98 protein-coding genes, 3 tRNA genes and 2 pseudogenes (2 of these 103 only partly in view) are annotated in these 115,343 nt (G+C 55.0%); 36 read left to right on the forward strand and 67 right to left on the reverse strand.

Annotation, left to right across the window (positions count from 1 at the left end; genetic code table 11):
- Both MX657_RS17850 and MX657_RS17855 read left to right on the forward strand, forming a co-directional pair.
- Positions 1-168: the 3' portion of an MFS transporter gene (locus MX657_RS17850; protein WP_346806275.1), read on the forward strand. It extends 1,035 nt beyond the left edge of the window; the window shows 168 of its 1,203 coding nt (coding positions 1,036-1,203); the start codon falls outside the window, past its left edge; it ends in the stop codon at positions 166-168.
- Entirely contained in the window at positions 165-542 is a 378-nt protein-coding gene (locus tag MX657_RS17855) for a DUF4440 domain-containing protein (RefSeq protein ID WP_346806276.1), read from the forward strand. Before MX657_RS17850 ends, MX657_RS17855 begins: the two co-directional genes overlap by 4 nt.
- A 52-nt stretch (positions 543-594) precedes the next feature.
- Here MX657_RS17855 and rpoS read toward each other — a convergent pair whose 3' ends face one another.
- From rpoS to cysG, 13 genes are all read right to left on the reverse strand, one after another.
- A complete protein-coding gene (rpoS, locus tag MX657_RS17860) occupies positions 595-1,587 on the reverse strand; it encodes an RNA polymerase sigma factor RpoS (RefSeq protein ID WP_008499600.1) in 993 nt (330 codons plus the stop codon).
- A gap of 59 nt (positions 1,588-1,646) precedes the next feature.
- Positions 1,647-2,771: a murein hydrolase activator NlpD gene (nlpD, locus tag MX657_RS17865; RefSeq protein ID WP_080330145.1), complete on the reverse strand. Its 1,125-nt coding sequence runs from the start codon at positions 2,769-2,771 to the stop codon at positions 1,647-1,649.
- A 116-nt stretch (positions 2,772-2,887) separates the two neighbouring features.
- Positions 2,888-3,514 carry a protein-L-isoaspartate(D-aspartate) O-methyltransferase gene (locus MX657_RS17870; RefSeq protein ID WP_028014237.1) on the reverse strand — a complete coding sequence of 209 codons (627 nt, stop codon included), beginning with the start codon at positions 3,512-3,514 and terminating at the stop codon, positions 2,888-2,890.
- Positions 3,508-4,269, reverse strand: a complete 762-nt coding sequence (surE, locus tag MX657_RS17875; RefSeq protein WP_028014238.1) for a 5'/3'-nucleotidase SurE — start codon at positions 4,267-4,269, stop codon at positions 3,508-3,510. The genes MX657_RS17870 and surE overlap by 7 nt, the downstream gene beginning before the upstream one ends.
- A complete protein-coding gene (truD, locus tag MX657_RS17880; protein WP_333017038.1) occupies positions 4,250-5,299 on the reverse strand; it encodes a tRNA pseudouridine(13) synthase TruD in 1,050 nt (349 codons plus the stop codon). Before truD ends, surE begins: the two co-directional genes overlap by 20 nt.
- Positions 5,296-5,775, reverse strand: coding sequence for a 2-C-methyl-D-erythritol 2,4-cyclodiphosphate synthase (ispF, locus tag MX657_RS17885; RefSeq protein ID WP_043956768.1), 480 nt, complete (start codon positions 5,773-5,775; stop codon positions 5,296-5,298). The genes truD and ispF overlap by 4 nt, the downstream gene beginning before the upstream one ends.
- On the reverse strand, positions 5,775-6,485 hold the full coding sequence (ispD, locus tag MX657_RS17890; protein WP_346806277.1) for a 2-C-methyl-D-erythritol 4-phosphate cytidylyltransferase: 711 nt from the start codon (positions 6,483-6,485) through the stop codon (positions 5,775-5,777). Before ispD ends, ispF begins: the two co-directional genes overlap by 1 nt.
- A gap of 19 nt (positions 6,486-6,504) precedes the next feature.
- Entirely contained in the window at positions 6,505-6,816 is a 312-nt protein-coding gene (gene ftsB / locus MX657_RS17895) for a cell division protein FtsB (RefSeq protein ID WP_003862095.1), read from the reverse strand.
- Between the two features lie 79 nt (positions 6,817-6,895).
- Positions 6,896-7,222, reverse strand: coding sequence for a DUF3561 family protein (locus MX657_RS17900; protein WP_061097242.1), 327 nt, complete (start codon positions 7,220-7,222; stop codon positions 6,896-6,898).
- 58 nt (positions 7,223-7,280) lie between these two features.
- Positions 7,281-7,886: an adenylyl-sulfate kinase gene (gene cysC / locus MX657_RS17905; protein ID WP_028014242.1), complete on the reverse strand. Its 606-nt coding sequence runs from the start codon at positions 7,884-7,886 to the stop codon at positions 7,281-7,283.
- Positions 7,886-9,310: a sulfate adenylyltransferase subunit CysN gene (gene cysN / locus MX657_RS17910; protein ID WP_346806280.1), complete on the reverse strand. Its 1,425-nt coding sequence runs from the start codon at positions 9,308-9,310 to the stop codon at positions 7,886-7,888. Before cysN ends, cysC begins: the two co-directional genes overlap by 1 nt.
- 9 nt (positions 9,311-9,319) lie before the next feature.
- A complete protein-coding gene (cysD, locus tag MX657_RS17915) occupies positions 9,320-10,228 on the reverse strand; it encodes a sulfate adenylyltransferase subunit CysD (RefSeq protein WP_006811770.1) in 909 nt (302 codons plus the stop codon).
- Between the two features lie 9 nt (positions 10,229-10,237).
- Positions 10,238-11,587, reverse strand: a complete 1,350-nt coding sequence (gene cysG / locus MX657_RS17920) for a siroheme synthase CysG (RefSeq protein ID WP_346808572.1) — start codon at positions 11,585-11,587, stop codon at positions 10,238-10,240.
- Between the two features lie 246 nt (positions 11,588-11,833).
- Between cysG and MX657_RS17925 the strand changes: the two genes are divergently transcribed.
- Positions 11,834-12,877, forward strand: coding sequence for an aminopeptidase (locus MX657_RS17925; protein WP_119916223.1), 1,044 nt, complete (start codon positions 11,834-11,836; stop codon positions 12,875-12,877).
- Positions 12,878-12,954: 77 nt separating this feature from the next.
- Here MX657_RS17925 and cysH read toward each other — a convergent pair whose 3' ends face one another.
- The 3 genes from cysH to cysJ are packed head-to-tail and all read right to left on the reverse strand — an operon-like array spanning position 12,955 to position 17,222.
- The gene (gene cysH / locus MX657_RS17930) at positions 12,955-13,689 is read right to left on the reverse strand and encodes a phosphoadenosine phosphosulfate reductase (RefSeq protein WP_032675427.1); all 735 of its coding nucleotides are present in this window, start codon (positions 13,687-13,689) and stop codon (positions 12,955-12,957) included.
- A 15-nt stretch (positions 13,690-13,704) separates the two neighbouring features.
- Positions 13,705-15,417 (reverse strand): assimilatory sulfite reductase (NADPH) hemoprotein subunit, encoded by a 1,713-nt coding sequence (cysI, locus tag MX657_RS17935; RefSeq protein WP_080330137.1) that lies wholly within the window; start codon positions 15,415-15,417, stop codon positions 13,705-13,707.
- The gene (gene cysJ, locus MX657_RS17940; RefSeq protein WP_346806284.1) at positions 15,417-17,222 is read right to left on the reverse strand and encodes an NADPH-dependent assimilatory sulfite reductase flavoprotein subunit; all 1,806 of its coding nucleotides are present in this window, start codon (positions 17,220-17,222) and stop codon (positions 15,417-15,419) included. The genes cysI and cysJ overlap by 1 nt, the downstream gene beginning before the upstream one ends.
- 306 nt (positions 17,223-17,528) lie before the next feature.
- Here cysJ and queD point away from each other — a divergent pair, with 306 nt between their 5' ends.
- Positions 17,529-17,891 carry a 6-carboxytetrahydropterin synthase QueD gene (gene queD, locus MX657_RS17945; RefSeq protein WP_119916227.1) on the forward strand — a complete coding sequence of 121 codons (363 nt, stop codon included), beginning with the start codon at positions 17,529-17,531 and terminating at the stop codon, positions 17,889-17,891.
- Positions 17,892-17,979: 88 nt separating this feature from the next.
- On the opposite strand, the gene queE is transcribed toward queD, so the two are convergent.
- Genes queE through MX657_RS17960 form a run of 3 tightly spaced genes read right to left on the reverse strand, consistent with a single transcriptional unit; the run spans position 17,980 to position 20,972 of the window.
- The gene (gene queE, locus MX657_RS17950) at positions 17,980-18,651 is read right to left on the reverse strand and encodes a 7-carboxy-7-deazaguanine synthase QueE (protein ID WP_119916228.1); all 672 of its coding nucleotides are present in this window, start codon (positions 18,649-18,651) and stop codon (positions 17,980-17,982) included.
- Positions 18,652-18,705: 54 nt separating this feature from the next.
- Positions 18,706-19,413, reverse strand: a complete 708-nt coding sequence (locus MX657_RS17955; protein ID WP_346806286.1) for an N-acetylmannosamine-6-phosphate 2-epimerase — start codon at positions 19,411-19,413, stop codon at positions 18,706-18,708.
- Positions 19,413-20,972: a PTS transporter subunit EIIC gene (locus MX657_RS17960; protein ID WP_346806288.1), complete on the reverse strand. Its 1,560-nt coding sequence runs from the start codon at positions 20,970-20,972 to the stop codon at positions 19,413-19,415. Before MX657_RS17960 ends, MX657_RS17955 begins: the two co-directional genes overlap by 1 nt.
- A 165-nt stretch (positions 20,973-21,137) precedes the next feature.
- Between MX657_RS17960 and MX657_RS17965 the strand changes: the two genes are divergently transcribed.
- Positions 21,138-21,962, forward strand: a complete 825-nt coding sequence (locus MX657_RS17965) for a MurR/RpiR family transcriptional regulator (protein WP_119916231.1) — start codon at positions 21,138-21,140, stop codon at positions 21,960-21,962.
- A gap of 357 nt (positions 21,963-22,319) precedes the next feature.
- Positions 22,320-23,429, forward strand: coding sequence for an SDR family oxidoreductase (locus MX657_RS17970; RefSeq protein WP_346806290.1), 1,110 nt, complete (start codon positions 22,320-22,322; stop codon positions 23,427-23,429).
- A gap of 53 nt (positions 23,430-23,482) precedes the next feature.
- Here MX657_RS17970 and eno read toward each other — a convergent pair whose 3' ends face one another.
- From eno to rlmD, 5 genes are all read right to left on the reverse strand, one after another.
- Positions 23,483-24,781: a phosphopyruvate hydratase gene (gene eno / locus MX657_RS17975; protein WP_006811784.1), complete on the reverse strand. Its 1,299-nt coding sequence runs from the start codon at positions 24,779-24,781 to the stop codon at positions 23,483-23,485.
- Positions 24,782-24,863: 82 nt separating this feature from the next.
- The gene (pyrG, locus tag MX657_RS17980) at positions 24,864-26,501 is read right to left on the reverse strand and encodes a glutamine hydrolyzing CTP synthase (RefSeq protein ID WP_080330130.1); all 1,638 of its coding nucleotides are present in this window, start codon (positions 26,499-26,501) and stop codon (positions 24,864-24,866) included.
- A 223-nt stretch (positions 26,502-26,724) separates the two neighbouring features.
- Complete coding sequence (gene mazG / locus MX657_RS17985; protein WP_119916233.1) at positions 26,725-27,516, reverse strand: nucleoside triphosphate pyrophosphohydrolase; 792 nt, start codon at positions 27,514-27,516, stop codon at positions 26,725-26,727.
- Between the two features lie 67 nt (positions 27,517-27,583).
- Complete coding sequence (relA, locus tag MX657_RS17990) at positions 27,584-29,815, reverse strand: GTP diphosphokinase (protein WP_080330128.1); 2,232 nt, start codon at positions 29,813-29,815, stop codon at positions 27,584-27,586.
- A gap of 51 nt (positions 29,816-29,866) precedes the next feature.
- Complete coding sequence (gene rlmD / locus MX657_RS17995) at positions 29,867-31,165, reverse strand: 23S rRNA (uracil(1939)-C(5))-methyltransferase RlmD (protein ID WP_346806293.1); 1,299 nt, start codon at positions 31,163-31,165, stop codon at positions 29,867-29,869.
- A 57-nt stretch (positions 31,166-31,222) separates the two neighbouring features.
- Between rlmD and barA the strand changes: the two genes are divergently transcribed.
- The gene (gene barA / locus MX657_RS18000; protein ID WP_080330126.1) at positions 31,223-33,982 is read left to right on the forward strand and encodes a two-component sensor histidine kinase BarA; all 2,760 of its coding nucleotides are present in this window, start codon (positions 31,223-31,225) and stop codon (positions 33,980-33,982) included.
- An 89-nt stretch (positions 33,983-34,071) separates the two neighbouring features.
- Here the strand turns inward: barA and MX657_RS18005 are convergent, their stop codons facing one another.
- From MX657_RS18005 to syd, 8 genes are all read right to left on the reverse strand, one after another.
- Entirely contained in the window at positions 34,072-35,211 is a 1,140-nt protein-coding gene (locus MX657_RS18005; RefSeq protein WP_119916235.1) for a glycerate kinase, read from the reverse strand.
- 77 nt (positions 35,212-35,288) lie between these two features.
- Positions 35,289-36,626, reverse strand: coding sequence for a glucarate dehydratase (gene gudD / locus MX657_RS18010; RefSeq protein WP_080330124.1), 1,338 nt, complete (start codon positions 36,624-36,626; stop codon positions 35,289-35,291).
- A 15-nt stretch (positions 36,627-36,641) separates the two neighbouring features.
- Positions 36,642-37,982 carry an enolase C-terminal domain-like protein gene (locus MX657_RS18015; protein ID WP_119916236.1) on the reverse strand — a complete coding sequence of 447 codons (1,341 nt, stop codon included), beginning with the start codon at positions 37,980-37,982 and terminating at the stop codon, positions 36,642-36,644.
- Entirely contained in the window at positions 37,982-39,337 is a 1,356-nt protein-coding gene (gene gudP, locus MX657_RS18020) for a galactarate/glucarate/glycerate transporter GudP (protein WP_080330122.1), read from the reverse strand. The genes MX657_RS18015 and gudP overlap by 1 nt, the downstream gene beginning before the upstream one ends.
- A gap of 293 nt (positions 39,338-39,630) precedes the next feature.
- Positions 39,631-40,080, reverse strand: coding sequence for a flavodoxin (locus MX657_RS18025; RefSeq protein WP_080330121.1), 450 nt, complete (start codon positions 40,078-40,080; stop codon positions 39,631-39,633).
- A gap of 24 nt (positions 40,081-40,104) precedes the next feature.
- A complete protein-coding gene (gene truC / locus MX657_RS18030; RefSeq protein ID WP_346806295.1) occupies positions 40,105-40,881 on the reverse strand; it encodes a tRNA pseudouridine(65) synthase TruC in 777 nt (258 codons plus the stop codon).
- The gene (locus MX657_RS18035; RefSeq protein ID WP_346806296.1) at positions 40,878-41,207 is read right to left on the reverse strand and encodes a YqcC family protein; all 330 of its coding nucleotides are present in this window, start codon (positions 41,205-41,207) and stop codon (positions 40,878-40,880) included. Before MX657_RS18035 ends, truC begins: the two co-directional genes overlap by 4 nt.
- Positions 41,208-41,838: 631 nt before the next feature.
- A complete protein-coding gene (gene syd / locus MX657_RS18040; RefSeq protein WP_080330118.1) occupies positions 41,839-42,384 on the reverse strand; it encodes a SecY-interacting protein in 546 nt (181 codons plus the stop codon).
- A gap of 69 nt (positions 42,385-42,453) precedes the next feature.
- On the opposite strand from syd, the gene queF reads away from it, so the two are divergent.
- From queF to xni, 5 genes are all read left to right on the forward strand, one after another.
- Complete coding sequence (gene queF, locus MX657_RS18045) at positions 42,454-43,296, forward strand: NADPH-dependent 7-cyano-7-deazaguanine reductase QueF (RefSeq protein ID WP_119916241.1); 843 nt, start codon at positions 42,454-42,456, stop codon at positions 43,294-43,296.
- A 115-nt stretch (positions 43,297-43,411) separates the two neighbouring features.
- Positions 43,412-44,776, forward strand: a complete 1,365-nt coding sequence (ppnN, locus tag MX657_RS18050; RefSeq protein ID WP_080330116.1) for a nucleotide 5'-monophosphate nucleosidase PpnN — start codon at positions 43,412-43,414, stop codon at positions 44,774-44,776.
- A gap of 514 nt (positions 44,777-45,290) precedes the next feature.
- Positions 45,291-46,586 (forward strand): HAAAP family serine/threonine permease, encoded by a 1,296-nt coding sequence (locus MX657_RS18055; RefSeq protein ID WP_080330115.1) that lies wholly within the window; start codon positions 45,291-45,293, stop codon positions 46,584-46,586.
- Between the two features lie 65 nt (positions 46,587-46,651).
- On the forward strand, positions 46,652-48,019 hold the full coding sequence (gene sdaB, locus MX657_RS18060) for an L-serine ammonia-lyase II (RefSeq protein WP_080330114.1): 1,368 nt from the start codon (positions 46,652-46,654) through the stop codon (positions 48,017-48,019).
- Positions 48,020-48,131: 112 nt separating this feature from the next.
- Positions 48,132-48,887, forward strand: coding sequence for a flap endonuclease Xni (gene xni / locus MX657_RS18065; protein WP_346806300.1), 756 nt, complete (start codon positions 48,132-48,134; stop codon positions 48,885-48,887).
- Between the two features lie 100 nt (positions 48,888-48,987).
- Here xni and rlmM read toward each other — a convergent pair whose 3' ends face one another.
- The 4 genes from rlmM to MX657_RS18085 all read right to left on the reverse strand — a co-directional run bounded on the left by rlmM (position 48,988) and on the right by MX657_RS18085 (position 52,010).
- On the reverse strand, positions 48,988-50,088 hold the full coding sequence (gene rlmM, locus MX657_RS18070) for a 23S rRNA (cytidine(2498)-2'-O)-methyltransferase RlmM (RefSeq protein WP_346806301.1): 1,101 nt from the start codon (positions 50,086-50,088) through the stop codon (positions 48,988-48,990).
- Complete coding sequence (locus MX657_RS18075) at positions 50,081-50,476, reverse strand: DUF423 domain-containing protein (protein ID WP_028014272.1); 396 nt, start codon at positions 50,474-50,476, stop codon at positions 50,081-50,083. Before MX657_RS18075 ends, rlmM begins: the two co-directional genes overlap by 8 nt.
- Before the next feature lie 39 nt (positions 50,477-50,515).
- Positions 50,516-51,433: a glycine cleavage system transcriptional regulator GcvA gene (gcvA, locus tag MX657_RS18080; RefSeq protein ID WP_014885066.1), complete on the reverse strand. Its 918-nt coding sequence runs from the start codon at positions 51,431-51,433 to the stop codon at positions 50,516-50,518.
- 349 nt (positions 51,434-51,782) lie between these two features.
- On the reverse strand, positions 51,783-52,010 hold the full coding sequence (locus tag MX657_RS18085) for a YgdI/YgdR family lipoprotein (protein ID WP_008499648.1): 228 nt from the start codon (positions 52,008-52,010) through the stop codon (positions 51,783-51,785).
- A gap of 192 nt (positions 52,011-52,202) precedes the next feature.
- Between MX657_RS18085 and csdA the strand changes: the two genes are divergently transcribed.
- Both csdA and csdE read left to right on the forward strand, forming a co-directional pair.
- Positions 52,203-53,408, forward strand: coding sequence for a cysteine desulfurase CsdA (gene csdA, locus MX657_RS18090; RefSeq protein WP_346806303.1), 1,206 nt, complete (start codon positions 52,203-52,205; stop codon positions 53,406-53,408).
- Positions 53,408-53,854, forward strand: a complete 447-nt coding sequence (csdE, locus tag MX657_RS18095; RefSeq protein WP_080330110.1) for a cysteine desulfurase sulfur acceptor subunit CsdE — start codon at positions 53,408-53,410, stop codon at positions 53,852-53,854. Before csdA ends, csdE begins: the two co-directional genes overlap by 1 nt.
- On the opposite strand, the gene tcdA is transcribed toward csdE, so the two are convergent.
- Both tcdA and mltA read right to left on the reverse strand, forming a co-directional pair.
- Positions 53,845-54,651 (reverse strand): tRNA cyclic N6-threonylcarbamoyladenosine(37) synthase TcdA, encoded by an 807-nt coding sequence (tcdA, locus tag MX657_RS18100; RefSeq protein WP_346806305.1) that lies wholly within the window; start codon positions 54,649-54,651, stop codon positions 53,845-53,847. The genes csdE and tcdA overlap by 10 nt on opposite strands.
- A gap of 75 nt (positions 54,652-54,726) precedes the next feature.
- Positions 54,727-55,824 carry a murein transglycosylase A gene (mltA, locus tag MX657_RS18105; RefSeq protein ID WP_080330109.1) on the reverse strand — a complete coding sequence of 366 codons (1,098 nt, stop codon included), beginning with the start codon at positions 55,822-55,824 and terminating at the stop codon, positions 54,727-54,729.
- A gap of 209 nt (positions 55,825-56,033) precedes the next feature.
- On the opposite strand from mltA, the gene MX657_RS18110 reads away from it, so the two are divergent.
- From MX657_RS18110 to MX657_RS18120, 3 genes are all read left to right on the forward strand, one after another.
- Positions 56,034-56,110 (forward strand) — tRNA-Met (locus MX657_RS18110).
- A gap of 44 nt (positions 56,111-56,154) precedes the next feature.
- A tRNA-Met gene (locus MX657_RS18115) sits at positions 56,155-56,231 on the forward strand.
- A gap of 44 nt (positions 56,232-56,275) precedes the next feature.
- Positions 56,276-56,352, forward strand: a tRNA-Met gene (locus MX657_RS18120).
- Between the two features lie 89 nt (positions 56,353-56,441).
- Here the strand turns inward: MX657_RS18120 and amiC are convergent.
- Positions 56,442-57,695 carry an N-acetylmuramoyl-L-alanine amidase AmiC gene (amiC, locus tag MX657_RS18125; protein ID WP_014885071.1) on the reverse strand — a complete coding sequence of 418 codons (1,254 nt, stop codon included), beginning with the start codon at positions 57,693-57,695 and terminating at the stop codon, positions 56,442-56,444.
- A gap of 227 nt (positions 57,696-57,922) precedes the next feature.
- Between amiC and argA the strand changes: the two genes are divergently transcribed.
- Entirely contained in the window at positions 57,923-59,254 is a 1,332-nt protein-coding gene (argA, locus tag MX657_RS18130) for an amino-acid N-acetyltransferase (protein ID WP_346806307.1), read from the forward strand.
- Between the two features lie 34 nt (positions 59,255-59,288).
- Here argA and recD read toward each other — a convergent pair whose 3' ends face one another.
- The 12 genes from recD to rppH form a co-directional block, all read right to left on the reverse strand.
- Complete coding sequence (gene recD / locus MX657_RS18135) at positions 59,289-61,109, reverse strand: exodeoxyribonuclease V subunit alpha (protein ID WP_346806309.1); 1,821 nt, start codon at positions 61,107-61,109, stop codon at positions 59,289-59,291.
- On the reverse strand, positions 61,106-64,648 hold the full coding sequence (gene recB / locus MX657_RS18140; protein ID WP_346806311.1) for an exodeoxyribonuclease V subunit beta: 3,543 nt from the start codon (positions 64,646-64,648) through the stop codon (positions 61,106-61,108). The genes recD and recB overlap by 4 nt, the downstream gene beginning before the upstream one ends.
- A complete protein-coding gene (gene ptrA, locus MX657_RS18145; protein ID WP_346806313.1) occupies positions 64,645-67,527 on the reverse strand; it encodes a pitrilysin in 2,883 nt (960 codons plus the stop codon). Before ptrA ends, recB begins: the two co-directional genes overlap by 4 nt.
- A 139-nt stretch (positions 67,528-67,666) precedes the next feature.
- Positions 67,667-71,041, reverse strand: coding sequence for an exodeoxyribonuclease V subunit gamma (recC, locus tag MX657_RS18150; RefSeq protein ID WP_346806314.1), 3,375 nt, complete (start codon positions 71,039-71,041; stop codon positions 67,667-67,669).
- A gap of 12 nt (positions 71,042-71,053) precedes the next feature.
- Positions 71,054-71,377, reverse strand: a complete 324-nt coding sequence (locus tag MX657_RS18155; protein ID WP_346806315.1) for a prepilin-type N-terminal cleavage/methylation domain-containing protein — start codon at positions 71,375-71,377, stop codon at positions 71,054-71,056.
- On the reverse strand, positions 71,362-71,763 hold the full coding sequence (locus MX657_RS18160; protein ID WP_346806317.1) for a DUF2509 family protein: 402 nt from the start codon (positions 71,761-71,763) through the stop codon (positions 71,362-71,364). Before MX657_RS18160 ends, MX657_RS18155 begins: the two co-directional genes overlap by 16 nt.
- Positions 71,760-72,320 carry a prepilin peptidase-dependent protein gene (locus MX657_RS18165; RefSeq protein ID WP_080330102.1) on the reverse strand — a complete coding sequence of 187 codons (561 nt, stop codon included), beginning with the start codon at positions 72,318-72,320 and terminating at the stop codon, positions 71,760-71,762. Before MX657_RS18165 ends, MX657_RS18160 begins: the two co-directional genes overlap by 4 nt.
- Positions 72,311-72,775 carry a prepilin peptidase-dependent protein gene (locus MX657_RS18170; protein ID WP_346808573.1) on the reverse strand — a complete coding sequence of 155 codons (465 nt, stop codon included), beginning with the start codon at positions 72,773-72,775 and terminating at the stop codon, positions 72,311-72,313. The genes MX657_RS18165 and MX657_RS18170 overlap by 10 nt, the downstream gene beginning before the upstream one ends.
- 184 nt (positions 72,776-72,959) lie before the next feature.
- A complete protein-coding gene (gene thyA / locus MX657_RS18175) occupies positions 72,960-73,754 on the reverse strand; it encodes a thymidylate synthase (protein WP_014885081.1) in 795 nt (264 codons plus the stop codon).
- 6 nt (positions 73,755-73,760) lie between these two features.
- Positions 73,761-74,633, reverse strand: a complete 873-nt coding sequence (gene lgt / locus MX657_RS18180; RefSeq protein ID WP_326431098.1) for a prolipoprotein diacylglyceryl transferase — start codon at positions 74,631-74,633, stop codon at positions 73,761-73,763.
- Positions 74,634-74,825: 192 nt separating this feature from the next.
- The gene (gene ptsP, locus MX657_RS18185; RefSeq protein WP_080330101.1) at positions 74,826-77,072 is read right to left on the reverse strand and encodes a phosphoenolpyruvate--protein phosphotransferase; all 2,247 of its coding nucleotides are present in this window, start codon (positions 77,070-77,072) and stop codon (positions 74,826-74,828) included.
- Positions 77,073-77,084: 12 nt separating this feature from the next.
- Positions 77,085-77,615 (reverse strand): RNA pyrophosphohydrolase, encoded by a 531-nt coding sequence (gene rppH / locus MX657_RS18190; protein WP_080330100.1) that lies wholly within the window; start codon positions 77,613-77,615, stop codon positions 77,085-77,087.
- Positions 77,616-78,057: 442 nt separating this feature from the next.
- Between rppH and MX657_RS23730 the strand changes: the two are divergent.
- The 4 genes and pseudogenes from MX657_RS23730 to MX657_RS18210 all read left to right on the forward strand — a co-directional run.
- Positions 78,058-78,210, forward strand: a pseudogene (locus MX657_RS23730) (hypothetical protein); the annotation flags it as partial.
- Positions 78,211-78,298: 88 nt separating this feature from the next.
- The gene (mutH, locus tag MX657_RS18200) at positions 78,299-78,991 is read left to right on the forward strand and encodes a DNA mismatch repair endonuclease MutH (RefSeq protein WP_080330099.1); all 693 of its coding nucleotides are present in this window, start codon (positions 78,299-78,301) and stop codon (positions 78,989-78,991) included.
- 128 nt (positions 78,992-79,119) lie between these two features.
- Positions 79,120-79,338, forward strand: coding sequence for a YgdI/YgdR family lipoprotein (locus MX657_RS18205; protein WP_014885085.1), 219 nt, complete (start codon positions 79,120-79,122; stop codon positions 79,336-79,338).
- 131 nt (positions 79,339-79,469) lie between these two features.
- Complete coding sequence (locus tag MX657_RS18210) at positions 79,470-80,510, forward strand: NADP(H)-dependent aldo-keto reductase (protein WP_116341834.1); 1,041 nt, start codon at positions 79,470-79,472, stop codon at positions 80,508-80,510.
- Positions 80,511-80,591: 81 nt separating this feature from the next.
- On the opposite strand, the gene lplT is transcribed toward MX657_RS18210, so the two are convergent.
- Together lplT and aas are read right to left on the reverse strand one after the other, a co-directional pair.
- Positions 80,592-81,785: a lysophospholipid transporter LplT gene (gene lplT / locus MX657_RS18215; protein WP_119916255.1), complete on the reverse strand. Its 1,194-nt coding sequence runs from the start codon at positions 81,783-81,785 to the stop codon at positions 80,592-80,594.
- The gene (gene aas, locus MX657_RS18220) at positions 81,778-83,937 is read right to left on the reverse strand and encodes a bifunctional acyl-ACP--phospholipid O-acyltransferase/long-chain-fatty-acid--ACP ligase (RefSeq protein ID WP_346806321.1); all 2,160 of its coding nucleotides are present in this window, start codon (positions 83,935-83,937) and stop codon (positions 81,778-81,780) included. Before aas ends, lplT begins: the two co-directional genes overlap by 8 nt.
- A 623-nt stretch (positions 83,938-84,560) precedes the next feature.
- On the opposite strand from aas, the gene galR reads away from it, so the two are divergent.
- Positions 84,561-85,577, forward strand: a complete 1,017-nt coding sequence (gene galR / locus MX657_RS18225; RefSeq protein WP_080330096.1) for an HTH-type transcriptional regulator GalR — start codon at positions 84,561-84,563, stop codon at positions 85,575-85,577.
- Here galR and MX657_RS18230 read toward each other — a convergent pair.
- Positions 85,538-86,023: a GNAT family N-acetyltransferase gene (locus MX657_RS18230; protein ID WP_346806323.1), complete on the reverse strand. Its 486-nt coding sequence runs from the start codon at positions 86,021-86,023 to the stop codon at positions 85,538-85,540. The two genes, galR and MX657_RS18230, sit on opposite strands and share 40 nt — an antisense overlap.
- 220 nt (positions 86,024-86,243) lie before the next feature.
- Here MX657_RS18230 and MX657_RS18235 point away from each other — a divergent pair, with 220 nt between their 5' ends.
- The gene (locus MX657_RS18235) at positions 86,244-87,281 is read left to right on the forward strand and encodes a LacI family DNA-binding transcriptional regulator (protein WP_346806325.1); all 1,038 of its coding nucleotides are present in this window, start codon (positions 86,244-86,246) and stop codon (positions 87,279-87,281) included.
- On the opposite strand, the gene lysA is transcribed toward MX657_RS18235, so the two are convergent.
- Positions 87,251-88,513, reverse strand: coding sequence for a diaminopimelate decarboxylase (lysA, locus tag MX657_RS18240; RefSeq protein ID WP_346806327.1), 1,263 nt, complete (start codon positions 88,511-88,513; stop codon positions 87,251-87,253). The two genes, MX657_RS18235 and lysA, sit on opposite strands and share 31 nt — an antisense overlap.
- 122 nt (positions 88,514-88,635) lie before the next feature.
- Here lysA and MX657_RS18245 point away from each other — a divergent pair, with 122 nt between their 5' ends.
- Entirely contained in the window at positions 88,636-89,562 is a 927-nt protein-coding gene (locus MX657_RS18245) for a LysR family transcriptional regulator (protein WP_080330092.1), read from the forward strand.
- Here MX657_RS18245 and MX657_RS18250 read toward each other — a convergent pair.
- Positions 89,557-90,249, reverse strand: a complete 693-nt coding sequence (locus tag MX657_RS18250) for an aspartate/glutamate racemase (RefSeq protein ID WP_252002433.1) — start codon at positions 90,247-90,249, stop codon at positions 89,557-89,559. The two genes, MX657_RS18245 and MX657_RS18250, sit on opposite strands and share 6 nt — an antisense overlap.
- Before the next feature lie 133 nt (positions 90,250-90,382).
- Between MX657_RS18250 and MX657_RS18255 the strand changes: the two genes are divergently transcribed.
- Positions 90,383-90,706: a cupin domain-containing protein gene (locus MX657_RS18255; RefSeq protein WP_119916261.1), complete on the forward strand. Its 324-nt coding sequence runs from the start codon at positions 90,383-90,385 to the stop codon at positions 90,704-90,706.
- 38 nt (positions 90,707-90,744) lie between these two features.
- Here the strand turns inward: MX657_RS18255 and wzz(fepE) are convergent, their stop codons facing one another.
- The 6 genes from wzz(fepE) to MX657_RS18285 form a co-directional block, all read right to left on the reverse strand.
- Positions 90,745-91,869, reverse strand: coding sequence for an LPS O-antigen length regulator Wzz(fepE) (gene wzz(fepE) / locus MX657_RS18260; RefSeq protein WP_346806330.1), 1,125 nt, complete (start codon positions 91,867-91,869; stop codon positions 90,745-90,747).
- Positions 91,870-92,249: 380 nt separating this feature from the next.
- Entirely contained in the window at positions 92,250-93,665 is a 1,416-nt protein-coding gene (gene araE / locus MX657_RS18265; RefSeq protein ID WP_080330088.1) for an arabinose-proton symporter AraE, read from the reverse strand.
- A gap of 312 nt (positions 93,666-93,977) precedes the next feature.
- A complete protein-coding gene (gene kduD / locus MX657_RS18270; RefSeq protein ID WP_116341857.1) occupies positions 93,978-94,739 on the reverse strand; it encodes a 2-dehydro-3-deoxy-D-gluconate 5-dehydrogenase KduD in 762 nt (253 codons plus the stop codon).
- A gap of 63 nt (positions 94,740-94,802) precedes the next feature.
- Positions 94,803-95,639 (reverse strand): 5-dehydro-4-deoxy-D-glucuronate isomerase, encoded by an 837-nt coding sequence (gene kduI / locus MX657_RS18275; protein WP_346806332.1) that lies wholly within the window; start codon positions 95,637-95,639, stop codon positions 94,803-94,805.
- 235 nt (positions 95,640-95,874) lie between these two features.
- The gene (locus MX657_RS18280; protein WP_217480580.1) at positions 95,875-97,053 is read right to left on the reverse strand and encodes an acetyl-CoA C-acetyltransferase; all 1,179 of its coding nucleotides are present in this window, start codon (positions 97,051-97,053) and stop codon (positions 95,875-95,877) included.
- A gap of 93 nt (positions 97,054-97,146) precedes the next feature.
- Positions 97,147-98,013 (reverse strand): LysR family transcriptional regulator, encoded by an 867-nt coding sequence (locus MX657_RS18285; protein WP_217480581.1) that lies wholly within the window; start codon positions 98,011-98,013, stop codon positions 97,147-97,149.
- Positions 98,014-98,118: 105 nt separating this feature from the next.
- Between MX657_RS18285 and MX657_RS18290 the strand changes: the two genes are divergently transcribed.
- Together MX657_RS18290 and MX657_RS18295 are read left to right on the forward strand one after the other, a co-directional pair.
- Complete coding sequence (locus MX657_RS18290; protein WP_020687112.1) at positions 98,119-98,580, forward strand: multidrug/biocide efflux PACE transporter; 462 nt, start codon at positions 98,119-98,121, stop codon at positions 98,578-98,580.
- 119 nt (positions 98,581-98,699) lie between these two features.
- Positions 98,700-99,929 (forward strand): amino acid permease, encoded by a 1,230-nt coding sequence (locus tag MX657_RS18295; RefSeq protein WP_080330083.1) that lies wholly within the window; start codon positions 98,700-98,702, stop codon positions 99,927-99,929.
- Positions 99,930-99,964: 35 nt separating this feature from the next.
- Here MX657_RS18295 and MX657_RS18300 read toward each other — a convergent pair whose 3' ends face one another.
- Both MX657_RS18300 and yjdI read right to left on the reverse strand, forming a co-directional pair.
- Entirely contained in the window at positions 99,965-100,237 is a 273-nt protein-coding gene (locus MX657_RS18300; protein ID WP_032664303.1) for a GNAT family N-acetyltransferase, read from the reverse strand.
- 10 nt (positions 100,238-100,247) lie between these two features.
- Positions 100,248-100,478 (reverse strand): 4Fe-4S mono-cluster protein YjdI, encoded by a 231-nt coding sequence (gene yjdI / locus MX657_RS18305; RefSeq protein ID WP_008499689.1) that lies wholly within the window; start codon positions 100,476-100,478, stop codon positions 100,248-100,250.
- A gap of 178 nt (positions 100,479-100,656) precedes the next feature.
- On the opposite strand from yjdI, the gene MX657_RS18310 reads away from it, so the two are divergent.
- From MX657_RS18310 to MX657_RS18350, 8 genes are all read left to right on the forward strand, one after another.
- A complete protein-coding gene (locus MX657_RS18310) occupies positions 100,657-102,297 on the forward strand; it encodes a sensor histidine kinase (protein ID WP_346806336.1) in 1,641 nt (546 codons plus the stop codon).
- Entirely contained in the window at positions 102,281-102,976 is a 696-nt protein-coding gene (locus MX657_RS18315) for a response regulator (RefSeq protein WP_217480584.1), read from the forward strand. Before MX657_RS18310 ends, MX657_RS18315 begins: the two co-directional genes overlap by 17 nt.
- 168 nt (positions 102,977-103,144) lie before the next feature.
- Positions 103,145-104,233, forward strand: a complete 1,089-nt coding sequence (locus MX657_RS18320) for an ABC transporter substrate-binding protein (RefSeq protein ID WP_080330080.1) — start codon at positions 103,145-103,147, stop codon at positions 104,231-104,233.
- 79 nt (positions 104,234-104,312) lie between these two features.
- The gene (locus MX657_RS18325; RefSeq protein WP_080330079.1) at positions 104,313-106,082 is read left to right on the forward strand and encodes an ABC transporter permease; all 1,770 of its coding nucleotides are present in this window, start codon (positions 104,313-104,315) and stop codon (positions 106,080-106,082) included.
- Entirely contained in the window at positions 106,075-107,145 is a 1,071-nt protein-coding gene (locus MX657_RS18330; RefSeq protein ID WP_119916269.1) for an ABC transporter ATP-binding protein, read from the forward strand. The genes MX657_RS18325 and MX657_RS18330 overlap by 8 nt, the downstream gene beginning before the upstream one ends.
- A 602-nt stretch (positions 107,146-107,747) precedes the next feature.
- Positions 107,748-111,323 (forward strand): hypothetical protein, encoded by a 3,576-nt coding sequence (locus MX657_RS18340; protein WP_346806340.1) that lies wholly within the window; start codon positions 107,748-107,750, stop codon positions 111,321-111,323.
- 1 nt (position 111,324) lies between these two features.
- Positions 111,325-111,765: a hypothetical protein gene (locus MX657_RS18345; RefSeq protein ID WP_058672231.1), complete on the forward strand. Its 441-nt coding sequence runs from the start codon at positions 111,325-111,327 to the stop codon at positions 111,763-111,765.
- A 2-nt stretch (positions 111,766-111,767) separates the two neighbouring features.
- Positions 111,768-112,922: a hypothetical protein gene (locus tag MX657_RS18350; RefSeq protein WP_058672230.1), complete on the forward strand. Its 1,155-nt coding sequence runs from the start codon at positions 111,768-111,770 to the stop codon at positions 112,920-112,922.
- Positions 112,923-113,197: 275 nt separating this feature from the next.
- Here MX657_RS18350 and MX657_RS18355 read toward each other — a convergent pair.
- The 3 genes and pseudogenes from MX657_RS18355 to MX657_RS18365 form a co-directional block, all read right to left on the reverse strand.
- Positions 113,198-114,600: pseudogene (locus tag MX657_RS18355) on the reverse strand (ISNCY family transposase).
- Between the two features lie 187 nt (positions 114,601-114,787).
- Positions 114,788-115,273 (reverse strand): GNAT family N-acetyltransferase, encoded by a 486-nt coding sequence (locus MX657_RS18360; RefSeq protein ID WP_346806343.1) that lies wholly within the window; start codon positions 115,271-115,273, stop codon positions 114,788-114,790.
- Positions 115,261-115,343, reverse strand: the 3' end of a protein-coding gene (locus MX657_RS18365; protein ID WP_029739941.1) for a DUF1778 domain-containing protein. 184 nt of this gene lie beyond the right edge of the window; the window shows 83 of its 267 coding nt (coding positions 185-267); its start codon lies off the right edge, out of view — the gene reads right to left on this strand; its stop codon occupies positions 115,261-115,263. Before MX657_RS18365 ends, MX657_RS18360 begins: the two co-directional genes overlap by 13 nt.

The raw sequence follows: 115,343 nt of genomic DNA on the forward strand, positions 1-115,343 counted from the left end.
CTGCTGCTGGCGCAGGCGCTGAACCTGGCGCAGGCCTGGCTGCCACCGCTCGCCGCCTGGCACGGAATGTTTCTTTTTGCCGCAGGCATGACCTTGCTGCCTGTCCTGTACGTTCTTCGTCTTAACAATACGCAGGTGCTCACCCAGCTGCGACAGGAGAATCCATGACGCCTTTTGAACACGACATTATCGACCTCCACATTGCGCTTGAAAACTGGTTAGGCAAAGGCGAAGGCGAGCTCCACGCCCTGCTCGCCTGCTTCAGCCCAGATTTTCTGATGATCCCGCCAGGCGGTACTCCACTCGACTATCAGGCTCTTACCCGTTTTCTGGAAAACCAGCGCGGAAGCCGTCCCGGGCTGAAGATCATCATTGACGAATTATCCACGATCCAGCGCTGGGATCACGGCGCGGTGCTTCACTACCGGGAGACGCAAACCCGGCCGGGCCTGCCCGTCAACGTGCGCTGGTCAACCTCGGTGCTCAATCAGGAAGGCGCTCGGATAGTGTGGCGCCTGCTGCACGAAACGGCACAGCCGTAGCACAAAAGAAAAAGGCCCGTCTCACGACGGGCCTTTTTTGACGAAAGGATGCTTATTCGCGGAACAGCGCTTCGATATTCAGACCTTGCCCCTGCAGGATTTCACGCAGGCGACGCAGACCTTCTACCTGAATCTGACGAACACGTTCACGGGTCAGGCCAATTTCGCGGCCGACGTCTTCCAGTGTCGCAGCTTCATACCCCAGTAAACCGAAACGACGTGCCAGCACTTCACGCTGTTTAGCGTTCAGTTCGAACAGCCATTTGACGATGCTTTGCTTCATGTCATCGTCCTGCGTGGTGTCTTCCGGGCCGTTGTCTTTTTCATCGGCCAGGATGTCCAGCAGCGCTTTTTCGGAGTCGCCACCCAGCGGGGTGTCAACCGAGGTAATGCGCTCGTTGAGACGCAGCATACGGCTTACGTCATCAACCGGTTTATCGAGTTGTTCGGCAATTTCTTCTGCGCTTGGCTCGTGGTCCAGCTTATGGGACAACTCGCGTGCGGTACGCAGATAAACGTTCAACTCTTTGACGATATGGATCGGCAGGCGGATCGTACGGGTCTGGTTCATAATAGCCCGTTCGATGGTCTGACGAATCCACCAGGTCGCGTAGGTTGAGAAACGGAACCCGCGTTCCGGGTCAAACTTCTCAACTGCGCGGATGAGACCTAAGTTGCCCTCTTCAATCAGATCCAGCAGAGCCAGACCACGATTGCCGTAACGGCGGGCAATTTTCACGACCAGTCGCAGGTTACTTTCAATCATGCGACGACGCGAGGCCACATCACCACGCAAAGCACGACGTGCGAAATAGACTTCTTCTTCGGCCGTTAGCAGTGGGGAGTAACCAATCTCCCCAAGGTAAAGCTGAGTCGCGTCCAGTACACGCTGTGTGGCGCCCTGCGATAACAGCTCTTCTTCAGCCAAATCGTTATCACTGGGTTCCTCTTCTACTAAGGCTTTTTCGTCAAAAGCCTCTACTCCGTTCTCATCAAATTCCGCGTCTTCATTTAAATCATGAACTTTCAGCGTATTCTGACTCATAAGGTGGCTCCTACCCGTGATCCCTGAACGAGACACCCTGGCTGGCATGCCCCGTCAATTTATCGCTGCGGCAAGTACTGCAGCGGGTTTACGGATTTCCCCTTGTAACGAATTTCAAAATGCAAGCGTGTAGAACTGGTTCCGGTGCTACCCATGGTAGCGATTTTTTGCCCCGCCTTAACTTCTTGTTGTTCCCGGACCAGCATTGTGTCGTTATGGGCGTAGGCACTCAGGTAATCATCGTTATGTTTGATGATAATAAGATTACCGTAACCGCGCAGTGCGTTACCGGCATACACAACGCGTCCATCTGCGGTCGCGATGATAGCCTGTCCTTTACTGCCTGCAATATCGATCCCTTTGTTGCCACCTTCAGAGGTTGCGAAGTTCTCGATAATCTTGCCGTCAGTTGGCCAGCGCCAGGTGGTGATTGACGAGCTGGCATTCTGACTGCTTGCAGTCGGTTCAGTAGAGCTAACCACAGGTGCCGTAACCGGTGCTGTGACAACAGTCGCAGTCCCTTTATTATTCGGCAACATTTTGTTAGCAGTCTGATCACCTGAATCCTCAGAATACGTAATTACAGGTTGTGAAGCAACCACCGTGGTGGATTTTTGTGCAGGCTTAACGCTGTTATTTTGCGCAGTCACATCGGCCGCTGAAACCGTGTTGCCAGGCGTCAGTGGCGTACCCGTTGCGTTGCCTACCTGGAGCGTTTGCCCGACTTCCAGACCATACGGGGCCTGGACGTTGTTACGCTGCGCGAGGTCACGGAAATCGTTCCCGGTGATCCACGCAATATAGAACAGCGTATCGCCGCGTTTCACGGTGTAGGTGCTGCCGCCGGTATAGCTGCCTTTCGGAATGTTCCCATACTGACGGTTATAGACTATGCGGCCATTTTGGGTCTGAACAGGTTGTTCGACTGGCTGAATCTGCGTTGGCTGCGTCGTTGGACGCTGAACCGGCTGGATTGGCGGATTTTGTTGCGCTGTGGCAGTCCCCATTTTAGGCGGAGGCGTGATCAACATTCCGCTGGACGTGTTACCCGAGCCGCTGTTTCCGCCAACGGAACTGACGGGCGCAGGCGCATTGTTAGAACTTGTACAGCCTGCCAGCCAGAGCGAAACCAGTGATAATGCCGCAACACGGCTGATGGTGAATTTAGGGCTTCCCGCGCTCATTTATCCCCCAGGAATGTGTTAACTACCAGTGACTTAAAATTAACCGTGATGACACGAGTCTTTCGCGCCACACCATACGCTGAATTTGCCTTAATAACCCTGGATAATTCCGAGTCTCAGGCCAACTCCCCCTTCACCAGAGGCACAAAGCGTACGGCTTCCACGGTGTCGATAATATACTCGCCGCCGCGCCGACGAACGCGCTTTAAAAGCTGCTGCTCGTCCCCGACGGGCAGAACAAGAATGCCCCCCTCATCCAGCTGCGACAACAGCGCAGCGGGAATTTCAGGCGGAGCCGCCGTCACGATGATAGCGTCAAACGGGGCGCGAGCCTGCCAACCCTGCCATCCATCACCGTGGCGTGTCGATACATTATGTAGATCGAGTTGTTTCAGGCGACGACGCGCCTGCCACTGCAGACCTTTGATCCGCTCTACGGAACAGACATGGTGAACCAGATGCGCCAGGATGGCGGTCTGATACCCCGACCCGGTGCCAATCTCCAGCACGCGGGAGTCGGGCGTGAGCTCCAGCAGCTCCGTCATCCGCGCCACCATGTAAGGCTGCGAAATCGTCTGGCCTTGCCCGATGGGCAGCGCCACGTTTTCCCACGCTTTGTGTTCAAACGCCTCGTCTACAAATTTCTCACGCGGAACCTGAGCAAGCGCTTCAAGCACGTGCTCGTCGCGGATCCCCTGTGCGCGAAGTTGTTCCAGAAGAGTTTGTACACGTTTGCTTACCATTGCGCGTTCACTCCTGCGCGATCCAGCCAGCCCGACACCACATCATGCGCGCTATACGCGGTTAAATCTACGTGCAGCGGAGTCACCGAGACATAGCCTTCATCCACGGCGGCAAAGTCGGTATCCGGACCCGCATCGCACTTATCGCCGGGAGGGCCGATCCAGTAAAGCGTGTTGCCACGAGGATCCTGCTGCGGGATCACCTGATCCGCCGGGTGCCGGCTTCCGCAACGCGTAACGCGAATGCCCTTAATCTCATTAAGAGGAAGGTCCGGCACGTTGATGTTGAGAATGCGCCCGGTACGCAGCGGCTCGCGGCCAAGCGCCCGCAGGATCGAGCAGGTCACCGCGGCGGCGGTGTCGTAGTGCGTGTGGCCGTTTAACGAGACCGCCAGCGCCGGAAACCCGAGATGGCGCCCTTCCATTGCGGCCGCCACGGTGCCGGAGTAAATCACATCATCGCCGAGGTTCGGCCCGGCGTTAATGCCGGAGACAACGATATCCGGACGCGGGCGCATCAGCGCGTTCACGCCCAGAAACACGCAGTCCGTCGGCGTGCCCATCTGGACGGCAATATCGCCATTTTCAAAGGTAAAGGTGCGAAGCGACGACTCCAGCGTCAGTGAGTTAGACGCTCCACTGCGGTTACGATCGGGAGCCACAACCTGCACATCCGCAAATTCACGGAGGTGCTTCGCCAGGGTCTGAATGCCCGGCGCGTGGATCCCATCATCGTTACTCAGCAATATTCGCATAATCACCCGAGGTGTTGATTAGTTCCCTGACAACACTGGTGGCAAAGCTACCTGCCGGCAGCCAGAAGCGTAACTCGACGGTTACGTCATCCCACCAGTTCCAGCTTAACTGCTGCGGATAGAGCAGCATCGCGCGGCGTGCTGCTTCGACTTTTTCCCGCACCAGCAAGGATTGTAATTCCGGTGCATCCGCCACGGCGGACTGCTCAGCGCTCAACGCGTCGCCCTGGCTGCCCCAGTCGCCTGAGCCCGGCAAAGCTGCGGTAATCATCAGCGCTTTGGCGTCCACGCGCGACTGAACATCGGCCATTTCTTCGGCCGTTGCCACAAACCAGCTTCCGCGTCCCGCTAATTGTAGCGCATCGCCAACAACAACTTGATTCGCGTCCGGTTTTTTCAGCCTTTCGCTCACAATCTGATTAAACAACGCGCTGCGGGCCGCCGACAACCAAAAACTGCGTTTATTCCTGTCGCGCACCGGCGCATCGCTTTGCGCCCAGCGCAGCGCACCCTGCAGGTTGCTGCCGCCAATGCCAAAGCGCTGCGCGCCAAAGTAGTTCGGAACGCCGCGTTCTTTGATGTCATTCAGGCGTTTTTCAACGTCTTCACGGTTAGTCACTTCACGAAGCACCAGCGTAAACGCGTTGCCTTTCAATGCCCCGAGGCGCAGCTTGCGCTTGTGGCGGGCGTACTCCAGTACCTTACAGCCCTCAAGCTCAAATTTGCTTAAATCAGGCATCGCATTGCCGGGCACGCGCGCGCAGAGCCACTGCTCGGTGACGGCGTGTTTATCTTTCTGCCCGGCAAAGCTCACTTCCCGGGCGTGAATTTTGAGGAATTTTGCCAGCGCATCGGCCACAAAGCGGGTGTTGCAGCCGTTTTTCAGAATACGCACCAGGATATGTTCGCCTTCGCCATCGGGCTCAAAGCCCAGATCCTCGACCACGAGGAAATCTTCCGGGCTGGCTTTCAGCACCCCGTAACCCTGCGGTTTTCCGTGCAGGTAAGTCAGGTTGTCAAAGTCCGTCATTTTGCCGCCTTCACCAGCAGCGCCACGGCTTCACAGGCAATCCCTTCGCCACGGCCGGTAAAGCCCAGCTTCTCCGTAGTGGTGGCTTTGACGTTGACGTCGTCCATGTGGCAGCCCAAATCTTCGGCAATAAACACGCGCATCTGCGGAATGTGCGGCAGCATCTTCGGGGCCTGAGCAATGATCGTCACATCAACGTTACCGAGGGTGTAGCCTTTCGCCTGAATGCGGCGCCACGCTTCGCGCAGCAGCGCGCGGCTGTCGGCCCCTTTAAAGGCCGGGTCGGTGTCCGGGAACAGCTTGCCGATATCGCCCAGCGCGGCAGCGCCCAGCAGCGCATCGGTCAGCGCATGTAGCGCCACGTCGCCATCAGAATGCGCCAGCAGCCCTTTTTCGTAAGGAATACGTACGCCGCCAATGATAATTGGGCCTTCTCCGCCAAAGGCGTGTACATCAAAACCGTGTCCAATTCGCATTATGCCTTCTCCTGATGGGTCGAACGGGTAAGATAAAATTCCGCGAGCTGTAAATCTTCCGGGCGCGTCACTTTTATATTATCAGCGCGCCCTTCAACAAGCTCAGGGTGAAAACCGCAATACTCCAGCGCGGAAGCTTCGTCCGTGATGGTCGCCCCTTCGTTAAGCGCACGTGTTAAGCAGTCGTGGAGCAGTTCGCGGGGGAAAAATTGCGGTGTCAGGGCGTGCCACAGGTCGACGCGCTCAACGGTGTGGGCGATAGCACGCTTGCCCGGCTCGGCACGCTTCATGGTGTCGCGCACCGGCGCGGCCAGAATGCCGCCCACTTTACTGGTTTCGCTCAGCGCCAGCAGGCGCGCAAGATCGTTCTGGTGCAGGCACGGACGCGCCGCGTCATGGACCAGCACCCACTGCGCGCTTCCGGCAGCCTGAATGCCCGCCAGCACGGAATCGGCGCGCTCGGCGCCGCCATCGACAACGGTAATTTGTGGGTGGTTTGCCAGCGGCAGCTGCGCAAAACGCGCATCGCCGGGACTGATGGCGATGACCACGTGCGTCACCCGCGGGTGCGCCAGCAGCGCCGCCACGGCGTGCTCAAGGATCGTTTTATCGCCAATTGAGAGGTACTGCTTGGGACATTCTGTCTGCATGCGCCGGCCAAAACCTGCGGCCGGCACCACGGCACATACGTCCGAAAAAGTTGCTGCCATGTCGTAATCCTGGGCCTGATTATCGATTGTTTTGTGCTGAGCCCTGATTGCGTTTAGACGCATCCGGAACCAGACGATAAAAGGTTTCGCCCGGCTTAGTCATACTGAGTTCATTGCGCGCGCGTTCCTCAATCGCTTCCTGGCCGCCATTGAGGTCATCAATTTCAGCAAAGAGTTGATCGTTTCGCGCCTTAAGTTTGGCATTAGTTGCCTGCTGAGCCGCGACGTCATCGCTCACCCGGCTGTAGTCGTGCAGTCCGTTCTTACCGAACCACAGCGAATATTGCAGCCAGACCAGCAAAGCCAGCAACAGCAGCGTTAGTTTACCCATCCTGCCCCCTGAAAAAACGGCATCATCATCCCATAACTTTCCGCTGGACTCTACTGCGGGGTTTTAATTATGTCGTAAGTTAGCCCATCAGCCATAAAAACAGCAGGCCAAAGATGGCGACAACGGTGGCAATCGTGATAACCGTACTGTACAGGAGCCTGCCGTTGAAAAGGGAGTGCAGCGCAACCCCTACAACGACCGCAACGGGCATTAGCGCCAGGAAGAAGGGCCAGGTGTAGAGAAAGAAGAAAAGGGTGTTACCACCGTAGATCAAAAACGGGATACCCAGCGCCAGTAACCACGACGCAAAGCCGACTATCGCCCCAGGGAAGGACCAGGTCGTCTCATCGTCGGTGGTTAACGGTTCCGACCCGGTGGTGATAATGTAGTTTTCACTGTTGCGCATAGCTAATCCTGTGACCGTGACTCATCGTGCGGGAAGACAGCTCCCGAACGATACCGCCTCAGGATCTGATAATATCGTCCCGTCTGAGCAGGTCTAATAATTGGCTTACTAAATTTGTTACCAATTGTTGACCTTCCAGGTGAATTTCAGGCGATTCAGGCGCTTCGTAAACCGAGTCAATTCCGGTGAAGTTTCGCAGCTCGCCGGCACGCGCTTTTTTGTACAGCCCTTTCGGGTCGCGCGCTTCGCAAATCTCCAGCGGCGTATCGACAAACACTTCAATAAAGCGATCCTGGCCCACGCGCTCGCGCACCATCTGGCGCTCGGCGCGGTGCGGAGAGATAAACGCCGTCAGCACCACCAGCCCGGCGTCCGCCATCAGGCTGGCGACTTCTCCCACCCGGCGGATGTTCTCTTTGCGGTCGTCGTCGCTAAAGCCCAAATCGCTGCACAGGCCGTGACGCACGTTGTCGCCATCCAGCAGGTAGGTACTCACCCCCTGCTGATGCAGCGCCTCTTCCAGCGCGCCCGCTACCGTGGATTTACCCGAGCCTGACAGCCCGGTAAACCACAGCACAACCCCACGGTGACCGTGGAGCTGTTCGCGCTGGGCGACGGTGACCGGATGAGGATGCCAGACGACGTTCTCATCATGGGCGGCCATTACTTGCCTCCCAGCAGATCGCGGGCGCCCCAGTGCGGGAAGTGCTTACGCACCAGTGCGTTAAGCTCCAGCTCGAAGGCGCTGAATTCAGAGGCCGCGGTCGCCTGCTCGTTTGGCTCACGCACCATCCCCGCACCAACGGTAACGTTCGTCAGACGGTCGATAAAGATCAGCCCGCCCGTCACCGGGTTCTGCTGATACGGATCCAGCACCAGCGGCTCGTCGAAGGTCAGATCCACCAGGCCAATACCGTTCAGCGGCAGCTCGCTCACGTCACGGTGGGTCAGGTTGTTGATGTCCACCTGGAACTGAATGCCGTCCACGCGGGCGCGGGTTTTCTTGCCCGCAATTTTGATGTCGTAGCTCTGGCCCGCGGTCAGCGGCTGTTCTGCCATCCACACTACGTCCACGGACGCGCCCTGCACCGCCGCCAGCGTTTCCTGCGCGTCGACCAGCAGGTCGCCGCGGCTGATATCAATTTCGTCTTTGAGCACCAGCGTGACCGCTTCACCCGCACCGGCCTCAGGCAGATCGCCGTCGAAGGTCACGATACGCGCAATCGCTGACTCCACGCCGGATGGCAGCACCTTCACGCGCTGTCCTGCCTTCACTGAGCCAGAAGCGATAGTGCCGGAGAAGCCGCGGAAATCGAGGTTAGGGCGGTTCACGTACTGCACCGGGAAGCGCATCGGCTGAGTGTCGACCACGCGCTGAATTTCAACGGTTTCGAGCACTTCCAGCAGCGTCGGGCCGCTGTACCACGGCATGTTCGTGCTCTGGGAGGCGACGTTATCCCCTTCCAGCGCCGAGAGGGGCACAAAGCGAATATCCAGGTTGCCCGGCAGCTGTTCGGCAAAGGTCAGGTAGCTCTGGCGGATCTCCTCGAATTTCTCTTCGCTGAAGTTCACCAGATCCATCTTGTTCACCGCCACCACCAGGTGTTTGATCCCAAGCAGCGTGGAGATAAAGCTGTGGCGACGGGTTTGATCCAGCACGCCTTTACGGGCGTCCATCAGCAGGATCGCCAGGTCGCAGGTGGAGGCACCGGTCGCCATATTGCGGGTGTACTGCTCGTGCCCCGGGGTGTCGGCGATAATAAATTTGCGCTTTTCAGTAGAGAAGTAGCGGTAGGCCACGTCGATGGTGATGCCCTGCTCGCGCTCCGCCTGCAGGCCGTCGACCAGCAGCGCCAGGTCGAGTTTTTCACCCTGGGTACCGTGACGCTTGCTGTCGTTGTGCAGGGAAGAGAGCTGATCTTCGTAAATCTGTCGCGTATCGTGCAGCAGGCGGCCAATCAGGGTACTTTTCCCGTCATCGACGCTGCCGCAGGTCAGAAAGCGCAGCAGGCTCTTGTGCTGCTGGGCATGCAGATACGCTTCTACGCCGCCTTCGTTGGCAATTTGTTGAGCAATAGTGGTGTTCATGGCGGCTCCTTAGAAATAACCCTGACGTTTCTTCAGCTCCATGGAGCCTGCCTGGTCGCGGTCAATCACGCGCCCCTGTCGCTCGCTGGTGGTAGACACCAGCATCTCTTCGATAATCTCCGGCAGCGTCTGCGCGCTGGATTCCACCGCGCCGGTCAGCGGCCAGCAGCCGAGGGTACGGAAACGGACCATCTGTTTTTTGATCACTTCACCCGGCTGCAGGTCAATGCGATCGTCGTCGATCATCATCAGCATGCCGTCACGTTCCAGCACCGGGCGCTCGGCGGCCAGATACAGCGGAACGATCTCAATGTTTTCCAGATAGATGTACTGCCAGATATCCAGCTCGGTCCAGTTCGAGAGCGGGAAGACGCGAATGCTTTCGCCCTTGTTGATCTGGCCGTTGTAGTTGTGCCACAGCTCCGGGCGCTGGTTTTTCGGATCCCAGCGGTGGAAGCGGTCGCGGAAGGAGTAGATACGCTCTTTGGCGCGGGATTTCTCCTCGTCACGGCGCGCGCCGCCGAAGGCCGCGTCAAAACCGTATTTGTTCAGCGCCTGCTTCAGCCCTTCGGTTTTCATGATATCGGTATGCTTGGCGCTGCCGTGAACGAACGGGTTAATGCCCATCGCCACCCCTTCCGGGTTTTTGTGCACCAGCAGCTCGCAGCCGTAGGCCTTCGCGGTGCGGTCGCGGAACTCGTACATTTCGCGGAATTTCCAGCCGGTATCCACATGCAGCAGCGGGAACGGTAGCGTACCCGGATAAAACGCTTTACGCGCCAGGTGCAGCATCACGCTGGAATCTTTACCGATGGAGTACATCATCACCGGGTTAGAAAACTCGGCGGCCACTTCGCGGATAATATGGATACTTTCCGCTTCAAGCTGCCGCAGGTGAGTAAGTCGTTTTTGGTCCATAACCGTTCCTTAAGCCAAATTTACAACAGAAGCGCCGAAGCCTTCTGTATCGGTTGTGTGCTGAAACCAGGCGAGCGTGCTGTGCAGCTGCACCACCTCTCCCACCACGATCAGGGCAGGCATCGGGGCGTCTTTCGCCAGGGTTGCAAGATGTTCCAGCGTGCCCGTCGCAACGTGCTGATCGACGCGCGTACCGCGAGAGATCACGGCTACCGGCGTCGCCGCCTCGCGACCGTGCTGAATAAGCTGTTCGCTGATGTCTGCCGCCTTCATCGTGCCCATGTAGATCGCCAGCGTCTGGCGGCTCTGGGCGAGATGCGACCAGTCGAACGGCGTGCTGTCGGCCTTGTAGTGGCCGGTCACAAAGGTCACGCTCTGGGCGTAATCGCGGTGGGTCAGCGGGATACCGGCGTAGGCCGTCACCGCCGATGCTGCCGTGATGCCAGGCACCACCTGGAACGGGACGCCCGCTTCGGCTGCCGCCTGCAGTTCTTCACCACCGCGCCCGAAGATAAACGGATCGCCCCCTTTCAGGCGCACCACGGTCTTGCCCGCTTTCGCGGCGTCAATCAGCATCTGATTGGTTTCATGCTGCGGGACGGAGTGCTCGCCCGCCCGTTTGCCGACGCAGATTTGCTCCGCGTCGCGACGGATCAGCTCGCGCACGCCGTCGGTAACCAGATGGTCGTAGAACACCACGTCCGCATCCTGAAGAACCTGGAGGCCACGCAGCGTCAGCAGACCGGCATCGCCCGGCCCCGCGCCCACCAGAATGATCTCCCCGCCCGTACTGCCGGGGTTATCCAGCTCGTCTTCGAGTATTTTCTGTGCCGCCGTCTCATTGCCCGCCTGCATCAGGCTGGCAAAGCGGCCGCGAAACACGCGCTCCCAGAAGCGACGACGTTCCGCCACGCTGGTCAAACGCGTTTTAAGATGATTTCGCCAGTAGCTCGCTTTCTCCGCCATGCGTCCGAGACTGGTCGGCAGCAGCGCTTCGATTTTTTCCCTCAGAACGCGCGCCAGCACCGGTGCGGTGCCGCCGGAAGAGATCGCCACCAGCAGCGGCGAACGGTCAACGATTGACGGGAAGATAAACGAGCATAACGGCTGGTCGTCCACCACGTTCACCAGGCGGTGACCGGCCTGGGCCGCGTCGGAAACCCGCCGGTTAAGTTCGTGATTTTCAGTAGCCGCAATCACCAGCACCACGCTGTCGATCTGCGACTCGTCAAAATCCGCCTCTGCAACGACCCGCACCTGCGCCCCCGCGCGCTGCAAAAACGCGATTTTGCGCTCGGCAATTTCACCCGTGCCGACAATTAGTACCGGTCGGTCTTTTAAGGCGGCAAAAAGGGGCAGATAGTCCACAGGCAACAACTCACTAACAACGAGGAATAGAGGGACTATAGGGGGCGGCTTAGATCGAATGAAATTACGAATTGGAATGAGTAGTTACTCAATGGAATAACGCCGTGAAAAAGCAAATACCAAAAAATGCTTAACACGCGAAATTTCGGGCATTTAAGAGCAATTCAAATTGTGTATGGACGATCACAGTTTCATACTAGGCGGGTTATTATTTTGCTCTGTTTTTAAGGACTCACTATGTTTTCCGCAACGCGCCACCGTATTGCTGCCCTGGCGCTCGGCGTTTGCTTTATCCTTCCGGCTCAGGCAAAAAATCAACCTTATGGTGAAATCGCCAATATGCAGGCGCGGCATATTGCCACCGTCTTCCCTGGCCGCATGACCGGCTCACCCGCGGAGATGCTCTCCGCCGACTATATTCGCCAGCAGTTTGCCGATATGGGCTACCAGAGCGATATCCGCTCGTTTCACAGCCGCTACGTCTATACCTCACGCAATAAAACAAAAAACTGGCATAACGTGACCGGCAGTACGGTGATTGCCGCGCACGAAGGTCGCGCGGCTGAACAGATTATTATTATGGCGCACCTGGATACCTACGCCCCGATGAGCGATGCCGATACGGATAACAACCTCGGCGGTCTGACGCTGCAGGGCATGGACGATAACGCAGCAGGCCTCGGCGTGATGCTTGAACTGGCTGAACGCCTTAAAAATATTCCGACGAAATACGGTATTCGCTTTGTGGCGACCAGCGGTGAAGAAGAAGGGAAACTCGGCGCTGAGAATCTCCTTAAGCGGATGAGCGCTGAGGAGAAGAAAAATACGCTGCTGGTGATTAACCTCGATAATTTAATCGTTGGCGATAAGCTCTATTTCAACAGCGGACAGAGTACGCCGGGTACCGTGCGCAAGCTGACGCGCGACCGGGCGCTGGCGATTGCCCGCAGCCATGGGGTTTATGCCACCAGTAATCCCGGTGGAAATCCGGCTTATCCACGTGGAACGGGCTGCTGTAACGACGGCGAAGTGTTCGATAAAGCGGGCATTCCGGTGCTGTACGTGGAAGCAACAAACTGGACGCTGGGGGAAAAAGACGGCTACCAGCAGCGGGCCAAATCAAAGGCCTTCCCGGACGGAACGAGCTGGCATAATGTGATGCTGGATAATCAGCAGCATATCGATCGCGCCCTGCCGCAGCGGATTGAACACCGCAGCCGAGACGTGGTGAAGGTGATGCTGCCGCTGGTGAAGGAGCTGGCGAAAGCGGGGAAAGCGTAGTGCGTTATTTTTTCCCCACCCCTCACCCTAACCCTCTCCCCAAAGGGGAGAGGCCAGGGGTGAGGGGCAGTGAGAGTTTACCCTTCGTGCAGCCCGCACTCGCGCTTCAGCCCGAAGAATCGCGTCTCTTCTTCCGCCATTCCCGGTTCCCATTTGCGCGTGGTGTGGGTATCCCCCACGGACAGGTAGCCCTGATCCCACAGCGGATGGTACTTGAGCCCGTGTTTTTGCAGGTACTGATACACCGTGCGGTTATCCCAGTCGATAATCGGCAGCACTTTGAACACGCCGCGCTGTACCGCCAGTACAGGTAAGGTTGCGCGGCTCCCGGACTGCTCGCGGCGCAGGCCGGCAAACCACGTCTGGGCGTTAAGCTCTTTCAGCGCCCGGTTCATCGGCTCAACCTTGTTGATCTCATTGTATTTCTCAATGCCCTCAACGCCCTGCTCCCACAGCTTGCCGTAGCGCGCCTCCTGCCAGGCCGCGCTTTCCGTCGCGCGGTAGACTTTGAGGTTCAGCCTGAGCTTATCCGTCAGCTCATCGATAAACTGGTAGGTCTCCGGGAACAGATAGCCGGTATCGGTGAGGATCACCGGAATGTCCGGACGGATCTGATTCACCAGATGCAGGCTGACCGCCGCCTGAATACCAAAGCTCGACGACAGCACATAGTCTCCCGGCAGGTTTTCCAGCGCCCACGCCACGCGCCCTTCGGCGTCCAGCTTTTCAAGGTGGGCGTTAGTTTCTGCCAGGGCCAGAATGCGTTCGACTTTTGGCAAGTCATTAAGGGCGTTTAGATCGAGTACGGACATAATTACCTCTCGTGGTTACTCCCAGAAATCCCTTGCGGGATCGAGCACCGGGCGAATGATGCCCGCACGCACCGTAAAGTCGCCGAAGCCTTCACCCGCTTCGCGCTCTTTCGCCCAGCGCCCGACAAGCTCGTCGATGGAATCAAGAATTTCCGGCTCGGTGATGTTCTCGCGGAACATGCGCGGAATGCGCGTGCCGATACGGTTACCGCCCAGGTGCAGGTTATAGCGACCCGGCGCTTTCCCTACCAGACCGAGTTCGGCCAGCATCGCACGGCCGCAGCCGTTCGGGCAGCCCGTCACGCGCATAACAATATGCTCGTCCGGAATCCCGTGTTTTTCCAGAATCGCTTCCACTTTGTCAGTGAATGACGGCAGGAAACGTTCCGCTTCCGCCATCGCCAGCGGACAGGTCGGGAACGACACGCAGGCCATCGAGTTTTCACGCTGCGGCTTAACCGCATCCATTAACCCGTGATCGCGCGCCAGCTTCTCAATCTTCGCCTTCTGGCTCTCCGGCACGCCGGCAATAATGAGATTCTGGTTAGCGGTAATGCGGAACTCGCCTTTGTGGATCTTCGCAATTTCCAGCAGACCGGTTTTCAGCGGACGGCCCGGATAATCCAGAATACGACCGTTTTCAATAAACAGCGTCAGGTGCCATTTATTGTCGATGCCTTTCACCCAGCCGATGCGATCGCCGCGACCGGTAAATTCGTAAGGGCGGATCGGCTCAAATTTGATGCCCGCGCGACGTTCCACTTCCTCTTTAAACGTTTCAACGCCCACACGCTCCAGGGTGTATTTGGTTTTCGCGTTTTTACGGTCGGTACGGTTGCCCCAGTCGCGCTGGGTGGTCACTACCGCTTCCGCCACGGCCAGCGTGTGCTCCAGCGGCAGGAAGCCAAACTCGCTCGCGGTGCGGGCGTAGGTTTTCTTGTTACCGTGCTCAATGGACAGGCCGCCGCCCACCAGCAGGTTAAAGCCAACCAGCTTGCCGTTCTCGGCAATCGCCACGAAGTTCATGTCGTTGGCGTGCAGATCGATATCGTTCTGCGGTGGGATCACGACCGTGGTTTTAAACTTACGCGGCAGATAGGTCTGGCCGAGGATCGGTTCTTCGTCGGTGGTGGCGACTTTCTCCTGATCGAGCCAGATCTCCGCATAGGCGCGGGTGCGCGGCAACAGGTGCTCGGAGATCTTTTTCGCCCACTCATACGCTTCGGCATGCAGCTCGGACTCGTACGGGTTCGAAGTGCAGAGCACGTTACGGTTCATGTCGTTGGCGGTCGCGAGCGCGTCCAGCCCGACGGAGTGGAGCATCTGGTGTACCGGCTTCACGTTCTTCTTCAGAATCCCATGGAACTGGAAGGTCTGACGGTTAGTGAGGCGGATGCTGCCATAAATGGTGTTTTCACCCGCAAATTTGTCGATGGCCTGCCACTGTCTGGTGGTGATCACCCCGCCCGGCAGGCGGCAGCGCAGCAGCATCGCGTGGCGCGGCTCCAGCTTCTGTTCGGCGCGCTCGGCGCGGATATCGCGGTCGTCCTGCTGGTACATACCGTGGAAACGGATCAGCAGGAAGTTGTCGCCTTTGAAGCCGCCAGTCAGACCGTCATTTAAATCTTCGGCAATGGTACCGCGCAGGTAGTTGCTCTCTACCTTCATGCGCTCGGCATCAGACAGTTTGCCTTCGACCACCAGTGGGCCAGGATGTTTTTCGCTCATTAGTAGACATCTCGCTGATAACGGCGCTCTACGCGCAGCTCACTTAAAAATTCATCCGCCGCTTCGGCATCCATACCGCCGAATTCGGCAATCACTTCCAGCAGTGCCTGCTCAACGTCTTTCGCCATGCGATTGGCGTCGCCGCAGACATAAATGTGGGCACCGTCATTGATCCAGCGCCACAGCTCTGCGCCCTGTTCGCGCAGTTTGTCTTGTACGTATACTTTTTCTTTCTGGTCTCGGGACCAGGCCAGGTCAATGCGGGTCAGTACGCCTTCTTTCACATAGCGCTGCCACTCAACCTGGTAGAGGAAATCTTCGGTAAAGTGCGGGTTGCCGAAGAACAGCCAGTTTTTACCCGGCGCTTCATCTGCGGCACGCTGCTGCATGAAGGCGCGGAACGGCGCAATGCCGGTGCCCGGGCCAATCATGATCACCGGGGTTTCCGGGTTCGCTGGCAGGCGGAAGTTGTCGTTGTGCTCGATAAAGACGCGCACTTCGCCCTCTTCTTCCACGCGATCGGCCAGGAAGCTCGACGCCCCACCCGCGCGGGCGCGGCCTTCGATGTCGTAGCGCACTACACCAACGGTAACATGCACTTCGCTTTCCACTTCAGCCTGCGAAGAGGCGATGGAGTAGAGGCGTGGGGTCAGCGGACGCAGCAGACCAACCAGCGCATCGGCATCCAGTTGCGCCGGAGAGAAGCGCACCATATCGACAATCGGCGTCGTCGCGGCGTAATGCTGCAGCTTCGCTTTGTCGCCCACCAGCGGCAGCAAGGATTCGCTGCGCGTTAAGGTGGCGTAATTTTCGACGATATTCGGCGTGTTCACCGTCAGCTCGAAATGCCACTGCAGCGCTTCGGAGAGCGGCAGGGTTTTGCCGTCAACGGTGACGGGCTCGTCACCCTTCAGCCACAGCAGCTCGACAAGCTCTTTCACCAGCGCCGGATCGTTCTGATACCAGACGCCCAGGGCATCGCCGGGCTGATAGCGCAGGCCCGAGTCGCCAAGATCGATTTCAATATGGCGCACGTCTTTTTCAGAATCGCGGCCTGTAATTTTCTGGTTCACCGACAGGCTCGCCGTCAGCGGCGACTCTTTGGTGTACGGGCTGGTGTGGATTTCATTGACGGTGCCCGCAGCGGTCACGGCGGCCTGCGCTGGCGACTCTTTCGGGACGCGGGCTTTCAGCACCTCAACGATGCGCGCACGCCATTCGGCGGCGGCAGTCTGGTATTCCACATCCGCATCTACGCGGTCCAGCAGGCGTTCAGCGCCCAGCTCTGCCAGCTTGCTGTCGAAGTCTTTACCGGACTGGCAGAAGAATTCATAGGAGGTATCGCCCAGGCCAAAGACGGCAAACGCGGTGCCATCCAGTTTTGGCGCTTTTTTCGAGAACAGGAACTTGTGCAGCGCCACCGCTTCTTCAGCGGGTTCACCTTCGCCCTGCGTTGAGGCGACCACCACCAGCAGTTTTTCCGACGCGATTTGTTTGAATTTATAATCCCCGGCGTTGACCAGGTTCACGTTCAGTTTTGCAGCGAGCAGGTCATCACGCAGCGCTTCGGCCACGCGGCGGGCGTTGCCCGTCTGCGAGGCGCTGATCAGCGTAATGGCAGGAATTTCCACGGCCGTTGACGGTGCGCCAGCCACAGCGCCAGGCTGCTGGTTGAGCATTCCCCAGAAATAACCGGAGACCCAGGCAAGCTGAGTGGGAGAAAAATCAGAGGTGGCAGCCTGAAGGCGCGCCAGTTGCTCCGGGTTAAGGGGAAGCAAATTTGAAGGTGGGGCCTGTGTTGTCATGCGTCGTTATGTTCCAGTAGCCAAGCGGACTTTAAGCGAATAAATCCAAACTGAAGATAAGGTTAACGGCGTGGATAATAACAATTAAAGAAGGGATGGAAATAATAAATAACCAAATGGACTAACCTGTTTTAGTTATCGTTCTTAGCGATAAAACCGATTGAATAACCATTTGAAATAAAAGAATAAAAAACAATAATCACCCTGAATACCGGGCGTTCACCGTTCAGAGCCGTTTTAGTTAATGCTAAAAATTGTGCTTTCCGGTACTATGCGGCGGTTTTTTCCGCATTACTGAGAGCGATCATGTCCACCACACTGTTTAAAGATTTCACCTTCGAAGCCGCCCACCACCTTCCGCACGTTCCTGCAGGACATAAATGCGGCCGCCTGCACGGGCATTCGTTTATGGTGCGTCTTGAGATCACCGGTGAAGTTGATCCGCATACCGGTTGGATCATGGATTTTGCCGAACTGAAGGCCGCGTTTAAGCCAACCTACGATCGTCTGGATCATTATTACCTGAATGATATCCCGGGCCTTGAAAACCCGACCAGCGAAGTGCTGGCAAAATGGATTTGGGATCAGATGAAGCCGCTGGTGCCGCTGCTGAGCGCGGTGATGATCAAAGAGACCTGTACCGCTGGCTGTATCTATCGCGGGGAGTGATGCTTGCCGGGTGGCGGCTTCGCCTTACCCGGCCTACAAAAGCCTCGAACCGTAGGCTCGGTAAGCGCTAGCGCCACCGGGCTTTTTTTCAGGCAATATTCAGGTACTTGTGCGTCTGCATCGACAGGCGCCAGTTACGCGCAATACAGGTTTCAATGCACAGACGCGTCGCATCCTCTTTCTGGCTGATCGGCTGCAGGGCAATCACCCGCAGCTTCTCATCCGTCAGCGTCGCCAGCAGTTCGTCCAGGGCTTCGATATCGCGCACGCGCCCTACCGGGTGCTTAATTTCATCCGCGCGCTCCAGCGCCTGAGACAGCACGTCATACCCGCCGCGCATATTCACTTTTGGCGATACCGTCACCCAGGTGGTGTGCGAGCAGCGCACTTCATGGGTGCCGCTGGTTTCAATCTGACAGCTGTAGCCGTTCTTTTCGAGCAGCTCGGTCAGCGGCGTCAGATCGTGGATGCAGGGTTCACCGCCGGTGATCACCACGTGGCGCGCCGTCCAGCCCTGGCGACCAATAATCGCCAGCAGATCTTCTGCACTGCCCGCGCCCCACTTATCGCTCTCTTTGGTTTTCGCCAGTATGCTAAACAGCGACACTTCCCGATCTGCGAGCTTATCCCACGTATGTTTGGTATCACACCAGGCACAGCCAACCGGGCATCCCTGTAAACGAATGAAAATAGCGGGAACGCCGGTAAAGTAACCCTCGCCTTGCAGGGTCTGGAACATCTCGTTAATCGGGTACTGCATAGTCATCTCAGTAAAGGGGATAAACGATAAGTATCGCAGATCCCCGCCGGATGGTCATGCTCCATCGGTGCTTTGCGCGCCAATCGCCGCCATAAAACGCCCGGTAATTTGCTGTGGGCGGGTGATCGCCCCGCCGACGACAACCGTATGCGCGCCCAGCGCCAGACAACGGGCCGCGCGATCGGGGGTATCCACGTTGCCTTCGGCAATCACGGGAACCGTCACGGCAGCCAGCACAGCCTTCAGGAACGCGCAGTCGTTCTCCGGAAGCGAATGACCTGCCGTTTCCGCCGTATAGCCGTAAAGCGTAGTGCCGACGCAGTCAAAGCCAAGCGCCTGCGCCGTTCCGGCCTCTTCAACCGTGGAAATATCCGCCATCAGCAGTACCGAGGGGTAACGTGAGCGGATGCGCGTCACCAGCGTTTCCAGGGATTCACCGCCAGGACGTTCCCGCGCCGTCGCATCAAGGGCAATGATTTCCGGAGAGACAGCCATGAGCTCATCCACCTCTTTCATCGTGGCGGTGATAAACACCCCGCTTTCCGGGTAATCCCGTTTGATGATGCCGATGACAGGCAAAGAGACCTGCTGTTTAATGGCCGCGATATCCACCACGCTGTTGGCGCGGATGGCGGCGGCTCCGCCCTGTGCCGCCGCCAGCGCCATCCGCGACATGATAAACGGGCTGTGCAGCGGTTCATTTTCCAGCGCCTGACAGGAGACGACCAGTTTTCCTTTCAGGGTATCCAGTACAGTTTTCATTACGATAAGATCTCTTCCACTTCGTTTTTGATAATCGTGACGTGCGGGCCATAGATGACCTGAACACCGTTACCGCGCACGATAACGCCGCGCGCGCCGGTGGCTTTCAGCGCCGTGTCATTCACTTTGCTGCCGTCCTTCACCGTCACGCGAAGCCGCGTGGCGCAGCAGTCCACCTCTTCCAGATTCTCTTTTCCGCCTAACCCGGCGATCACCGCAACGGCGCGCTCGCTTTGCGGCAGGCTGACGTCATCAACCATCGCCTCCTTTTCCCGGCCCGGCGTGGCGAAATCAAAGCGGTTAATCAGATAACGGAAGGTGAAGTAGTAGAGGAAGAACCACGGCACGCCGACCAGCGGAACGAACATCCAGTTGGTTTTTGCCTCTCCCTGCAAAATGCCGAACAGCACGAAGTCAATAAAGCCGCCGGAGAAGGTCTGCCCGATGGTGATGTGCAGCATGTGCGCGAACATAAACGCCAGCCCGTCAAACAGCGCATGAATGACGTACAACACCGGGGCAATAAACAGGAAGGAGAACTCGATGGGCTCGGTAATTCCCGTCAGGAACGAGGTTAACGCCGCAGAGAGCAGCAGCCCGGCAACCCGCTTTTTGTTCTCCGGTTTCGCCGTGTGGTACATAGCCAGACACGCGCCGAGCAGGCCAAACATCATCGTGATAAAACGCCCGGACATGAAGCGCGATGTGCCTTCATAGAAGTGCTGCGTGTTCGGGTCGGCGAGCTGAGCGAAGAAGATCCGCTGCGTGCCTTCCACCAGATGGCCGTTAACAATCTCGCTGCCGCCAAGCGCGGTGGTCCAGAACGGCAGATAGAAGATGTGGTGCAAACCAAACGGGCCAAGCATGCGTAAAATGAAGCCGTACAGCAGGGTGCCCAGATAACCGGTGGCATCCACCAGCCCGCCGAGACCAAAAATCAGTTTCTGGAAATGCGGCCAGATCACGGTCATGAGCGCGCCAACGAGTATCGCCGCCAGCGAACTGATAATGGGGACAAAACGCGAGCCGCCAAAAAAGCCCAGGAACTGCGGAAGCGCAATCTTGTTGAAACGATGGTGCAGCGCGCACGTCACCAGCCCAATAACCACGCCGCCAAACACGCCCGTTTCCAGCGTCTGAATACCCAGGGTCATGCCCTGCCCTACGGCTCCAGGGTTTTCATGCGCCAGTTTACCCGTGAGGATCAGCAGCGCGTTGATGGTGGCGTTCATCACCAGAAACGCGAGTAGCGCCGCCAGACCAGCCGTGCCCTTATCCCTTTTTGCCAACCCGACGGCTACCCCAACCGCAAACAGCACCGAGAGGTTTGCAAACACAATTGAACCGGCGCTGCTCATGATGGTGAAGATGGCCTGCAGCCAGCCCACATCTAAAAACGGATAGGCCGCCAGCGTATTGGGATTTGATAACGCCCCGCCGATACCGAGCAGCAGACCCGCTGCGGGCAACACGGCAATAGGCAACATAAAGGATTTGCCAAAGCGCTGCGCTTTTTCAAACCATCCCCCTGAAGAAGCCCCACTGAATATTTGCATCATTTTTTCATCCCCCCATTAAACGATGAAAATTTTTACCATATTAATTTTTAATAGAGAAAATTATCATCAAAAACCAGGAGGACGATCATACTTTTTCAAAATGACTGGCATCCTTCCCCCGCTTTCCGCCACACTAGTCGCAGAGAAACGCATTAAGGATCGAGCATGTCAGACAATGAAAACCTGCTGCTGAAGCTACGCCAGGAGGCTTCCGGGTACAGCCCAACGCAACAAAAACTCGGTGAGTTTGTTCTCAGCGATCCTGCCCGGGTGCTCTACCTGACGATCACTGAACTGGCGCGCGAGAGCCACACCAGCGAGGCCAGCGTGACGCGTCTTTGCCGGACGCTGGGCTGCAAGGGTTATAACGAATTCAAAATGGCACTGGCGCTGGATATTCAGCAGAGCCAGCCCGCGCGTGAGACCGGGGATGAAATTGATACTGTGGTGGATGAGTCAGTGCAGGCTCTGCAGGATACCGCCAGGCTCCTTGACCGGTCACTGCTTGAAAAAGCCGCACTGGCGCTGCATCAGGCGCAGTCCGTGCAGATTTATGGCGTCGCGGCCAGCGCTATACTCGGCGAGTATCTGCATTACAAGCTGCTGCGACTGGGTAAACCCGCGCAGCTGTTTAGCGATATGCACTGCGCGGCCATGAACGCGACGACGCTTTCGGCAGAGACGCTGGTCGTGGCCATCTCCAGCTCCGGTTCAACGCGGGATCTCCTGCACGTGGTGAAGCTTGCCCGCAAGCGCGGCGTGAAGGTTCTGGCGCTCAGCAATACCCCGCGCAGCCCTCTCGCCTCCCTTAGCGATATGCTGCTGGTGGCCGCCAAGCCTGAAGGCCCGCTTAGCGCAGGGGCGCTTAATGCCAAAGTTGGGGTAATGCTGCTGGTCGAATTGCTGACCACTTCCCTGATTGCGCGAGATAGCCATTACGCTGACGTCAGCCAACAGACCGCCAGCGCGACGCTTCCTCTGTTGCTCTGAAAACATTCGCAGGCTAAATAAAATAGCCTGCGTTTAATCTCGTCCGATTTCACTTTAGTGGGGTTTAATTCATTTAGCGCATAAATGATTGGTGTAACAAAGTGTTTTATTAATTACATTTTGAATTACAGTTTCCGCCCTGACAGGAAAATAAAAAACATCATAAATTCAATAAATTGAAATATAATATTTATTAAATTGAATTTTTTCAGTTTCCGTAATGTCAAATATCTCCACCTGATTTTCTTTCCTTAAAATAAGCTTAAGACGCGGTCTGTACCGGCGTTTTATTATTTAAATACCGTTTACTTTTGCGCGCCTACAATCCGCCTCATCAATCATAATGAGACGGTATCAATGAAGATGTTATTGATTACAGGCGTGACCGGTTTTCTGGGCGGTGCAGTACTTGAAAAAATCCTGACCAGCGATCGACCCGTAAAAGTCCTTTTGCTTGCCCGTGCCGACGATCCGCAGGGCGGGCTGGCGCGCGTACAGGAGAACATGCGTAAGTTTAACGTTCCCGAGGAGAAACTGGCCTCCCTGAGCGTGGACAATATCCTCATCGGCGACCTCAGCCAGCCGGAGGCTTTTCTGAACGATCCGCGACTGAACCAGGTCACGCATGTCGTAAACTGTGCAGCTGTCGCGTCATTTGGCAATAACCCGCTGATCTGGAAGGTGAACGTAGAAGGCACCCTTGCGCTGGCGCGCCGCATGGAGCAGGTCGCAGGGCTGCAGCGTTTCCTGCACGTAGGCACCGCAATGTCATGCACGCCGGAGCAGGATTCGCTGGTCGCCGAAAGTGCGGAATTCAGAGAAAATGCTGAGCACCTGGTGGAATACACCTGGTCCAAGTCAACCATCGAACAACTGATGCGTCAGGAGTGTCCAAATCTGCCGCTGCTCATCGCCCGTCCGTCCATCGTCGTCGGCCATACCCGTCACGGCTGCACGCCGTCGAGCAGCATCTTCTGGGTCTTTAGCATGGGGCTGATGCTGCAAAAGTTTATGTGCTCAATGGAAGACAGGATCGACGTTGTGCCGGTGGATTATTGCGCCGATGCGCTGATAATGCTGCTGAGCAGCAACGCACGTTCAGGGGAAGTGGTCCATATCTCTGCCGGGGAAGAGAACAGCGTTCGCTTTGCGGATATCGATCAGGCGATGGCGCAGGCGCTGGAGAAAGCGCCCGTCGGCGATAAGTACGCGCAGGTGAGCTACGAAACGCTGGTCAGAATGCGTCGTGAACTGAAGTCTATTTTTGGCCCGTGCAATGAACGGCTGATGCTGAGAGCAATGCGTTTATACGGTGCCTTTGCCACGCTGAACGTGCGCTTCAGCAACGATAAACTGCTCAGCATGGGGATGCCAAAGCCACCTCGTTTTACGGATTATATCGCCCGCTGCGTGCAAACCACCCGGGGATTGAGTATCCCGGAACAGATGGCGGTCGATTTTAAATAGCCAAAAAAAATGCCAGTCATTTGACTGGCATTTTCATTTTAAGGCTTAAGCAATTATGCCTGGCCTTTGATCTCTTTACGACCGTTGTAAGGTGCTTTTTCGCCCAGCGCTTCTTCGATACGAATCAGCTGGTTGTATTTAGCAACACGGTCAGAACGGCTCATAGAACCGGTTTTGATCTGGCCAGCAGCGGTACCAACAGCCAGGTCAGCGATGGTAGCGTCTTCAGTTTCGCCAGAACGGTGAGAGATAACAGCGGTGTAGCCAGCGTCTTTCGCCATTTTGATCGCAGCCAGAGTTTCGGTCAGAGAACCGATCTGGTTGAATTTGATCAGGATGGAGTTAACGATGCCTTTCTCGATGCCTTCTTTCAGGATCTTGGTGTTGGTTACGAACAGATCGTCACCAACCAGCTGGATTTTGTCGCCCAGTACTTTAGTCTGGTATGCGAAACCATCCCAGTCAGACTCGTCCAGACCGTCTTCGATAGAAACGATTGGGTACTGTTTGGTCAGGTCTTCCAGGAAGTGAGTAAACTCTTCGGAGGTGAACGCTTTGTTGCCTTCGCCAGCCAGAACGTATTTACCGTCTTTGTAGAATTCAGATGCTGCACAGTCCATCGCCAGGGTGATGTCTTTGCCCAGCTCGTAGCCTGCTGCTTTAACCGCTTCAGCGATAACAGCCAGTGCTTCTGCGTTAGAACCCAGGTTTGGCGCGTAGCCACCTTCGTCACCAACAGCAGTGTTCATACCTTTAGCTTTCAGAACTTTAGCCAGGTTGTGGAACACTTCAGAACCCATACGAACCGCTTCTTTCAGGGTTTTCGCGCCAACTGGCTGAATCATGAATTCCTGAATATCAACGTTGTTGTCAGCGTGCTCACCACCGTTGATGATGTTCATCATTGGTACAGGCATAGAGTATTTGCCTGGGGTGCCGTTCAGTTCAGCGATGTGCTCGAACAGAGGCATACCTTTAGCAGCAGCTGCCGCTTTGGCGTTCGCCAGGGAAACGGCCAGGATTGCGTTCGCACCGAAGTTAGATTTGTTTTCAGTACCGTCCAGATCGATCATGATCTTGTCGATGCCAGCCTGATCTTTGGCATCTTTGCCAACGATAGCCTGAGCAATAGGACCGTTAACAGCGCCAACCGCTTTCAGTACGCCTTTGCCCATGAAACGGGATTTGTCGCCATCACGCAGTTCCAGCGCTTCGCGGGAACCCGTAGAAGCCCCTGATGGAGCAGCTGCCATACCGACGAAACCACCTTCCAGATGAACTTCGGCTTCAACGGTCGGGTTACCACGGGAGTCGATGATTTCACGACCGATGACTTTAACGATTTTGGACATTAGATTTTCCTCAGTACAAGTTAAACTAAAACTCCAGACAAACAACGCGTACCAAAGGTACGCGTTGCCGTTCTAACTTTTTTTACTTCGCCTGACGCTTCTGGTACTCGCTGGCGGCTTTCACAAAGCCTGCAAACAGCGGATGTCCATCACGCGGCGTTGAAGTAAATTCCGGGTGGAACTGGCAGGCAACAAACCACGGATGGTTTGGCACTTCAATGATCTCGACTAACTGATCATCCCCGGAGCGACCCGCAACACGCAGGCCTGCAGCTTCAATTTGTTTCAACAACATGTTGTTGACTTCATAGCGGTGACGATGACGCTCGGTGATGACCGGCTCGCCGTACAGCTGGCGAACCACGCTATCGTCGGACAGCTGGCAGGCCTGTGCGCCAAGACGCATAGTGCCACCCAGATCGCTCTTCTCGGTACGAACTTCGACGTTACCGTCTTCGTCACGCCATTCCGTAATCAGCGCCACTACAGGGTACTTACAGTCTGGCACAAATTCCGTAGAGTTCGCGTTTTCCATTCCCGCTACGTTGCGCGCAAATTCGATCAGCGCAACCTGCATACCCAGGCAGATGCCGAGGTATGGAATATTGTTTTCACGCGCATAGCGTGCAGTGGCGATCTTGCCTTCAACACCACGGTAGCCGAAACCGCCAGGGATGAGGATAGCATCCAGATCTTTCAGAATCTCAACGCCACGTGTTTCTACATCCTGCGAATCAATCAGCTTGATGTTCACGGAGACGCGGTTCTTCAGACCACCGTGCTTCAGCGCTTCGATAACGGACTTATAGGCGTCCGGCAGTTCGATGTACTTGCCGACCATACCGATAGTCACTTCGCCCGCCGGGTTCGCTTCTTCGTAAATAACCTGTTCCCATTCAGACAGGTTAGCTTCCGGACAGTTCAAGCTGAATCGTTTACAAATATAATCGTCCAGACCCTGTGATTTCAACAGGCCCGGGATTTTATAAATGGAATCGACATCTTTCATTGAAATAACGGCTTTTTCAGGCACGTTACAGAACAATGCAATTTTCGCACGTTCGTTCGCCGGAATGGCGCGATCGGAACGGCAAACCAGGATGTCAGGCTGAATACCGATAGAGAGCAGCTCTTTAACGGAGTGCTGGGTCGGTTTGGTTTTCACTTCACCTGCTGCCGCCATGTAAGGCACCAGCGTCAGGTGCATGAACAGCGCGTGTTCACGACCAATGTCTACCGCCAGCTGACGAATCGCTTCGAGGAACGGCAGGGATTCGATATCACCCACGGTACCGCCGATTTCAACCAGCACCACGTCATGCCCTTCGCCACCGGCAAGAACACGCTCTTTAATGGCGTTAGTGATGTGTGGGATAACCTGCACGGTCGCGCCCAGGTAATCACCACGGCGCTCTTTACGCAGAACGTCAGAGTAGATGCGGCCAGTCGTAAAGTTGTTACGACGGGTCATTTTGGTACGAATGAAACGCTCGTAGTGGCCAAGATCCAGATCGGTTTCAGCGCCGTCTTCAGTAACGAACACTTCCCCGTGTTGGGTTGGGCTCATGGTGCCAGGATCGACGTTGATGTACGGATCCAGTTTCATCATGGTCACATTGAGGCCACGGGCTTCAAGAATGGCTGCGAGGGAGGCTGCGGCAATGCCTTTACCCAGAGAGGATACGACCCCGCCGGTCACAAAAATATAGTTCGTTGTCATGCTGAACCTGAGAAGTTAGGGTGAAACGATGGAATAACCAGGACGGGAAAGTAGTATACCCGAACACGGCGAGCGCCACAAACTTTCATTCTCCGTCTCCATTCCAGGCCATGACAAACATAAGGAGTGAGAAAATAGCCCCTTTTGGGTAAATGTTTTTGACGCAAATCAAGCGCTTGTCATTTAAAAAATCACACAAATTGCGCTTGATCGCAAAATCTCGTTAGAGATCATGTTCCTGGCGTTTTACTTCCTGCCAGACTTCTTCCATCGCATCGAGGTCAATACCGCTCATTTCCAGGCCGCGCGAGGCCACAATCCGCTCAACTTCACGGAAGCGTCGTTCGAATTTCAGGTTGGCTTTTTGCAGGGCGGTTTCCGCTTTTACACCTAAATGGCGAGAAAGATTGACGGTGGCGAACAACAGATCGCCCATCTCTTCCTCCAGCTTTGCTTCATCCACAACCGCCTGCTGCGCTTCGTGCATCACTTCGTCGATCTCTTCATGCACTTTATCCAGAACCGGGCCCAGGGAGGTCCAGTCAAAACCCACGGCTGAGCAGCGTTTCTGGATTTTATGGGCGCGCATCAGCGCGGGCAGGCTCAGCGGGATGTCGTCCAGCGCCGAATGCTGGGACTTTTCTGCGCGCTCGGCGCTTTTAATCTGCTCCCAGCGGGCCAGAACCTCTGCGCTGTTCCCTGCTGTGGCATCGCCAAAGATATGCGGGTGGCGGCGCTCCAGCTTGTCGCTGATGGCGGCGCAGATATCGTCAAAGTTAAAGCGCCCTTCCTCCTGTGCCATCTGAGCGTAGAACACCACCTGGAACAGCAGATCGCCGAGTTCACCGCGCAGGTCGTCGAAATCCTCGCGTGAAATGGCGTCCAGCACCTCATAGGTCTCTTCGAGGGTATAAGGTGCGATGGTCGCGAAAGTCTGCTCTTTGTCCCACGGACAGCCGTTTTCCGGGTCGCGCAGGCGTTTCATGATGCCGAGCAGGCGGTCGATTTGAGTCATGGTTATGTCCTGATAAAAAAATGCCGGGTGGCGGCTTATGCCTTACCCGGCCTAAAAAAGAGTGTATTTAACCGCCGTGCAGACGACGCGCGTCAATCACATCCGGCACCTGGTTCAGTTTGCCAAGCACGCGGCCCAGCACCTGCAGGTTGTAGATTTCGATGGTCATATCAATGGTGGCAAGCTGCTCACGGGTATCGCTGCGGCTGGCGACGCCCAGCACATTGACCTTCTCATTGGCGAGAATAGTAGTGATGTCGCGCAGCAGGCCGCTACGGTCGTTGGCGGTGACGCGCACCACCAGCGAATAGCCAGCGGAGTAGCTTTCACCCCAGACGGCTTCCACGATACGTTCCGGCGCATGAGACTGAAGCTCAGCAAGCTGGTCGCAGTCCGACCGGTGGATGGAAATCCCGCGTCCCTGGGTGATAAAGCCGACGATGTCATCCCCCGGAATCGGCTGGCAGCAGCGGGCAATGTGGTGCATCAGATTACCCACGCCCTCGACCACCACGCGGCCGTTGTCTTTGCTGCGCTGCTGCGGCGCATAGGTTTTCTGCTGCAACTGCTTCAGCGCCGCCGCGTCCTGCTCTTCCGCGCTAGGCTTGTTGAACTGCGCCTGCAGGAAGTTGACCATCTGATTGAGACGGATGTCGCCGCCGCCAATGGCCGCTAACAGCTCGTCCAGCTCGTTGAAGTTGTAGCGCGGCAGCAGGAATTTCTCGGCCTCTTTCAGGCTGATGCCGATGTGCTCCAGCTCGTCGTCAAGGATCTGGCGACCGGCAAGGATATTTTTGTCACGATCCTGCTTGCGGAACCAGGCGTGAATTTTGGAGCGCCCACGGCTGGTGGTGACGTAACCCAGGTTAGGGTTAAGCCAGTCGCGGCTCGGGTTGGGCTGCTTCTGGGTGATGATTTCAATCTGGTCACCCATCTGCAGTTGATAGGTGAACGGCACGATACGCCCGCCAATTTTCGCCCCGATACAGCGGTGCCCCACGTCACTGTGGATGTGGTAAGCAAAATCGAGCGGCGTGGAGCCAGCCGGCAGGTCGACAACGTCCCCTTTCGGGGTAAAGACGTAGACGCGATCGTCAAAGACCTGGCTGCGCACCTCGTCAAGCATTTCGCCGGAATCGGCCATCTCTTCCTGCCACGCAATCAGCTTGCGCAGCCAGGCGATGCGGTCTTCATGGCCGGAGCGTGCCCCGCCGGAGGTGCCTTCTTTGTACTTCCAGTGCGCGGCCACGCCCAGCTCGGCGTCTTCATGCATCTGTTTAGTGCGGATCTGGATCTCGACGGTTTTGCCGCCGGGGCCAAGCACCACGGTATGAATAGACTGGTAGCCGTTTGGTTTGGGGTTCGCGACGTAGTCATCGAACTCATCCGGCAGGTGGCGGAAGTGCGTGTGTACTATCCCGAGCGCGGCGTAGCAGTCCTGGAGCCTCTCCGCAACGATACGCACGGCGCGCACGTCAAACAGCTCGTCAAAGGCGAGATGTTTCTTCTGCATTTTGCGCCAGATGCTGTAGATGTGTTTCGGACGACCGTAGACTTCAGCACGCACGTTCTCTTCTTTCATCGCCTGACGCAGGCCACCGACAAACTCGTCGATGTAGTGCTCGCGATCGATACGGCGTTCATGCAGGAGTTTGGCAATACGTTTATATTCCGCCGGATGCAGGTAGCGGAAGCAATAATCTTCCAGCTCCCATTTCAGTTGGCCAATGCCTAAGCGGTTCGCCAGCGGCGCATAGATGTTTGTACACTCTTTGGCGGCGAGTACGCGCTCGTCTTCCGGCGCATCCTTCACTTCACGCAGGTGGGCGATACGCTCGGCAAGCTTGATGACCACGCAGCGGAAATCATCCACCATGGCCAGCAGCATCCGGCGAACGTTATCAACCTGCTCAGAGGAGACGGAATCGGTATGCGCGGCTTTGAGCTGGCGGATAGCCGCCATATCGCGCACGCCGTGGATCAGCGCAACGACGGATTTCCCGACGCTGTCGCGCAGCACATCTTCGCTGACCACGTCCGCATCCGCGAGAGGGAACAGCAGCGCGGCCTGCAGCGTTTCGATGTCCATGTTCAGCATGGACAGGATTTCAACCATCTCCACGCCGCGCCACAGAAGGAGATCGGCATCCGGATGCCCCTGCGTGGTGCGCAGACAATAGGCCCAGGTTTCGGTTAAGCGTTCACACGACTGCTGGCTGGAAATTCCCAGACTTGCGATCCATTTTTGTGGGTCAAATTCCCCAGCTTTATTGAGATGTGCACTTCTTACCGCAACCATTGTCCTCTCCTTTAGGGACCAGGGCCTGTCGAAGTCGACAAGCCAAACAAATTAGATGTGCTCGAACAACACCATCGATTCCAGGTGTCCAGTGTGCGGGAACATGTCCAGCATTGCCAGACGCCGAATCTGGTAACCCGCGCTGATTAATGCCTCACTGTCCCGGGCAAGCGTTGCCGGGTTACAGGAAACATAGACCACACGCTCAGGCGCGAGTTTAATAATATGCTGCATCACGCCAGGTGCGCCTGCACGCGCCGGGTCGAGAAGGATTTTGTCAAAGCCCTGCTTTGCCCACGGCTGCCGGGTGACATCTTCCTCAAGATTTTGATGAAAGAACGTCACATTTTGCAAGCCGTTCTGTTGGGCGTTCTCCTGGCCTTTGGCTACCAGCGCCTCAACGCCTTCCACACCGACCACGCTTGCGGCTCTGCGCGCCAGCGGCAGAGTAAAATTGCCCATACCGCAGAACAGATCGAGTACCCGGTCAGTGGGCTTTACGTCAAGCCACGTCAGCGCTTTCTCAACCATCTGCTGGTTAACGCCATCATTCACCTGAATGAAATCCCGCGGGCTGAACGTTAAGCGTAGCCCGTCTGACGCATACCAGGGGGCTTCACCCGTTACCTGCTCAAGTATCTCGCTTTGCGGCGCGAGGAAAAGCGCAAGCTCATGAGAATGCGAAAAGCGTTCCAGTTTTTCGCGATCTTTCTTCGACAGCGGCGCGGTGTGGCGCAGCACCATCAGCGGGCCGTTGTTTGCCAGCACCAGTTCAACATGGCCCAATGCGCGCACCCCATCCAGCGATGCAAGACAGCGGTGCACGTCCGGAAGCAATGCTTCAAGCTGGTGCACCAAAATGGGGCACTGCTTTACATCAACAATATCGCTGGAGGCCGCTTTGCGAAAACCCATCTCCAGCCGCTCCGTTTTGGGCTGATAGCTCAGGCTCAGGCGCGCGCGGCGGCGATATCCCCAGGGCTCATCGGCGATAATCTCGTCAGCTTCGTGTTTGAGGAGACGCGCCAGCGCCCGGCTTTTACTTTTTTGCTGTAATTCTGTGCTCACATGCTGTTGCTGGCAGCCTCCGCACACGCCAAAATGTGGACAGCGGGGTTCCACGCGCTCCGGGCTATCGTTGAGGCGACGCTTCACATGCCCGCGCGCGTACTGGCGTTTGTCTTCCGTCAGCGTAATTTCTGCTCGTTCTCCTGGCAGCAAACCTGTTATAAACAGAGTCTTACCATTGTGACGAGCCACTCCCTGACCAAAAGGATCGAGGTCCGTGGCTTCAACAGTAATGATTTGACGCGTCGTCACGCGTCGCTTTGCAGAGTAGAATTGCGCCATCGCCGAGATTTTTCTCACATAAACATAATTCTCTTAATTGTCCCATAACGGAACGCCATGACCAACTACAGCCTGCGCGCGCGCATGATGATTTTGATCCTCGCCCCCACCGTTCTCATCGGTTTGCTGCTGAGTATCTTCTTTGTGGTGCACCGCTATAACGATTTGCAGCGGCAGCTTGAGGATGCAGGCGCCAGCATCATCGAACCGCTCGCCGTCTCCAGCGAGTACGGAATGAACCTGCAAAACCGCGAATCCATTGGGCAGTTGATCAGCGTACTCCACCGGCGCCACTCGGATATCGTCCGCGCCATTTCCGTCTACGACGAACATAATCGCCTGTTTGTCACCTCGAATTTTCATCTCGACCCGGCGGCTCTGAAGATCCCGGACGGTACGCCCTTCCCTCGCCATCTCACCGTCTTGCGGCGCGGCGATATCATGATCCTGCGCACGCCGATCGTGTCGGAAAGCTATTCACCGGATGAGTCTGCGCAATCCGACGCTAAATCCAGCGATAACATGCTGGGATATGTGGCGCTGGAGCTGGATCTCAAGTCGGTCCGGCTCCAGCAGTACAAAGAAATCTTCATCTCTGGCGTGATGATGCTGTTCTGCATTGGTATCGCACTGATCTTCGGCTGGCGTCTGATGCGCGACGTGACGGGCCCCATCCGCAATATGGTTAACACGGTTGACCGCATCCGCCGCGGACAGCTCGACAGCCGGGTGGAAGGGTTTATGCTGGGCGAGCTGGATATGCTGAAGAACGGCATCAACTCGATGGCGATGTCGCTGGCGGCGTACCATGAAGAGATGCAGCATAACGTTGACCAGGCCACCTCTGACCTGCGCGAAACGCTGGAGCAGATGGAGATCCAGAACGTTGAGCTGGATCTGGCGAAAAAGCGCGCGCAGGAGGCGGCGCGTATTAAGTCGGAATTCCTGGCCAATATGTCGCACGAGCTGCGTACGCCGCTCAATGGCGTGATCGGCTTCACCCGCCTGACGCTCAAAAGCGAGCTTAACCCGACCCAACGCGATCACCTGCACACCATTGAACGCTCGGCCAACAACCTGCTGGCGATCATTAACGACGTGCTGGACTTCTCCAAGCTGGAGGCTGGCAAGCTGATCCTGGAGAGCATTCCCTTCCCGCTGCGCAGTACGCTTGATGAGGTGGTGACGCTGCTCGCGCATTCGTCGCACGACAAGGGTCTTGAGCTGACGCTCAACATTAAAAACGACGTGCCGGATAACGTCATTGGCGATCCGCTGCGCCTGCAGCAGGTCATAACCAACCTTGTCGGGAATGCGATTAAATTCACCGAAAGCGGCAATATCGACATTCTGGTAGAAAAACGCGCGATCAGTAATAACAAGGTACAGATTGAGGTTCAGATCCGCGATACCGGCATCGGTATTCCTGAGCGCGATCAGTCGCGTCTGTTCCAGGCGTTCCGCCAGGCTGATGCCAGTATTTCCCGCCGTCATGGCGGTACCGGCCTGGGGCTGGTGATCACGCAAAGGCTGGTAAACGAGATGGGCGGCGATATCTCGTTCCACAGCCAGCCAAACCGTGGCTCAACCTTCTGGTTCCATATTAACCTCGACCTCAATCCAAACGTGCTGACCGACGGCCCGGTGACCGACTGCCTGAAAGGTAAGCGCCTGGCCTACGTCGAACCTAACGCGGCGGCGGCACAGTGCGCGCTGGATATCTTAAGTACCACGCCGCTGGAGGTGGTCTACAGCCCAACCTTCTCTGCGCTTGCCGTTGAGCACTATGACATTTTGCTGATGGGGATCCCGGTTACCTTCACCGGAGAACTGACTATGCAGCAGGAGCGCCTGGCGAAAGCCGCGTCGATGACGGACTATCTGCTGCTGGCGCTGCCCTGCCATGCCCAGCTCAATGCGGAGGAATTGAAGAATGATGGAGCGGCCGCGTGTCTGCTGAAACCGCTCACGGCAACCCGTCTCCTGCCCGCACTCACCGAGTTTTGCCTGCTGAGCCAGCATGCCCTGCCGCTGGTTAACGATGAGCAAAAACTGCCGATGAGCGTGATGGCGGTGGACGATAATCCGGCAAACCTGAAGCTTATTGGCGCGTTGCTTGAAGACCAGGTTCAGCATGTTGAGCTGTGCACCAGCGGCGCGCAGGCTGTTGAACAGGCTAAGCAGATGCAGTTCGATCTAATCCTGATGGATATTCAGATGCCAGGCATGGACGGCATTCGTGCCTGCGAGCTGATCCACCAGCTTCCGCATCAGCAGCAAACTCCGGTGATTGCGGTCACCGCGCATGCAATGGCAGGTCAGAAAGAGAAGCTGCTGAGCGCCGGGATGAATGATTATCTGGCGAAGCCAATCGACGAAGAGAAGCTTCATAACCTGCTGTTACGCTATAAGCCGGGGCATATTGGCGGGACGTACACGGTGTCCAGCGAGCCGGTTGAGCTCAGCGTCAATCAGAACGCGACCTTTGACTGGCAGCTTGCGCTGCGCCAGGCGGCTGGTAAAGCCGATTTAGCCCGTGACATGCTGCAGATGCTTGTCGCATTTCTGCCGGAAATTCGTAATAAGGTGGAAGAGCAACTGGTGGGCGAGAATCCGGAAGACCTGGTGGACGCTATCCACAAGCTGCACGGCAGCTGCGGCTACAGCGGCGTACCGCGGCTGAAAAATCTCTGCCAGCTGCTGGAACAGCAACTGCGCGCGGGGACGCCGGAATCGGAGCTTGAACCGGAGTTCCTGGAGCTGCTGGATGAGATGGATAACGTGACGCGGGAAGCGATGAAGGTGTTGGGGAGCTGAGGTAAAAGCCCGGTGGCGCTACGCTTACCGGGCCTACAGGTGCGCTAACGTAGGCCGGGTAAGGCGAAGCCACCACCCGGCAATCACGGTTAAAATGCCTGCCCTACTTTCAGCACCGCCGCGATATTCCTTGCGGCCATCTGTACATTCGCGCTGGCATTTTCCAGTGCGTCCTCCAGCGAGCAGATGGTGTAGATCACGCTAAACACCGCGTCTAAGCCGTGATCGTGTACCACACCAACATCTGCCGTCAGGCTACCCGCAATGCCGATAACGGGTTTGTTAAAGCGTTTCGCCACTTTCGCCACCCCCACCGGCACTTTGCCGTGGATCGTCTGACTGTCGATGCGACCTTCCCCCGTGATCACCAGATCCGCATCGGCCACCTGATCGGCCAGGCGAAGCGCATCGGTCACGATCTCAATGCCCTGGCGCAGCTGCGCGCCGCAGAAGGCGTATAGCGCCGCTCCCATTCCCCCCGCCGCGCCGCCGCCAGCGAGGTTCAGCACATCGATATCCAGATCCCGGGCAATGATCCGCGCATACTGTGCAAGCGCGTTGTCCAGGGTGACGATCATCTCGGGTGTAGCGCCCTTTTGCGGGCCAAAGACGGCTGACGCGCCATCCTTGCCGGTGAGCGGATTCGTCACATCACAGGCGACTTCAATCCGGCACTCCGCCAGCCGCGTGTCCAGCTCGCTCAGGTCAATACGCGCAAGTTTTCCCAGCTCGCCCCCGCCCTGCTTCAGCGGCTGTTCACTGGCATCCAGCAGCTTCGCACCCAGCGCCTGCACCATACCGGCGCCGCCGTCATTGGTGGCGCTGCCGCCGATACCGATAATGATATGCTTAACGCCCGCATCCAGCGCGTGGCGGATAAGTTCACCGGTGCCCCACGAAGTGGTTTTCAGGGGGTCGCGCTGCGAAGGTGCAACCAGCTCCAGACCGCTTGCCGCCGCCATTTCGATAAAGGCGCTTTGCTCGTCACCGGATATCCCATAAAACCCGTCCACGCGCTCGCCGAGGGGACCGGTCACCGGGACATGCACAATTCGCCCGCGGGTTGCCGCGATCATCGCCTCAACCGTACCTTCACCACCATCTGCGACCGGCAGTTTGACGTACTCCGCCTCGGGAAAAATCTCACGGAAACCACGCTCTATCGCTGTCGCAACCTCAAGCGCACTCAAACTTTCCTTATACGAGTCCGGTGCGATAACAATTTTCATAAGCCATCCTTACGCATAGTCGTTACGTTAAGCATACACCACGTAGAGAACCGCTCATGGGAGCGGTCCCAATGCGTTTATCGTACCATGCACGGACGTTTATTGTCGAATGTCCAGTCGGGGATCAGATACTGCATTGCCATCGCGTCGTCGCGCGCGCCCAGACCGTGTTTCTGATACAGCTCGTGTGCTTTCATTACCCGATCCATATCCAGCTCAACGCCCAGCCCCGGCGTGGACGGCACCTGCACCATGCCGCCTTTGATCTCAAACGGCTCTTTAGTGAGGCGCTGGTTCCCCTCCTGCCAGATCCAGTGCGTGTCGATTGCAGTAATCGTGCCCGGCGCAGCAGCGGCAACGTGCGTGAACATCGCCAGCGACACGTCGAAGTGGTTGTTAGAGTGTGAGCCCCAGGTCAGGCCAAATTCGTGGCACATTTGCGCCACGCGAACCGATCCCTGCATCGTCCAGAAGTGCGGATCCGCCAGCGGAATGTCCACGGACTGGAGGGATAAGGTATGTCCCATCTGACGCCAGTCGGTGGCGATCATATTCGTCGCTGTCGGCAGCCCTGTTGCACGACGGAATTCGGCCATGACTTCACGACCGGAGAAACCTTGCTCTGCCCCGCATGGATCTTCGGCGTAGGCCAGTACGCCCTTGAGCTGCTTACCAATTTTGATCGCCTCATCAAGCGACCACGCGCCGTTTGGATCCAGCGTGACGCGCGCCTGCGGGAAACGTTTTGCCAGCGCGGTAATGGCTTCGGCCTCTTCTTCTCCCGCCAGCACGCCGCCTTTCAGTTTGAAATCGTTAAAGCCATATTTTTCGTACGCGGCTTCCGCCAGGCGCACCACCGCATCCGGATTCATGGCTTCATCGTGACGAATACGATACCAGTCGCATGATTCATCCGGCTGGCTCTGGTACGGCAGCGGCGTCAGTTTGCGGTTGCCGACAAAGAACAGGTAGCCCAGCATTTCCACTTCCGTGCGCTGCTGTCCCTCGCCCAGCAGCGACGCAACGTTCACGCCCAGGTGCTGGCCCAGCAGATCGAGCATCGCGGCTTCAATGCCGGTGACCACGTGGATAGTGGTGCGCAAGTCGAAAGTTTGCAGACCCCGGCCAGCCGCATCGCGATCGGCGAAGGTGCTGCGCACGGTGTTGAGGATATTTTTGTACTCACCCAGCGTTTTGCCCACCACCAGCGGAATAGCATCTTCCAGCGTTTTGCGGATCTTCTCCCCGCCCGGAATTTCACCCACGCCGGTATGGCCGGAATTGTCTTTGATAATGACGATATTGCGGGTAAAGAACGGCGCATGCGCGCCGCTCAGGTTCATCAGCATGCTGTCATGACCCGCGACCGGAATGATTTGCATGGAGGTGACGACAGGGGTCGTAAAAGTACTCATCGTGTAATCCTTTTATCAGTGACGTCCAAAAACAGGGCGCTTACGGTCAAATGTCCAGCCGGGGATAAGGTACTGCATCGGGCCCGCGTCGTTACGCGCGCCGCCAGGTAGCTTTTTATACGCCTCATGCGCTTTATGGATCTGATCCCAGTCAAGCTCCACGCCCAGCCCCGGCGCATCCGGTACGGCAATGTTGCCGTTTTTGATCTCCAGCGGATTTTTCGTCAGGCGGGCTTCGCCTTCCTGCCAAATCCAGTGGGTGTCGATGGCGGTCGGGTTACCCGGCGCCGCCGCGCCAACGTGGGTAAACATCGCCAGCGAGATATCGAAATGGTTATTGGAGTGGCAGCCCCAGGTCAGGCCCCAGTCATTGCACAGCTGCGCCACGCGCACCGCGCCGGAGAGCGTCCAGAAATGCGGGTCTGCCAGCGGAATATCGACGGCGTTCAGCATCACCGCGTGGCCCATCTCGCGCCAGTTGGTGGCGATCATATTGGTCGCAACCGGTAGCCCGGTAGCGCGGCGGAATTCGGCCATCACCTCGCGGCCAGAGAAGCCCTGCTCGGCGCCGCACGGGTCTTCCGCGTAGGTCAGCACGTCTCCGAGATCTTTACACAGGCTAATCGCCTCATCCAGCAGCCATGCGCCGTTCGGGTCAACGGTGATGCGCGCCTCCGGGAAGCGTTTTTTCAGCATCCGGGCCGTTTCAATCTCCTGCTCGCCGGGCAGTACGCCGCCTTTAAGCTTGAAATCCTTAAAGCCGTAGCGATCCTGCGCGGCTTCCGCCAGGCGCACAACCGTCTCGCTGGACAGCGCCTCCTGGTGGCGCAGCTGATACCAGTCGTGAGCGCCCGGTGTGTGAGCCAGATACGGGAGATCGGTTTTATTGCGATCGCCAACGTAGAACAGATAGCCCAGCACGGTGACCGCCTCACGCTGTTTACCCGGCCCCAGCAGCTCGCAGACAGGCACATTCAGGGCTTTACCGAGCAGGTCCAGCAGAGCCGCCTCCAGGGCAGCAACGGCGTTGACGCGCAGTTCAAACGTCCAGGCACCTTTTCCAAACGTATCAAAATCAGCAGACTGATTACCCTTATGCACCCGCTGAACCACCTTGTTCAGACGTGCCACTTCCTGACCCACCACCTGCGGAATGGCATCAACCAGCGTCTGGTAGATCACCTCTCCGCCAGGAGCTTCACCCACCCCGGTATTGCCTGCGCTATCGGTCAGCACCACAATATTGCGGGTAAACCAGGCGTTGTGCGCGCCGCCGATATTGAGCAGCATGCTGTCCTGACCGGCCACCGGGATAACTTTCATTTCCGTGACGACGGGGCTTGATTGCGTTGTCATTATCCGCGCTCCACAACAGGTTTAAGTTCGACGCGCTTGATATCGCCCACCAGCACCAGGTAGCTCAGCACCGCCACCAGCGCATGTACCCCGACATAAATCAGCGCACCGTTAAAGGAGCCGGTGGTGCCGACGATGTAGCCGATAGCGATAGGCGTAACAATTCCTGAAACGTTGCCGAACATATTGAACAGACCGCCACTCAGGCCGCTGATCTCTTTTGGTGCCGTGTCCGCCATTACCGCCCAGCCCAGCGCGCCAATGCCTTTGCCAAAGAAGGCCATCGCCATAAAGCCGATAATCATCCACTCGGCGCTGACGTAGTTACAGAACACCATGGTCATGGAGAGCAGCATGCCGAGCACAATCGGCGTTTTACGCGCGATATTCAGCGAACCCGTACGGCGCATCAGCCAGTCGGAAATGACCCCGCCAAGCACGCCGCCGATGAAGCCGCAGATTGCCGGGACCGATGCGACAAACCCCGCTTTCAGGATCGACATGCCGCGCGCCTGCACCAGGTACACCGGGAACCACGTGATAAAGAAGTAGGTTAAGGCGTTGATACAGTACTGGCCGAGATAGATACCGATCATCATGCGTGAGCCAACGAGCTGTTTGATCTGAGCCCATTTCTGGCTGAACGGAACTTTTGCTTTCTCGGACTTCTGATCCATATTGATCAGCGCCCCGCCCTCGGCAATGTACTCAAGCTCTTTTTTGTTCACGCCGGGGTGTTGGTTTGGTTCGTGGATCACTTTCAGCCAGATAAAGCTGATGACGATCCCAAGCCCGCCCATGAAGAAGAAGACGTGCGACCAGCCCACCTCATGCGTCAGCCAGCCCATGATTGGCGCGAAGATGACCGTTGCAAAGTACTGTGCAGAGTTAAAAATCGCCACCGCCGTTCCCCTCTCCTGCGCCGGGAACCAGGCCGCGACAATGCGGCTGTTACCCGGGAAGGAAGGTGCTTCCGCCAGGCCCACCAGGAAGCGCAGCGTAAAGAGCGCCACGATGATGCCAAAACCGTTGAAGATATCGACGAAGCCCTGCAAAAGGGTAAAAGCAGACCAGATAAAAATGGACCAGAAATAGACGCGTTTAGAGCCAAAGCGGTCCAGCAGCCAGCCGCCAGGAATTTGCCCGATGACGTAGGCCCATGAGAATGCAGAGAAAACGTAACCCATGCCCACCGGATCAAGGCCGATATCTTTTGCCATTTCTGAACCGGCAATCGACAGCGTGGCGCGGTCACCATAGTTAAAGGATGTGACGATAAACAGCATCACCACTATCCAGTAGCGGGCATTGGTGCGCTTCTCAGCGCTGCTCGCTGCGTGGCTTAATGTACTCATTGTTGCACTCCTGAAACATAGCTTTCGCCTGGTTCATTCTGTACAGCACCGGTAGGGTAATCAGAATGAGATTAGTTTTGTCGTTTTGGTACGGCCTGAAGCCGTTTTATAGTGACCGGAAAAGTATATGAAGGAGTGACGCGTTCTCTCACCGTGCAAAAACACAACATTGAAGGGGGTGGGGAACGTGGTTTGGGGCATAAGCCCAAAGTATTGGAAGATACTTCACGGAATTGAGGATTGGATGCGGCTTTGTTGCCGGGCGGCGGCTACGCCTTACCCGGCCTACGAAACTATTTAAGAAGCGTTGCCCAGTGTTCAACCCACGGGTTCGACTCGCTCTCGGGTTCAGGATGCTCACCCGCATCAATCAGCAGCATCTCGCCGACGCGCTGGGCGCTCTGTTCCTGCAACAGCGCATCAAACTGCTTACCGCCGCCGCAGAAGTTGGCATAAGAGCTATCGCCCAGGGCAATGATGCCGTAGTGAACGTCTGGCTGGTAGCCAAGCTGGTCTTTAATGCCCAGGAACAGCGGCATGATGCTGTCCGGGAGATCGCCCTGCCCGGTGGTGGAGGTCACCACCAGAATGTATTTATCTTTATACTTTTCCCAGTCCGCCAGCTCCGGGTCTTCATAAACCGTGGCTTTATGACCCTGGCTTGCCAAAATCGACTCAGCCTCTTCCGCTACCAGCAGCGAGTTGCCGTACATTGTACCGACAAAAATGCCTACTTCAGCCATGATATTTTCCCATAATGAATGCGCTTACTGTTCATCCTGAACGTTGCCTGTTACAAACTCAACCCTTTCATTTTCGGGGAGTTGTCCCAGCCAGCCAAACTGTGACAGCGCCTGCATCCAGACGTCGTCCAGCCCCGCACGGATAGTCAGATATTCACCGGTAAAAGGATGATTCAGACTAAGTTCGCTGGCGTGCAGCATCAGCCGGTTACAGCCGAAGTGCTCTGCCGCGCTGCGGTTCTGGCGCAGATCGCCGTGCTTGCTGTCGCCAATAATCGGGTGGCGCAGGTGTGCAAGGTGGCGGCGCAGCTGGTGTTTACGCCCGGTTTTAGGCAAAAGCTCAACCAGGCTATAGCGCGTGGTGGGAAATTTGCTGGTTGCCACCGGCATTTCCGTGGTCGCCATACCGCGATAATCCGTCACCGCGGGCTGCGGGCCTTTATCATCGCGGGCAAATTTGTCGGCAATTTTGTCCAGCTCTTCCACCAGCGGATAGTCCAGTGTGGCGGATTCGGTCAGCCAGCCACGGACGATCGCGTGGTAGCGCTTCTGGATTTGATGCTGCTCGAATTGCTGCGCCAGCAAGCGGCCAGCTTCGCTGGAAAGCCCCATCAGCAGCACGCCGGAAGTCGGTCTGTCGAGGCGGTGCGCGGTAAACACATGCTGACCAATCTGGTCGCGCACGGTTTGCATCACCACCACTTTCTCATCACGATCCAGCCAGCTGCGGTGCACCAGCCAGCCAGACGGTTTATTCACCGCCACCAGCCACTCGTCCTGATAGAGGATCTCAAGCGTCATGCATCTTCACCGGCAAACAGCGCGTCCAGTTTTTCCAGCTCAACCAACATCACATCGCGAGCAGGGTGCGTCGCCTCAAGCGCCATTACATAATAGGGAGAGACAGCAAACGCCTGCGGCAGCGGGTGCCCCCCTTCCAGCAGGGCGTGCATGCGCGGAATTAATACCCACTGGAGCCACTCGAACGGTGCCAGCGTGTCCAGACAGAATGGCTGGGTACTGGCGAACGCTTCCGGCTTCGGCGCGGTCTCCTGCCACAGCTGATGCTGGCGCAAAAGGGCTTCGATGGCGTGCAACTGAGCACGAACGCTATCGTGTTGCGTCATAGTAACCTCAACTGAAAAAGTGAACGGCGCGCAGCATAGCATTGCGGAAGGCAGAAATAAAAAAAGGGAGCACTGTAAAAACAGTGCTCCCGGTTCGTTTCGCAGCATTCCAGCTACAATTCGTGCTCCCTGCTCATCCGTGACAACTTTTCCTGATGCCCGAAGGCCTGGTCATCCGTCTACCTTTTGCATCCTGCACACATCTTCCTGACGTGTTTGTTTCATCCTGAAACGTCCTGGCCTTCCTGACCCACCGACCATCCTGACCGGCTCTCGTTCTCCTTCCTGGAGGTGTCCCTTACGCATCCTGCGTTATCCTTTTGCTTCATCCTGAAGCCTTCCTGCAGCGCCATCCTGACGTGTCCTGAGTAAGAAACGCTATCATCCTGATGTTCGTTTCTCGTGTCGGCGTCCTGTCGACGGAGATAGAATCCGCTATTCCGCTTCGTCTTACAACCCACCCTGCGAGCACTGTAAGCCGTAAGAAATCCCCCAATAAAAGGCGATGAACAACTAATTCATTGAAAAACAGAGTGATATTAATCTCAATTAAATGAGGCAATACTGAATGTTCCAGCGATCTCTCACAAACTGTGTAAGAGATCTCTCACACGCGCCATAGCATCATGGATTACAGAAGTGGCTCAAGTCGGGTAAGGAAATCCGCAAGGGAGGGGGCGAGAATCTCGCGATTGCGGGTGCCGAGAGTCTCTTTAATCACTTCTCCGGACAGGTTGCAGACGGATATCACATCCAGTTCGCTGTCCAGCGTGGCGATAAAGAGCGTCGGAGAAAGCTTAAGGCGCTTTTGCGTGACCAGATGACCAATGAGGTTTTCCTGAACTCGCTGCAGATCGTCTTCACTCCAGGTCTGCAACAGCGTCAGCGTCATATCAGCAAAGCGCGCAGGCATATCCCCTGCCAGCTGCGTGGTATAAAACGCATGAACCGCTGGTTGTACCACAATGTCCATTGCCCGTTCAACCGCATTTACATTCTGCTCGCCGCCGAAAGGTTTTGGCTGCCAGATAACGTAATCGTCAACTGAAGAAATAATGCATGGCGATGGGACGCCGTATAAATCAGCGCTTTGCGGCCATGTCCCGTGCTTTTCATGCCATGCGTCGCAATAACGGGTGGTGAAGGAAGTAAGGGCATTTGCGGTTTCGATGTCCACCGATTTCTCTCTTCTTGTAAGACAGGATAAACTCAGCCCATAAGTGTACCTGTAAAGTGGCTATGAAACATGTCTTACGAAAATCATCAGGCGTTAACCGGCTTAACGCTGGGTAAATCGACCGATTACCGCGACACCTACGATGCAAGCCTGCTGCAGGGTGTGCCGCGCAGCCTGAATCGCGATCCGCTGGGCCTGCACGCGGGCGCGCTGCCGTTCGTGGGCGGCGATATCTGGACGCTGTATGAACTCTCGTGGCTCAACGCGCGAGGCCTGCCGCAGGTAGCGGTCGGCCACGTTGAGCTGGATTACGCCAGCCAGAATCTGGTGGAATCCAAAAGCTTCAAGCTTTATCTCAACAGCTTTAACCAGACCAAATTCAACAGCTGGGACGATGTTCAGCAGACGCTGGAGCGCGATTTAACCGCCTGTGCACAAGGCAAGGTGAGCGTTTCGCTGTATCGCCTGCACGAGCTGGAGGGGCAGCCGATTGCCCACTTCCACGGGACCTGCATCGACGATCAGGACATCGAGGTGGAGAATTATGAATTCAGCGCCGATTACCTCGAAAACGCGGCGAGCGGAAAGGTCGTCGAAGAGACGCTGGTCAGCCATCTGCTGAAGTCCAACTGCCTGATCACCCACCAGCCGGACTGGGGTTCGGTGCAAATCCAGTATCGCGGCCCGAAAATCGATCGGGAAAAGCTGCTGCGCTATCTGGTGTCGTTCCGCCATCACAATGAATTCCACGAGCAGTGCGTGGAGCGCATTTTTAACGATATTCAGCGTTTCTGCCAGCCAGAGACGCTGAGCGTTTACGCGCGCTATACCCGCCGCGGCGGGCTGGACATTAACCCGTGGCGCACCAACACCGATTTTGTGCCAGCAACGGGACGGCTGGTGCGTCAATAATATAAATATTTTCACAATATGCGCGGTATCTTCCGCGCTTTAGGTTGTGAAACGTCACACGCCAGGGCTATTGTAATCAAAGGGAATGACGATAATCGTCCCATAAGGAGCTCACTTGATTACACACATTAGCCCGCTTGGCTCAATGGATATGTTGTCGCAGCTGGAAGTGGACATGCTTAAACGCACGGCCAGCAGCGATCTTTATCAATTGTTTCGTAACTGTTCACTTGCCGTCCTGAACTCCGGAAGCCTGACCGATAACAGTAAAGAACTGCTGTCCCGCTTCGAAAGCTTCGATATCAACGTGCTGCGCCGCGAGCGTGGCGTGAAACTGGAAGTGATCAACCCGCCGGAAGAGGCCTTTGTCGACGGGCGCATTATTCGCTCCCTGCAGGCCAACCTGTTTGCCGTCCTGCGCGACATCCTGTTTGTTAACGGGCAGATCCACAATGCAGGCCGCTTCCAGCATCTCGATCTTGAAAGCTCCGTTCATATCACCAACCTGGTGTTCTCTATTCTGCGCAACGCCCGCGCCCTGCACGTTGGCGAAGCACCAAACATGGTCGTCTGCTGGGGCGGCCACTCGATTAACGAAACCGAATATCTCTATGCCCGTCGGGTCGGAACGCAGCTTGGCCTGCGCGAGCTGAATATCTGTACCGGCTGTGGTCCGGGTGCAATGGAAGCACCAATGAAAGGTGCGGCAGTCGGTCACGCGCAGCAGCGTTACAAAGAGGGACGGTTTATCGGCATGACCGAGCCGTCCATCATCGCCGCTGAGCCACCTAACCCGCTGGTTAACGAGCTGATTATCATGCCGGATATCGAAAAACGTCTTGAAGCGTTTGTCCGTATCGCTCATGGCATCATCATCTTCCCGGGCGGCGTGGGAACGGCGGAAGAGCTGCTCTATCTGCTGGGTATTTTGATGAACCCGGCCAACAAAGATCAGGTTCTGCCGCTGATCCTTACCGGGCCGAAAGAGAGCGCCGACTACTTCCGCGTGCTGGACGAGTTTATCGTGCATACGCTGGGGGAGAACGCGCGTCGCCATTACCGCATTATCATTGACGACGCGGCGGAAGTGGCGCGTCAGATGAAAAAAGCGATGCCGCTGGTGAAAGAGAACCGTCGTGATACCGGCGATGCTTACAGCTTCAACTGGTCAATTCGTATTGCGCCTGACCTGCAGATCCCGTTCGAGCCTACCCATGAAAATATGGCGAACCTCAAGCTTTACCCGGACCAGCCGGTGGAAGTGCTGGCCGCCGACCTGCGCCGCGCCTTCTCAGGAATTGTGGCGGGGAACGTTAAGGAGATGGGCATCCGCGCAATCGAACAATATGGTCCGTACAAGATCCACGGCGACCCGGAGATGATGCGCCGCATGGACGACATGCTGCAGGGCTTTGTGGCACAACACCGCATGAAGCTTCCAGGTTCAGCCTACATTCCGTGCTACGAAATCTGTACGTAACGCTCCGCTTCTTCCCTTCTAAGCCGGGCCGCGCTGTTGTGCGTCCCGGCTTTTTTATTACGGAATCAATTCATAGATATTGCTTATGTCTTTTGCAATCTCGCCCTTAACGCAAACGATTACTTCGATTTTACAACCGTAAATTATCAGCCTTAATCTAAATTACCCGCCAGAAAATCCTAAAAAGCCATTTCTTTACAGCGAAAGACACCTATCTCACGGGCCGCTCTTTTAGCTCACATGTCGTTGGTGGTAGCCTTCGCGCCCGTAAATTCTCTTTGATGTTTTTTTAACAGATAAATGGTCTAAAGATGCCCACATCATAAGTGGATTATTGCATTTGGGATCACGATCACTGATAGATTCATAACTAGAATGTATCTTTCCGCCCGCCAATAGTTACGGGCGAAAATTATTAAAAAACCGTCACTGAACGAATTTCATATTACCGTCAGGCGCTTTTTCATCGGATTTGACTAGAAACCTGACAATTTGCTTCCTCCAGGAGATACAGATGGAAACCACTCAAACCAGCACCGTTGCTTCGATTGAATCCCGAAGTGGTTGGCGCAAAACGGATACCATGTGGATGCTTGGCCTTTACGGCACGGCAATCGGCGCTGGTGTACTGTTCCTTCCTATCAACGCAGGCGTCGGCGGTCTGATTCCGCTGATCATCATGGCCATCATCGCCTTCCCGATGACCTTCTTCGCACACCGCGGTCTGACCCGCTTCGTGCTTTCCGGTAAAAACCCGGGCGAAGACATCACCGAAGTGGTTGAAGAACATTTCGGCGTTGGCGCAGGTAAACTGATTACCCTGCTCTACTTCTTTGCGATTTACCCAATCCTGCTGGTTTACAGCGTGGCGATCACCAACACCGTTGAAAGCTTCATGACGCACCAGCTGCACATGACGCCGCCACCGCGTGCCATTCTGTCTCTGATCCTGATCGTGGGCATGATGACCATCGTGCGCTTCGGCGAGCAGATGATTGTTAAAGCCATGAGCGTGCTGGTCTTCCCGTTTGTGGCTGCGCTGATGCTGCTGGCCTGCTACCTGATCCCACAGTGGAACGGCGCAGCGCTGGAAACCCTGTCCCTGAGCAGCGCGTCTGCAACCGGTAACGGCCTGCTGATGACCCTGTGGCTGGCAATCCCGGTAATGGTCTTCTCCTTCAACCACTCCCCAATCATCTCCTCTTTCGCCGTGGCGAAACGCGAAGAGTATGGTAATGGTGCAGAGAAGAAGTGCTCCAGCATCCTGGCCCGCGCTCACGTTATGATGGTGCTGACCGTTATGTTCTTCGTCTTCAGCTGCGTACTGAGCCTCTCCCCGGCGGACCTGGCAGCAGCGAAAGAGCAGAACATCTCGATTCTGTCTTACCTGGCGAACCACTTTAACGCACCGCTGATTGCGTGGATGGCACCGATCATCGCGATGATCGCCATCACCAAATCCTTCCTCGGCCACTACCTGGGCGCGCGTGAAGGCTTCAACGGTATGGTGATTAAATCTCTGCGCGGTAAAGGCAAGAGCATTGAAATCAACAAGCTGAACAAAATCACTGCGCTGTTCATGCTGCTCACCACCTGGGCGGTAGCGACCCTGAACCCAAGCATCCTGGGTATGATTGAAACCCTGGGCGGCCCGGTCATCGCGATGATTCTGTTCCTGATGCCGATGTATGCGATTCAGAAAGTGCCTGCAATGCGCAAGTACAGCGGTCATGTCAGCAACGTGTTTGTAGTTATCATGGGTCTTATCGCAATCTCTGCGATCTTCTACTCCCTGTACACCATGTTCTGACGATCACCCGCGCCGTCTTCGGGCGGCGCACTCCTCCCTCTCTGACTGAAAGCAATGGACGCATCATGATTAGCGTATTCGATATTTTCAAAATCGGTATTGGTCCTTCCAGCTCTCACACCGTCGGACCAATGAAAGCCGGTAAGCAGTTCACGGATGACTTGATTGCACGCGGCATTTTGCACGACATCACCCGCGTGGTTGTCGATGTATACGGTTCCCTTTCCCTGACCGGGAAAGGCCACCATACCGATATCGCCATTATCATGGGCCTGGCGGGAAATCTGCCGGATACCGTTGATATTGATGCGATCCCTGGTTTCATCCAGGACGTGAACACCCACGGTCGTTTGCTGCTGGCGAACGGTGAGCATGAGGTTGAATTCCCGGTTGACCACTGCATGAATTTCCATGCGGACAACCTGTCGCTGCACGAAAACGGCATGCGCATTACCGCGCTGGCCGGCGACAAAGCGGTATACAGCCAGACGTATTATTCTATCGGTGGCGGTTTTATCGTCGACGAAGACCACTTTGGTCAAACCAGCACCTCTTCTGTTGAGGTGCCGTATCCGTACAAAACGGCGGCGGACCTCCAGCGTCACTGTCAGGAGACGGGGCTTTCCCTCTCCGGCCTGATGATGAAAAACGAGCTGGCCCTTCACAGCAAAGAGGAGCTGGAACAGCACTTTGCTAGCGTCTGGGAAGTGATGCGCGGCGGGATTGAACGCGGGATCACTACCGAAGGCGTTCTGCCGGGCAAGCTGCGCGTACCGCGTCGTGCGGCAGCGCTGCGCCGTATGCTGGTAAGCACCGACAAAACGACAACGGACCCGATGGCCGTCGTAGACTGGATCAACATGTTCGCACTGGCGGTGAACGAAGAGAACGCCGCAGGGGGCCGCGTGGTCACTGCGCCAACCAACGGTGCCTGCGGTATCGTTCCGGCCGTGCTGGCTTACTACGACAAGTTTATTCGTGAAGTGAACGCTAACTCTCTGGCACGCTACCTGCTGGTCGCCAGCGCGATTGGTTCGCTGTATAAGATGAACGCCTCCATTTCCGGTGCGGAAGTGGGCTGCCAGGGTGAAGTCGGCGTGGCGTGCTCCATGGCGGCGGCGGGCCTGGCAGAGCTGTTGGGCGCAAGCCCGGCGCAGGTCTGCATTGCTGCGGAAATCGGCATGGAACATAACCTGGGGCTAACCTGTGACCCGGTTGCCGGACAGGTACAGGTGCCGTGCATTGAGCGTAACGCCATTGCCTCTGTGAAGGCGGTGAACGCGGCGCGTATGGCGCTGCGCCGCACCAGCGAACCGCGCGTCTGTCTCGATAAAGTTATCGAAACCATGTACGAAACCGGTAAAGATATGAACGCCAAGTACCGCGAAACCTCTCGCGGCGGCCTGGCGATGAAGATCGTCACCTGCGATTAAGCCCCTCAGGAAGCCTCGTTTTGCGAGGCTTCTTCCTGTTTTCCCTCTCACTATTCGTTTCATCCTGCCGACAGTGATACCCTTTACCCATTAGATTTAAGGGAGAATATCTGTGGCTGTTCATTTGCTTATCGTCGACGCGCTTAATTTGATTCGCCGGATCCATGCGGTACAAGGCACGCCCTGTAAGGACACCTGCCTGCACGCGCTGGAGCAGCTTATCCGCCACAGCGAGCCCACCCACGCGGTCGCGGTATTTGATGACGAAGCCCGCAACACGGGCTGGCGACACCAGCGCCTGCCGGACTACAAGGCCGGACGCGCACCGATGCCGGACGATCTGCATGCCGAAATGCCCGTCCTGCGTGCCGCCTTTGAGCAGCGCGGCGTTCCCTGCTGGGGCGCACACGGCAATGAAGCTGACGATCTGGCCGCGACGCTTGCGGTAAAGGTGGCCAGCGCAGGACACCAGGCGACGATCGTTTCAACCGACAAAGGCTACTGCCAGCTTCTCTCCCCCACGATCCGCATTCGCGATTATTTCCAGAAACGCTGGCTCGATGCCCCCTTCATCGCCAGCGAGTTCGGCGTCTCACCAGACCAACTGCCTGACTACTGGGGTCTGGCGGGAATCAGCAGTTCTAAGGTTCCGGGAGTTGCAGGCATCGGGCCAAAGAGCGCCGCGCAGCTGCTGACCGATTTTCAGAGTCTGGAAGGAATTTACGCCCGTCTGGATGAGGTGCCGGAAAAGTGGCGCAAGAAGCTGGAAGCGCATAAAGAGATGGCGTTTATCTGCCGGGATGTCGCGACGTTACGGACGGATTTACAGCTGGACGGGAATTTACAGCAGTTAAGGTTAGAGCGTTAAGATCCCCCTCACCCCGGCCCTATCCCCAAAGGGGCGAGGGGGAATAGACCGCACGGAGCAGTCCCCTCTCCCCTTTGGGGAGAGGGTTAGGTTGAGGGGACTATCGCTCGTCGCGACGCCCGCCTACAGCCGCCCACCATCGACGAATATGTACCGTCACCTCTTCGCGGTCGTGATACAGCTGACGCGCCTGGATCTCCACGTTGATACCGTGATCATCCATCTGCTCCTGAATGTAGGCCAGGTTCTGAGAAACCTCTTCGTAGCGCTTTTTCATCGGCAGCTTGAGGTTGAAAATGGTTTCACGACACCAGCCGTTCACCAGCCAGGAGGCCATCAGCGCGGCCACTTTAGCCGGTTTCTCGACCATGTCGCACACCATCCAGGAGATGTTGTTACGGTTCGGACGATAGCGGAAGCCGTCTTCACGCAGCCAGGTGACCTGGCCGGTATCCATCAGGCTTTGCGCCATCGGGCCGTTATCCACAGACGACACCCACATGTTGCGTTTCACCAGCTGATAGGTCCAGCCGCCCGGACACGCGCCAAGGTCGACGGCATACATGCCGTTAGCCAGTCGCTCGTCCCACTCGTCCGCAGGGATAAAGACGTGAAACGCCTCCTCCAGCTTCAGGGTTGAACGGCTCGGCGCATCCGCCGGGAAGCGCAAACGCGGGATGCCCATAAAGAATGGAGAGTTGTTGTTGGTATATGAATAGCCTGCGTAGCAGCAGCCCGGCGCGATAAAGAAGATATGCACCACCGGACGCTTCGGCGTTTCGTAGTTCGTCAGTACACCCGCATCTCGCAGCGCTGCGCGCAGCGGCACGGTAAATTTGCGGCAGAACTTCATCAGCTCTTTGCTTTCATTGGTATCGGCAACCTCAACGCGCAGGTCGCCGCCCTTCTCCACCACGCCCTGCAGCATGCCGACAATCGGCGTGATGCGGTCTTCCGGCGGAAGATCTTTCAGCAGCTCACCCGCGACAAACATCTGACGCGCGAAGATAAGCGAGCTGAACGGCAGCTCGCGTGCCAGCTTGTCTGCGTCTTCTGGCTGATAGCACTCGAATACCACATAGCCCGCGTTCTCTTTAACGCGGGCAAAGCCGAAGACTTCGCGCTTCGCCGCTTTATCGGTAATTTCCGCGGCGCACTCTTTCTCAAACCCCGGGCGACAATATAAAACAACCTTATTCATGAACAACGCCCTTGCGTTTCAGACGGATGGCTCCGATAAACATTAATACCCACCCCGCCAGGAAGCTGACGCCGCCGACAGGTGTAACAAACGCCCACAGGCGCAGATGCGAGAGTGCCAGGCAGTACAGGCTACCGCTGAACAGCACGGTACCCAGCGCCATAAACACGCTGCTCCAGTAAAACCAGATGCTAATCCGACGCTGCATCGCCACCGCCAGACCAAAAATAGCCAGCGTGTGGAACGCCTGATACTCAAGACCGGTCTGGATCCAGCCCATCTCGACAGCGCCCAACGACTTGCTTAAAACGTGCGCGCCAAAGGCGCCCAGTGCAACAAAAATAAAGCCACTCACCGCGGCAAAAATCAGCATGAATCGGCTGGTCATGTTTAAGCCCTGAATTAATGCGTGCCCGGCACACAAACGTTATTGTTCATACCTGAAGCGGAATTTTTCTTGCTCGCTTGCCGCTTTCGCCAGTATCCACTGCCGGAAGGCGGCTATTTTACCCAGTTCTGCCTGACTGTCATGACAAACCAGATAAAACGCATTCTTGCTGACCAGTACATCATTAAAAGGGCAAACCAGACGGCCTGCCTCAATTTCGGACTGCGCCATCACGTTGTTTGCCAACGCCACGCCCTGTCCGTGTATGGCAGCCTGTAGCACCATCGCACTGTGGCTAAAAATGGGGCCCTGCTGCACGTTTATATGACTAAGACCTAATTGACGGGTATAAGTTTGCCAGTCACGGCGAGAGGCATCATGTAAAAGCGTATGCTGCGCCAGGTCAGCGGGTGTTTTCAGCGCCTTGTCGCCCGTTAAAAGCAACGGAGAACAGACCGGAAGCAGATATTCTGCGTATAATTTTTCAACACGCAAGCCCGGCCAGTTGCCGCGACCATAAAAAATGGCGACATCCACATCATCAGCCAGCTTGTCTTCCTGACGATCCACCGCCTGGATTCGAACGTCGATCCCCGGATAAGCTGAGTTAAAGCTTGAGAGTCTTGGCACCAGCCATTGAATGGCAAAACTGGGCAATAAACTGACAGTCAGGGCACCTTTTGCACTGCGCGCCTGCAGCTTACGCGTCGCTTCCGTGAGCTGGGAAAAAATCTCTTTAATATCCTGAAAGTAGCTCTGCCCCTCTTCGGTCAACAGCAAGGAACGATTGCGTCGGCGGAACAGCTTAAGGCCCAGGAAATCCTCCAGAGACTTGATTTGGTGACTTACTGCGGCCTGTGTCACAAAAAGCTCATCTGCCGCACGGGTGAAGCTCAGGTGACGTGCTGCTGCATCAAAAACGCGTAATGCGTTAAGGGGTGGCAATCGCTTTGACATGGTTATCTGGCTTAGATGTTAACGGAATTTAACAAACAGGAAACAACGTTTAACCTATTAGTTTTTTTTATCTGAGCCATTATAATTTGTCCGTTGAGGAACTACCAGCAAATACCTATAGTGGCGGCACTTCCTGAGCCGGAACGAAGAGCTTTTTTCGGAATGCGTGTTCTGAAGGGCTTTTGGCTTACGGTTGTGATGTTGTGTTGTTGTGTTTGCAATTGGTCTGCGATTCAGACCACGGTAGCAACGCTACCAATTTTTCACTTCCTGTACATTTACCCTGTCTGTCCATAGTGATTAATGTAGCACCGCCAATTTGCGGTGCTTTTTTTTCGCCTGCGATCGATTAATGCTCGATCTCTTTCATCTCTTTCACGTCCGTGCGGTTGATCTGCTGCTTGTTCCCGTTAGCATCTTTGTACGAAATCATCCCGGTATCGTTATCGGTTGTCGGTTTCCCTTCCGAAACGATAGAACGACCATCGTTGGTGTGCATCACGTAGTTGTTACCAGAACAGGCGCTCAGGGCAAAAGTAAACGCACAGGCAGAAATGATTGCAGCTGTCTTATTCATGATTATTCTCCTTTAGCAATTAATGCTATTCAAACCTCGATTTATAACAGGCTAAAACATCCGCCTAACACTATTTAGCATAACCTGCTTTTTCGAGGTCGCCAGGATAAGCAGACGAATCTGATAGATATCAACCTCCTTGCCCTGCCGATGAAATTGCGCGACGATCTCATTATCGACATGAGGAATTCCATGAACGCATTCAGTCCTGCGCAGTTTCGCGCACAGTTTCCGGCGCTGGCCGATGCCGGTATTTACCTTGATAGCGCCGCCACGGCCCTGAAGCCCCAGGCGGTAATCGAAGCCACGCAGCAGTTCTACAGCCTGAGTGCAGGCAACGTACATCGCAGCCAGTTTGCCGAAGCGCAGCGCCTGACCGCGCGCTATGAAGCCGCACGGGATCAGGTTGCACGCCTGATCAATGCCGAAAGCGGGAAAAATATCGTCTGGACGCGCGGTACGACCGAAGCGATTAACATGGTAGCTCAGTGCTATGCGCGCCCGTTGCTGCAGCCGGGGGACGAGATTATCGTCAGCGAAGCAGAGCACCACGCTAACCTGGTGCCGTGGCTGATGGTGGCTGAGCAAACGGGAGCGCGCGTTCTTAAACTCCCGTTGAGTGCAGACTTCCTGCCCGACGTGGCCCGTCTTCCTGAGCTGATTACGTCGCGCAGCCGCATTCTGGCGCTGGGGCAGATGTCCAACGTTACCGGTGGCTGCCCGGATCTGGCTCGCGCCATTGAAATTGCTCATGCCAGCGGCGTGGTGGTGATGGTCGATGGTGCTCAGGGCGTGGTTCATTTCCCCGCTGATGTGCAGGCGCTGGATATCGACTTCTACGCCTTCTCCGGGCACAAACTCTACGGGCCAACCGGGATTGGTGCACTGTACGGTAAACCGGAACTGCTGGCCAAAATGACGCCGTGGCTCGGCGGCGGCAAAATGATTACCGAAGTGTCGTTCGATGGCTTCAAAACGCAGGAGCTGCCTTACCGTCTGGAAGCCGGCACGCCGAACGTGGCCGGAGTCATCGGCCTGAGTGCCGCACTTGAATGGCTGGCGGAAACGGACGTGGTTCAGGCGGAAAGCTGGAGCCGCGGGCTGGCGACGCTGGCTGAGGAAGAACTGAAAAAGCGTCCGGGCTTCCGCTCGTTCCGCGTTCAGGATTCCAGCCTGCTCGCCTTTGATTTTGCTGGCGTGCATCACAGCGATATGGTGACGCTGCTGGCCGGGTACGGCATTGCCCTGCGCGCCGGACAGCACTGCGCCCAGCCGCTGCTGGCGGCGCTCGGCGTTACCGGTACCCTGCGCGCCTCGTTTGCGCCGTATAACACCCAAAGCGATGTCGACGCGCTGGTTAGCGCCGTTGACCGCGCCCTTGAAATACTGGTGGATTAATGACTAGCGCTGCTTTAGCCGGACATCCGTTTGGCACGGTCATCACAGAAGAGACCTTAAAACAGACCTTCGCCCCGCTCCAGCAGTGGGAAGATAAATATCGGCAGCTGATCCTGCTGGGTAAACAGCTCCCTGCCCTTTCAGACAATCTTAAAGCGCAGGCGAAAGAGATCGCAGGCTGTGAAAACCGCGTCTGGCTGGGTGTGAGCGCCTCCGGCGAGAAGCTGCACTTTTTCGGCGACAGCGAAGGACGCATTGTACGCGGGCTGCTGGCGGTACTGTTAACCGCCATAGAGGGGAAAAGCGCGGCGGAGCTGCTGGCACACTCGCCGCTGGCGCTGTTCGACGAGCTGGGGCTGCGCGCGCAGCTTAGCGCCTCGCGCGGCCAGGGCCTGATCGCGCTGAGCGACGCGGTGCTGGACGCAGCCCGTCAGGCTCAGGCCTGACGTTCCGCCTTCGCCATCATCTTCTTCAGGGCGTGAGAGACCGCCACAAAGCCAAAGGAGGCGGTCACCATGGTGGCCGCACCAAAGCCTGAGGCACAATCCATTCTCTTTGGACCTTCCGCCGTGCTTTTCATCGCACAGACTGAACCATCCGCCTGCGGGTAGACCAGCGCTTCGGTTGAGAACACGCAGTCGACGCCCAGCTTGCCCTTACTGTTCTTCACCACGTTGAAGTCGCTTTTCAGGCGTTCACGCAGCTTGGCCGCCAGCGGATCCTGAATGGTTTTCGCCAGATCGGCCACCTGGATCTGCGTCGGATCGATTTGCCCGCCCGCCCCGCCCGTCATGACCAGCGGTACCTTGTAGCGACGACAGTACGCGATCAGCGCCGCTTTTGGCCGCACGCTGTCGATAGCGTCAATCACGTAGCTATAGCCTTTGCTCATGTATTCCGCGACGTTATCTGCCGTCACAAAGTCGTCGATCACCGTCACCCGACACTCCGGGTTGATGAGGCGAATACGCTCTGCCATCACCTCTGACTTCGCCAGGCCGACGTTATCGCGCAGGGCATGGATTTGACGGTTGGTGTTGGTGACGCAAACGTCATCCATATCAATCAGCGTGATCGCGCCAATACCGGTTCTCGCCAGCGCTTCCGCCGCCCAGGAGCCGACACCGCCAATGCCCACCACGCAGACGTGCGCATCCGCAAACAGCTGCAGGGCTTTTTCACCATAGAGACGTGCCGTGCCGCCAAAACGCTGGCGCCAGGCATCGCTGATTACCACAGACATAAAACCTCAGATGTAAAAAGGGTGAGGTTTTCCTCACCCTGAACAGTAATCCGTATTGCGCTCAGAATACCACAATCAGCCGCTGAATACGTTTCCGGTGCCCGGTGCCGCCTTCAGCACCCATACGCGTCCGTAGTGGTTATACCAGCCTGCACGGTGGCCCGCATCCGGACCAATCCCCTGATAGATATCAAAGTGCTGGCCTTTAATTGCTCCGCCCACATCCAGCGCTACCATCAGACGCAGCTCATACTGGCCGTTGAACTTGCCGTTGTTGTCGAGAAGAGGGACTTCCGCCAGCAGCGTGGTGCCCGCAGGAATGATAGAGCGATCGGATGCCACCGACGCGCGGCCAATCAGCGGTACGGCGCTCGCCCCTTTTACCGGGGCAAAGTTTTGCGGCTTGAAGAAGACGAAAGACGGGTTCTGCTCAAGAAGCTCACGCACTTCGGCTTCGCTGTGCTTTTCGCCCCACTCGCGGATCGCCTGCATCGACATATCTTCTTTTTTCACTTCGCCGCGGTCGATCAGCACCTTACCGATGCTGCGGTAGGCATGGCCGTTTTTCCCGGCATAGCTGAAGAAGTTGAGCGGCGAGCCGTCGCCAAAATCAATATAGCCGCTGCCCTGCACGTCCATGATGAAGTTATCCATCAGAGAGTTGCTGTAGGCCAGGACGTAGTTTTCGCTTAGCGCACCGGCGTAGATCTCGGCGCGAGACGGCAGGCGACCGCGTTTTGGCGGCATACGGTAGATAGGATACTGGAATTCGCCCTGACGCGTGTGTCGCGCCTGAATCACGGGCGTGTAGTAGCCGGTGAATTGGACGTTGCCGTAGTTATCCGCCCCTTCCATCTGCCAGGCATCAATACCAAACTGGCGCATGTTGCGCGTATCGCCGCCCGCCTTCAGCCAGTCCTGTACCGCGCTATAAACATTGTTCTGCGAGCTATACAGACGCGGCGACGCGTTGCGGATCTGGTAGACCTGCTCGGAGAAATCACCGGCGTTGATCGGCGCGCCAACGGCGTCAGGCTGGTTAACTAACGAGAAAGGCTGGGATAACTTCCCGTCTTTATACTGCTGACCGCGATCGGTCGGTTTGGAAGAACAGGCCGCAAGAATCGCTACCATTGCGCCCGTCATCAGATACTTCGCCCAACGTCCTTTCATTATATCTCGTCTTTAAGTTGCCCATTTCCGCGTGATGAAGATAACAAACCGACAAAGCGAATGAAATGTGATCGCATGCCCTTTGGCAAATTCTGAGCAAAAAATAGTCCAAATGTCGCAATGCCGTTCAATTTACATACAAAGTTAATGATTTATGTGAAAAAGGGGTTGCATCACAAACCTATCCGAGTATAGTGCGCTTCCACGGACGCGGGGTGGAGCAGCCTGGTAGCTCGTCGGGCTCATAACCCGAAGGTCGTCGGTTCAAATCCGGCCCCCGCAACCAATTAAAATTTGATGAAGTATCTTCTACAACTGTAGAAAGACGGACGCGGGGTGGAGCAGCCTGGTAGCTCGTCGGGCTCATAACCCGAAGGTCGTCGGTTCAAATCCGGCCCCCGCAACCAATCAAATTTGAAGAAGTAAGTTTCTACGACTGTAGAAAGACGGACGCGGGGTGGAGCAGCCTGGTAGCTCGTCGGGCTCATAACCCGAAGGTCGTCGGTTCAAATCCGGCCCCCGCAACCAACACTTCTGAACACAATAAACACCCTTAAGGGTGTTTTTTTGTATCTGCCGTTTGTGAATTTGCCGGGCATTCCACCCGGCTAAAAGACCTACCCGCGTCGCGCCAGCGTCGCCCCGTCGGAGAAATACGCCCGAATCCCCGCCAGAATCGACTCCGCAACCTCCTGCTGGAATTTAGCGGTCTTGAGCTTACGCTCTTCTTCCACGTTACTGATAAACGCGGTTTCCACCAGAATGGACGGAATATCCGGTGCCTTCAGTACCGCAAACCCGGCCTGCTCAACGCTGTTTTTGTGCAGCTTATTGATGTTCCCCAGCTTGCCCAGCACCGCTTTACCAAACTTCAGGCTGTCGTTAATGGTCAGGGACTGCACCATGTCAAACATAGTATGGTCAACGTAGCGGTCGCCGCTTTTGCTCACGCCACCGATCAAATCCGAGGCGTTCTGGGTGTCCGCAAGGTATCGCGCCGCGGTACTGGTCGCACCTTTGGTGGAAAGCGCAAACACCGACGAGCCGCTTGGCTGGCGGCTGGTAAAGGCATCCGCATGAATAGAGACGAACAGATCGGCGCGCTGCTTCTGCGCTTTCGCCACCCTGACCTTCAGCGGGATAAAGACATCCTCATTGCGCGTCATGTAGGCGCGCATATTGCCCTCTTTATCAATTAACGCCTTCAGACGACGGGCAATTTGCAGCACCACGTCTTTTTCACGCGTATGGTATTTCCCCACCGCACCGGAGTCTTCGCCGCCGTGGCCGGGATCGAGCATGATCACAATCGGACGATCGCGCCCTGCTTTCCCCGGCTGCGGGCCGCTTTGCGCAGGCGGCACCTGACGCTGAAGATCGCCTTTGTTGTAATCCTCCAGCAGGGCGAGAAGCGGATCCTGAATATCCGTCGCATTGGCCGGGTAGAGATCCATCACCAGACGCTCTTTAAACGTTGCAACGGGCGCCAGGGCGAACAGCTGCGGCTTAACGTTCTGCTTCAGCTCAAACACCATGCGCACGGTTTGCGGATCAAACTGGCCGACGCGCGCCGATTTAATAAACGGATCGTCACCGCGGATCTGCGCCGCCATGCCTTTCAGCACGGAGTTGAGGTTCACCCCTTCGAGATCCACCACCACGCGTTCAGGGTTGCTGAGGGCAAATTGCTTATATTTCAGCACGCGGTTGGACTCGACCGTTACGCGCGTATAGGTCGACGACGGCCAGACGCGCACCGCCACCACCTGACTCGTGGCGGCAAGACCGACCTGGCTGACGCTAAGCAACCACATTGCCCCGGCCCCTTTTAACAAACGGCGGCGGCTTATTGCTGAATTGGATCCCGACATGCTTCTCCCGAGCAAGAAAACGAACTGATATACAAAATGGTCAGATTGACCGAAAACTTTAACGAATGACGCATAAACTGTCATCTATAAAAGGGTAAACAATCATACGTTAACGCACGGATTACTTATTAATTTCTGTAGGACGCAGAAAATTTGCACTTGCACACGCGCCCACAATCGAATAAAAATACAGAAATTACGAATAAACATTCATTAAGGGTTGTGCCATGGTGAAGGAACGTAGAACCGAACTGGTCCAGGGATTCCGCCATTCTGTTCCCTATATCAACGCCCACCGGGGAAAAACGTTTGTCATCATGCTGGGCGGCGAAGCCATCGAGCATGAAAATTTTTCCAGCATCGTCAATGACATTGGCCTGCTGCACAGCCTCGGGATCCGCCTGGTGGTGGTCTACGGCGCACGCCCGCAGATTGACGCCAACCTGGCCGCTCACCACCACGAGCCGATTTACCACAAACATACTCGCGTCACGGATGCAAAAACTCTGGAGCTGGTGAAACAGGCGGCGGGTCTGCTGCAGCTGGATATTACCGCTCGCCTGTCGATGAGCCTGAACAACACACCGCTACAGGGCGCGCATATCAACGTCGTGAGCGGCAACTTTATCATTGCCCAGCCGCTCGGCGTGGACGATGGCGTAGATTACTGCCACAGCGGCCGCATTCGTCGTATTGATGAAGAAGCCATTCATCGCCAGTTGGACAGCGGTGCCATCGTGCTGATGGGCCCGGTGGCGGTTTCCGTAACCGGCGAAAGCTTTAACCTGACGTCCGAAGAGATTGCCACCCAGTTGGCGATCAAGCTGAAGGCGGAAAAAATGATTGGGTTTTGCTCCTCCCAGGGCGTCGTAAACGATGAAGGGGTGATTGTGCCGGAACTCTTCCCGAATGAAGCCCAGGCCCGCGTGGAAGTGCTGGAAGCCGAAGGCGATTACCACTCCGGCACCGTCCGCTTCCTGCGTGGTGCCGTGAAGGCCTGTCGCAGCGGCGTGCGCCGTAGTCACCTGATCAGCTATCAGGAAGACGGCGCTCTGCTGCAGGAGCTGTTCTCCCGCGACGGTATTGGTACCCAGATTGTGATGGAAAGCGCCGAGCAGATCCGCCGCGCGACCATCAACGATATCGGCGGCATTCTGGAGCTGATCCGTCCTCTGGAGCAGCAGGGTATTCTGGTGCGTCGCTCCCGAGAGCAGCTGGAGATGGAGATCGACAAATTCACCATTATCCAGCGCGATAACCTGACCATCGCCTGCGCCGCGCTCTATCCGTTCCCGGAAGAGAAGATTGGTGAAATGGCCTGCGTGGCGGTGCACCCGGACTACCGCAGCTCTTCACGCGGCGAAATGCTGCTTGAGCGCGTGGCGGCACAGGCGCGTCAGATGGGGCTGAGCAAGCTTTTCGTCCTGACGACGCGGAGCATTCACTGGTTCCAGGAGCGCGGGTTCACGCCGGTAGATATTGATTCCCTGCCGGAAACGAAGAAAGAGATGTACAACTATCAGCGTCGTTCAAAAGTGCTGATGGCTGACCTTGGATGATACGACGCCCTCACCGTCCGGTGGGGGCTTTCATTCAGACGGCCCCAAATATCGCGCTCAGCCCGCTTCGGCGTTCCGTACGGGCGGCAATCGCCTGCACCAGCACCCGTTCGTCGGCATAGAGCGACAGGCGCTGACGCGCGCGCGTAATGGCGGTATAGATCAGCTCGCGGGTAATGACCGGTGAAAGCTGCGTGGGCAGGATCAGCGCCGCATGGTTAAACTCAGAGCCCTGAGATTTATGCACCGTCATCGCCCATGCGGTTTCATGCTCGGGCAAACGGCTGGGCTGGAAAGACTTCACGCTGCCGTCTGGCATCTGGAACCAGACGCGAAGCCCCTGACCGCGATCGAGCGCAATCCCGATATCTCCGTTAAACAACCCCAGCGCGCTGTCGTTGCGGGAGATCATCACCGGCCGCCCTTCATACCAGCGGGAGTGCGGGGTACGGTTGATTTTACGCTTTTGCGCCAGCAGCTGTTCCAGCCTGTCGTTCAGGCCGCTGACGCCAAAGGGGCCTTCCCTCAGCGCACAGAGCAACTGATATTCGCCAAACGCGGCAATGACCTGCTCCGGCATGCTTTGCTGCTGTACGCCCGTCAGAAAATGTTGATACCCCAGCAGGGCGTCATCAAGCATCGCCTGATATTCTTCCCCGGTTTGCAGCGATTTTTTCTCAATATCCGTATAGGTTCCGTCGAATACCGCAGTGGTGGTGCGCCGGTCGCCCCGGTTCACTGCCGCCGCGAGCTGGCCGATGCCGGAGTCGCTGCCGAAACGGTAGCTTTTTTGCAGCAGACACAGGCTGTCGCGCAGCGCCCCTGCAAGCGAATGGTTTTCAGAGGTGAGCGAACATCCGGTGAGACGGGCTAACTCCTCTGCACGTTCCGAGGTATATCCCAGGCTGGCATAGGTGCAGATATCGCCCAGCACGGCTCCGGCCTCAACGGAGGCAAGCTGATCGCGATCGCCGAGAAAAATAACCCGTGCGTGCGGCGGGAGCGCATCGATCAACCGCGACATCATCGTCAGGTCAATCATCGACGCTTCATCCACCACCAGCACGTCAAGATGCAAGGGGATACCAGCATGATAGCGCAGACGCTGGCTGCCCGGCTGAGCGCCCAGCAACCGGTGCAGCGTGCTGGCTTCGTTAGGGAAAAGCGCAAGCTGATCCCCGGAAAGCGGCAGTTTTTGCAGCGCCCCGCCCAACGACTCTGTCAGACGCGCCGCCGCTTTCCCCGTGGGGGCTGCCAGGCGAATACGGCACTTTTGTTCACCCGATAACTGAATCAGCGCGGCAAGCAGCTTTGCCACGGTGGTCGTTTTTCCGGTGCCCGGACCGCCAGAAATCACCGATATCCGCCGCGTTAACGCCACCGCTGCCGCCACTTTCTGCCAGTCTGTCGCGTCGTCAGAGGTAAACAGCATATCCAGCGTTTGCCGGAGCAGTGCTTCATCGCACGCTAGCGGAGCATTGGTCTCGCTGAAGAAGCGCGCCACCGTTAGCTCGTTACGCCACAGCCGGTTCAGATACAAACGTTCTCCCGTCAAAATCATTGGCGTACCGGTATCGGCGCCGCTGACGGCAGGCGAGCGGAGTAATATTTCCTGCCAGTCCACGGCCTCACCCAGCAGCGCGAAACACGCCTGTAAAGCCGGGGGCATTTTCTCATCCACCACCAGACGTGAAAGTGGCAGACACACGTGCCCCTCCCCCGCATCTTTGCTCAGGATCGCGGCGGCAAGCATGACGGCAGGCTCTTCGCCCGCCACCATCATGGCAAACTGCACATCCAGGTGGCGCAGTAATCGTTGTTCAACCGCGTCCAGCAGTAGTGCCTGCATCGTCATGCCACCTCCTCCGTGCCTGTAGCAAACAGGTTATCCATTTTTTCAATCAACTCCGCAGCCGGACGCGTACTGAAGACGCCGGAACGCGGGTCATTAGCATCCACGCCGCGCAGGAACAGGTAAATTACGCCGCCAAAATGGTCTTCATAACGGTAATTGGCCATGCGATGACGCAGGTAGCGGTGCAGTGCCAGGGTGTAAAGCTGGTACTGCAGATCGTAGCGATGCATTTGCATCGCAGAGGCCATCGCGTCTTGCGTGTAGGCTTCGCTGCTTTCACCCAGCCAGTTCGATTTGTAATCCAGCAGGTAGTAGCGCCCTTCATGGAGGAAAACGAGGTCGATAAAGCCTTTCAGCATCCCCTGCACCTGGCGGAAATTCAGCGGCGGGCACCCGGCGGATAACGGATCGTACTCGCGGATCATTGCATCAAGCGCCTCGGCCCTGAGCGGGCTGGCAATAGGAAGATAAAACTCCATCTCCACCTGCTTATCTTTGGCGGTCAACTGGCTCAGCGAAATCCCCTGCGCCGTGAGTGGCGCGTGCAGAATAGCGCGGATCCATTCCGTGAGAACCGGCTGCCACTGCGCGTCGTAGCCGCCGCTCTGCAGCATCTTCAGCACCCACTCATCGGAAACCGGCTGGGTAAAATCCAGCTCCTCAAACAGACTGTGCAAAAACGTGCCCGGCGAGGCGCCGCGTGGGAACTGATGAGGTGTGAGCACGGGCTCAACGGGCACACTCCCGGCACCTGCGGCATCGACATCCAGTTTTGGCATCAGATCCTGCGCAATACTCTGCCCGTGCTGCTGTAAACCGGAGTAGCTGGTGACGCGCCAGTCGTCGGCAATCATGCGGGCAACCTGTCGGGCATGCAGCTCAGAGGCCTGCTGCTCAGGCGTCTGCCAGCGACTGTTGTCGGGCTGGGTCGGAATATGCAGGGCAACATGCTCGGTGCAAAGCGATTCGATGCACTGGCGCAGCCCTGCGGCATCTTTGGATTCGCCGCGCTGAATAAGCCGCCCCAGCGCGCTCAGATGAAAATCACTCTCGCCGCTTTTTTCGCCACGACGGCGGAACAGCGGCGCAATGCCCAGACTGCAGTGCCAGACTGAACGGGTCAGCGCCACGTAGAGCAGACGAAGATCTTCCGCCAGACGCTCGGCTTCGGCCAGCTCAACGCTGGACTCCGCGTTGCTGAGATCGAGCACCGCCTCAAACGACTCGCGATCGTGGTAAAAAGCCTGGTCCTGCACGCGGTAATTGGCGATAAATGGCAGCCAGACCAGCGGATACTCCAGACCTTTCGACTTGTGAATGGTAACGATCTGCACCAGATGTTTATCGCTCTCAAGGCGCATCTGCTGGCTGGATGAATTACTGTTCGGGTCAGCAATCTGCTGCGCCAGCCAGCGCACCAGGGCGTGCTCGCTCTCCAGCTGCGTGCCCGCTTCCTGGAGAAGCTCGCTGATGTGTAAAATATCGGTCAGCCGACGCTCGCCGCCCGCGGTCGCGAGCATGTTCTCCGCAATGTGACGCTGTGCCATGAGCTCGCGCACCATCGCCATCACGCCGCGCTTCTGCCATTTTTCACGGTAGCGAACAAACTCTTCTACCACGGCATCCCATGCGGATTCGTCATTGTTGAGCGCATCAATGTCACGCGCATTCAGCCCGAGCATCGCGCTCGCCAGTGCGCTGCGCAGCGTGCTTTCCCGCTCCGGCGCCAGCACGGCCTGCAGCAGCCATAGCATCTCCTGGGCTTCCAGCGTTTCAAAAACGCTGTCGCGGTTGGAAAGGTAGACGGACGGTATATTCAGTAACGTCAGGGCATCGCGGATAAGTGCGGCCTCCTGACGGCTGCGCACCAGCACCGTGATATCCGATGCCTTAACCGGGGCAGGTTTATCCCCCTTCCACAGCAGTGCTTCACCGCGCGCACCAGCGCTGAGCCAGTCCCGAATTTGTGCCGCACAGTGCTGGGCCATGGCGTTTTGATAGTCCGCGACGCCGCAGCCCTCTCCATCCAGCAGCCAGAAATTCATGGCGGGCTGCGTTTCGCCGTTAAATTCGAAGCGCAACGAGGCATTTTTCGGGGCGAATTTGACCGGCTGGAAAGGGATCTCCCGGAACATAAACGCCGTATCCATGCGGCCGAAAAGCGCGTTGACACTTTCCACCATGCCGGGAGAGGAGCGCCAGTTGGTGTCGAGCGTGTAGTGCGCGTCGACCTCGCTACGGGCTTTCATGTAGGTGAAAATATCCGCACCGCGGAAAGCATAAATGGCCTGCTTAGGATCGCCGATTAACAGCAGCGCGGTGCCGGGCTGCTGGCGCCAGATACGGCGGAAAATACGGTATTGCTGAGGGTCGGTATCCTGAAATTCGTCAATCATTGCCACCGGGAAGCGGGTGCGAATCGCGGCGGCAAGCGCTTCGCCATTTTCACTGCATAACGCCGCATCAAGGCGGCTCAGCATATCATCAAACCCCAGCTCGCCCCGGCGGCGTTTCTCACGCGCGACGGCTTCGCGAATCTCCGTCATGGCGCGGACGATCATCAGATCGTTAAGCGTTAATGGCTCTGCAAGCAGGGTTTCAATCGCCACAAACAGGGGATGTTCAGGCACAATGCCGTCAGCTTTGGTCCGCTCAACCAGGAAACGCTGCGAGAATTTTTCCAGCGCGTCCGGGAGCAGGTAGCCTCGCGTCTCTTCCTGCGCCCACGCGCTGATCTTCTCGATCCATTTTCCCTGGTTGCCGCGGTTGAACTTTCGTCGGTCGATCCCGGAATTCTCAATGATCGCGTCAATCTCGCCGACAGACTCAATCCATTTTTGCTTGATGTCGGCAATTTTCGCGATGATTTTTTCATGGCGCGAAGCCAGAGTTTCATCCGCCGGGGGCGGAGATTTGATCGCTGGTGCTTCCCCCTGAAGATAACGATCGATGGCGCGCAGCAGCGCTTCGGGCCCCTTCCACAACGCATGTACCGCTTCGGCAATATCGCGCTGTAACGGATAGCAGTGGCGACGCCAGAAATCCGCGCAGGCCTGATAGCGAAGCACGGATTCATCTTCAATAAGCTGTTGTTCAAACAGCATGCCGGATTCAAACGCATTCAGGCTCAGCATGCGCTGGCAAAACCCGTGAATGGTAAAGACGGACGCTTCATCCATCTGCCGTTCAGCGAGAAGCAGCCACTGGGCCGCCTGTTGCTTATCGGCAATCTCTTCCAGAAGGCTCGCGTAGAGAGGATTTTCCGTGCTCTGGCGCAGGCAGGCGATACGCAGCTCGTGGATATTGGTACGAATACGGCCGCGCAGTTCAGCGGTGGCGGCCTCGGTGAAGGTGACGACCAGCAGCTCTTCCACGCTCAGAGGACGAGGAAAAGCGGCGTTACCGCCAAGCCCTAACAGCAGGCGCAGATAGAGCGCGGCGATGGTGAAGGTTTTTCCCGTTCCCGCTGAGGCTTCAATCAATCGTTCACCCTGCAGAGGTAAACGTAAGGGATCAAGGGACTCAGCGGTACTGGTCATTCTTTCTTACTCCAGGGCATAGATTGCTGCAGCGCGCTGACGCTCTTCCAGACTTTCCAGCCTTCCGGGTTCACGTAGTCCGTTTTCCCGTTCTGGCTACCGGAAACCTGAGACAGGATGGTAATACCCTGCGGCTTAATCACTGCCTGATGGAAGAAATCGGCAGCCTTCTGCGGCGTCAGCTGTTTAATCTCGGCCACTACTTTATCACGCGAATCAAATTTCAGATTACCGCGATCGAAATCTTTGCTCAGCTGCGAAGCCTCTTCACCCAGCGTCTGCGGCGGCTGCATCACCTGCGTGATAACGGCCTGCTGGATCTGGGCAAACTCTTCCGGCTTCATGGCGCGCAGTTTTGCTTCCACCTGCGGGAAGAACGCCTGATAGCGCTGCCAGAGGTAGGCCGGTTGTTTGTCGCTGCTTTGCAGCAGGAAGCCCAGCCCCCATTGACGGCCCACGTTCATCGAGAAAGCAAATACCGCATAGCCAAGCTGCTCTTCAGTGCGCAACTGGTTATAGAACCAAGGCTGAATAATCTGTCCCAGAACGGCGCTCTGCGCAGAGCTTGCGAATTCATCATAGCCCGTTGGTACGAACACCGCGGCCAGCGCAGAATCCGTGCTGCTACCCGTTTTTTCAAAAATCACATTCTGTTTTTCCTCAACCAGCACGTCCTGGTTGCGACACCACTCGTCGCCTTTCGAACCAAGCTGCGTGCGGACATTTTCTGCCAGCGTTTTGGCCTGATCTTCGCTCATGTTGCCGACGATAAGGAACTCGGGACGCGTATTGGTTTTCAGCGCATCACGGTATGCCAGCACGTCTTTTAAGGTGATAGATGGCAGCAGCGCGCGGCGGTCTTCTCGCTGGAAATAAGGTATTTGCGAAAGCATTTGCGCAGGCATAAGCGCCTGATCGTAAGCTTTGCCCTTCTCGGCCGAGTCCATCATCTGCGCATACCAGGATTTGGCCTGCTCAAGCTGTTCTTCCGTCGGCGTGTAGCTAAAGTAACCTTCCAGCAGTGCCTGGAAAAGCTGAGGCAAACGCTGGGTATAGCCGTTTGCATTGAGCATCAACCCGTTGTTGGCGTTGGTGGAGAAGCTGATCCCCCCCACGGCCGCCTGGTTACTGAGCTGATCGAGCGCGATACCGGCCAGATAGTCATTGAGCGCGAACATGACCTGGTTTTTGGCGCTATTCATCGCTTTCGGGTTACGCAGAACCACGCTGACATCGGCCTTCGGCTCGCTCGTGAAATAGCGGCTTGGGGTGTACACCACGCGCAGCGTCGGCTCATCAATAATGAGCTCCGGATGTGGGTAATCCTTAGTCGTTTTAATCAGCGAGAAATCATCCGGGATGTAGGGGTTCAGCTCCGGCAGCTTCAACGCTATCTCACCGGCCTTCTTCTGCCAGTCGGCGAAAGTCTGGTCGCTGATTTTGTCTACCTGATAAGGGGCATCAACAAAGTACGCCGTCTTGTTGTGCGGTTCGTTCGGGCTGATGTACCAGATGCGGGCATTCTGCGGGGTCATCATCGCCAGGCGCGCTTTTACCGCCTCGGCATCATAAAGATCGGCAATATTGACCGCGTCAAGCGTGTGCGCCACCGGCACGCGGATCATGGTATCCGCCAGCCACTCCACGTAATCCATGTCGCGGGTAATGGACGGGTAGCGGAAATCGAGATCCAGCACGTGCGCCAGTTCATCAAAATAGCGCTTATCGACGCCTTTCTCGCGCAGTAAAGAGAGGTAGCTAAAGATTGCCGCCACCACTTCATCACGGTTGGCCTGCCCTTTGTCGGTCAGCGTGGCGGAGATCGCCAGCACGCCGCTATTGCCGTTTACCACGGGATCGGAATCGGCGCGGATCCCTTCCACCAGCCCCTGTTTTTGCAGCCAGTCAGATAAGGTTCCCGGGCTGCGGTTACCAATCAGGTAGGTCACCAGCTCGTCGGTTTTACTGCGAAACTGGGCAGTGTTGTTATCAATGCGGAACTCAACGCGCAGCACTTTGCGGGGCATGGCAGGGACGTAATGGATAACGATCCCTTTTTGCGCGTCCGTGACAACCGGTACGTCTATCTTCGGCAGGTCGATATTTTTATTCGGCACCCGGCCAAACGTTTGAGCCGCCAGACCGGCAAGCTCCGGCAACGGTTTGTTGCTGTAAATAACCGCCTTCATCAGGTTAGCGGAGTAGTATTTGTCGCGAAACGCATGCAGAGCGTCAATCACCGGGCTACCCGGTTTGTCGCTCAACGTCTCCAGATTACCGCCCGAGAAACGTGACCCCGGATGCGCCGGGTTGATGGTCTCGGCGCTGACCTGCGCCATGCGCATACCGTCCCGGGTACGGGCCATGGTCAGCTCTGCATTAACGGCATTGCGCTCGCGGTCGGCGTATTTTTTATCCAGCAGCGGCGCAGCGATAGCATCGGCAAGACGCTCAACCGCCCCTGCCAGCGCGTCATTTTCGACTTCGAGATAAAAGGCCGTGCGGTACGGTGCCGTGCTGGCGTTGTGGCTGCCGCCGTGCATTTTCAGGAATTCAGAGAGGCTATCCGGCTGCGGATATTTTTTAGAACCCATCAGCGTCATATGTTCGAGGTAATGCGCCAGCCCCGGATGCGCCTCAGGATCTTCCAGCGATCCAACCGGCACTACTAACGCCGAGAGGGATTTCACCGCCTGCGGATCGGAAACCAGCAGCACAGTCATACCGTTATCAAGGCGGATAGCCTGATACTGGCGGGTATCTTTTTCGCTCTTACGGATAGTTTCCTGAACGGGTTGCCAACCGGAGTCTGCCTGAGTGACGGGAGCCCAAAGGGCGACAAACAAAACAAACGCTTTGAACAAGGTGCTGCCTGGCATTACGACCTCTTTATCACGGCTTCATCATTAACAAACTGCGTGCTGGACACGCCAACATCTCTTTATTTAGGTACATCAGTCCGTGATAAGAAGTGCATCATAAATGAACACCCCATGCTGCGCAATTTTTATACAGCGCTCAGGACTGATTAAATTTAAACAACGGTAACAGGTAGCGTTGCGCCTCTTCCGTGATTGCCTCGAAGTATTCTGGCTCAAGCGTTCGCCATAAGCGTTGATACCAGACATCCTCACCTTCACCACGCACCATCATGTTTCCTTCGTAGGCCTGCATAAATTTACTGCGCGCTTTCTGCAACGATGCCTCATCCGTTAACATCGCATCATTTTGCGCGTCATAACAGGCTTTTATCCACGCACCGCCGCTTTCAGGCAGTAGCAAAAGGGGTTTATTCATTCCCTGAAGATAGCCCTCAATGTACAAGGACAGATAGCGTAATGCCTGTTCTGCCTCCATTGGCGGGAAGCGCCACTCCCCCTCTTTGCGCACGAATATCCGGCTTTCGCCCTGATGACCACCCGCACTGTAGACAAGATGTTCCAGCCAGAGTTGCAAACCTTGTGAAACGCTGAGCATGGAGGGCCGCCAGCGCAGCAATCCATCCGGCTGAACCTGGGTTAGCCAGCCCGTAAGTTGGATGCCGTTGCAGATGAGATCGATTTCGATGCTTTGGCCGGGCTGGCGGTGCTCCCTTACGCGCTCCGCCAGAGCAGTCATCTCCTGGCACTGCGCCTCCCAGACGATCTCCCCGAAAGCGCCGTAAGGCAGTTGTCCTGCGGCACGGTAGCGGCGGTAAAGTTTGTCAGCATCTTCTTCTTCAACCAGCGCATTCAGCAACTGGAGGTTTAACTGATAGCGCTCCAGCCCTTCCAGGGTAAAGGGCTCTGCATCCGGGATTTCGCTCTCTTCAGAACGGAAGTTGACCTGCAATCGCTGCTGGAAGAAGGCGCGCACCGGATGCGCCCAAAACCGCTGGAGCTGTTCGAATGTCAGGGTGTTAATGGGCAGCGGGTCAAGCGCCTGAATGAAATCCGTATGGGCTCGCCCCTCTTTTTTCGCTGCAGGTAGCCATTCGCGGGCATAGCTCTGCTGTTCGCTGACAACGTAGTTTACCGGGTCAAACGGCATGCGGCTGTGGATACAGGTAATGTGCGCCTTCACCCGCTGTTCGCTTTCATCACAGTTCAGCCCTTCATCGCCAGCCAGATAGTGGCTCTGGCCGATATAATCCACCAGCTCCTGCACCAGAACGGAGGGGAAACGCTCGCTGTTGTCCTGAATGGAGCGGCCGATATAGCTGATATAGAGCTTGCTCTGGGCGGATATGAGCGCTTCAAGGAAGAGATAGCGGTCATCATCACGACGGCTACGATCGCCCCGCTTTGGATCTGCGCTCATCAAATCGAACCCCAGCGGCGCCAGCGCTCGCGGATAAACACCGTCATTCATACCGAGCAGGCAGACCACCTTGAAGGGAATTGAACGCATTGGCATCAGGGTACAGATATTAATGGGGCCAGCCAGGAAACGCTGGCTGATTCGCTCCTGGTCAAGGCGTTGCGTCAGCTCATCGCGCAGCAGTGACAAAGGGATCGCTTCGAGATAATGGGAATTCACGCCCTCGTCGACGATAGCCTGCCACTGCGTTTCGATGAGCGCCATCGCCGCTTCGGTGTCGTTGTCTGGCAGGAAGAAATCATTGAGTAACGCCCTGCAAACCGGGAGCCACTCTTCAAGCGGGCGCGGCTGCATAAGCTCACGACGCCAGCGGTTAAGCTGCATCAGCAGAGAAGCTAAATGCCCCACCAGTTCAGCAATTAACCCGCTGGATTCATCGTAAGGTAGCACCTCGTTCCACTCGCCCTGGCTGCTCTCCATGGCGTAGCCGAGCAGCATACGCGTCAGGCCAAACCGCCAGGTGTGTTGCCCTGTCGGCGGGAGTTCGAACTCCTGGACGTTATCGTCATCAATGCCCCAGCGAACGCCGGACTCATTAACCCACTGGCGAAGGTAGCGCAGCCCTTCTTCATTGATGTTGAAGCGGGCGGCCAGCACGGGAACATCCAGCAACGCCAGGACATCCTCGGAGATAAAGCGGCTATCCGGCAATGAAAGCAGGGTGAGAAATGCCTGCAATGCCGGATGCGACTGACGGGCACGACGGTCAGAGATGGCGTAAGGCAGGTATCGCTCACCCGTCGCACTGCCGAAGACAGCCTGTATAAAGGGACTGTAGCTGTCGATATCCGCCACCATCACCACAATATCGCGCGGAGTGAGTTCGGGATCGTCCTGCAGCATCGCCAGCAGCCGATCGTGAAGCACTTCAACCTCACGCTGCGGGCTATGGCAGACATGGATTGTGATGCTGCGATCGTCAGCGTCCAGCTTTCGCTTGCTGTCGCTGCGTTCAAACTCTTTCGCCGTCACGCCCATGACGGCGCGATTTTCCAGATCCAGAATATCTAACTGGATATTATGCAGCAGGCAATCCGGGGCAATCTCAACAAAGGCATCCACGTCGCCCTCGCCTGATGACGTAATATCGGAGAGCATGTGTATGTAATCACGCCCCAGCTTCCCCCATGAGGCAAGCAGTGGATTGGGCAGGTTCTGGATGCCGTCTTCATCAAAAAGCAGCCCGGCAGTCGAACCGTCTTTAAACAGCGGGACGGATCGTTCTTCAAAAAGGCGCTTTCGTTGGCGAGTTACCAGCCGTGCAAGCCAACGTTCGTCGAGGATATCTCCCCAATACTGTCGACAAGGGTTGGTGAACAAAATATGTATATCAATATGTTTACCCAGCGCATTTAATGCCTTCAGATAAACAGGCGGTAGTGCGGATATCCCACAGATAAAAACGCGTGACGGCAGTCGGGCTGGGCGCACCGACGCATTCTCGAGTATTGAGATAAACCGATCGTACAGGTTGGCACGGTGCCACTTAGGCTGCCCAAGTTTCTCCGTATGCTCTACCAGCGCCTTCCACAGCGGTGCCTGCCAGATTTGCGCCTCCGGTAGCCCTTCAACCAATTCACCCGCTTCCCAGCGAATTAGCCAGTCAGAGCGGTAAACGAGGTATTGGTCGTAGAGATCGGCGGTGCGCGACGCCAGCTGAAACAGCTTGCGCTTATCGGTATCATCATTGAGGTAGTGGCGCAGCATGGCGAATTCATCGTGCTGCAGCATATCCGGCAGCAGTGCCATCAGCTTCCAGCTCATGCTCTGCTTGTTAAAGGCGCTCTGCTCGGGAATGTCCGGTAACACGCGAACAAACATCTCCCAGATAAAGCTCGCGGGCAGCGGGAAATCAATATTCGCAGCAATGCCAAATTTACGGGAAAGCGACATTTGCAGCCACTGTGCCATACCGGTGCTCTGCACCAGCACCATTTCAGGCTCAAAAGGATCGTCGAGCCGCTCGCGCTCAACGATAAATTCCATCAGCGCTTCCAGCACATCCAGACGATTTGAGTGGTAGACCCTTAACATAGACGCTCCCGACTACTGGCTAACCGGGCAATGCAGACGCGTTAACTCACCGCGCCGCCCCAGAGGAGAAATAAGTGTAGCCGTGATGCTGACACATCCTGCGGGCGTTGTCTGCACCCGACTGGCCTGCCAGCCTGCGGGGAGAACATTTGTTGAGAGCTGAGACTGATTCCAGGCATGGTGCCAGAGCTGGCGATATTGGTTAAACACGCTAAACCGCGCCGCCAGCGCCCGGTGATAACCCGACAGAGCCGTCACAACGATCACCAGCAGCATCATCGCCAGAAGAACCTCTACCATGCTAAATCCTTTTTCTCTGTTTACGGCAGTTGACATAGCGAACGCTCCTTTAGCGGGCAAAAATCACTCCAGCCGTGAGGGGAAAAGCGAATTTTCCCGTCGACAATTTCTCCTGCACGCCAGAGCAGCAGGTCGCCGTCTCCGGCAATCAGTAAAACCGTCGTTTCACCCAGCGGGCGCAGACACACTCGCCATGACGATGCCTGTTTGCACTGGACTTCAGGATGGGATGACCAGCTCTGAACACGTCCCCACTCAAGCGCTGACTGGACAGCCGCCTGCTGCTGCAGCGAACGGCTCTCACCGCCAACAAGCGTACTGAACGTTGTCAGTTGCTGGTTAAGGCCGGTAAGGATCAGCGTACCAAGCACCAGTAAAAGCAGAACCAGCGCCAGCGAAGACATTCCGCGTTGACGATTCACAGGTTATACCCCGTGACCGCGTACAAAGCCTGATAAGGCTTCCCCTGCTCGCCTTTGTGAATGGCGGACAGTTCGATATTCAGCTCAGGCGCAAACCCGGCGTGTTCAACCTTCCTCACCAAAAAGTGCGTGATAACAAGCCTGTCCGGGTCTGTAAGCTTTTCCCATCCCTTACCGTCACACGATATTGCGCCACGCAAGGTTTCCAGCGCGCCCGACTCCAGACGAAAACCGGTGCTGTCATTTTCTGATGCACTGCGATCCCAACGGCCGTTACTGTTGGCATCCCACCGCGCAATGATACAGCTACCCTGCCTTGCGATCGCCAGCCCTTGCTCCTGGCAGTTTCCCGCGCAGTAACCCGCACGCTGAAGCTGTTTGCCAAGGGCAAACAGGCGCTGCCAGACCTCTTCTTCCAGTTCTCTCTGGCCGGATTGCAGTAATACCGCCCGCTGCAATCCGGGTAAAAAGCGCGATGCGCTAATCAACAACAGGCTACTGATGGCCGTAGCAATCAGAACTTCAGTCAGTGAGAAACCGCGCTGTTTCATCGACATGAGCCTCCTTCTGAGATCTTGCACATCCTGATGCGCCCTCCATCAGAGACAATAATCAGCCATTCTCCTGCGCGGCTATGCACGCGGATCCGCCCTGCCCATGCCGTATCCCTCAATCCATAGAAACCTAATGACGGTGTGACCTCGCTCACCGCGACCTCTGACCAAAGTAGAAACAGTACAAAAGGGCTCTCCTTCTCACAGCCTTGTACGGCAGAGCTCACGAGGCACTCCTTTTCCCCCGCCCGCTGAAGGTGAATTTGATGGTCGCGGTTGTGCCGGTTGGCGTGATTGCGCAGAAACACCAGGTAGTCGCGCACCTGGCTGGCGGTTTGCCACAGCCGCTGCTGCCGTTGCCAGCTGTCCCAGCCGTAAAGACCTGAGGCACTGAGGATAACGACAAGCGAAATGGCAACCAGCGTTTCGATAAGCGTAAAGCCGTTCTCTTTTTTCATGCCGGGAGTGTGGCGAAGCGCCGTGAACATGGCGAGCAAGGGATTTTCGTTTTACGAGGCGTTATCCGGAGAATTCAGCGTGTTGCAGCGCGTTGCACACTTTTTGGATAACGCTTCGGAAAACGGAATAAAGGCGAAAAAAAACCGGCGCTAATTAGCACCGGTTATGTCACGCTTTACCGCATCAGATAGCGACGGGCGCTTTGATGCCAGGATGCGGGTCGTAGCCCTCAATCTCAAAATCATCAAAGCGGTAATCGAAGATTGATGCCGGTTTACGTTTGATAATCAGCTTCGGCAGCGCACGCGGTTCGCGCGTCAGCTGAAGATGCGTTTGCTCCATGTGGTTGCTGTACAGATGGGTGTCCCCACCGGTCCAGACGAAATCACCCACTTCGAGGTCGCACTGCTGCGCCATCATGTGAACTAACAGCGCGTAGCTGGCAATGTTAAACGGCAGGCCAAGGAACACGTCACAGGAGCGCTGGTAGAGCTGACAAGAGAGCTTGCCATCAGCAACATAGAACTGGAAGAACGCGTGGCACGGAGCCAGCGCCATTTTATCCAGCTCGCCCACGTTCCAGGCGGAAACGATAATTCGGCGCGAGTCCGGATCGTTTTTCAGCTGGTTCATAACGGTGGTGATCTGGTCAATATGGCGGCCATCAGGCGTTGGCCATGCGCGCCACTGCTTGCCGTAAACCGGACCCAGGTTACCGTTTTCATCTGCCCATTCGTCCCAGATTGAAACGTTATTTTCGTGCAGATACGCAACGTTGGTGTCACCTTGCAGGAACCAGAGCAGTTCATGAATGATCGAGCGCAGGTGGCAGCGCTTTGTCGTCACCAGTGGGAAGCCTTCTTGCAGGTTGAAGCGCATCTGGTGGCCAAAAATGGAGAGCGTACCGGTGCCGGTGCGGTCGTTTTTCGGCGTGCCCTCGTCGAGCACTTTTTTCATCAATTCAAGATACTGTTTCATGGTTCCTCAGGAAAGTTGTTGCTGTGGACGACGATACGCCCAAATCATCATAATGGCACCCGCTACGATCATCGGAATGGAGAGGATCTGCCCCATGCTGATGTACTGTACCCATTCGCCGGTAAACTGGGCGTCAGGCTGGCGGAAGAACTCGACGATGATGCGGAATGCGCCATAGCCAATCAGGAACAGACCGGAAACAGCCCCCATCGGGCGCGGTTTGCGAATAAACAGGTTCAGAATGATAAACAGCACCACGCCTTCCAGCGCCAGTTCGTACAGCTGCGACATATGGCGCGGCAGCACGCCGTAGGTATCGAAAATAGACTGCCACTCCGGGTGCGAAGGCAGCAGCGCAATATCTTCTGCGCGGGAGCCCGGGAAGAGCATCGTATACGGCACGCTCGGATCGACGCGGCCCCACAGCTCACCGTTGATAAAGTTGCCCAGACGGCCCGCCCCCAGACCAAACGGGATCAGCGGTGCGATAAAATCTGACACCTGGAAGAAGTTGCGTTTGGTGCGTTTGGCAAAAATCACCATCACCAGGATCACCCCAATCAGGCCGCCGTGGAAAGACATGCCGCCGTCCCAGACGCGGAACAGATAAAGGGGATCGTTCAGGAATACCGGGAAGTTATAGAACAGCACATACCCAATACGGCCACCGAGGAACACGCCGAGGAAGCCCGCGTACAGCAGGTTTTCAACTTCGTTTTTGGTCCAGCCGCTGCCCGGACGGCTGGCGCGTCGGCCCGCGAGCCACATGGCAAAAATGAAGCCCACCAGGTACATCAAACCGTACCAGTGAAGCGAGACAGGTCCTACTGAGAAAATGACCGGATCAAACTCCGGAAAATGCAGATAACCACTGTTCATCTGTCACCACAAGATGTTGTTATTCCGCTGAAAGTGGACAGCGGTAGAAATGCGATTCTGCCTTAAGCAGAGGCTCCAAAGTTGCGAATCATAGCACAAGGCGGGCGCGGAGGATGCGCCAGAGATGTAAAAGATGTGTATAGGGTTTTGTGCGCGCTGGCGCCCTCTCCACAGGGAGAGGGCGAAAGACGATTAGCGACCACCGCGGATCAGGCCGCCCATGCCGCGTCGCTCCATAAACGCCGCGACCTGGTGACGAACCTCAGCAGCCAGCTGCGCGTCCAGGCTGCGCTCAGCCAGCTCGCGGGCATCATTGATGTCAATATGCCGCAACAAATACTTCACGCGCGCTACAGCGCGACCGTTCATCGACAGATGACGATATCCCAGACCAATCAGGATCGCGACGCACATCGAGTCGCCAGCCATTTCACCGCACAGGCGTAGATCAATGCCGTACTGTTCAGCCTCGCGGGCAATCATCGCTAACGCACGAATGATAGCCGGGTGCAGGCTATCGTAGATACTGGCCACGCGGGTGTTGTTCCGGTCGACGGCCAGAATATATTGCGTCAGGTCGTTCGTGCCGACAGAGATAAAATCAACGCGGGTTGCCAGCTGTGGCAGCATAAAGACCATTGACGGCACTTCGAGCATGACACCGATCCGCGGTTTCGGGATCGCATAGCCAATCATCTCTTCCACTTCACGACCAGCACGTTCGATCAAGCGCCGTGACTCGTCAATCTCATCAATGCTGGTGACCATTGGCAGCAGGATGCTGAGATTGCCCGTCGCCGCGTTGGCGCGCAACATCGCACGTACCTGGATCAGGAAGATCTCCGGCTGATCGAGCGTAATGCGGATCCCACGCCAGCCCAGACACGGGTTCTCTTCGCTGATCGGCATATAGGGCAGCTGTTTATCCGCCCCGACGTCCAGGGTTCGCAGAGTGACAGGCTTGTCGTTAAACATCTGCAGCATCCCCTGATACTGCGCCACCTGCTCCTCTTCTGAGGGGAAACCGCTCTGCAGCATAAAGGGGATTTCAGTGCGGTATAAGCCAATACCGTCGATGCGGCTGCCAAGCTTCTCTTCATGCTCAGGGCTTAAACCGGCGTTGAGCATGACTTTGATCCGCTCACCACTCTTAAGCTGTGCGGGCAGGTTAACGTCATCTTCCGCCAGCTTGCTTAATTCATTCTCTTCGCTGATGAGACGCTGATATTCCTGGAGCAGAACCGGCTCAGGATCGACCAGCAGTTCACCACGGTAACCATCAACCACCAGCGTGCGGCGGTGCAGCACCGAGGGCTGGATATCCGCTCCCATAACGGTAGGAATACCGAGCGCGCGCACCATAATGGCGGCATGGGAGTTCGCTGCACCATCGCGTACGACAACCCCGGCGAGTCTGTCCTGCGGCAACTCGGCCAGCGTTGTTGCCGAAAGTTCATCCGCCACCAGCACAAACCGTTTTGGCCAGGCATTCGGCCCCTGAATGGTGTCATCGAGGTGGAACAGCAGGCGCTGTCCCAGCGCGCGGAGATCCCCCGCCCGCTCTTTCAGGTAACCGTCGGTCAGCGCCGCGAATTGCTCGGCAAATTTTTCGATGACCTTTTTAACGGCCCACTCCGCCACTGCGCCTTTATCAACCTCGGCAAAAAGCTCACGGCGCAGACGCGCGTCGGAAAGCAGGTGCGAGTAGAGGTCGAAGATGGCCGCCGTCTCTTTTTGCGCGCCGGCGGCGAAGCGCTTGCTGTAGCGACGGAACTCATTGGCCGCCTCTTCCAGCGCGGCGGTAAGACGCTCGCGCTCCAGCGCTTCATCAAGCGTAGAGGCCTCGTAGACCTGCTCCATCAACGGCAGCGTGGCGTCCATCCAGCCCTCCGCAATCGCCACCCCTGGCGATGCCGGAAGGGCGCGAATGCGCGTGTGGCGATACTGACCGAAGAGCGCAGCAAGCTGAGACTGAGAGAGGATCGCGGCCATCTGCGTAGCCAGCGTGACCAGGAAGGACTCTTCGCTTTCATCATACTGACGCAGCTCGCGCTGCTGGACGACCAGCACGCCGAGTAGCTGACGACGCTGAATAATCGGCACACCCAGAAACGCGCGGAAGCGCTCTTCTTTTACGGAAGGAATGTATTTAAAGCTGGGGTGTTTTTGCGCGTCGGCAAGGTTAATAGGCTCAGCCAGTCGCCCAACCAGACCGACGATACCTTCATCAAATGCGAGCGTTACGGTGCGTCCCCGTGGCTTTTTCAAACCACGGGTCGCCATCAGGTAATAGCAGCGCCGATCGTGGTCGGCCAGATACACCGAACAGACCTCGGTCTCCATCGCAAGACAGATGTCAGTGACCAGAATATTCAACGCCTCGTTCAGACGCGGGGCACTGGCCACTTTCTCGACTATTTCTCGCAAGCGGGTGAGCATGATTTGCGTAGCTTAACCTCTTTTACGTCGCCAGGCAGGTGCGGTCTGCGGCTTAGGCGGGATCTCCTGAAGCTGCATGACGACACTTGCGAACTCTTTCATCACCCTACGGTAAACATCGCGCTTAAATGACACGACCTGACGAACAGGATACCAATAGCTTACCCAGCGCCAGCCATCGAACTCTGGCGTACTGCTGGTTTGCATATTGATGTCTGAATCGTTGCCCACCAACTGCAGAAGAAACCACTTCTGTTTCTGGCCGATACAAACCGGCTTTGTGTCCCAACGCACCAAACGTTTCGGTAACTTGTAACGCAACCAGTTGCGGGTCGAGGCCAGGATGCGAACATCTTTTCGGCTTAAACCGACCTCTTCAAAAAGCTCCCGGTACATCGCTTGTTCTGGGGACTCTCCCGGATTGATCCCGCCTTGCGGGAACTGCCAGGAGTGCTGACCATATCGACGGGCCCACATGACCTGGCCCTGACGATTACAAATTACTATTCCTACGTTCGGGCGGTAGCCATCGTCATCAATCACCGGACTACCCCAAACTAAACCTTATATATGAATGATTGTTTCACACTCCAGTGAGGCGGTAAACCACTCTCTTACAGGCCTGCAACCTAATAACATTTGAATAACTCACAAATAAGTGCAGAGTTATAAACAGATGTGCGGTAACGAGGGTAATTTTATTCACCTTTTCTGTGGATATAGTTGTGAAGAAGTGTCTGATTACCGATGAACAACCTGAAACGGCCTCTGCCCTACTGTTTCCCCCCTTAAATATAAAGCTATATTTTTCATGATATTATACTAATAGCGGCAAACAAAACGCAGAATAGCGTGACGATCGTCACATCAGAGATCCTCGTGCTGATGAAAGATCGAACAGCGTCGGTTTTATCCACAGATTGTGCCAATAAGTTAGGCACAATTTGTTTGAAATTTGGATTTTCATCGCACGTCAAGGCTGTAAATTGAAACAGTAGTCAGGGTTATGCCCAGTTATCCCACTTTTCTGTGGATAACATGGTGTAAGATCCTGTTTATTGTCAGTGACCAGATTTGAACAACCCGTTTTTCGTCTCTGATGAAACCGTGGAAAAGTCATAAAAAAACCTATAAATCATGCACATGGAATATTGGTACAGAAAAAGTTAAACTCTATCCACAGGGGACTCTTTCTTCGTTTATTTTTTAATCAAAAGGTTATCATCATGCATCCGCTTTCACCCTTGCTCTCACCGCCGTCGAGCGAAAGCCAGCTGCTACAGCAGGCTCAGCGTCTGGCAGGCTTCTCGCTGGGCGAACTGGCGGCGATGGCAGGGCTTCCGATCCCGAAGGATCTGAAGCGAGATAAGGGCTGGATCGGCATGCTGCTGGAGCTGTGGCTGGGTGCCAGCGCCGGGAGCAAGCCAGAGCAAGATTTCGCTGCCCTTGGCGTCGAGCTAAAAACCATTCCCATCGATAGCCAAGGTAAGCCCCTGGAGACCACCTTTGTCTGCGTAGCCCCCTTAACCGGCAATACCGGGGTGACGTGGGAAACCAGCCACGTGCGTCATAAGCTGAAACGCGTGCTTTGGGTGCCGGTTGAAGGTGAACGACAAATCCCGCTGGCTGAACGCCGCGTGGGCGCCCCGCTGCTCTGGAGCCCGGATGAAGAGGAGGAGCATCAGCTGCGCCTGGACTGGGAAGAGCTGATGGACATGATTGTGCTCGGTCAGGTCGAGCGCATCACCGCCCGACACGGAGAGGTATTACAGCTACGCCCTAAAGCGGCTAACAGCAAAGCGCTGACCGAGGCGATCGGCGCACTGGGCGAGCCAATCCTGACGTTGCCGCGCGGTTTTTATCTCAAAAAGAATTTCACCGGCGCGCTGCTTGCTCGTCATTTCTTACTAAAAACATAGTTTTTTACTTATTTTGCGAGCTCACAAACATAATCGCCTGGTTTTTAAGATTTTACCGCTTCACCCTGTTGCCATAACGGGTTAATACTACACTATGATTTGATACGAGCCAGATGAGGACGATAACGATGAAAAAATGGGCGGTGTTGATTTCAGCAGTCGGGTTGGCGTTTGCCGTATCGGGCTGTAGCAGCGATTACGTCATGGCGACAAAAGATGGCAGGATGATCCTGACCGACGGTAAACCTGAAGTCGATGACGATACTGGACTGGTCAGCTACCACGATCAGGCAGGTAATAAAATGCAGATCAATCGCGACGAAGTCTCGCAAATTATTGAGCGATAACGGTCGGAGGTCAGTAGCCTACTGGCCTTTTTGATTTTTTTCTTCCCCTTTTGCTTCCCCTCTGCCATGTTTATAGTCCTTTGTCGGGAGGTTCCTGACGCGGTCTACATGTCTATTGAAGGAAGCCGGCTATGCATTATCACCGTATCCCCCACAGCGCTCTGGAGATAAGTCAACTGGGGTTGGGCACGATGACATTTGGTGAACAAAACAGCGAAGCCGATGCCCATGCACAACTCGATTATGCCGTCAGCCAGGGAATTAACCTGATTGATGTCGCAGAAATGTATCCTGTGCCTCCACGCCCTGAAACGCAGGGGCTTACCGAGACCTACGTCGGTAACTGGCTGGCAAAACGCGGTAACCGTGAAAAGCTGGTTATCGCCTCGAAAGTGAGTGGCCCCGCGCGGAACAACGATGCCGGGATCCGCCCAAACCAGATCCTCGATCGCAAAAATATTCGCGCCGCGCTGGACGCCAGCCTGAAGCGCCTGCAGACCGACTATCTCGACCTGTACCAGGTCCACTGGCCTCAGCGTCCAACCAACTGTTTTGGCAAGCTCGGCTACAGCTGGAATGAGAGTGCCCCCGCCGTTACCCTTCTGGAAACGCTGGAAGCGCTCACGGAGTGCCAGCGCGCGGGAAAAATCCGCTACATTGGCGTCTCTAACGAAACGGCCTTTGGGGTCATGCGCTATCTGCACCTGGCGGATAAGCACGATCTGCCGCGCATCGTCACCATCCAGAACCCGTACAGCCTGCTTAACCGCAGCTATGAAGTGGGGCTGGCAGAAGTAACGCAGTATGAAGAGGTGGAGCTGCTCGCCTATTCATGCCTCGGCTTTGGCACGCTGACGGGGAAATACCTGAACGGTGCGAAACCGGCCGGGGCACGTAATACCCTCTTTAGCCGCTTTACCCGCTACAGCGGCGAGCAGACGCAGAAAGCCGTCGCAGCCTATGTGGACATCGCGAAGCGCCACGGCCTTGATCCTGCGCAGATGGCGCTGGCCTTCGTGCGACGTCAGCCGTTTGTTGCCAGTACCCTGCTGGGTGCAACCACGATGGAACAGCTGAAAACGAACATTGAGAGTTTCCATCTGAACCTGAGTGAAGAGGTGCTAGCGGAGATTGAAGCGGTGCATCAGATTTATACTTATCCTGCGCCATAATAAAAGCAAAACGGCAACGCACGTTGCCGTTTTTAGGGTTTGCTCCCTCTCCCAAAGGTTGAGGGCATCAGGCCGCACTTATCAACGACGACGCTGCCAGATCCACAACCCCGCAATCGCCGCCGCGAACAGCCCACCAAATCCGACGCCAATTGCCACCACCGGGACACCCACTTTTACCGCCAGCGAGTAAAGCCCCAGCATTAACAACATCGCCAGGTTTTCACCGAGGTTTTGTACCGCAATGGCATTTCCCGCCCCGACGGTCTGCTTGCCACGCTCCTGCAGTAACGCGTTCAGCGGCACCACGAAGAAGCCCCCCAGAATACCAATCAGGATCAGCAGGGCATAAGCGGGCAGTAACGCATGTTGCAGCGAGAAAATAAGCACCACGACGCCAATCAGCACCCCCGCGGGCATGCAGCGAGCAACCGTTTCAAGCGTCACCAGCTTCGCCGCTGCGCCCGCACCAACGACAATGCCAATCGCCACCATGGCATTAAGGTAGGTTGGCGTCGCGTTGTCAGTGATACCCAGCGCCACCGGCACCCACAGCACCAGCAGGAAGCGCAGCGTGACGCCCGCGCCCCAGAACATACTGGTTCCCATCAGGGAGAAACGCGTTTCCCCGTTACGCCACAGCACACGGCACGCGTTAAAGAAACTGCCGGTCATCGGTTTAAAGCGCCAGGATTGCCCTGGGCGTGCCACCGACAACTTCGGAATAAACAGGTTCGCCACGACCGCGCCGCCATACACAGCCGCGCATACGCCCAGTGCCGCCAGGACATGCCAGTCGGCCAGGACGCCCCCCGCAACCGAGCCGAGCAGGATAGCGGCTATGGTTGACGACTCCATCAGACCGTTGGCCTTCACCAGCTTATCGCCAGTGGTCAGCTCCCCGAGGATGCCATACTTCGCCGGGGAGTAGGCGGCAGCGCCGATGCCCACTAGCGTATAACCAATAAACGGGTTGAAGCCGAAGCAGATACTGGCGGCCCCCAGCAGCTTAAGACCGTTGGCAAACATCATCACCCGGCCTTTGGGGAAACTGTCTGCCACCTGCCCTACAAACGGAGCAAAAATAATGTAAGCGCCCACAAACACCATCTGCAGGATCGGCTGACTCCAGTCGGGGTAAAATTCGGCTTTCAGCAGCGCCAGAGTGGCAAACAGCAGCGCGTTATCACCGAACGCAGAGAGAAACTGCGCGGCGATGACCGCCATCATGCCTTTCGAACGCAGGGAGGTGTTAGTGTGTACTGACTCACGCATTTTGCTGCTCCGCCTCATCAACCATGCCCTTCAGGGTCACGAAATCGGGCTTGCCGCTACCCAGCACCGGAAGCTGCTTCAGAACGCGGATATCGCGCGGCACCGCCAGCTCCGGAATACCGTGTTCACGCGCATAGCTCAGTAACCTGTCGCGCTTAAGCTCACTGTCGGTCGTAAACAGCACCAGCGCCTCGCCTTTGCTGGCATCACTTTTGACCACCGTCGCATGCAGCTTATCGGCGGAGACGGCCGTCGCCAGTTGCTCCACCATTTCCAGAGAGACCATCTCACCAGCGATTTTAGCGAAGCGTTTTGCACGCCCCTGAATCTGCACAAAGCCTTGTTCGTCGAAACGCACGATATCACCCGTGTCGTACCAGCCGGTTTCAACCTCGCCGTTGACGTTTTCCGCCGTCGGCGCTTCCAGCACGCCCGGGTTTTCCACGCGCAGGTAACCGTTCATCACGTTCGGTCCTTTCAGCTGCAGGCGGCCTCCGTCCTCAATGCCCGGCACGGCCAGCAAGCGCGCGTCCATCCCCGGCAGAATTCGGCCCACCGTCCCCGGCTTCGCCGCCATCGGTACGTTGATCGAGACAACGGGCGCGCACTCGGTCACGCCATAACCTTCAAGAATACGCAGGCCAAACTTGTCCTGCCAGATCTGACGCGTGCTCTCCTGCAGCTTTTCCGCACCGGCCACCACGTACCGCACGCGATAAAAATCATACGGATTGGCGAAACGCGCATAGTTACCCAGGAAGGTTGAGGTCCCGAACAGCACGGTGCAGTTACGGTCATACACCAGCTCCGGCACAATGCGGTAGTGCAGCGGGCTGGGATAGAGGAACACCTCGGCACCGGTCAGCAGCGGCGTAAACAGCCCCACCGTCAGGCCAAAGGAGTGGAACAGCGGCAGCGCCGACATAAAACGGTCATTGGCGGTAAAGTCGGCAATGCTTTTGATCTGCTCAACGTTGGCCAGAATGCTCTTGTGGCTGTGGACCACGCCTTTCGGGTTGCCCTCCGAACCCGAGGTAAAGAGGATAATTGCATCATCTTCTGGCTGCTGTTTGACCTGCGCCAGATGCGGCATAAACAGATGCGCAAAAATCCACAGCTTGTCGCCGGTGGTCACGTCCGCTTTCAGATCCTCCAGGAAGACCCAGCGCACCTGGGTCAGCTGTTCCGGAAGATGCCACAGCTTGCCTTTGTCCAGAAACTGTCGGGAGGTAAAGACGGTATTAATTTGGGCGGCGGTAATGGCGCTGGTCAGCCCTTTCACGCCCGCCGTGTAGTTCATCATCGCCGGAATACGGCCCCGGGAAACCGCACCAAAAATCACCGCCGCGCTGATCCCCGCGTTAGGCAGCATAAGGCCAATTTTTTCGCCCTTTTTGCTGTACTTCTCCAGAATTCGGCCCACAAACAGGGTCTTGGTCAGCAGCTTGCGATAGGTGTCCGGTGTGAAGTTGATGTCTTCAATACAGTTTTTCTTTGCGCCGTAGCGATACTGCGCCGAAAGCAGGGATTCATACAGCGTTTCGCGCGGACGAACGGCCATGCGCGCTTCCATCATAATCTGGTGCAGCATTTCCCCGGCGATTTTACGGCGATCGCGGGCGCGCGGCGCGTCGGGCATCGGGAGCGACGTTGGCGGCAGAATATGCAGGGTAATTTTAGGGAACAGGCGCTGTTTCACCAGCCCCTTCAGACGGCTGAAATGCGTCAGCTCTGCGCCTTCGATACGCAGCGGCACCACGGTCGCTTTTGACTTGGCCGCGACAAACCCCGCGCCGTCGTAGATTTTCATCAGCGATCCGGTGACTGAGATACGCCCTTCCGGGAAAATGACCACCGGACGGCCCTGTTCGACCAGACGCACCAGATGCTTAATCATCATCGGCTTTGTTGGGTCGAGCGGCACAAAATCAATCAACGGCGTGAGCCAGCGCATGTACCACTGCTGGCTGATGGAGGTATAGACCGCAAATACCGGACGCACGGGCAGAAACAGCGCCAGCAGGATGCCGTCTATAAAGGAAACATGATTGGGTGTGATGAGAACGCGTTCGCCGCGAAGCGCCTGGGCATCGCCAGTGACGCGGATGCGAAAGAGAATACGGAACAGTGTACGGAAGAACTCAAATAGCATCTCAACTCCCTTTGCCAGCCAGTATGAAGGGTAGATAGTAAATGGTGGCAGATTACACGAGAAGTGATACAGGAGCGACAGCAAAAGTGGAGGCGAAAAAAAACCTGCGCATCCGCGCAGGTTGGTGCAAGAGATGAGTACGAAACCGTACTAAGAATTCTCACCAATCAATACCTCTGGGATCTTGATTCTGGCCGTTCGCCCTGCGCTTCGCCAGCGGGAAAACGCAAGGGAATGAGCCGAAGTGCAACCAGGTGTGAATATTCTCTTTAACTGTTACAGGTTGAACTATCAGGCAAAAAAAACCTGCGTAAAAACGCAGGCTGGTGTAAGTCGTGTTAATCAACCGGAGTTGATTCCACCTATCAATACCTCTGGGATCTCGACTCTATCAACCTCTTTAACCTCCTCGCCACCGGACAATCGCAACAGCCTGAGGCAAAGTGTAACCAAAGGTTCAGAATGACATTTTTCTGACATGCCTGCGCGTGTAACGATTACACTTTCAGGGTTGTTCTGCGTCACGTTTGTGGCGTGCCAAAATTGGCGCCCCTTGAATGCGCGCTACTTTTCCGCAACACTATTTAGTGTGTAAACGCTTACCCCTAATAAGAAGGTTATGAATGGCGACAATAAAGGATGTGGCTCGTCTGGCAGGTGTGTCGGTAGCCACCGTCTCCCGCGTGATTAATGATTCACCCAAAGCCAGTGACGCATCGCGCCAGGCGGTACAAAGCGCCATGGAAACCCTGAACTACCATCCCAACGCCAACGCCCGCGCGCTCGCTCAGCAGTCCACGGATACCATTGGGCTGGTGGTGGGCGATGTTTCCGACCCCTTTTTCGGTGCCATGGTAAAAGCGGTTGAACAGGTCTCTTATCAGACGGGGAATTTTTTGCTGATCGGCAACGGTTATCATAATGAACAAAAAGAACGCCAGGCCATCGAGCAGCTGATCCGCCACCGCTGCGCGGCGCTGGTGGTTCACGCGAAAATGATCCCGGATGCCGAGCTGATTCACCTGATGAAGCAGATGCCCGGCATGGTGATCATCAACCGTATTATCCCCGGTTTTGAAAAACGCTGTGTGGCCCTCGACGACCGCTACGGCGCCTGGCTTGCGACGCGTCATCTGATTCAACAGGGCCATACCCGCATTGGCTATCTCTGTTCCAATCATCCCATTTCTGATGCGGAAGACCGCCTGCAGGGTTACTACGACGCCCTGCGCGAAAATGGTCTGCCCTGCAACGATCGTCTGGTGGCCTACGGTGAACCGGATGAGAGCGGCGGCGAACAGGCCATGACGGAGCTGCTGGGTCGTGGACGGAATTTCACCGCGGTTGCCAGCTATAACGACTCGATGGCCGCCGGGGCAATGGGGGTCTTGAACGACAACGGGATTGAGGTGCCGGCGGAAATCTCGCTGATTGGCTTTGATGATGTGCTGGTCTCCCGCTACGTGCGCCCGCGCCTGACTACCGTACGCTACCCCATCATCACGATGGCCACCCAGGCCGCAGAGCTGGCGTTAGCGCTGGCGGAACAGCGCCAGCCGCCGGATATTACGCATCTGTTCAGCCCAACGTTAGTGCGCCGTCACTCCGTTTCGGCACCTGCAGAAGCGCAGAGCGAATAGCGATAAAGGTGTACTGTTTTATCCGGATACTCCAGTCCATCACCTATGTACTGCCAGCCGTAACGCTCATAGAAGTCACGGCAGGCAGACCACAGATGCAGTTCTTCATACCCCGCCTGTACGGCAAAAGTTATGACATGCTGCTGTAACGCCCCTGCCAGCCCCTTGCCGCGCGCCGCGTCGTCAACGTAGAGCGCCGCCAGCCACGGACAGAGATCCTGACGGGTGATCAAATCGCAGCGCCAGAGCCCCACCGTGCCGAGAAGCCGTTCATCTTCTACGGCGATAAAGGTCAACGGCAGGGAACCCGGCGTCTGGCTGTGCTCTACGATGCTATGGAAAAACTCCCGCGCAAGCCCCTCGCCAAAGGCGTGCCAGATCCAGTCGGTGACCTGCTCCGCATAGCGCGGTGCCTCGTAAAGCGGGAGGATGACGGTCTTTTTCACGTTTTACCTGCGTTTTTAATGAATATGCTGGCCTGACGCCTCCAGCCCGGTTTGTTGATTATTTTACCAGAGTCAGACTATTTAGTTTTACTTCCGGCAGGCCAGGCGAATCGTGACTAAAAAGCGTGATCGTGGCAGAAGTTTTGCGCTTCCCGCATCGCTTATACGCTGCCTGGTCTGTGTTAAACTGCAGGCCATTACGTGGAAGCAGGAATGTAGAATGGCAACAATGCTGGATGTCTCACTGCGCGCGGGCGTGTCGAAGGCTACCGTCTCGCGCGTGCTGAACGGCACAGGTCAGGTTAAAGAGAGCACGCGTCTGCAGGTCTTTGCTGCGATGGAAGAGCTGGGCTACCGGCCAAACTTTCTCGCGCGTTCGCTGGCTAACCAGACCAGCAACAGCATTGGTCTGGTGGTCTCCACCTTCGACGGCTTTTACTTTGGTCGCCTTCTCCAGCAGGCGTCGCGGCAGACCGAAACCCACGGGAAACAGCTGATCGTCACCGACGGTCACGACGCACCAGAGCAGGAAGAACAGGCGGTGCAGATGCTGGCCGATCGCCAGTGCGATGCCATCGTGCTTTATACGCGCTATATGAGCGAAAAGGCGATCATCAAGTTGATTAATACCGTGCAAACGCCGCTGGTGGTCATCAACCGTGAAGTCAGCCAGGCGCCGGAGCGCTGCGTGTTCTTCGAACAGCAGGATGCCGCCTTTAAGGCGGTGGATTACCTGATTAATCAGGGCCACCGGGAGATCGCCTGCATTACCGTTCCGATTCACACCCCCACGGGTAAAGCGCGGCTGATGGGCTACCGTAAGGCGCTGGAAAAGCACGGAATTCGTCTGGACGAGCGTCGAATTAAGTACGGTGATGCGGGAATGACGCGGGGCTATGAGCTGTGTAAAGAGCTTATCGCTGAAGGGGTGTCGTTCAGCGCGCTGTTTGCCTGTAACGATGATATGGCGCTGGGCGCGTCCAAAGCGCTGCATCAGGCAGGGCTTAAGATCCCGCAGGATATCTCCCTGTTCGGCTTTGACGATGCTCCATGCGCAAAGTGGCTGGAGCCTGCGCTGTCGTCGGTTTATCTGCCGATAGATAACATGATCGTCACGGCTATCGATCAGGCGATCCGGCTGGCAAAAAACCAGCCGGTCGATGCGATCCCGCCATTTACCGGCACGCTGGTATTACGCGATTCGGTCACAACGGGGCCGTACTTTCATCAGATGAGTTCTAAAGCCAGCAGTTCCTGAATGGTCTGACGACGACGGATCAGCCGCGCCTTGCCGTTATCAAACAACACTTCCGGCAGCAGCGGTCGGCTGTTGTAGTTCGAGGACATAGACGCCCCGTACGCCCCGGTGTCGTGCAGCACCAGATAATCACCCGGCGTCACCTCCGGCAGCGCGCGGGTTTCCACTTTACCGCCTTCCTGCTGGGTAAATACGTCACCGGATTCGCACAGCGGGCCTGCGACCACCGTCTCGCGGCGCGGCGCCTGCGTTAAATCGCGGCCATCGGCGGCCAGGGCGGTGATGTGATGGTAGCTGCCGTACATGGACGGACGCATCAGGTCGTTAAAGCCCGCGTCAATCAACACGAAGTGGCGTGAGCCCATCTCTTTGACGCTGCGTACCTGCGCCACCAGCACGCCTGCTTCGGCCACCAGGAAACGACCCGGCTCAATTTCCAGCTTCACGGCATGGCCCAGATGCGTGGCAATTTGATCGCGCGCGGCGCTCCACAGGCCGTAATAGTGATCGGTGTCGATCGCCTCTTCCCCTTCGCGGTAAGGGATGGAAAGACCGCCACCGGCAGAGATCGCCTCCAGATCCTGACCGAAGTCGACAACCTGGCGCACCATCGCGCCGCACACCTGCTCCAGGTGACCGTAATCGACGCCGGAGCCAATGTGCATATGAATGCCCACCAGCTTCAGGTTGTAGCGCTGCAATACCTCAAGCGCGGCGGGCATATCGGCATACCAGATGCCGTGCTTGCTGTTTTCGCCGCCGGTGTTGGTTTTTTGGCTGTGGCCGTGACCAAAGCCCGGGTTGACGCGCAGCCAGACGCGATGGCCTGGCGAAACCTGCCCAAGCTGCTCCAGCATATCCACAGAACCGGCGTTCACCGGAACCTGCAGTTCATGTACGCGCGCAAGCGTTGCGTCGTCGATCACATCTGCGGTAAAGACGATCGCATCAGGATCGGATTTCGGATCGTACCCGGCCGCCAGCGCACGCTCGATTTCCCCCAGCGACACGGAGTCAACCTTCACGCCCTGCTCGCGCATCAGGCGCAGAATATGGATATTGGAGCAGGCCTTCTGGGCAAAACGCACTACGTCAAACTGGTGCAGGGCGGCGATCTTCTCGCGAACAATCTGCGCGTCGTAGACCCACACCGGGCAGCCAAATTCGGCGGGCAGGCGCAGCAGATTTTCAGCGTTCAAATCGGTATCCGTCTGGTTGAGCGGGCGTGGCATGGGCTTCTCCGGGTAAATTCATTTTTTATGATTACGCCACAGCGGAAGGAGAATAAAAAATATCGTTTTATCGCGAGTCTATGCAAAAATGATATGGACTGTTCTCTGTATTCAGGTGCCCTATGCCCGCCGTCAATTTACGCCATATTGAGATTTTCCACGCCGTGATGACCACCGGCAATCTCACCGAAGCCGCGCAAATGCTGCATACCTCGCAGCCGACGGTCAGCCGTGAGCTGGCGCGATTCGAGAAAGTGCTGGGGCTGAAGCTATTCGAACGCACCCGGGGCAGACTTCACCCGACGGTACAGGGGCTACGCCTGTTTGAAGAAGTGCAGCGCTCCTGGTACGGGCTGGACAGAATCGTCAGCGCGGCGGAAAGCCTGCGCGAGTTTCGTCAGGGCGAGCTGTCGATTGTCTGCCTGCCCGTCTTCTCTCAATCCTTTTTACCGACGTTGCTTCAGCCTTTTCTGGCCCGCTATCCTGAGGTCAATCTCACCATTGTGCCGCAGGAGTCGCCCCTGCTTGAAGAGTGGCTGTCGGCACAGCGTCACGATCTCGGGCTGACCGAAACCCTCTCGACCCCTGCGGGAACGGCGCGCACGGAACTGCTCGCGTTAGATGAAGTGTGCGTTCTGCCCGCCGGACATCCGCTAGCCCGCAAGGCGGTGCTGACCCCGGCGGACTTTCACGGCGAAAACTACATTAGCCTGTCGCAAACCGACAGCTACCGACAGCTGCTGGATACGCTTTTTGCTGAGCATCAGGTGAAGCGGCGGATGGTGGTGGAAACGCACAGCGCGGCATCGATATGCGCGATGGTGCGTGCAGGCGTCGGCGTCGCGGTCGTCAATCCGCTTACGGCGCTGGACTATGCCGGGAGCGGGATCGTCATCCGCCGTTTTAGCGTTTCCGTCCCGTTTACCGTGAGCCTTATCCGCCCGCTGCACCGCCCGGCTTCTGCGCTGGTGGACGCATTCACCGAACACTTAGTTGAGCATGCACGTCAGGTGGCACTTCGCTTACCTGACCTGCAAAACCCGTTATGACAGCATAAATTCCACGGCATCTGCCGCGTGAATGGCTGCGGTATCAAATACCGGGATGGGGCTTCGTTCAGCCGGCACCAGCAAACCGATCTCCGTGCAGCCGAAGATCACCCCTTCAGCCCCCTGCCGGGCGAGTTTTTCTATTACGCTGACGTAATATGCGCGGGAGGTTTCGCTGAAGGTACCGAGGCAGAGTTCGTCGAAGATGATCTGATTGATGCGCGCCCGGTCTTCCTCATCAGGTACCAGGCTTTCTATTCCAAACTCGCTGTGCAGGCGCCCGCGATAAAAATCCTGCTCCATGGTGTAGCGCGTGCCCAGCAAGGCCACGCGCGACATCCCTGAGGCGCGGATGGCGCGTCCGGTGGCGTCTGCAATGTGCAGGAACGGCAGCGAACAGCGCGCTTCAATGTGCGAGGCTACTTTATGCATCGTGTTGGTACACAGCAAAATGCCCTGCGCGCCTGCCCGCTCCAGCCCCAGCGCGGCATCAGCCAGGATTTCCCCGGCTTTATCCCATTCCCCGCTCGACTGGCAGGCTTCGATTTCATGAAAATCAACGCTGTGCAGCAGCAGGCTCGCGGAATGCAGGCCGCCCAGACGCTGTTTTACCCCTTCGTTAATCAGGCGGTAATAGGGGATGGTTGATTCCCAGCTCATCCCACCTAACAGGCCGATCGTTTTCATCATCCCTCCTTATCTGTTTAAGCCAGTGAAGCAAACTTGTGATCCTGTTTCCAGTTCTTTATTGCGTCGTTTTCTTTTCAAGCTGACCGATATAAATTAAATAAAACACCGTTTTATTATAAAGGGCGAAACCATGTTTATGTTTCACAAAGAGACAGTGTCTGAAGATCTGGGGAATGGCGTTACGCGTCGTGTGCTGGCCCACGGCGGCAGGATGATGGCGGTTGAAGTGCATTTTGAGCAGGGCGCGATTGGTCCAATGCATAACCACCCGCACGAACAGTTAACCTATGTTCTCTCCGGCGAGTTTGAATTTACGATTGGTGAAGAGAAGCATGTCGTCACGGCCGGAGATACGCTCTACAAAAAACCGCATGTGATGCACGGCTGCGTCTGCCTCAGGGCCGGCACGCTGCTGGACACCTTTACGCCTGTTCGCGAGGATTTCCTGTCATAAAAAAGGCGCCTTTGAGCGCCTTTTCATGTTTGCAGAATTTATTCCGTCATCGCTTCTGGCAGTGGATTACGGCTGAGCATGGCCTCACGCAGTAGCACGCTGCCGCAGGCAAACAGACCACCAAGGATCGCCGCCAGAATAACAATCATGCCTTTGCCCGGTCCGTCTTTCTTCACCGGCATGGAGGGGGAAAGCTGATACCGGAACGGTTCAAGCTTAACGTCTTTAACAGAGAGTTTTTTCAGCTGCGCCAGATGGTATTCACGGTTCTGAAAGTCTGCATTCAGCTCTGTCACGTCCTTGAGATTTTTTTCAATCTTTAGCTTTTCCGCGATACCGTCCGCCCCGAGCGCGACGGAGTAATCCGGATCGTCTTTTACCGCCTGTCCGTTGCTATAAACAGGCTTCTTAATGCCTGCCGCATTCGCCACTTCCAGCGAATAATTCAGCCGCTGCAGATTGGTATTGTGGATAGTGGTCAGACGAACCCGGTCAAGCGCCAGCTGTTGTTCAACCTCATTCGTTTTCAGGGCGATCTGGTTGCGGATATTTTGCATCGTCTCTTGTTCAACAAGAGCAGCGATATAACCGATGTACCCTTCCAGTACCGTTTGCGCATCACTGGCTTTCGGTGCCGTGAAGCTGAGCGTCCAGGAGAGGTAAGGTGCTTTATCCGCATCTTTTCCCTGCGCGTTATTCACTGCTTTCATTCTCTCTGAAATATTGACGACCGCACGGTGCAGCTCAAGCGGGTCCACCTCAATATCTTTAAGCTGGGACATCACGTAAGGGGAAGAGGTCATGTACGCTTCGAGTAATGACTGCGACTGGAATTTTTTAATAAACAGGTCAAAGACTTCCGGACGCGAAACCGGCACCTTCACATCAAGAACCTGCAGCGCAACCATCATCTGGCGCAGCGGGTTCCACTGGGTCTGTTCCGCCGGGGTGATCACCGCTTTACTGGTCCACTTTTGTGGTAATAAAAGCGCAATTGCCAGCCCTGCCAGCGCAAAAATAAAGATGATGGTGACGATGCGTTTTTTGGCGGCAAGCAACACATCTAACAGACCCAGAAGGTCGATCTCTTTAGAACTTACAGCTGGGGTGGCATAGGAGGGAAAATTGAAATCCGTGTTCTTTTTGATATCCATTGCTGACATAGCCATTCTTATGTTGAGAGTGCAGTGAGTTTCTGCCTGGTGGTTAGAATGGGACAATGATACAAGAATCTAAGAATAATCTGAACGCAAGAATAAACTGTCTATGGGCTTGCTATCAAAGTGAGTAGTTTTCTCTTTACGTTAATATTTTTATTAATCATGGACTTTTCTTACGTCTTTTTCTTTCGGCATGGTTTGATTGTCTGAAATAGCGCCAGAAGGGAAATTTCCTTCTTTTATCGAAACACTATTTCGACTTCGATCACATTTCCATTATCAGGTGGATGTCTTGTGCTAACAAAAAGCCGGGTGGCGGCTGCGCCTGACCCGGCTTACATGAATTTCCAGGCCCGGTAAGCGCACGCCACCGGGCATTAACCTTACACGCCGATATTACGCAGTTTCTCGCCGCTCATCAGCTTGCGTTCAATATGCTCCAGCGTCACGCCTTTGGTTTCTGGAATCAGCCAGAATGTCACGCCAATAAACGCCACGTTCAGCGCCGTGTATAGCCAGAAGGTGCCTGCCGCGCCAATTGCATCAAGCAGCGTCAGGAAGGTGGCGCCGATGATCATATTCGACACCCAGTTGGTGGTGGTAGAACAGGTGATACCAAAATCGCGGCATTTGAGCGGCTGAATTTCAGAGCACAGGATCCACACCACCGGCGCGGCGCTCATGGCATATCCGGCGATACACATCATGGTCATGCCCACGGAGAGCCAGGAGAGGCCGCTGGACGCCGTGCCGTTATCAAACTGCATCAGGCAGTAGCCGAGGATCAGCGTGCCGAGCGCCATCACGCTAAAGCCAATCTTCAGCGCCGGTTTACGTCCGGCTTTATCGACAGTGAATACCGCAATAAAGGTGGCGAACATAAAGGTGAGCCCCACCACCAGCGTAGCGATCATCTGCTGTTCGGTGGTGGTAAAACCGGCCATTTTGAAGATGCGCGGCGCGTAATACATGATGATGTTCATCCCGGTGAACTGCTGCATCGCCTGCAGCAACATACCGAGGAACACCGCGCGGCGAACGTTGCGGTTGGCCTTAAACAGCGACCAGCCGCCCTGCTTCAGCTTCAGGCTTTCGCGGATCTCGTTCAGCTCTTCACGCGCTTTCTCAGACGTGTCGCGCAGCATGCGCAACACCTCTTCCGCCTCCACGTGACGCCCTTTTTGCGCCAGCCAGCGCGGGCTGTTGGGCAGGAAAATCACTAATACGATGAGCACCAGCGCAGGTAGCGCCAGTACGCCCAGCATCGCGCGCCAGTTGCCGCTGTAGCTGAAGTACGTATCGGACAGGAACGCCAGCACGATGCCGAGCGTCACCATCAGCTGGTACATGCTGATCATCTTCCCGCGCACGTTCTCGCTCGCCATTTCGGAGAGGTACAGCGGTGCCGTGTAGGAGGCAATCCCCACCGCCACGCCCAGCAGCACGCGGGAGAGCAGCAGCACTTCAACATTGGTGGCAAACGCCGAGCCAATGGACCCGGCAACAAACAAAATCGCCCCGACCATCAGGCTGTATTTACGGCCAAGGCGGAATGAAAGCCAGCCGTTAAACAGCGCGCCAATGGCCGCGCCGAGCATCATGCTGCTCACCACCCACTCCTGCAGGCGGCTACTCAGCGTAAAGTGATCGGTAATAAACGGCAGCGCCCCGGCGATAACGCCAATATCCAGACCGAATAGCAAACCGGCCACGGCTGCCGCGATGGAAACAAACTGGTTCATGCGTCGGGTATCACGCAGCGCAGCGGGCATCAGGGTAGAGTCATTGATAGATGTCATTTTTTTCCTGCCTCAACAGCAAAATCGTTAAGTGAAATTACGAGATACCGGAAGAAAGTGTCAGGTCGGAACTGGTGAAGATATGGATTTTTTCGCTACGACATACAGAACTGTGATGGACATTACAATTTCAAATCGGGGGGATTTATCCTCATTTTTTATTAATCATCTAATTTTTAAGCAATAAATATGTGATATTCGTCATCCATGACTTTTTAGTATGGATTTTTCATCTTTAAGGATATGGATAATGGCAATTTTTAAACAAAAAAAACCTCCACCCGGGGGCAGAGGTTCTTCACGCAAGCCGAATTAGCGTGCCAGCCAGCCGCCGTCTACGGCAACGGTGTAGCCGTTTATGTAATCCGATGCAGGGGAAGCGAGGAACACCACCGGCCCCATCAGATCGCTCGGCAGCCCCCAGCGGCCCGCCGGGATACGCTCAAGGATCGCCGCACTGCGCTCCTCATCCGCACGCAGCTGCTGGGTGTTGTTGGTGGCCATGTAGCCCGGCGCAATCGCGTTGACGTTGATGTTGTGCTGCGCCCATTCGTTCGCCAGCAGTCGGGTTACACCCATCACCGCGCTTTTTGACGCGGTGTAAGACGGCACGCGGATACCGCCCTGGAAGGAGAGCATCGATGCGATATTAATGATCTTGCCGCCTTTCCCCTGGGCGATGAAGTGCTTCGCCGCCGCCTGGGACATAAAGAACACGCTCTTGATGTTCAGGTTCATTACATCGTCCCAGTCGGTCTCGCTGAAATTAATCGCGTCTTCACGACGGATCAGCCCCGCGTTGTTGACCAGAATGTCGATATGGCCAAATTCCGCTACGGCGCGATCCAGCAGGTCCGGAATGGCGTCGATTTTACGCAGGTCAGCGGTCAGGCTCAAAAAACGACGGCCCAGCGCGGTCACGCGCTCGATGGTTTCCGTGGGCTCAACGATGTTAATCCCGACGATATCACAGCCCGCTTCCGCCAGGCCTAACGCCATACCCTGCCCCAGCCCGGTATCACAACCGGAAACTACAGCCACTTTACCTTGCAGAGAAAATGCATCCAGAATCATGTTTGTTCCTTACTCTTTCAGCGCCTGTCAGCAACAGGCAGATGTATGCTTAACTGCCCGCGACTAGCGCAGATCCTTAACCGCGACGTGGTCCATGTCATCAAAGACCTGGTTTTCTCCGACCATCCCCCAGATGAAGGTATAGGCTTTCGTCCCCACGCCGGAGTGAATGGACCAGCTGGGTGAAATCACCGCCTGCTCGTTATGCATGACGATATGGCGGGTTTCCTGAGGCTGTCCCATCATGTGGAACACGCAGGCGTCTTCGTCCATGTTGAAGTAGAAGTAAACTTCCATGCGGCGTTCGTGGGTATGGCACGGCATGGTGTTCCACAGGTTGCCCGGCGCAAGCTCGGTCAGCCCCATGCTGAGCTGGCAGGTTTCCAGCACATCCGGAACGAAGTATTTGTTAATGGTGCGGCGGTTGCTGGTGAGATTGTCGCCCAGCGTCACCGGTGCAACGTCCGCAGGCGTCACTTTTTTAGTGGGATAGCTGGTATGAGCCGGGGCGCAGTTGTAGTAAAACTTCGCTGGCTTACCGCCGTCAATGCTGGCAAAGACCACCTCCTTCGCCCCTTTGCCGACGTACAGCGCGTCGCGGTGACCAATCTCATAGCACTGGCCGTCCACGGTAATCGTGCCCGGCCCGCCGATATTAATCACGCCCAGTTCACGACGCTCCAGGAAATAGCTCACGCCCAGCTGCTTGCCCACTTCACCGCCCACGGAGACGGTTTTCGCCACCGGCATAATGCCGCCCACGATAATACGGTCGATGTGGCTGTAGACCATGGTGTATTTATCGGCTTCGAATACCTGCTCAACTAAAAACTCGCTGCGCAGCCCCTGAGTATCCAGCGTTTTGGCGTGCGCGCTGTGGATGCTTTGTCTGACGTCCACGGTAACCTCCAGATGTGGTCATGCCCGAAGGCAGAAATTAAACGAAACGACGTTTCGTTTTATGATGAGCACATACTAGCGGCATAAAATAGGGTTTTCAATTGCAATTAAAACAACGTTTCATTTTTTATTTTTGTTTATAACAGAAATGACGCGCGGATCACGATTACTGCCCATGAAGAGAAGAACACGATAAAAAAAACCTCCCGGAGGAGGTTTCTTCAGTGAGGAGAGATTAGCGTTCGATGGCGAGCGCCACGCCCTGTCCACCGCCTATACAGAGGGTAGCGATCCCTTTGCGCGCATTGCGCTTTTTCATTTCGTGGACCAGCGAAACCAGGATTCGGCAGCCGGATGCGCCGATGGGATGCCCCAGCGCAATCGCCCCGCCGTTTACGTTGACCCGCAGCGGATCCCACTCCAGCATTTTGCCGACCGAGATCGCCTGCGCCGCAAAGGCTTCGTTCACTTCAATCAGATCGACATCCGAAAGCTGCCACCCTGCGCGATCCAGGCAGCGGCGGGTAGCATAGACCGGCGCAATCCCCATCAACGCGGGGTCTACGCCCACGCTGGCAAAGGCCTTAATGCGGGCCAGCACGGGGAGATCGAGCTCAAGGGCTTTGCTTTCGCTCATCATCATTACGGCTGCCGCGCCGTCGTTAATGGACGAGGCATTGCCCGCCGTGACCGAGCCCTGCGTTTCAAACGCGGGATTCAGTCTCGCCAGGCCTTCCGCGCTGGCATCCGTGCGCGGCTGTTCATCGGTATCGACGACGAACGCCTCGCCGTTCTGACGTGACGTGCTGACCGGGACAATCTCGTCGCGAAAACGACCGGAATCAATTGCGGCACGCGCTTTTTGCTGTGAGCTTAGCGCATACGCGTCCTGCAATTCACGGCTAATGCCGTACTCGCGCGCCAGGTTCTCTGCCGTCACGCCCATATGATAATCATTGAACGCATCCCACAGCCCGTCATGCACCAGGCTGTCGAGCAGCTGGCTGTTGCCCAGCTGCGCGCCGGTGCGGCTGTCGGTCAGAACGTGCGGCGCGCGGCTCATATTCTCTTGTCCGCCAGCAATGACCACATCCGCTTCACCGCACTGAATGGCCTGCGTCGCCAGATGCAGCGCTTTTAATCCCGATCCACAGACGTCGTTAATGGTAATGGCGGAGACGGTATTGGGCAGCCCGCCCTTCAGCGCCGCCTGGCGCGCAGGGTTTTGCCCGGCTCCGGCCGTAAGCACCTGTCCCAGGATCACCTCATCAACTTCATGGGCGGCGATCCCGCTGCGTTCCACCAGCGCTTTAACCACCACGCTGCCCAGGTCTACCGCCGAGTGACGCGCAAGCGCTCCCTGAAAACAGCCGATAGCCGTACGTAACGCACCCACTATTACGACATCTTTCATCACGACCTCTGTGTTAAATGACATGACGATAGTAGAGGATTGTTACTGGCAATTATCTTAATTGTTTAAAAATAGTGAGTTTAATCACAAGGATTAGCGCGCATCCTGCAGATACTGCCGCAGCCAGCTTCCGGCCACGCCGGGTGGGGATCGTTTGTTCCACAGCAGATCGATGCCGATCGCCCGTGGCCAGCCGGGAACATTGAGCTGTACCAGCGATTTCGCAGCAGCAAATTCATCCACCAGCGCGCACGGCAGTACGCACCAGCCGAAACCCTGGACAGCCATACTCAGCAGTAACAGGTAGTTCGGCGCTGACCAGACGGGCCCGCGCGCGATCTCCGCCTCGCGCTCAAGGTAGGTGCTAAGTCTCAGCTCCCGCCAGCCGTGCAGCTCGTCGCTCTGCACTTCATGTTGTCCGGCTAACGGATGCGTGGTCGCGACGTATATTGCCATTCGGGTCTGCATCGGCAACCGGGTGGCGCCAATATCGGTGGGATAACCGTCTCGCGCTTCCGTCAGCCCCACCTGGGCGCGCTCCTTTTGCAGCAGATCGATCACGTCCTCTTCCTCGCCAATCAGACATTCAAATTCCGTGTGGGGAAAGCGGGCGTCAAACTGCTTCATCATATCTTCCAGCACGTCCGGGTTGAGGGTATCTGAGAGCACAAATGTCAGACGCGCCTCCGTTTGGGCCGTTAACGACACCGCCAGCTCATCAAGCCGCGCGCTGGCGGCGAGGATGGCCTGCACGTAGCCCAGCACCTGTTCCCCCTGGGCCGTTAACACCGGCTGGCGCGCCGAGCGGTCAAACAGCTCGAAGCCGAGATCGGCTTCAAGATTGGCAATAGACGTGCTGATCGTCGACTGGCTTTTACGCAGCCGACGCGCGGCCGCCGAAAAAGAGCCCGCCGCGACGGTCTCAACAAACGCATTAAGGGCTTCGGGTGAATAGCGCATAACCTATCTACTTTTACGATGGATACCATCTTTAATATATCAGCTTTAGCGATAAAAATAGGCCACATCAACGCCCATACCGGCGAATTAATGAGGTCTACGACTATGCAACATCAGGATGCACTCCAACGTAAACTGCCGGAGCGGATCTTTCATGCTGTCTGTTTTGAAGGGATTGCCACGGCGATCCTCGCCCCTACGGCGGCGTGGCTGATGCAGCGCTCCGTGGTGGAGATGGGCGGGTTGACCATTATCCTGGCCACCACCGCCATGCTGTGGAACATTATCTATAACTTCGGTTTCGACCGTTTCTGGCCTGTCCAGCGGGTCAAACGCACGGCGAAGGTTCGCGCGCTGCACGCCCTGGGATTCGAATGCGGGTTTATTGTGATTGGCGTGTCGATTGTTGCCGCCGTACTGGGCGTCACGCTGCTGCAGGCATTCACGCTGGAAATAGGTTTCTTCCTGTTCTTCCTGCCGTACACCATGTTCTATAACTGGGCGTACGATACCCTGCGCGAAAAATTTCTTAAGCGTCGCCAGCAACGACGCGCCCTGGCAGGCTAATCCCCCACTGGCCGGACGTCTGTTCCGGCCAAACTCCGTCGAAGCAACTGCGCTCTCCGGGCATAACTATGGTAAATTGCACGCCATTCTGATGGTTTGTTAGTTGAAACGTTGCTCTAATGTCGAAAATTTGGTCAAAAGATGAGACTCTCTGGAGTTTCGCTCTCTATGGCACGGCCGTGGGCGCAGGAACGCTGTTCTTGCCCATTCAGCTGGGCTCCGCAGGCGCTATTGTCCTGTTTATTACCGCACTTGTGGCCTACCCGCTAACCTACTGGCCGCACCGCGCGCTGGCGCAATTTATTCTCTCGTCAAAAACAAAAGGTAATGAAGGGATCACCGGGGCCGTCTCCCACTACTATGGTAAGAAGATTGGCAATCTGATCACCACGCTCTATTTCATCGCCTTCTTCGTGGTGGTGCAGATTTATGCGGTGGCCATTACCAACTCGCTCACGGAACAGCTGGCAAAACACCTGACGGTGGATACCGCCGTTCGCGTGCTGGTCAGTTTTGGCGTGGTGCTGGTGCTGAATCTGATTTTCCTGATGGGACGGCATATCACCATAAAAGTGATGGGCTTCCTGGTGTTCCCACTGATTGCCTACTTCCTGTTTGTCTCGCTCTATCTGACCGGCAGCTGGCAGCCCGCGTTGCTCACCAGCCAGATGGCGTTCGATCGCCATACCGTACATCAGATTTGGATTTCAATCCCGGTGATGGTGTTTGCCTTCAGCCATACCCCGATTATCTCAACGTTTGCCGTTGACCGTCGCGAGAAGTTTGCTGACGCCGCCATGGATAAATGCAAGAAAATCATGAAGGTGGCGTATCTGATTATCTGCCTGAGCGTGCTGTTCTTTGTCTTCAGCTGCCTGCTCTCTATTCCGCCGTCCTATATTGTGGCCGCCAAAGAGCAAGGGGTCACGATTCTGTCAGCGCTGTCGATGATGCCCTCTTCCCCCGCCTGGCTGGGCATTTCCGGGATTATCGTGGCGATTATTGCGATGTCGAAATCGTTCCTCGGCACCTATTTTGGGGTGATTGAAGGGGCGACGGAGATCGTAAAGTCGTCGCTGAATCAGGTGGGGATTAAAAAGAGCCGCGCCTTTAACCGCGCGATTTCCATAATGGGGGTGTCGTTAATCACCTTTGCGGTCTGCTGCATTAACCCGAACGCCATCTCGATGATTTACGCCATCAGCGGCCCGCTTATCGCCATGATCCTGTTTATCATGCCGACGCTGTCGACGTATCTGATCCCATCGCTGAAGCCATATCGCTCGATTGGCAGCCTGCTGACGCTGATCGTCGGCGTGCTGTGCGTGTCGGTGATGTTCGTCGGCTAAACGTGCTCGTGCCCGGCTGCTGCCGGGCGCGTGATTTACGCCCGAATATCGTCATACTCGCGCGTTTTATCAAACTCATGTTTGGCAAACGGGCACAGCGGAATAATTTTACGGTTCTCACCGCGCATCTTCTCCACCACTTTCGCCACCAGCTGTTTGCCAACGCCCTGCCCTTTCAGGCTCTCATCCACATCGGTATGCTCGATAATGCTCAGGTGCTCGCCGGTCGGCACGAAGACAATCTCCGCGACCTGATTTCCGTTAGCATCGTTCACGTAAAACTTGTTATGGCCTTCCAGAATTTCCATGGTTCCTCGCTTATTTTTGGCGGTACTTCAGCGCACCGCTCGGGCAGGTATCAATCACGCGTACAACTGTTTCCACGTCGACTTCGTCAGGAATAATCCACGGCTTACGCTTCAGATTAAACAGCTTTGCGCTCCCACGCACGCAGTTACCTGAATGTTTGCAGATCCCGGTGTTGAAGTAGACGTCAATTTTCTCGCCGGTATAGGCCCGGTAACCCGCATCCAGTAGTTCTTTATCCATGACATTGCCTCTGTAATTATTATCGTAATGAATGAAGCATAGCCTTACGGGATCCTGATAGCTATAACGCCGAAAACGAAAAGCCAGGTCACAACTCTTTTCTCGCCAGATTGCGTCCCCCGGTGCTGCATGTCACGCTCCGAAAATGTCTTCCTACTGCATGGCTACCGCGGATTGAATGAAACGCAGACTCTCTTTTCAGGTAAAGCTGTTTTTAGCGCTGGTGTGCTTCTCCTGCCTGCTGTTAGTTCTGCTGGGAACGATCCTGTTTCATTTTATTGACCGACAGCTTCATCACGATTTGGGCCAGCGCGCCCGGGTTCAGGCCAGTGAAATCGCCCTGATACCGGGTCTGGCGGAAAGGGTGGCAGCCAGAGATATCCCCGGTATCGCCCGCTTAATACAGCCGCTGCGTGCCGAAAGCGATGCCAGCTATATTGTGATTGGCGATACCCGGGAACAGCACCTTTATCATTCGGAATCACCGGAGCGCATTAATTTACCGATGATCGGGGGGGATAATGCGGAGGTGTTAAATGGCAAAACCATTATTTCCGTGCGTCAGGGCGGGATTGGGGTGTCGCTGCGCAGCAAAGCGCCAATCTTTAATGCGCAGCATCAGGTGATTGGCATCGTCTCGGTCGGCTATCTGACCTCGTATATCGCCAATATTAACGCCCGCATTCTCTGGCAGGCAGGACTGTACGGTATTGCCCTTCTGCTGTTGCTGTTTATTTTCTCCTGGCTATTTACCCGCAATCTTAAAAAGCAGATGTTCCGCCTTGAGCCGAAAGATATCGCTCAGCTGGTTTTGCAGCAACGTGCGCTATTAGAAGCCATGTATGAAGGGGTATTTGCCGTCAATGAAGAGAAGCAGCTGATTTTAATTAACCGGGCAGCCAGGGAGATGCTGGATATTCATCAAAGTGAGAAAGAACTTATCGGCAAACCGCTGGAAGAGGTTCTGCAGACGTCGCCGGGCTTTTTATCCCAGCGCTACGCCTCGGTAAGCGCTGGCCGCCACGACCAGGTTGCAGTGCTTAACCAGCGAGAGGTCATCGTTAACCGCGTGGCGATTGAGGTCGAGCCCGGCGTTGAAAGCGGATGGGTATACAGCTTTCGCGACAAAAACGACATTAACACCCTCAGCAGCCAGCTGAGCCAGATCAAGCGCTATGCGGACAACCTGCGCATAATGCGCCACGAACAGCTGAACTGGACCGCGACGCTGGTGGGGTTGCTGCAGATGAAGCACTATGACGAGGCAATTCGTTACATCCAGGTCCAGTCAGAAGGCGCGCAGCGCGTGCTGGACTTCGTTTCGGCCCATTTTTCCTCTCCGGCCCTGTGCGGGCTGCTGTTAGGAAAATACGTCAGCGCGCGCGAAAAAGGCGTTGAACTGCTGTTTGACCCGGCCTGTCAGCTTACCCGCATGCCCGCCTCCATCAACGAAACGGAGCTGATGTCCGTGATCGGTAACCTGCTGGATAACGCCGTGGATGCCACGCTGAAGGCGTCCGTTCATGCGCCGGTGGAGGTCTACATTTCTGACCGCAATCAGGAATTGTTGATAGAGGTGGCAGACAGAGGCTGCGGTGTGGATGAGGCGGTGAAGCCACACATTTTCCGCCAGGGGTTCAGCAGCAAACCGGAAAGTGAGAACGACATTGTGGGTACCGAGCACGGCATTGGCCTGTTTCTGGTGGCAGGCTATATCAGGAAAGCGGGCGGCAGCATAGAGCTCGCCGACAACACCCCACAGGGCACCATTTTTTCTGTGTTTATTCCCAATGGACAACAGCATGACCCGACCACTTGACGTTGTGATAGTTGAAGATGAACCGCATCTGGCGGAACTGCATCGCGAGTATATCGAGCAGAATTTCCATTTGCGCGTAGTGGGCATCGCCGCGTCGATTGCCCAGGCGTGCAGCCTGATTCGCGAGCATCAGCCGCGGTTGATCCTGCTGGATAACTATCTCCCGGACGGTAAAGGCGTGGAGTTAATCGACAACCCGCTGCTGAAAAGCTATGAATGCTCGGTGATCTTCATCACCGCCGCCAGCGATATGCAGACCTGCAGCCATGCCATGCGCAGCGGCGCGTTTGACTACCTGATCAAGCCCGTCTTTTTCCAGCGCCTGCACGCCTCGCTGGAGCGGTTTATGCGCTTCGTCCACACCGTGCAGCAGGTGAAGGTTGTCGACCAGCACGCGCTGGATCGCCTGTTTAACCTGCCCGCGGCGGAGTCTTCGGTTACGCCGTCTACGAAGGGGATTGAGCCCCAAACGCTGGAACGGATTAAACGCCTGTTTGCCGAACATCCCGACAGCGCGATGTCGGTGGAAGAGGTGGTGGAGAACGTGGGGATCAGCAAGACCACGGGGCGTCGCTACCTGGAATACTGCGTGGAAAGTGGGTTAATCAGCGTCGAAATGCTGTATGGCAATATTGGTCACCCGCGGCGGCTATACCGCAAAGCCGATGATAAACCGTGATCCGAAACCGTTCGTTAGCTAACGTTCGCGGATTTTATGGTGTTAATTGCTGAAACGACGGCGACAGTCACACTTCGGAATCATTGCCTGCTTCCCCCTATTGTGGGTGCAGCACCATGCGCTATGTTGACAATTAGTTCCTCAAATGTAACTAAAAGGTTAACTATAATGTCGAACACGTTCCGAATTTCTCTGATTACCGCTACCGTCCTGTTCTCTGCTTCTGCACTGTCTGCCCTGCCGCAGGGGTATCCTGCTGAGTATCAAAAAGTTGTTGATGCCGCAACGAAAGAGGGCAAGGTGGTTATTTACTCTACCACCGACACCAAAGCCGCCGGGCCGCTGATTGCGGGCTTCGAAAAAACCTACCCGGGCATCAAAGTTGAATACAACGACATGAACAGCACCGAGCTGTACAACCGTTTTATCAGCGAGCAGGCCTCCGGTGGTGGTAGCGGCGATGTGGTCTGGAGCTCCTCTATGGACACCGGGCTGAAGCTCGCCACCGATTACGCCATGGAGTACAAATCGCCGGAGCAAAGTCAGCTGCCGAAATGGGCAGTCTGGAAAGATAAGGCGTACGGCACTACCTATGAACCAGTGGTTTTTATCTATAACAAGCGCCTGATCCCGGCTGGCGACGTGCCGGATTCTCACGCCGCGCTGGCGAAGCTGATTGCCAGCCAGACGGACAAATTCAAGAGCAAAGTCACCACCTACGACATCGAAAAATCGGGTCTTGGCTTTATGCTTTCCGTGCAGGATCACAAGGCCGATCCAAACTACTTTAAAACCCTGGCCGACGTCGCCAAAGGCGGCTTAGCGGTACAGTCATCAACAGGCACCATGATGGAGAGGGTCTCCTCCGGTGAAAACCTGATCGGCTTTAACATCCTTGGATCCTATGCAGAAGCGCGTGCGAAGAACGATCCTTCACTCGGCATCTCGTATCCGAAAGATTACACGCTGGTGCTCTCCCGCGTGTCGTTCATCAGCCAGCAGGCGCAAAACAGCAATGCGGCAAAACTGTGGCTGGACTATGTGCTGTCTGAAAAAGGGCAAAGCATTCTGGCCAATCAGGCGGATATTCCTTCCATCCGTAACGATATCGAAGGCAAAAATGATATCGACGGCCTGACCAAAATCCTCGGTAACGCGCTGAAGCCGATCCCGGTTGATGAAACGCTGCTTGAGTATCTGCAGCCGAAAAAACGTCTGGAGTACATCAAAGAGTGGCGTGCAGCCGCCGCTAAATAAGCGTTCGGGCGCGGCGCACGCCGTCGCGCTCCCTATCGACTGAGTTCGTTTTGCTGGGCTGCAACACCAGGGATACCCCATGAATACATTACGCAGAAAGTGGCAAAGCCTGCCGCGCGGCATCGTCGTGCTGATAACCGCTCTGGTTATCTACACGCCGCTGTCGTTTATCGTGATACAGAGCTTCCTGTCCGCTCCGTTCTTTTCTCCGGCAAAAGAGTGGAGCCTTGAATCATTTGGCTTTATCTTCACCGACCCTGATTTCTATAAGGCCCTGAGAAGCGGCTTTATTCTCGCCTTCGGGCTGGTCATCATCGCCATTCCGCTGGGTGGCGTGCTGGCGTTTCTGATGGTTCGCACCGACCTGCCCGGTCGCCGCCTGATTGAACCGCTGATCCTGGTCCCGATTTTCGTATCGCCGATGGTGCTCGGCTTTGGCTATGTGGTGGCAGCCGGTCCGGTGGGCTTTCTCTCCCTGTGGGCGCAGGCGCTGATTGGCTTTGTGCCGTGGAACATCTATGACATGTCGAGCATCGTGGTCATTGCTGGACTGACGCACGTGCCGCATGCCTATCTCTATATTTCATCCGCGCTGCGCAGCGTCGGCTCTGATGTGGAAGAAGCCGCGCGCGTTGCGGGTGCCTCCCCGCTGCAGGTGATGACCTCCGTCAGCCTGCCGATGGTGCGGCCATCGATCCTGTACGCCATCGTGCTGCTGTTCTTCCTCGGGCTGGAAGTGTTTGGCCTGATGCTGGTGCTCGGCGATCCGGAAGGCAACATGGTGCTGGCAACCTACCTGTATCAGCTGACGAACAAACTCGGCACGCCTTCCTATCACCTGATGGCGGCGGTTGCCGTGGTGCTGATCTGCATCACCATCCCGCTGGTGATGCTCCAGCGCCGTCTGATGCGCACCGCCAACCGCTTCGTCACGATGAAAGGGAAAGCCTCACAGGCTCGCGCGTTACCGCTGGGCAAGTGGCGCTGGGTTGCCGGGGCGGTGGTTGCCTTCTGGCTCACCGTCACCATCGGCGTGCCGCTGCTCGGCGTGGTGCTGCGCGCGTTTATCTCCAACTGGGGCGTCGGCGTTTCGCTGTGGGATGAGCTTTCGCTGAGCACTTTCCGCACCATCTGGGCACAGCCCAACCTGCTGCGCGCCATCGTCAACTCCATGGCAATTGGGGTGATTGGCGGCGCGCTGGCCGTGGCGTGCTACCTGTTCGTCGGGATAGCGATGCACCGCAAACCGGATAACACCACGCGCTTCCTGGACTACAGCGTGCTGGTGCCGCGCGCCGTGCCTGGCCTGCTTGCCGGTCTGGCGTTCCTGTGGGTGTTCCTGTTCCTGCCGATGTGGCTGGACAACTCGCTGAAATCCGGCTGGCTTTCCGGGTTCGCCTGGACCGACTGGATGCGCGAGAACGTCATCGTCTGGCTGCGCTCGCTGCGCAGCACCATTTTCAGCGTCTGGCTGGCCTATACCGTGGTGTGGATGGCTTACGGGCTGAGGCTTATCTCTTCCACGCTGCTGCAGGTGGGGCCGGAGCTTGAAGAGGCGGCGCGCAGCACCGGGGCGACGCGCGGGCAGATCACCCGCCATGTGACCATTCCGCTCTCCCGCTACGGTCTTATCGGTTCGTGGCTGCTGATGTTCCTGATCTTTGAACGCGAATACTCAACGGGTGTGTACCTGCTTTCCCCCGGCACGGAGACCATCGGCTCAATGCTGGTTTCCCTCTGGGCCGCGGGCGCCATTGATATCGTGGCGGCGCTCTCTTTCATTAATATCCTGCTGGTCGTGGTAGGGCTGGGCATTGCCCTTCGTTTCGGAGTGAAAATACATGATTGAATTAGCGGTTGACGATCTGCACTTAACCTACGGCGACAATCCTGTTTTAAAAGGTGTCTCCATGAACCTGAAGCGCGGCGAAGTGGTCTCCCTGTTAGGCCCCTCCGGCAGCGGTAAAACCACCCTGCTGCGTGCCGTCGCGGGTCTGGAAAAACCGACGCAGGGATCGATTGTCATTGGCAGCAATAAAGTTTACGACGGCACGCCGCGCAGTGAGATCCCGGCGGAAGAGCGTAACCTGGGGCTGGTGTTCCAGTCCTATGCCCTGTGGCCGCACAAAACCGTGTTTGAAAACGTGGCCTATCCGCTCAAGCTGCGCAAAGTTCCGGCCAAAGAGATCCAGCAGCGCGTGCAGGACGTGCTGGACCAGCTGGGTCTGGGCCATCTTGGTAAACGTCACCCGCACCAGCTCTCCGGCGGGCAACAGCAGCGCGTGGCGATTGGCCGGGCGCTGGTGTACAACCCACCGGTGATTTTGCTGGACGAGCCGCTCTCTAATCTCGACGCCAAGCTGCGCGAAGAGGCCCGCGTGTTCCTGCGCGAGCTGATTATCAAGCTCGGGTTATCCGCGCTGATGGTGACGCACGACCAGAACGAAGCGATGTCCATATCCGACCGCATCCTGCTGCTTAACAACGGCAAAATTGAGCAACAGGGCACGCCGCAGGAGATGTACGGCTCGCCGAAAACGCTGTTTACCGCCGAGTTTATGGGCAGCAACAACCGTCTGCACGGCAAGGTCAGCGAAGTGCGCGACGGCAGAGCGCGCATCGAAGGAAAAGGCTGGATGCTGTGGGGTCAGGCCGCTGAAGGGGTGCAGAGCGGTGATGACGCTACGGCGGTGATCCGCGTCGAACGCGTGGCGGTGGTTGAGGGGCCCGGAGAAAATCAGCTTGAGCTGCCGCTGCTCACCAGCATGTATCTCGGCGACCGATGGGAGTACCTGTTCCGCACGGTGGGGGATGATTTTGTCATTCGTGCGTATGGGCATGAGGTTCGGGATCCGCAGCACTGCCATCTTTCGCTGCCGGAGAAGCATGTTTGGGTGTTTCCGAAAGGGTGAATGTGTGAGGAAAAGGCTGCGGGATGCAGCCTTTTTGCTTTTACAGGGTGAGAGCATGCAATCTAGCTCTCAAATGTTACTTTTCCGTTGTCAACAACGTCTGCACTTGCCTGGTTTACTGTGATTGCGGAATACCCAGGCTGCCGCAGATAGTGGCAGTGGCACGGCCAGTGTCGCACAGGAGTTCCATGCGCCCATTACGTGATGGCGCCGCAGGCTGTCCCTGCTGCAGAACTCAGGGAAGAGGCCCCGAGCATGCCGGCGACAATGCCAAGGAACGAGGCCCTGGTCAGCCAACTGCGGGCAAAGTTGAGGGAAAGCAAGCAGGACCGGGCAGGATTAACCGGGTCTTTACCTCCGGGCAGCATCGGCATGAAATTCTCATTGGGCAGAATGACAGCCAGCGACAGGTTAAGCGCAGGATCATCATCGGGTATCAGGACATTCAGGGCCCGTCCGGGGCGGAAGTCCTCCGGCGCGCTGCGTGAAAAATCGAGGTGAATGATTCCGAAAAGCGTACCGCAGAAAGTCTACTTTTCAAAGGTACATTTTAATAAGTAGAAAAAATATACATATCATTCGAATCTAATGGTAGAATTACAATGTTTACAAAATTCGTTTCACCCAGAACAAGATTCCAACTGCTTGGTGCGGTAGCATTCCCTATCAATATAAATAGTTCTTATTTTAAGCAAAAGGCTATATCAATGACTAACTTTCTTTTCGATTATGTGAATAATAATAAAATTAAAAATATATTAGGAGATTATGGGAAAAACAAAGGCAGGGGTAATTTCGGAAAGATTAAAGCATTAAATAATTTGTCAAATGAAACTTTATTATTACAAAACGATAAGCTAAAAAGCTTTGCTCATTCATGCTATAAAAATGTCTCTTTAAAAAATTTACTAAACCTATCGGGTTTCAATAAAAAAAACTACTTGGATTTAGTAAAAGAGCGTAATTTGCCTAATGAATTTATACTCGAAATGTTATTGCAATTCATTAAGAGCAACCAAAATGAGTTTAAGCAGTTTGTTATTATGAAAAATAAATTAGAGGAGCATTTTCTAAGATCTGAATTTTCTCAAGCAATAAATTCACTTAAAGTAATTGAAGAAAAATTCGGAAAATCCATATGGTCAATAGATGTTGATATGGCAATTGCATCTACTCAAAAAAAGACAGAAAATAAAGAAAGATTTATTGATGATTCGTCTCCGCAGTTATACCACATAACAAACTATCTTTATAACAAACACACATCTCACAGTGCTCTTTCATTCAAACAAAAATCTAAAGTTAATATAATTGATTCTATAAGAATAAATAGCAGCAGGAAAAATTACGCTGATTTCCTTTCATTATTATTACTTCCATTTGGCATGGATAATGTGCGATCATTGGACAATATAATCCAGTATTCACAAAAGCTTTTCCCAGTTGATAAATATGTATTTATCAGGAAGGCCATATCAGAACATGTTGCTAATAAGATATCCAATAATAGCCTTGTTGAGAATAATATAAAGCAGTTTGTTATTTCAATGGCAGAATTAGATATTGATGACTCATGGAAGGGGATGGCAAATGTCATCAATAACAAACCTTTAACCAATACGGACTTTAAAGTTCAAGATATTATTATATCTTACACCGAGGGTGACTATGAATCCGTTATTGCCAAATGTAAAGAGTATTTTGCACTACACCCGAGGCAGCTTATATTAATAGATGTATTAGCAAGATCTATAATATTCGCAAAAAAACAAAAAGCATACTTCGATAACATCAACAACAACGATATCTATGGTGTGCTACTCACTAACTTAATAAAGCAATATCAATATACCGAGCAATATCAATCCTCAATAGAGGTTATTGAAGATATTAGCTTCAAATTGTCATGCTTTAATTTCACCAGTGCTATTTCAGCTCCATTCTATATTTCTTATCCTTATCAAAATAAAGATAAGCTTAAAACGTCTATATTAGATGTGATGTGTAATGGACTAGTGATTACTCCAAAATTCTTACATCAAATTTTCTCCGAAAAAAACAACCCTTCTAAAATTGAAACATTGCTTGAGCGCCCTAGGTTAACAAAGTCAAGAAGCATTAGAAATAAATTATTTGACCATGATTCAGGGCATAAAATAACAAATGAAGATACAAAGCGATTGATTAACGAACTAAAAAAAGAAAGTGATATTACAATTCCTGATTTTTACTATTACGAGTCCACATCGCTCATTAATATAGAAGCATACAACGATTTAGTTGAAATAATAAATAAAAAAGCATTAGAAAAAAGGTCCAACCTAATATTATTTCCAATGCAAAAATTAGCGAAAATAGTTGATGATGATGTTGATAATTTAAACAATCCTTTGGAAGCTGCAATTTTTAGCCATTTTCATCAGAGGCAATATGATAAATCATACAGTGACGTTACATCTTTCTTTATAGATAAGTACTTAGCCCATTTAGGGTTTAATAAACCTAGCGATTTGCTACTGGACAGTAGAGTTATAAATGAAAACGAATTATTTTTGTTAACAGATGTTTGTGATGAAAGGGTTTTAAGCGGCTTAGAACATATTTCTGACTCAGTAATAATGTTAACTGAAAGATTAAAAATTATTGATTTACTCTTAGAAAAGGAACGAAAAGATTTACTCAGTTACGAAATGGCTGATAACTTATCAAAAGAAGAGGTTGGAATATATCAAAAGCTGTTGGTTAGTCGTCTTACGAATCATCACGCTCAAAATAAAATAAACATAGACTTCAATGGAGTGCTATCAGTCAAGGATGATTATTACCATTCTGCATTCGAAACAATGAAGCGGATTAAGAGTGATGATTTCTCTATTTATCTTGACTATTATCTATCTACAACACAAGATGATGGAATTGATATAGGTGAAATTACATCCGAGGAAACAACAAAAGCTAAGACTTATCATTATAGTTTGATTTATTCAAACTTAATTGATGACTTTATAATGAATAATGAATTTGGGTTAGTTCGTTATCTGAGTTCAGAAATAAGACATGGGGTTTTACCAAATCACATACGTAGCGCTTTTGAAGCAGAGCATCTAGTCACGTCAAAAGTTTCTGATAAAGACATAAGGTCTTCATACGAGCCGCCATACTTTTGGTTGAATGAAATGAAAGATCTTGAATCGACTCAACTTTTACTTATAAACGATTACGTTATAGATTTTTCAGCATCTATTGACTCGCTAATCCAAAAAACCAATAATCTAATCAGGCCTACAACTATTCCTGATTTAAGAGAGTATAAAGAGGCTAAAACTCCTGATACAGCCTTCCTTTTTCAAATATCCGATAAACAAATAAATTTTTTTAGCGCATATATCAATAGTTATTTAGGCCAATTTAATTCATCATCAGAAATGGATTACAAGGGATTTGTAGAAGTTATAAAGGATTTTATATGGCTAATTCTAGAAACTTCATTCCATCTAGTAAGAAGATTTAGTAATGAAGTGATCAAACCAGCATTTGCTAAAGAGTGTGATGATTTAATTGCTAAAATAAATAATATTCCAGAGGCATCCTCTAAAAGCAATATAATCAATAAAATCACACTGGCAAAATTTAACGTCAATGAAAAACTTTCTGATTTTGAAGAGTGGTTTCGAAAGCCGGTGCATGAATTAGATGAAGATGTTGAAATAGGCGCTATTTTGCAAGCTTCCAAAGAATATATTGATGGTATTTACACACCTCAGGTAATTGATATGACTTTCAACATCCAAGAAGATCTTTCGTGGGTAATGAATAATAAATCGCTTCTTGGTTTAACAAGATCTCTAGTTACCATGTACATGAATTGTTTAAAACATGGTATTCATAAGGCCGGCACTCATATCTATGTATCGGTAACCAGTGAAGAAGACGGAAAGGTTATCAAAGTATGCAATCAAATCAGTGAAATTCAGTTCAATGAGTTATCAGAAGCCAATAAGATTCAAGGAATTGCTGATTTCGAAAGTCAAATTGATAATATTAAGCTTACAAACGAAGGAGGGACAGGGCTATATAAAGTATATAAAAACATCTCCGACGCATTTTCTGATGCTCGATTTTATATAGAGTTAGAAGACAACATGTTCAAGCAGATTATCAACTTCCAGAAGGCTTAGGATGAATATTCTAATTATTGAAGACAATGAGTATAAAACACAAAAAATAATTGATTTTATCTCATCAGAATTTCCAGAATCAATCATCTCTTCTAGCCGTTCATATTCAAGCGGAATTAGTCTGTTGAGCTCCGAGTCTTTTGATTTTGCTATCATTGATATGAGCTTGCCAACATTTGATAAAGATGCAGGAATGCCATCAAGTGAATTTCGTACTTTTGGGGGGATGGATATAGCAAAATTTATTAAAAGAAAAAAACTCACATTACAATATATACTTTTAACTCAATACATATCCTTTGCTTCAGACGATAAAAGCTATGACCTTACTAACATTGAAAAGATGATGACTGATAAATATCCAGAAAATTATAGGGGTTGTATAAAATATGATAATTCAAGTATTGTTTGGAAAGAAGCTGTTAAAGAGTTAATGGTGTAAAAATGAATAGATACTTAATTGTCGATGATGACATCAACCGCGGTTTAAAAATTAAAAAATTACTCATAAGCAATCATCGAATCCCTGAAGAATTTATTGACTATGCCGAGTGCGTTAACGAAGCTACGTCATTTTTGAGAAGAACTTTTTATACAATTATTTTTGTCGATGTTGCACTTCCTCAGCTTAGGAGAGGTGAGATCGATCCAATTGCAGGTTTGAATATTGTACAGGCAATAATTAACAATAGGCTAAAGCGCCCTGGTAATATATTTGCCTATTCTGGTATAGAAGATGAAATCGAGAGTCATAAACAAAAATACTATAAGGAAACTGGCTTCGAATTACTTTATTGTCCAGCTAATGATTTTTCATGGCTTGAAAATAGAAAGGCTATTATAGATTACAATGCAGCATTGTTTAATGGCTTAGAAAACAAGAATTCTGATATTGTAATTCTTACACTACATGGTATACGTACATATGGTAAATGGCAAGATAAGCTCGCGGAAATCTGTAAAAGTAGTGAAGATTTTACGTCAGTTAAAAATCTTCCATTTAAATATACACTAATTTCTACATTGTCTTTCCTTATACCATCAAGAAGAAAACTTGTCGTTGATGATTTTAAAAAAGTACTAAACGAATATTTGGAAAATAATCGTTCCAGAAGAATTATTTGCATAGGCCATAGTTTCGGAACTTATATTTTGATGTATGCTCTTAAAGAATTAGAGGACCGCTCATTGTTAAAAGAGCTAGATTTGATTGTCCTTTGTGGCTCTGTTCTAGATAGGACCTTTAATTTCGATTTTTTGGATTTTAATGATAATTTAGTAATCATTAACGAATGTGCTGTACACGATTTACCTCTTGCAATAAATGAAGCATTTGTACCTGACGTGGGTTTGGCAGGTGTTACGGGCTTCAATGGATTTTCCGGCAAGAATGTATTCAATAGATATCACGCTGGGGGACATAGTTCTTTCTTTGAGAACGATTTTATGGAGAAACACTGGTTGCCTATTTTCCTAAATCCACAGCAAATAAATCATATCAATGAGGGTGATTCACAAAGTTATCTTTATAAGATTTTCGCATTGAAGTTTTGCACTTTCATAGGAATGATTAAAAGAAAATTCTATTCGTTATTTTAAGGTCGTTTTCCATAAACCCTTCCCTCCTAACAAACTTAACAGAACTATGCCTGGTACTCAATTAGAAGGGACCAAATACGATAAGAATTAAAGCTACCGGACGTCTCCCTCCGGTAGCCCCCTCGTAAGTTAACCTGTTCCCATCTTAGATGGTTAATATTATCTACTAGTGAGTTAAAAGAGACATTAAAATATTGGAGTAACATCATCTGTCTGGGCTGTTTTTAAAGGTCAGCTTTGTGGCTAAATTAAAATGTCCGCGAGTGGGTTAAGTTTCAGCTTTTGCCGAAGATTTCCTGGCTCCTTGCCTGGAGTTGCTGCAGGGCTTCCAGCATGTCGTTCTGATTCAGACTTCGTTGTGATTTCTTGCCGGGTTGCTTCTTTCTACGTGAGGTCTGGCCGTCAAGTGATGGCAGGGCCTGCGAGCGGATGTTGTCCCGTTTGTCCTGAACCAGTTTTATCATCTCCAGAGCTCGTCCCAGGCGCTTGTTATCGACGATAGCTCCCTGGTCCAGTTCTCCCAGCCGGTCGTACGTGATGAAGGGCAGGGAAGTACCGTTAGCCCAGAGCTCAATAGTGCCGTCCGGATACTGCCAGACATCAATGTATTTCTCCTTAAAACGCCGGTTTTCTTCATTATCTTCAAGCAGATATAGCTTCTTATCGTACTGTAATGTCAGGTTTTTTGAGACCTTACGTAGTTCAAGCCAGGTGAATGTTGCCTCCAGGTTTTCATTATTCTCAAGCGGACGGTGAACGTCGAAATCGTGACGAGGTGACTTTGCAATCCGGCGGTTGTAGTCAGCCATGAACTCTTCGGCAAAGGCGTTTGCGGCCTCTGGTGTACTGATACCACGGAGCCGCAGCTCCTTGACCAGGCGGTCCTGTAACGTGAGGTGAGCCCGTTCTACACGGCCTTTGGCTGAACTGGTGTTGGCGCAGATGCCGGTGATGTTCAGCTCGTTCATGGCACGACCAAACTGAGTCTGACCATCTCCGCCGGTGGCCTGCTTGTTGTTGATCCTGAAGACACTGGCCTTGTCACTGTAGAACGCCAGAGGCTTACCGTAACGCTCCAGATAGCCCTAGGTGGGGTGGTTTCAAAATAGGTGAAAGTGGACTCAGAACTGACGAACAGAAGCTGCATCAGCCGGCTCGTCGCATCATCAACGTAAACGAGCAGTGTGCAGACCGGACCACGATCCTCGAACCAGCGATGCTCACAGCCATCAATCTGGATGAGTTCTCCGGTGCAGGCCCGACGCGGTCGTGGCTGATGTACACGCGGCGGCCGTAACTTGCGGGGGATCCATAAACCAGCCTGAGTCATCAGCTTGCGTACCGTCTCTTTGGCCAGATACAGCCCATGAACCTCGGCAAGCTTCTCACAGGCTAAAGTCGGGCCAAAATCAGCGTAACGTTCGCGGATAATACGCAGTGCTCGTTCAGCGAGGCCCGGCATGAGTTGCCGGTTGCCGGGCTGGCCACGACGACGGTTAACAAGTGAAAGCGGCCCATGTTCACGATAGCGCTCCAGCAACCGTCGGCAGTGTCTGTCAGATATCTCAAGCCGGGTTGCTGCAAGACGTGTGGTAAGACGGCGGTCGATAACGTCCTGAAGGATCCTGAGTCGGTTTACATCGTTCATTGAGAAAAACTCCGTTCCGTATGCCGTCATGAGTCTCATCCTTTGAAAGCAGTGATCGCTGTGGTGAGACTGTAGCGTGGACATGTATTTGGTCAGAGACGGACATCTCAATTTAGCTAATACATTATAAGTGCGCATAACAAAGATTATGTTAAGCGATTTTTATTACAATTCATAAAGTTACACTGAAATCGATGCCCCCTATCGATTTCCATACCTACTGTGGCAATTTGAGAAACAAAGTCCGCTCCTGGATTTGCGATGCCTTAAAGCCATGGTGAAGGTAAAAGCTTTTGGCTTCTTCAGTCAGTGCATGAACCATAATCGCACGGACTCCAATATTCTCAGCTACACGGTAACAGCGCAGAACTGCATCATGCAGTAGATCAGCCCCGAGCCCTTTTCCACGGAATGAAACATCGACAGCAAGGCGAGCAAGAATGATTACGGGGATGGGATCTGGCATATTGCGCCTGAGGCTTCCCGTTGCCTCCACGTGGTTAACGCTGCCCGTGGCCAGAGAGTAAAAACCGGCAACCTGTTTCGTGTCTGTTTTACAAACAACGAACGTTCGGGCGGCACCGAGAGCCTGATTTTTTAATCCTCTCTGTTTAAGCCAGTCATCAAGTACAGCCTCACCACTGACGAACTCAGCAAGTTGACGAGAACTGGATAACGGTTCTGGTGCTGTTACACGTCCCACTGAGGTTTCCTTCCCAGGAGTTTACCAATGGTAGCGTCATCCGTAACTGGAGCATCGAGCATATCGATAA

Origin of the sequence: Enterobacter chuandaensis (assembly GCF_039718975.1) — a bacterium.
Taxonomy (GTDB): domain Bacteria; phylum Pseudomonadota; class Gammaproteobacteria; order Enterobacterales; family Enterobacteriaceae; genus Enterobacter; species Enterobacter chuandaensis.

What these genes read in the sequence shown, in the direction of transcription:
- MX657_RS17855 (WP_346806276.1), top strand. Translation starts at nt 165, where the DNA reads ATGACGCCTTTTGAACACGACATTATCGACCTCCACATTGCGCTTGAA.
- rpoS (WP_008499600.1), bottom strand. Translation starts at nt 1,587, where the DNA reads ATGAGTCAGAATACGCTGAAAGTTCATGATTTAAATGAAGACGCGGAA.
- nlpD (WP_080330145.1), bottom strand. Translation starts at nt 2,771, where the DNA reads ATGAGCGCGGGAAGCCCTAAATTCACCATCAGCCGTGTTGCGGCATTA.
- MX657_RS17870 (WP_028014237.1), bottom strand. Translation starts at nt 3,514, where the DNA reads ATGGTAAGCAAACGTGTACAAACTCTTCTGGAACAACTTCGCGCACAG.
- surE (WP_028014238.1), bottom strand. Translation starts at nt 4,269, where the DNA reads ATGCGAATATTGCTGAGTAACGATGATGGGATCCACGCGCCGGGCATT.
- truD (WP_333017038.1), bottom strand. Translation starts at nt 5,299, where the DNA reads ATGACGGACTTTGACAACCTGACTTACCTGCACGGAAAACCGCAGGGT.
- ispF (WP_043956768.1), bottom strand. Translation starts at nt 5,775, where the DNA reads ATGCGAATTGGACACGGTTTTGATGTACACGCCTTTGGCGGAGAAGGC.
- ispD (WP_346806277.1), bottom strand. Translation starts at nt 6,485, where the DNA reads ATGGCAGCAACTTTTTCGGACGTATGTGCCGTGGTGCCGGCCGCAGGT.
- ftsB (WP_003862095.1), bottom strand. Translation starts at nt 6,816, where the DNA reads ATGGGTAAACTAACGCTGCTGTTGCTGGCTTTGCTGGTCTGGCTGCAA.
- MX657_RS17900 (WP_061097242.1), bottom strand. Translation starts at nt 7,222, where the DNA reads ATGCGCAACAGTGAAAACTACATTATCACCACCGGGTCGGAACCGTTA.
- cysC (WP_028014242.1), bottom strand. Translation starts at nt 7,886, where the DNA reads ATGGCCGCCCATGATGAGAACGTCGTCTGGCATCCTCATCCGGTCACC.
- cysN (WP_346806280.1), bottom strand. Translation starts at nt 9,310, where the DNA reads ATGAACACCACTATTGCTCAACAAATTGCCAACGAAGGCGGCGTAGAA.
- cysD (WP_006811770.1), bottom strand. Translation starts at nt 10,228, where the DNA reads ATGGACCAAAAACGACTTACTCACCTGCGGCAGCTTGAAGCGGAAAGT.
- MX657_RS17925 (WP_119916223.1), top strand. Translation starts at nt 11,834, where the DNA reads ATGTTTTCCGCAACGCGCCACCGTATTGCTGCCCTGGCGCTCGGCGTT.
- cysH (WP_032675427.1), bottom strand. Translation starts at nt 13,689, where the DNA reads ATGTCCGTACTCGATCTAAACGCCCTTAATGACTTGCCAAAAGTCGAA.
- cysI (WP_080330137.1), bottom strand. Translation starts at nt 15,417, where the DNA reads ATGAGCGAAAAACATCCTGGCCCACTGGTGGTCGAAGGCAAACTGTCT.
- cysJ (WP_346806284.1), bottom strand. Translation starts at nt 17,222, where the DNA reads ATGACAACACAGGCCCCACCTTCAAATTTGCTTCCCCTTAACCCGGAG.
- queD (WP_119916227.1), top strand. Translation starts at nt 17,529, where the DNA reads ATGTCCACCACACTGTTTAAAGATTTCACCTTCGAAGCCGCCCACCAC.
- queE (WP_119916228.1), bottom strand. Translation starts at nt 18,651, where the DNA reads ATGCAGTACCCGATTAACGAGATGTTCCAGACCCTGCAAGGCGAGGGT.
- MX657_RS17955 (WP_346806286.1), bottom strand. Translation starts at nt 19,413, where the DNA reads ATGAAAACTGTACTGGATACCCTGAAAGGAAAACTGGTCGTCTCCTGT.
- MX657_RS17960 (WP_346806288.1), bottom strand. Translation starts at nt 20,972, where the DNA reads ATGATGCAAATATTCAGTGGGGCTTCTTCAGGGGGATGGTTTGAAAAA.
- MX657_RS17965 (WP_119916231.1), top strand. Translation starts at nt 21,138, where the DNA reads ATGTCAGACAATGAAAACCTGCTGCTGAAGCTACGCCAGGAGGCTTCC.
- MX657_RS17970 (WP_346806290.1), top strand. Translation starts at nt 22,320, where the DNA reads ATGAAGATGTTATTGATTACAGGCGTGACCGGTTTTCTGGGCGGTGCA.
- eno (WP_006811784.1), bottom strand. Translation starts at nt 24,781, where the DNA reads ATGTCCAAAATCGTTAAAGTCATCGGTCGTGAAATCATCGACTCCCGT.
- pyrG (WP_080330130.1), bottom strand. Translation starts at nt 26,501, where the DNA reads ATGACAACGAACTATATTTTTGTGACCGGCGGGGTCGTATCCTCTCTG.
- mazG (WP_119916233.1), bottom strand. Translation starts at nt 27,516, where the DNA reads ATGACTCAAATCGACCGCCTGCTCGGCATCATGAAACGCCTGCGCGAC.
- relA (WP_080330128.1), bottom strand. Translation starts at nt 29,815, where the DNA reads ATGGTTGCGGTAAGAAGTGCACATCTCAATAAAGCTGGGGAATTTGAC.
- rlmD (WP_346806293.1), bottom strand. Translation starts at nt 31,165, where the DNA reads ATGGCGCAATTCTACTCTGCAAAGCGACGCGTGACGACGCGTCAAATC.
- barA (WP_080330126.1), top strand. Translation starts at nt 31,223, where the DNA reads ATGACCAACTACAGCCTGCGCGCGCGCATGATGATTTTGATCCTCGCC.
- MX657_RS18005 (WP_119916235.1), bottom strand. Translation starts at nt 35,211, where the DNA reads ATGAAAATTGTTATCGCACCGGACTCGTATAAGGAAAGTTTGAGTGCG.
- gudD (WP_080330124.1), bottom strand. Translation starts at nt 36,626, where the DNA reads ATGAGTACTTTTACGACCCCTGTCGTCACCTCCATGCAAATCATTCCG.
- MX657_RS18015 (WP_119916236.1), bottom strand. Translation starts at nt 37,982, where the DNA reads ATGACAACGCAATCAAGCCCCGTCGTCACGGAAATGAAAGTTATCCCG.
- gudP (WP_080330122.1), bottom strand. Translation starts at nt 39,337, where the DNA reads ATGAGTACATTAAGCCACGCAGCGAGCAGCGCTGAGAAGCGCACCAAT.
- MX657_RS18025 (WP_080330121.1), bottom strand. Translation starts at nt 40,080, where the DNA reads ATGGCTGAAGTAGGCATTTTTGTCGGTACAATGTACGGCAACTCGCTG.
- truC (WP_346806295.1), bottom strand. Translation starts at nt 40,881, where the DNA reads ATGACGCTTGAGATCCTCTATCAGGACGAGTGGCTGGTGGCGGTGAAT.
- MX657_RS18035 (WP_346806296.1), bottom strand. Translation starts at nt 41,207, where the DNA reads ATGACGCAACACGATAGCGTTCGTGCTCAGTTGCACGCCATCGAAGCC.
- queF (WP_119916241.1), top strand. Translation starts at nt 42,454, where the DNA reads ATGTCTTACGAAAATCATCAGGCGTTAACCGGCTTAACGCTGGGTAAA.
- MX657_RS18055 (WP_080330115.1), top strand. Translation starts at nt 45,291, where the DNA reads ATGGAAACCACTCAAACCAGCACCGTTGCTTCGATTGAATCCCGAAGT.
- sdaB (WP_080330114.1), top strand. Translation starts at nt 46,652, where the DNA reads ATGATTAGCGTATTCGATATTTTCAAAATCGGTATTGGTCCTTCCAGC.
- rlmM (WP_346806301.1), bottom strand. Translation starts at nt 50,088, where the DNA reads ATGAATAAGGTTGTTTTATATTGTCGCCCGGGGTTTGAGAAAGAGTGC.
- MX657_RS18075 (WP_028014272.1), bottom strand. Translation starts at nt 50,476, where the DNA reads ATGACCAGCCGATTCATGCTGATTTTTGCCGCGGTGAGTGGCTTTATT.
- gcvA (WP_014885066.1), bottom strand. Translation starts at nt 51,433, where the DNA reads ATGTCAAAGCGATTGCCACCCCTTAACGCATTACGCGTTTTTGATGCA.
- MX657_RS18085 (WP_008499648.1), bottom strand. Translation starts at nt 52,010, where the DNA reads ATGAATAAGACAGCTGCAATCATTTCTGCCTGTGCGTTTACTTTTGCC.
- csdA (WP_346806303.1), top strand. Translation starts at nt 52,203, where the DNA reads ATGAACGCATTCAGTCCTGCGCAGTTTCGCGCACAGTTTCCGGCGCTG.
- csdE (WP_080330110.1), top strand. Translation starts at nt 53,408, where the DNA reads ATGACTAGCGCTGCTTTAGCCGGACATCCGTTTGGCACGGTCATCACA.
- tcdA (WP_346806305.1), bottom strand. Translation starts at nt 54,651, where the DNA reads ATGTCTGTGGTAATCAGCGATGCCTGGCGCCAGCGTTTTGGCGGCACG.
- mltA (WP_080330109.1), bottom strand. Translation starts at nt 55,824, where the DNA reads ATGAAAGGACGTTGGGCGAAGTATCTGATGACGGGCGCAATGGTAGCG.
- amiC (WP_014885071.1), bottom strand. Translation starts at nt 57,695, where the DNA reads ATGTCGGGATCCAATTCAGCAATAAGCCGCCGCCGTTTGTTAAAAGGG.
- argA (WP_346806307.1), top strand. Translation starts at nt 57,923, where the DNA reads ATGGTGAAGGAACGTAGAACCGAACTGGTCCAGGGATTCCGCCATTCT.
- recD (WP_346806309.1), bottom strand. Translation starts at nt 61,109, where the DNA reads ATGACGATGCAGGCACTACTGCTGGACGCGGTTGAACAACGATTACTG.
- recB (WP_346806311.1), bottom strand. Translation starts at nt 64,648, where the DNA reads ATGACCAGTACCGCTGAGTCCCTTGATCCCTTACGTTTACCTCTGCAG.
- ptrA (WP_346806313.1), bottom strand. Translation starts at nt 67,527, where the DNA reads ATGCCAGGCAGCACCTTGTTCAAAGCGTTTGTTTTGTTTGTCGCCCTT.
- recC (WP_346806314.1), bottom strand. Translation starts at nt 71,041, where the DNA reads ATGTTAAGGGTCTACCACTCAAATCGTCTGGATGTGCTGGAAGCGCTG.
- MX657_RS18155 (WP_346806315.1), bottom strand. Translation starts at nt 71,377, where the DNA reads ATGTCAACTGCCGTAAACAGAGAAAAAGGATTTAGCATGGTAGAGGTT.
- MX657_RS18165 (WP_080330102.1), bottom strand. Translation starts at nt 72,320, where the DNA reads ATGTCGATGAAACAGCGCGGTTTCTCACTGACTGAAGTTCTGATTGCT.
- MX657_RS18170 (WP_346808573.1), bottom strand. Translation starts at nt 72,775, where the DNA reads ATGAAAAAAGAGAACGGCTTTACGCTTATCGAAACGCTGGTTGCCATT.
- thyA (WP_014885081.1), bottom strand. Translation starts at nt 73,754, where the DNA reads ATGAAACAGTATCTTGAATTGATGAAAAAAGTGCTCGACGAGGGCACG.
- lgt (WP_326431098.1), bottom strand. Translation starts at nt 74,633, where the DNA reads ATGAACAGTGGTTATCTGCATTTTCCGGAGTTTGATCCGGTCATTTTC.
- ptsP (WP_080330101.1), bottom strand. Translation starts at nt 77,072, where the DNA reads ATGCTCACCCGCTTGCGAGAAATAGTCGAGAAAGTGGCCAGTGCCCCG.
- mutH (WP_080330099.1), top strand. Translation starts at nt 78,299, where the DNA reads ATGCATCCGCTTTCACCCTTGCTCTCACCGCCGTCGAGCGAAAGCCAG.
- MX657_RS18205 (WP_014885085.1), top strand. Translation starts at nt 79,120, where the DNA reads ATGAAAAAATGGGCGGTGTTGATTTCAGCAGTCGGGTTGGCGTTTGCC.
- MX657_RS18210 (WP_116341834.1), top strand. Translation starts at nt 79,470, where the DNA reads ATGCATTATCACCGTATCCCCCACAGCGCTCTGGAGATAAGTCAACTG.
- lplT (WP_119916255.1), bottom strand. Translation starts at nt 81,785, where the DNA reads ATGCGTGAGTCAGTACACACTAACACCTCCCTGCGTTCGAAAGGCATG.
- aas (WP_346806321.1), bottom strand. Translation starts at nt 83,937, where the DNA reads ATGCTATTTGAGTTCTTCCGTACACTGTTCCGTATTCTCTTTCGCATC.
- galR (WP_080330096.1), top strand. Translation starts at nt 84,561, where the DNA reads ATGGCGACAATAAAGGATGTGGCTCGTCTGGCAGGTGTGTCGGTAGCC.
- MX657_RS18235 (WP_346806325.1), top strand. Translation starts at nt 86,244, where the DNA reads ATGGCAACAATGCTGGATGTCTCACTGCGCGCGGGCGTGTCGAAGGCT.
- lysA (WP_346806327.1), bottom strand. Translation starts at nt 88,513, where the DNA reads ATGCCACGCCCGCTCAACCAGACGGATACCGATTTGAACGCTGAAAAT.
- MX657_RS18245 (WP_080330092.1), top strand. Translation starts at nt 88,636, where the DNA reads ATGCCCGCCGTCAATTTACGCCATATTGAGATTTTCCACGCCGTGATG.
- MX657_RS18250 (WP_252002433.1), bottom strand. Translation starts at nt 90,249, where the DNA reads ATGAAAACGATCGGCCTGTTAGGTGGGATGAGCTGGGAATCAACCATC.
- MX657_RS18255 (WP_119916261.1), top strand. Translation starts at nt 90,383, where the DNA reads ATGTTTATGTTTCACAAAGAGACAGTGTCTGAAGATCTGGGGAATGGC.
- araE (WP_080330088.1), bottom strand. Translation starts at nt 93,665, where the DNA reads ATGACATCTATCAATGACTCTACCCTGATGCCCGCTGCGCTGCGTGAT.
- kduD (WP_116341857.1), bottom strand. Translation starts at nt 94,739, where the DNA reads ATGATTCTGGATGCATTTTCTCTGCAAGGTAAAGTGGCTGTAGTTTCC.
- MX657_RS18280 (WP_217480580.1), bottom strand. Translation starts at nt 97,053, where the DNA reads ATGAAAGATGTCGTAATAGTGGGTGCGTTACGTACGGCTATCGGCTGT.
- MX657_RS18285 (WP_217480581.1), bottom strand. Translation starts at nt 98,013, where the DNA reads ATGCGCTATTCACCCGAAGCCCTTAATGCGTTTGTTGAGACCGTCGCG.
- MX657_RS18290 (WP_020687112.1), top strand. Translation starts at nt 98,119, where the DNA reads ATGCAACATCAGGATGCACTCCAACGTAAACTGCCGGAGCGGATCTTT.
- MX657_RS18295 (WP_080330083.1), top strand. Translation starts at nt 98,700, where the DNA reads ATGTCGAAAATTTGGTCAAAAGATGAGACTCTCTGGAGTTTCGCTCTC.
- MX657_RS18300 (WP_032664303.1), bottom strand. Translation starts at nt 100,237, where the DNA reads ATGGAAATTCTGGAAGGCCATAACAAGTTTTACGTGAACGATGCTAAC.
- yjdI (WP_008499689.1), bottom strand. Translation starts at nt 100,478, where the DNA reads ATGGATAAAGAACTACTGGATGCGGGTTACCGGGCCTATACCGGCGAG.
- MX657_RS18310 (WP_346806336.1), top strand. Translation starts at nt 100,657, where the DNA reads ATGAAACGCAGACTCTCTTTTCAGGTAAAGCTGTTTTTAGCGCTGGTG.
- MX657_RS18315 (WP_217480584.1), top strand. Translation starts at nt 102,281, where the DNA reads ATGACCCGACCACTTGACGTTGTGATAGTTGAAGATGAACCGCATCTG.
- MX657_RS18320 (WP_080330080.1), top strand. Translation starts at nt 103,145, where the DNA reads ATGTCGAACACGTTCCGAATTTCTCTGATTACCGCTACCGTCCTGTTC.
- MX657_RS18325 (WP_080330079.1), top strand. Translation starts at nt 104,313, where the DNA reads ATGAATACATTACGCAGAAAGTGGCAAAGCCTGCCGCGCGGCATCGTC.
- MX657_RS18330 (WP_119916269.1), top strand. Translation starts at nt 106,075, where the DNA reads ATGATTGAATTAGCGGTTGACGATCTGCACTTAACCTACGGCGACAAT.
- MX657_RS18340 (WP_346806340.1), top strand. Translation starts at nt 107,748, where the DNA reads ATGTTTACAAAATTCGTTTCACCCAGAACAAGATTCCAACTGCTTGGT.
- MX657_RS18345 (WP_058672231.1), top strand. Translation starts at nt 111,325, where the DNA reads ATGAATATTCTAATTATTGAAGACAATGAGTATAAAACACAAAAAATA.
- MX657_RS18350 (WP_058672230.1), top strand. Translation starts at nt 111,768, where the DNA reads ATGAATAGATACTTAATTGTCGATGATGACATCAACCGCGGTTTAAAA.